The organism is Streptomyces macrolidinus (assembly GCF_023887685.1).
In the GTDB taxonomy this organism is placed as follows: Bacteria; Actinomycetota; Actinomycetes; order Streptomycetales; family Streptomycetaceae; genus Streptomyces; species Streptomyces macrolidinus.
In genome coordinates this window covers 1-114,728 of record NZ_JAMWMR010000019.1, presented here as the reverse complement: position 1 = coordinate 114,728, position 114,728 = coordinate 1, and the positions used below count along the sequence as shown (strand labels likewise).

The window sequence follows — 114,728 nt, the reverse complement described above, 5'->3', positions numbered from 1 at the left end:
GGTGATCTCGGGGGCGGTGGGGGCGGTGGACTGGTCCTCGCCCTCCCCGTTCTCGGGCAGGACGATGTGCTCAGTGCTGGAAACAGACATGCGAAATGCGAACCTTCCGGAGTTCACGGCACGCGCCCAAACTCCGTGAATTCGCAATCGACCGCCTCAATGCGGTCCGGCCACGGCAAGGGAGAGTACGCGCCACACGCGGCGCGTCATGATGGCGCCGGGCAAATGGGATCAAACGATCTGCCACCATACGCACCCGAGCCCGGCGAGCGCAAACCGATTCCGGCGCTCCCCGGGTGAGCCTCACCACACGGCTCTCCCCACCGCCGTCCGCCGGACCCGCTGTGCCGCCGGGCGACCTGCCCGCGGCACCGGTTCCCGGCGCGCCTACTGCGGGGTCGGCTCATGCGCCGAGGACGACGGCTCCGCGACGGTCGGGGAGGGCGACGGCGGGTCGGGCTCCTGGGGCGGCGACGGCGCGGGGGGAGTGCGGGTCGGGAGCGGCTCGGCCTTCGTCGGCGCGGGCGGCACCGGCCTGCTGCTGCCGTCGTCCCCCTTCGGGGTCTCCCCCCTGGCGGGCGGCTCGGGGTCCCGGCTCTTGGCGTCGCCCCGGGAGGCCGACGCGGAGGGTGCGGCGGAGGTCCCGGACGTGCCCGGCTTCGCCGGGCCTCCCTTGACCGCGGCTCCGCCCGCCGCCTTGCCGTCGCCGCCGCTCGCCCGCGCCCCGCCGTCCGGGGCGGTCCCGCCGTGCCGCCCCGCCGAGTGCGCGGGCCGGGGGCTGCCCGCGTCGTTCCCCACGCTCATGCAGCCGGCACTCGCGACGACGGCCAGCACCGTGACGGCCAGACGGACGGGTACGTAACAGGCGGGCACGGGCAGCCACCTCCGCTAGGGGTCTCCCCTGTCCAGCGAACTCCCGCGCGCGAGCGAGGCCGAGCGCGCGGGAAGCTGCCGAGAGGTCGGGGACGGTCGAGGAGTCCCCCTGCCCAACTCCCGCCACCCGCAAGAGGACACGCGGCCACGCGAAGAGAACGTCACCCGTCCGAGGACCTCGGCGTCACCCGTACCCGAGCACGTGCAACCGCTCGTCGTCGATCCCGAAGTGATGGGCGATCTCGTGCACCACCGTCACCTCCGTCTCGGCCACCACGTCCTCGCGCGTCTCGCACATCCGCAGGGTCGGCCCTCGATAGACCGTGATCCGGTCCGGCAGCACGCCCGCGTACCACTCGCCGCGGTCCGTCAGCGGAGTGCCCTCGTAGAGCCCGAGCAGGTCGGGATCGTCGGCGGGCGGCTCGTCCTCGACGAACACCGCCACGTTGTCCATCAGCCGCGTCAGCTCCGGTGGAATCCGGTCGAGCGCCTCGGCGACCAGTTCCTCGAACTCCTCGCGCGTCATCTCCAGCACAGGGCCATTGTCCGGTACGGCGGGTCCGCGGGGCAGCCGCGAATCCGTCCCGCATGGCCGCGCCCGGAACTGGGCATACGGGACCAATGGCCAGCGTCCTCGCCGCAGCCCCGCGCCGCCTGCTCGAGGCGGCGCGTGCCCTCGCCCGGCGCCACCGCTCACGGCGCCCGCCGCCCGCCACCTCACTCGTCCCCCGGCCCCACCCCTGGCTCGACGCGCTCGGCATGGTCGGCGTCGTGCTGCTGGGCGCCTGGCTCGGTCTGCTGATCGTGGGCGACGTACGCGTCCCGGTGGGCCCGATGGACACCACCATGACCCTGCGCCCCTCCCTCACCGGCGGCACGAAGATCAACGTCTCCCCGCTCGGCGCGCTGCGGCTGGACAGCCACCAGGCCCCCGTCCGCCTCGACGTCAACGTCGACCAACTCGACCCGGTCCGCGCCCAGGCGCTGGTCGACCACCCCGAGCGGCTCTCCGGCCTCCAGCAGGAGGTCACCCACGACGTGGAGCACGGCACCCTCGATCTCGCCGTGCGCTCCTGTGTCGCGGTGGTCTTCGGCGCCACCGCGCTCGGCCTCGTGGTCTACCGCCGCCCGCGCCGCGCCTTGACCGCGGGCGGCCTGGCCCTCGCACTCCTCACCGCCTCGGGCACCACGGCGTACGCCACCTGGAATCCCGCCTCGGTCCTGGAGCCGAGGTTCTCGGGCCTGCTCTCCTCCGCCCCCTCCCTGGTCGGCAACGCGCGCAGCATCGTCACCGAATTCGACGTCTACCAGCAGGAGTTGGCGCGCCTGGTGACCAACGTGACGAAGCTGTACGACGCCACGTCCACCCTCCCCGCGTACGAACCCGACCCCACGACGATCCGGGTCCTGCATGTCTCGGACATCCATCTCAACCCGGCGAGCTGGAAGATCATCGCGTCGCTGGCGCGGCAGTACCGCGTGAACGTGATCGTCGACTCGGGCGACACCATGGACCACGGAACGGCGGCGGAGAACGGCTTCCTGGACCCGGTCGAGGATCTGGGCGCCCCGTACGTATGGGTCCGCGGCAACCACGACTCCCGCACCACCCAGCGCTACCTGGAGCGCATGAAGAACGTCCATGTGCTGGACGACGGCAGGGCGATCACCCTCGCGGGCCTGCGCTTCGCCGGGATCGGCGACCCGCAGTTCACCCCCGACCGCTCGTCCGCGCCCGGCGGCGCCCGCGCCGAAGAGCTGGCGGGCGCCCGCCTGGCCTCCGCCCTGAGCGACCAGAAGGCCGCCGGGACGCCCGTCGACATCGCGATCGCCCATGAGCCGACGGCCGCCCGCGAGACGGACGGCGAGGTGCCCCTGGTGCTGGCCGGCCATCTGCACCGGGAGACGATGGAGGTCATGCCGTACGGCACCCGGCTGCGCATCGAGGGCTCGACGGGCGGCAGCGGACTGCGCGCGGTCGAGGACGACGACCCGGACCCCATCGAGGCCTCGATCCTCTACCTGGACCGGGACACCCGCCGCCTCCAGGCCTGGGACGAGATCAAGCTCGGCGGACTGGGCCTCACGGCGGCGGAGGTGACCCGCCACCTGCCCAGGGAGAACCAGCCGGGCGCACACCCGACACCCGCGCCCCGGGACCGCTCCGGCACACCCCGGACGCCCGCCCCCTAAACCGTTTTGGCGAACCCTCCCCCCATCCCATATGCTTCTCACGTCCCCGACGCGCTGAGAAGCGCGCAGGCGGGCCGATAGCCCTCATCGTCTAGCGGCCTAGGACGCCGCCCTTTCAAGGCGGTAGCACGGGTTCGAATCCCGTTGGGGGCACGCACAACCGTGTGCGACACTGTCGTACACAACGCTTGGTCCTGTGGAGCAGTTTGGAGTGCTCGCCACCCTGTCAAGGTGGAGGCCGCGGGTTCAAATCCCGTCAGGACCGCTGAGGTTTCACGTGAAACCTCTTGGCTGGGTAGCTCAGTTGGTACGAGCGTCCGCCTGAAAAGCGGAAGGTCGCCGGTTCGACCCCGGCCCCAGCCACCGTTGATGAAAGCCTCATCCCTTGCGGGATGGGGCTTTCGTCGTACCGAAGCTCGCGTTTCGAAGCTCGTATCCAAGGTCGTGCCGAGGTCGTACCGAGGTCACGTCACACGTCGTATCGCAGGTCGTGTCGCGTGTCCCGTCGCTCCTTGGCATGTCCTCTCCCGGCCGCTACGTTCGAGCAGGTCGACGCAATCGTTCGAACGGGGGAATCATGCGCCGGGATCAGGTGAAACTCGCCGGAGCTGTCGAGATGGAGAAGGACCGCGCCCGCTACGGCTTACTCGCGGTCATCATCAGCAATGTCGCGATCGCCGGGATCGTGATCTTCGGTGTCTGGCGGCTGGACGGCGACAAGTCGGTGATCGTGGGCGTGCTCAGCGCGGCCTTCACCGCGATGAGCGGGATGACCACCGCATACCTGGGCATCAAGGCCGTCTCCAACACCGCCACCGCGATGACGCAGGACAGGGCGCCCCGCGAGCAGCCCGCGCCTCCGGTCCCGCAGCAGCCGAGCGGCGGCTGAGCGCACGCGGTCGCCCGCCCCGAGGGCCGCAGAGGCGACCCGCCGAACCGCCGGAGGCAAATCGTTAGCCAGGAATTTCGCCGAGGTGAGATCCTGGACCGCGTATGTCTACGCATCCCGCCCCCGCCCTCGGCACCCTCGCCCGCCGCCTGACCGAGCTGTCCCTGCGCGACGCGCACCGTCTCGGCCGCAGGCTCGAAGGCGCACGCAAGATCCGCAAGCCCGAGGCCCGGACCGCCGTACTCGCCGAGATCGAGGCGGAGGTCGTCAAGGCCGAGGACAGGATCGCCGGGCGTGCCGCCCGCGTCCCGGCCGTCACGTACCCCGAGCAGCTTCCCGTCAGCCAGCGGAAGGACGCCATCGCCGACGCCATCCGCGACCACCAGGTCGTGATCGTGGCGGGCGAGACCGGCTCCGGCAAGACCACGCAGATCCCCAAGATCTGTCTGGAACTCGGCCGTGGCGTGCGGGGCATGATCGGTCACACCCAGCCCCGCCGTATCGCCGCCCGGACGGTCGCCGAGCGCGTGGCCGAGGAGCTGGACACGCCCCTCGGCGAGGCCGTCGGCTGGAAGGTGCGCTTCACCGACCAGGTGAACCCCGACGCCACCTTCGTCAAGCTGATGACGGACGGCATCCTGCTCGCCGAGATCCAGACGGACCGCGAGCTGCGCGCCTACGACACGATCATCATCGACGAGGCCCACGAGCGGTCCCTCAACATCGACTTCCTGCTCGGCTACCTGGCCCAGCTCCTGCCCCGGCGCCCGGATCTCAAGGTCGTCATCACCTCGGCCACGATCGACCCCGAGCGCTTCTCGCGGCACTTCGGCGACGCGCCGATCATCGAGGTCAGCGGTCGTACCTACCCCGTCGAGGTGCGCTACCGCCCGCTCCTGGAGGAGAACGGCGACGACGCCGACCGCGACCAGATCACCGCGATCACGGACGCCGTCGAGGAACTCATGGGCGAGGGCAAGGGCGACATCCTCGTCTTCCTCTCCGGTGAGCGGGAGATCCGCGACACGGCCGACGCGCTGATCAAGAAGCAGTACCGGTTCACCGAGGTGCTGCCCCTGTACGCCCGGCTCTCGCACGCCGAGCAGCACCGTGTCTTCCAGCAGCACACGGGCCGCAGGATCGTCCTGGCCACCAACGTGGCCGAGACCTCGCTGACCGTCCCGGGCATCAAGTACGTCATCGACCCCGGCTTCGCCCGTATCTCGCGCTACAGCCACCGCACCAAGGTCCAGCGCCTGCCCATCGAGCCGGTGTCCCAGGCGAGCGCCAACCAGCGCAAGGGCCGCTGCGGCCGTACGTCGGACGGTATCTGCATCCGTCTGTACAGCGAGGACGACTTCGCGACCCGGCCCGAGTTCACGGACGCGGAGATCCTCCGGACGAACCTCGCCTCCGTCATCCTCCAGATGACCGCGGCCGGTCTCGGCGACATCGAGAAGTTCCCCTTCATTGACCCGCCGGACCACCGCAACATCCGCGACGGCATCCAACTCCTCCAGGAACTGGGCGCGTTGGACCCGGCGGAGAAGGACCCGCGCAAGCGGCTCACGGACACCGGCCGCAAGCTCGCCCAACTGCCGGTGGACCCCCGCCTCGCGCGGATGGTCCTGGAGGCCGAGCGCAACGGCTGTGTCCGCGAGGTCATGGTCATCGCCGCCGCGCTGTCCATCCAGGACCCGCGGGAACGCCCCTCCGACAAGCAGGCCCAGGCCGACCAGCAGCACGCCCGCTTCAAGGAAGAGACCAGCGACTTCCTCGCCTATCTCAATCTGTGGCGGTACATCCGCGAGCAGCAGAAGGAGCGCGGCTCGTCGTCGTTCCGCCGGATGTGCAAGCAGGAGTACCTGAACTTCCTGCGCATCCGCGAATGGCAGGACATCTACACCCAACTGCGCACCGTCGCCAAGCAGATGGGCATGCACCTGAACGAGGAGGACGCTCCGGGCGACCGCGTCCACATCTCGCTCCTCGCCGGGCTGCTCTCGCACATCGGGCTGAAGGACGTGAAGGAGCCCAAGGACTCCGGGGCCGGCGCCCGCAAGGACGGCGGACGCAACGAGTACGTGGGCGCCCGCAACGCCAAGTTCGCGATCTTCCCTGGGTCGTCCCTCTTCAGGAAGCCGCCGCGCTTCGTGATGTCCGCCGAGCTGGTGGAGACGTCCCGGCTGTGGGCGCGCGTCAACGCGAAGATCGAGCCCGAGTGGGTGGAGCCGCTCGCCGGTCATCTGCTGAAGCGGACGTACAGCGAACCGCACTGGGAGAAGGACCAGGCGGCCGTGATGGCGTACGAGAAGGTGACGCTGTACGGCGTTCCGATCGTCGCCCAGCGGAAGGTGAACTACGGGCGTATCGACCCGGAGGCGAGCCGCGAGCTGTTCATCCGTAACGCACTCGTCGAGGGCGACTGGCGCACGCACCACAAGTTCTTCGCCGCGAACCGCAGACTCCTCACCGAGGTCGAGGAGTTGGAGCACCGCGCCCGGCGCCGGGACATCCTGGTCGACGACGAGACGCTGTTCGACTTCTACGACCAGCGGGTGCCCGAACACGTCGTGTCCGGCGCCCACTTCGACTCCTGGTGGAAGCACAAGCGCCATGAGCAGCCCGACTTCCTCGACTTCGAGCGCGAGATGCTCATCAACGAGAAGGCGGGCGCGGTCACCAAGGACGACTACCCCGACTCCTGGCGGCAGGGCCGGCTGAAGTTCAAGGTCACCTACCAGTTCGAGCCCGGCGCGGACGCGGACGGTGTGACCGTCCACATCCCCTTGCAGGTCCTCAACCAGGTCACGGACGAGGGCTTCGACTGGCAGATCCCGGGGTTGCGCGAGGAACTGGTCACGGAGCTGATCCGCTCCCTGCCCAAGCCCGTCCGCCGCAACTACGTCCCGGCGCCGAACTACGCGAAGGCGTTCCTGGAGAAGGCGTCGGCTCCGGAGGCCGACGGCCAGGCGCAGTCCGCTCAGGAGCCGCTGACGGTGGCGATGGCGCGGGAGCTGAGACGGATGGTCGGCGTGCCGTTCGAGGCGGCCGACTTCGACTGGTCGAAGGTGCCCGACCACCTCACGGTCACGTTCCGGATCGTCGACGAGCGGCGCCGCAAGCTCGCCGAGGACAAGGACCTCACGGCCCTGAAGCTCAAGCTGAAGCCGAAGGCGCGCAAGGCGCTCTCGCAGGCCGCGGCGGCCACGGCCGAGCGACAGGGCGGTGAGTCGCTGGAGCGTACGGGCCTGACGGACTGGACGATCGGCTCACTGACCCGTGTCTTCGAAACACGGCGCGCGGGCCAGCCGGTGAAGGCGTACCCGGCGCTGGTCGACGACGGCGACACGGTCTCCGTACGCCTCTTCGACACGGAGGAGGAGCAGGCGCAGGCCATGTGGCAGGGCACGCGACGGCTGATCCTGCGGAACATCCCGGTGAACCCTGCGAAGTTCGCGTCCGAGAAGCTGACGAACGCCCAGAAGCTCGGTCTGTCGGCGAACCCGCACGGCTCGATCCAGGCCCTGTTCGACGACTGCGCGATGGCGGCGGCGGACCGGCTGATCGCGGACTTCGGGGGACCCGCCTGGGACGAGGAGTCGTACCGGAAGCTGTACGACCGGGTGCGCGCGGAGATCGTCGACATGACGGTGCGCACGGTCGGGCAGGTGCAGCAGGTACTGGCCGCCTGGCAGTCCTGTGAGCGCCGTCTGAAGGCCGTACGGAGCCCGGCGCTGCTGGCGAACCTGGCGGACGTACGGGCGCAGCTCGACGCCCTGGTGAAGCCCGGCTTCGTCACCGCGGTGGGCGTGCGGCGCCTGCCCGACCTGATGCGCTATCTGATCGCCGTGGACCGCCGGGTGCAGCAGATGCCGACGAACGTCCAGCGGGACACCACGCGCATGGAGAAGGTCCAGGAGATGCAGGACGAGTACGCGTGGCTGCTGGAGCAGTTGCCCAAGGGCCGCCCCGTCCCCTCCTCGGTCCTGGACATCCGCTGGATGATCGAGGAGCTGCGTGTCAGCTACTTCGCGCACGCGTTGGGCACCGCGTATCCGGTCTCGGACAAGCGCATCGTGAAGGCGATCGACGCCGCCGCGCCGTGACGGCCACCGGGTGACGGACGGTACACGTTGGGTGAGTTCGACCCAAGGGCTCACCCTCCTGTACAGTCTCTTCTCGCAGCGCACCGCACGATCCGCGCCGCGAAACCTGGTCCTGTGGAGCAGTTTGGAGTGCTCGCCACCCTGTCAAGGTGGAGGCCGCGGGTTCAAATCCCGTCAGGACCGCAGCAAAGCCCCGCATCTTGAAGATGCGGGGCTTCTTCGTGCTCGCGGACATCCGCGCACGGCTGCCGCGGTCCGCTCGCCGCCGGGCGCCGTGGGACTTGACGGCGTCACATTCCCCCGGTACCCCGGAAGCCAGGGCCAAAGGGCTGTTCGAGCCCAGGAGGTGGCGTATGGCGACGTCCGTTCGGCACAAGACGCGTGCTCTGCTCCGCGCCCATCTGGCCGCCGCTTCCGGCCTCCGTCATGTGACATGGCACTGCGCGGTCTGCCGCCGGCTACAGCTCCTGGCGACGGAACCGGCCTCGTACGGCGAGGAGAGCCCGGAGGCGGTCTTCGTGGACGAGAGCCCCGCCGGAGCCTCCCAGGCGTGACAGAGGCCCTCCAGGTCGTCCGAAACTCGCGCCCGGCCGCCTCCGGGCGTGCGCGCCGATTCCCCCAACACCCGTTCCACGTAAGCGTGTTCCTCTAGCAAAGAGAGCATGAGCGCAACAAGAACCCAGGCATGTGACGGGTGTCACGACATAACTTTGAGGAACCGCGGTCCTTACACCCCGCCTACAAAGGGTCAATTTAATATGTGCAATTGCACCTCACCCGAGGGCCCCGCACAACAGATCCGACACCCCTCCCCAGACCTCCACAGGGCCGCTCATGAAACGGGGCTGACGGGGGTGGGCGGGGCAACAAAAAAGATCGCGCTGGACCCGGCGGAGTCCAGCGCGATCGATGACGCACCCTTGTCGTGCCTCAGATGACCTCGGGGGAGGGCTCTGTTGGGGCAGAACCCGCGTCAGTTGGAGCTGTGGTCGGACGGCCCGGCAGATTGGGGGGTCTGACGGTATGTCCGGTTATGCAGTTGTTCAGGCCTCGCTGCGCTGCTGCGGGATACCCGCCAGCAGGGCGCGAACCTCGGCCTCGCGGTAGCGGCGGTGGCCGCCGAGCGTACGGATCGACGTGAGCTTGCCGGCCTTCGCCCACCGCGTGACCGTCTTGGGGTCGACGCGGAACATCGTGGCGACCTCAGCCGGGGTCAGCAGCGGCTCGGCATCAGGGGTGCGAGCTGTCATGAGCGGCCTCCTCGGGAGAACCGAACCTTCTCGGTTCTTTCCTCTAAATTCTGCACCTTGACCCGCGTTGCCCGATATGGCGGACGCGAGTCGAGTCGGTTATAGGACGAACGGCTTGTCCTCGGCACTACAACTACACCATCCGTCCAGCCGCGTCGGCCAAACCGATGGAATTGCCCTCCCAGGTGTTCATCAGCGACGGAAGCCGATGGACCATGCCATAGCGGACAGTCACGCCACTGTGACGATCAGTCACAGGGCGATCAGGAGGCCCCAGACCCCCCAAAGCACGCAACGCAGAGTTTCCGACCATGAGTGGACAGACAGAACCTCCCCCGGGCTCCTTGTCCTATTTTGGCATGAGGAGGGCCGTTAGGCGCAAGGTCCTTGTAAGTGCGGTCCGTCACGCTTGACAGCATTAGCCCGGATCGAGGCCTACGTCCCACGCATCTGTCTGCGGCACGTCAACCCTGGGCCAAGACTTATCACTTCATCATGTCTCACGGGTCACAATTCGCGCACCGGTTCGTCGCAGCTCGATTGTCAGTTCGCCGAGCGGCGGTCCCGCACGGCCCGCCAGCGCTCCACCAGCCGCCCGTACGCCTCCCCCGCGGTGACCCCGTCCCCCCGCCGCAGAGCCTCGATGCCCTCGGCGACATCCGCGGCCGAGTGGTCCCCGTCCAGCTCCGCGGCCGGCAGGGCGTGCACGAGCCCGCCGTAGTCCAACTCGACCAGTGAGCGCGGATGGAACTCCTCCAGCCAGCGGCCCACTTCCACCAGCCCGTCGATGAGCGGCCCCTCGTCGATCGTCTCCCGCAGCGTCCGCAGCGCCCGTGCGGTGCGCCGCCGCGCCTGCACCATGGGCGTGCGATAGCGAAGCATCGGCGGGATCTCGCCGGACCCCTTGTCGTAGCGCCGCTCGCCGTCGGAGACGAGCACGAACCAGTTCAGCGGCACCTGCCAGGTCGCGGTGCGGATCCACGGCCGGGCGTCCGGGTTGCGGGTCAGCCAGCGCTCGTAGTCCTGGGCGGCCTGGCGGCGCACCACGGGCGGCAGGACCGCGTCCAGCACCGGCACGGGCAGTTCCCGGTCCAGCTCGCCCAACGCCTGCCAGCCGCGCAGCCGCGTGCGCCACGGGCAGACGCACAGCACCCCCTCGACCTCGGTCACGAAGGCGTCGCCGCTCTCGTGCACCGGCACGGCGACCGGCGGGGTGGGCAGCAAGTCGGCCAGGGAGCGGCGCAGTTCGTCCTGGTACGAGGGACGGTCGGGGCGACGGGCGTACCGCTCCCAGTGGCCGCGCTCCGGCTCCGGGAAGGCGGCCAGCGGCTCGTACACGCGCAAGTAGGACGCATACGGGACGATCACCGAGGACACCTTGGGCACGCCTGCTCCCTCCCCATCGGACCGCACCCGAAACCCGTCCGGGAGCGGTCGGGCCGGGGGGCGGAAAACCATGGCAAATCGTGCCATGGGCCCGGCATGGCCGTACGCGCCGTACTCCAAGCAGGGGTGATCCTGAGCACGACACCGCCGACGGGCAGCCGCACGTTCTACGCTCATGCCCACCGGGCCCGCCACCCGTACGGGCCCGCCCCAACCGCCGCTACTCATCCGGGAGTCACCACCGTGACCGACGTAACCGACGGCGTCCTGCACACCCTGTTCCGCTCGGATCAGGGAGGCCACGAGCAGGTCGTGCTCTGCCAGGACCGGGCCAGTGGCCTCAAGGCCGTCATCGCGATCCACTCCACCGCCCTGGGCCCCGCCCTCGGCGGTACCCGCTTCTACCCCTACGCGACCGAGGAAGAGGCCGTCGCCGACGCGCTGAACCTCGCGCGCGGGATGTCGTACAAGAACGCCATGGCCGGGCTGGACCACGGTGGCGGCAAGGCCGTGATCATCGGTGATCCCGAGCGGATCAAGACCGAGGACCTGCTGCTGGCGTACGGCCGGTGCGTGGCCTCGCTCGGCGGCCGGTACGTGACCGCGTGCGACGTCGGCACGTACGTGGCGGACATGGACGTCGTGGCCAGGGAGTGCCCCTGGACCACCGGGCGCTCCCCGGAGAACGGCGGCGCGGGCGACTCCTCCGTGCTCACCGCCTACGGCGTCTTCCAAGGCATGCGCGCCTCCGCCCAGCATCTGTGGGGCGACCCGACGCTGCGGGGCCGCAAGGTCGGTGTCGCCGGCGTCGGCAAGGTCGGGTACTACCTGGTCGGGCATCTGCTGGAGGACGGCGCCGAGGTCGTGATCACCGATGTACGGCCGGACGCCGTGCGCCGGATCACCGACGCGCACCCCGAGGTCGCCGTGGCCGCCGACACCGAGGCCCTGATCCGCACCGAGGGGCTGGACATCTACGCCCCCTGCGCGCTCGGCGGAGCGCTGAACGACGCCACGGTGCCGGTGCTGACGGCGCAGGTGGTGTGCGGCGCGGCCAACAACCAGCTCGCGCACCCGGGCGTCGAGAAGGACCTCGCGGACCGCCGGATCCTGTACGCGCCGGACTACGTGGTCAACGCGGGCGGGGTCATCCAGGTCGCCGACGAACTGCACGGCTTCGACTTCGACCGGTGCCGCGCGAAGGCCGCGAAGATCTTCGACACCACGCTGGCCATATTCGCACGTGCGAAGACGGACGGCATTCCGCCCGCCGCCGCGGCCGACCGGATCGCCGAGCAGCGGATGGCCGAGGCACGGGCGGAGGCTCGCTCGGGCGTCACCGCGCAGAGGTGAGCAGGCGTGACCGGCACCCGCCGACGGGAGAGGGAGAGAACTCTCACTCTTATCGGCGGGTCGTCCGCCAATTAGTGGTTAAAATCGGCCGTGACCAGCGAGGACGGGGTACCTCGGCGGTCCCGGGCACACGCCCGCCCACGGGCGACGTACCGTATGGGCGTGGGCTCAGGTACCGTGGAAGCCCTACGGACCGGTCTCTCCGAGGAGAGCCCGTTCTGGATCATGAACGCGTGTCAAGACTCTGGGGCCGTCGAGCCCTGTCATCGAGGGGGTCGAGCCATGGGGCGCGGCCGGGCCAAGGCCAAGCAGACAAAGGTCGCCCGCCAGCTGAAGTACAACAGCGGTGGGACTGATCTGACGCGGCTTGCCAATGAACTGGGCGCATCGACTTCGAGCCAGCCGCCGAACAGCGAGCCGTTCGAGGACGACGAAAACGACGACCCGTACGCACGGTACGCGGATCTGTACAACGACGACGATGAGGACGACGAGGACGACCAGTCCGGTCCCACGTCGCGGCGGCGCGGCGCTTGACGTAGCACGCTTCGCGGATTCCGCATCCAACCGCACCTCACCCGGCCCGGCGCCTCGGCACCGGACCGGGTTTCGTGCTGTCGCTCAAGCGTAGTCACCCACCAGGGCCGCGCCCGTCTCGTGGCCGTCCCGGTCGGTGATCTCGCCGGCGACCCATGCCTCCACGCCGCGGTCGGCCAGGGTGGCGAGCGCCACGTCCACCGACTGCTCGGGGACGATCGCGATCATGCCGACGCCCATGTTCAGCGTCTTCTCCAGCTCCAGGCGCTCGACGTCTCCGGTCTTCCCGACCAGGTCGAAGATCGGCGCCGGGGTCCAGGTCGAGCGGTCGACGGCCGCGTGCAGCCCGTCCGGGATCACCCGGGCGAGGTTGGCCGCGAGCCCGCCACCGGTGATGTGGCTGAACGCGTGCACCTCGGCGGTGCGAGTGAGCGCCAGGCAGTCCAGCGAGTAGATCTTCGTGGGCTCCAGGAGTTCCTCGCCAAGGGTCCGGCCCAGCTCCTCCACCTGCTGGTCGAGGCCGAGCTTCGCCTGGTCGAGCAGCACGTGGCGGACGAGTGAGTACCCGTTCGAGTGAAGTCCGGAGGCGGCCATGGCGATCACGACGTCACCCTTGCGGATGCGATCGGCGCCGAGCAGCCGGTCGGCCTCCACGACGCCCGTACCGGCGCCCGCGACATCGAAGTCGTCCGGACCGAGAAGACCGGGGTGCTCCGCCGTCTCGCCACCGACCAGGGCACATCCGGCGAGCACACAGCCCTCGGCGATGCCCTTCACGATCGCGGCGACGCGCTCCGGGTGGACCTTGCCGACGCAGATGTAGTCGGTCATGAACAGCGGCTCGGCGCCGCAGACCACGATGTCGTCCATGACCATGGCGACCAGGTCGTGGCCGATGGTGTCGTAGACGCCCATCCGGCGGGCGATGTCGACCTTGGTGCCGACCCCGTCGGTCGCGGACGCGAGCAGCGGGCGCTCGTAGTGCTTCAGGGCGGAGACGTCGAAGAGGCCGGCGAAGCCGCCGAGGCCGCCGAGGACCTCGGGGCGCTGCGTCTTCTTCACCCACTCCTTCATCAGCTCCACCGCGCGGTCGCCCGCTTCGATGTCGACGCCCGCCGCCGCGTAGGAGGCACCGGAGGGTCCCGTCGATGGGGTCGACCGATCGAACGCAGTAGACATTGCCTGGGATCTTTCGAGTTGGGGGGAGGGGCTCACGGACGGCGGATGGCGTCCGTCGCGGCCGTGTCGGCCGGACCGGCCGACAGCTCGGTCTCCAGGAGCTGCTTGCCCAGCAGCTCCGGGTCCGGCAGCTCCATCGGGTACTCACCGTCGAAGCAGGCGCGGCACAGGTTCGGCTTGGCGATGGCGGTCGCCTCGATCATGGCGTCGAGGGAGATGTACGCCAGGGAGTCGGCGCCCAGCGAGGTGCCGATCTCCTCGACCGTCATGCCGTTGGCGATCAGCTCGGCGCGGGTGGCGAAGTCGATACCGAAGAAGCACGGCCACTTCACCGGCGGGGAGGAGATCCGGATGTGGACCTCGGCGGCTCCCGCCTCGCGCAGCATCCGCACCAGCGCCCGCTGGGTGTTGCCGCGCACGATCGAGTCGTCGACGACGACCAGGCGCTTGCCCTTGATGACGTCCTTGAGGGGATTCAGCTTCAGGCGGATGCCGAGCTGGCGGATCGTCTGCGAGGGCTGGATGAAGGTACGCCCGACGTACGCGTTCTTGACCAGTCCGGCGCCGAAGGGGATGCCGCTCGCCTCGGCGTAACCGATGGCGGCCGGGGTGCCGGACTCCGGGGTCGCTATGACCAGGTCGGCCTCGGCGGGGGCCTCCTTGGCGAGGCGGCGGCCCATCTCGACGCGGGAGAGGTAGACGTTCCGCCCGGCGATGTCGGTGTCGGGGCGGGCCAGGTACACATACTCGAAGACACAGCCGCGAGGCTTCGCATCCGCGAATCGTGACGACCGCAGGCCGTTCTCGTCTATCGCGATGAACTCGCCCGGTTCGACCTCGCGGACGAAGCTGGCGCCCGTGATGTCGAGCGCGGCGGTCTCGGAGGCGACGACCCAGCCGCGCTCCAGGCGGCCGAGGACCAGCGGGCGGATGCCCTGCGGGTCGCGGGCCGCGTAGAGGGTCTGCTCGTCCATGAAGACGAGCGAGAAGGCCCCCTTGACCTGCGGAAGGACCAGCGGGGCCGCTTCCTCGACGGTCAGCGGCTTGCCGTCGTCGTCGACCTGGCCCGCGAGGAGGGCGGTGACGAGGTCCGTGTCGTTCGTCGCGGCCACCTGTGTGGCGCGGCCGTTCTCCTTGGGGAGGGCGGCGACCATCTTGGCGAGCTGCGCCGTATTGACGAGGTTGCCGTTGTGGCCGAGCGCGATCGACCCGTGGGCCGTGGCGCGGAACGTCGGCTGGGCGTTCTCCCACACGGAGGCGCCGGTGGTCGAGTAGCGGGCGTGACCGACCGCGATATGACCCTGGAGCGAACCGAGAGAAGTCTCGTCGAAGACCTGGGACACCAGGCCCATGTCCTTGAAGACGAGGATCTGGGAGCCGTTGCTGACCGCGATTCCCGCGGATTCCTGACCCCGATGCTGGAGGGCGTAGAGCCCGAAGTACGTGAGCTTTGCGACCTCTTCGCCCGGAGCCCAGACACCGAAGACGCCGCACGCGTCCTGGGGGCCTTTCTCACCGGGGAGCAAGTCGTGATTGAGTCGACCGTCACCACGTGGCACGTTCCCGAGTGTATTCGAGGCCGACCGCTGGTCCGAACTGGGGAGGGGACCAATCTCCGGGCCTCTCACCCCCGACCTCTACCGGACGTACGGCGTTTTCGCAGGTCAGCAGCGCTTGGCGCGTCCTCCGGGGCATACCCGCACAGCACGCGGACGCGATGATTCCCGTTCCGCGGAATCGAGTGAGGCGTCACACATCCCGCGCACTCCCGGCCTCCGCCTCAGGCCATGAGCGGCAGCAGCTCCGTGAGGTCGGCCCGGTCCCCGCTCGCGCTGACGCGGGCGTCCGCCAGGGCCTCCCGCCAGGCCGTCCGCCCCGTGGCCAGCCGGATCCAGGTCAGCGGGTCGGTCTCGACGACGTTGGGCGGGGTGCCGCGGGTGTGCCGGGGGCCCTCGACGCACTGCACGACGGCGTACGGCGGAATGCGCACCTCGGTCGAGGCACCGGGTGCCTTCACCGCGAGCGCGTCGGCGAGCAGCCGGGTCGCGGCGGCGAGGGCCTGGCGGTCGTACGGGACGTCGAGCCCGGGAACGGCGGCGTTGAGGTCGTCGGTGTGGACGACGAGTTCGACGGCGCGGGTGACGAGGTAGTCGGCGAGCGGCAGGGCGCCGCGGTGGGTGGCCAGCAGCCGGGTACCGGGGTACGTGTCGAGCTGCCGCGTCAGGTCCTGCTGGGCCTCGGCGAGGCAGGCGTCGAGGTCGGGGTGGTCCTGGGCGAGCTGCCGGGTGAACTCGTCGATGGCGGCGGCGTCGGCCGAGGTGGCGAACGGCCAGTCGAGCAGCGAGGCGTCCTGCCGCACCGGCTCCGGCAGGTCGAGGGCGCGGCCGACCGCCGTGACGGCCATCCCGATGTGCGCGACCAGTTCCCGTACGTTCCAGCCCTCCAGCCGTGTGGGGAGGGCGAGTTGCTCGGGCGTCAGGGTGCGTACGGCGTCCCGTACACCCGCGAGCTGGGCGAGAACCGCGATGCGGGTCTTCACCGGATCGTAGGTCCTGGTGCGCTTCTTGGCCGGGGGCATGGCGGTGAGCCTAGGCCTTGACCGCGTAGCCGTGCAGGCCCTTTGCGACCAGGTCGAAGGCGCGGTTCGCGCGTTCGGCGGCGTCGGCGGCGACCTGCTCGGTGCTCTCGCCGTCCATGATGCGGCGGTAGTGCTCCTCGACGAGGGCACCGCGGGCGGCGGTCAGCGTGGTGGCGGCGATCAGCGCGAGCGTGGCGTCGCCGGTCTCCTCGGTGAGCAGGTCGGCCAGTGCGCGCGCGCCCTTCTCCGACTCGACGTAGGCGCGTTCCTTCAGTACCGGCGTCGCCATGATGACTTCGCGGATCCGACGGGCGAACGGCTCGCTGTGCAGGCCGACCGATGGATCGCGCCCTTCGATCATCTCCAGGAACTGCCGTCGTACGGCGTCCACCGCCGACTCGCCGGGTGCGCGCTCGCGTACGGCGCGGGCGGCGTCCGAGAAGTGCTCGACCATGGGCCGGAAGACCAAGTCCTCTTTCGTGCCGAAGTAGTTGAAGACGGTCATCTTGGAGACTTCGGAGGCGTCGGCGATCTCCTGGACCGAGACGGCCTCAAAGCCCTTCTCCGCGAACAGGGCGATAGCGGTCCGGTAGATCCGCAGCCCCGTCTGGTGCTTCTTGCGCTCGCGCAGCCCCATCGCCTCAGCAGCCATGGCGCCACTGTACCAAGGCGAAATTTAGCCCGAGCCGAAAGTTGCTCTGCGATTAAACATTGACTCGGTACACGAATCGGGGCCATGGTGCTGTCCATGACCGACAACCGGCTGACCGACACCCGACGCAAACTCGGCTTACTCGCCTGCCTCGTCACGATCGTTCTGGCCGTCCTGGACCTGCAGATCGTCTCGGCGGCCACCGTGCCGATCGTCCGCGACCTCGATCCCGCGCACGGCATCGACAAGATCCCGTGGCTGGTCAGCGCCTTCTCGCTGGCGTCCGCCGCGATGCTCCCGCTCTACGGCAGGCTCTGCGACACCCTCGGCGCCAAGCCCGTCTTCCTCGGCGCCCTGAGCGCCTTCCTGGGCGGCTCGGCCCTGTGCGGCGCGGCCCGGTCGATCGGCGTGCTGATCGCCTCCCGGGCCGTACAGGGCATCGGCGCGGGCGGGTTGATGAGCGTGACGATGGTCGTCATCGCCCAGCTCGCGAGGCCCGACGCGAAGAAGAACCAGGGCGCCGGCACCGGCGGGATCGTCGCGGGCGGCGGTATGGCCGTGGGCCCCTGGCTCGGCGGCTTCCTCGCCGACCACGCGAGCTGGCGCTGGGCGTTCTACGTCAATCTGCCGCTCGGCATCGCCGCCCTGGCCACCGCGGTGGTCGTGCTGAAGCTCCCCCGCCCCACCACCGGCCGCTCGATCGACTTCACCGGCGCCTCGCTCGCCGCCGCGTTCTCCACCGCTCTGCTGCTGGTGACCGAATGGGGCGGCAAGCAGTACGCGTGGACCTCGCCGCAGATCATCGGCCTGGCCCTGGCCTGCGTCTGCGCTCTCGGGCTCTTCCTGCGCCGCCAGTTCACCGCCGCCGAACCCATCCTGCCGCCCTCGCTCTTCCGCATCCGCGAACTGCGCCTGGGCTTCGCGATCCAGGGGCTCATGGGCGCGGCCATGATGGGCGTCATCTACTACGTGCTGGTCTACCTCCAGCTCGTCCGCGGCATCACCAGCTCCTCCGCCGGCCTGTATCTGATCCCCATGGCGGCGGGCATCATGGCGGTCGGCTTCCTCACCGGGTGGCTCACCGAACGCGGCTGGTCCGAGCGGACGTTCGTGATCAGCGGGTCCGTGCTGGGCACGGCCGCCTACCTGCTGCTGGGCACCACCGGCACCCACACCTCCCTGTGGCAACTGCGGGCGGCCCTGCTGCTCGTCGGCCTCGGGTTCGGTCAACTCCTCGGCCAGTTGATCCAGTTGGTGCAGCAGTCGGCCCCGGTCCACCAACTCGGCGTCGCCACCACCGCGATCCGCTTCTTCCAGACCCTCGGCGGGGCCCTCGGCGCCACCCTCTTCGGCACCCTGCTGAGCCGCCTCTACGACGGCCCCGGCGATGTCGGCTCCCTGGCCATGCTGCGCGGCGCGGACCGTACGGCGGGCCTGACGGCCTACGTCTCCGCCCTCGACACGGTGTTCCTGTGCGGGGCCGCGCTCATGGCGCTGTCCGTGCTGCTCGCCCTGCGGCTGCCGAGGGCGCGACCGGTGGAGGCGCGGCCGCCGAGGAACCCGCGGCCGTATGAGAAGGCCCCGCCCGGTGTCAGTCCCGGACGGGGCCCCTCAGCGGTGGGTGTCAGGCCAGCAGCGCCGGAATGGTCCCCTCGTGGGCCGTGCGCAGCTCCGCCAGGGACAGCTCGAACTCGCCCTGCACCTCGACCGTGTCGCCGTCGACGACACCGACGCGGGTGACGGGCAGACCCCGCGCACCGCACATGTCGTTGAAGCGGATCTCCTCGGAGCGCGGCACGGCGACGATCGCGCGGCCGGCCGACTCGGAGAACAGGAAGGTGAACGCGTCCAGGCCGTCGGGGACGACCAGCCGCGCGCCCTTGCCGCCCAGCAGGGCCGACTCCACGACCGCCTGGACCAGACCGCCGTCCGACAGGTCGTGCGCGGAGTCGATCATGCCGTCGCGGGACGCCGAGATCAGGATCTCGGCGAGCAACCGCTCCCGCTCCAGGTCGACCCGCGGGGGCAGCCCGCCGAGGTGGTCGTGGACGACCTGCGACCAGGCCGAGCCGCCGAACTCCTCGTGCGTGTCGCCGAGCAGATAGAGGAGCTGGCCCTCTTCCTGGAAGGCGACCGGAGTGCGCCGGGCGACGTCGTCGATGACGCCCAGCACCGCGACCACCGGGGTCGGGTGGATGGCCGCCTCACCGGTCTGGTTGTACAGCGAGACGTTGCCACCGGTCACCGGCGTGCCCAACTGCCGGCAGCCGTCGGCGAGTCCGCGGATGGCCTCCGCGAACTGCCACATCACGGCCGGGTCTTCGGGCGAGCCGAAGTTCAGGCAGTCGGAGACGGCCAGCGGCTTGGCGCCGGTGGTCGCCACATTGCGGTACGCCTCGGCGAGCGCGAGCTGTGCGCCCGTGTACGGGTCGAGCTTCGCGTACCGGCCGTTGCCGTCGGTCGCGATGGCGACGCCGAGCCCGGACGACTCGTCGATCCGGATCATCCCGGAGTCCTCGGGCTGGGCGAGAACCGTGTTGCCCTGCACGAAGTGGTCGTACTGCGAGGTGATCCAGGACTTCGAGGCCTGGTTGGGGGAGGCGACGAGCCGGAGGACCTGCTCCCTCAGCTCCGCACCCGTGGCCGGGCGCGGCAGCTTGTTCGCGTCGTCCGCCTGGAGCGCGTCCTGCCAGTGCGGACGGGCGTACGGGCGCTCGTACACCGGGCCCTCGTGCGCGACCGTCCGCGGGTCGACGTCGACGATCTTCCCGCCGTGCCAGTAGATCTCGAGCCGGTCGCCGTCGGTCACCTCGCCGATGACCGTGGCGATGACGTCCCACTTGGCGCAGATCTCCAGGAACCGGTCGACCTTCGCCGGTTCGACGACCGCGCACATCCGTTCCTGCGACTCGCTCATGAGGATCTCCTCGGGGGAGAGCGTCGAGTCGCGCAGCGGTACGTCGTCCAGGGTCACGCGCATGCCGCCGGAGCCGTTGGAGGCCAGCTCGGACGTGGCGCAGGACAGACCGGCCGCGCCCAGGTCCTGGATGCCGACGACCAGCTTCTCGCGGAACGCCTCCAGGGTGCACTCGATGAGGAGCTTCTCCTGGAAGGGGTCGCCGACCTGAACGGCGGGGCGCTTGGAGGGCTTCGCGTCGTCGAAGGTCTCGGAGGCCAGGATCGAGGCGCCACCGATGCCGTCGCCGCCGGTCCGGGCGCCGTACAGGATGACCTTGTTGCCCGCGCCGGACGCCTTGGCGAGATGGATGTCCTCGTGCCGCATCACGCCGATGGCACCGGCGTTGACCAGCGGGTTGCCCTGGTAGCAGGCGTCGAAGACGACCTCGCCGCCGATGTTGGGCAGGCCGAGGCAGTTGCCGTAGCCGCCGATGCCGGCGACGACGCCGGGCAGCACCCGCTTGGTGTCCGGGTGGTCGGCCGCGCCGAAGCGCAGGGGGTCCACGACGGCGACCGGCCGGGCGCCCATCGCGATGATGTCGCGCACGATGCCGCCGACGCCCGTGGCCGCGCCCTGGTAGGGCTCGACGTACGAGGGGTGGTTGTGCGACTCGACCTTGAACGTGACCGCGTATCCCTGGCCGACGTCCACGACACCGGCGTTCTCGCCGATGCCCACGAGCAGCGCGTCGGACTCGGGGGCCTTCTCGCCGAACTGGCGCAGATGGACCTTGGAGGACTTGTACGAGCAGTGCTCGGACCACATGACCGAGTACATGGCGAGCTCGGCGCCGGTCGGGCGGCGGCCCAGGATCTCGACGATCCGCTCGTACTCGTCCTTCTTCAGGCCGAGTTCGGCCCAGGGCAGCTCGACGTCGGGGGTCTCGGCCGCATGCTCGACCGTGTCCAGAGGCGTCCGGCTCATGCGCCAACCAATTTCTTGAGAATCGAGGTGAAGAACGGCAGACCGTCGGTACGACCCGTACCGATCAGCGGCTCGACGGCGTGCTCGGGGTGCGGCATGAGGCCGACGATGTTCCCGGCCTCGTTGGTGATGCCCGCGATGTCACGCAGCGAGCCGTTGGGGTTCAGGTCGAGGTAGCGGAACACCACCCGCCCCTCGGCCTCCAGCTTGTCGAGCGTGTACGCGTCGGCGACGTACCGGCCGTCCATGTTCTTCAGCGGGATGTGGATCTCCTGGCCCGCCTCGTAGTCGCTGGTCCAGGCGGTCCGCGCGTTCTCCACGCGCAGCTTCTGGTCGCGGCAGATGAAGTGGAGGTGGTCGTTGCCGAGCATCGCGCCCGGGAGGAGATGGGCCTCGGTGAGGACCTGGAAGCCGTTGCAGATACCGAGCACCGGAAGGCCGGCCTTCGCCTGCTCGATGACGGTCTCCATCACCGGCGAGAAGCGGGAGATGGCGCCCGCGCGCAGATAGTCGCCGTAGGAGAAGCCGCCCGGCAGGACGACGGCGTCGACCTGGCGCAGGTCCTTGTCCTTGTGCCAGAGAGCGACCGGTTCGGCGCCCGCGAGGCGGATCGCGCGCTGAGTGTCCCGGTCGTCGAGGCTGCCGGGGAAAGTGACGACGCCGATACGAGCGGTCACTTCGCAGCCTCCGCCACTTCCTCCACCTTGACGGTGAAGTCCTCGATCACGGTGTTGGCGAGGAAGGACTCCGCCAGATCGTGGATACGGGCGAGCGCGGCGTCATCGACCGGCCCGTCCACCTGGAGTTCGAATCGCTTTCCCTGACGTACGTCGGAGATACCCTCGAATCCGAGCCGCGGCAGCGCGCGCTGCACCGCCTGGCCCTGCGGGTCGAGAATCTCCGGCTTGAGCATGACGTCGACTACGACGCGTGCCACTGGCACTCCCGGTGTGTGGTGCTGAGCAGGTCCCTTCAGACTACCCGCACAAAATTTCTACTCGCGTAGATTCGTAGCTTCCTACGTGACCGCCGTCACGACACAGTGGCGACCACCTGCGGAGATCGCAAGGAAAATCATTGGAAAATCCGCAGAAGCCGGGGAGAGCATTGCCCCTCGGACACGCGGAGGCATTCCGTCGGTCTTCACAGTGCAATGCCAGGCACTGTACAAAGGAAATGGCAATAGCCGATACTTCGCTCAATTACTGCCGGACAGTCGACATCTCTCCGTCATCTTCCGACGTCTGTGCACGTCGGGAAGGGTGGCCGCGGAGGTGTCGCACGAAGGGACCGATATTCGTGGCGCAGCGTGTCGTAGTCACTCTCTTTGACGACATCGACGGCTCGGAAGCGGCGGAGACCATCGCCTTCGGTCTGGACGGCAAGTCGTACGAGATCGACCTCAATCGAGCCAATGCAAAGAAGCTGCGCAAGGTGCTGGCGCCGTACGTCGAGGCCGGGCGCAAGAAGGCGAAGTCCGGGAAGTCGTACACGCACACGGCGTTGACGCCCGACCCGGCCGCGGTCCGCGCCTGGGCGCGCTCGCACAACATGGACGTACCGCCAAGGGGCCGCATCCCCAAGAAGGTGTACGAGGCGTTCGCGCAGGCGCACTGAGGTGTCCGGGCGGGCTCCGGGCGGACCTGACCGGGTCCGCCCGGAGCCCGCCGGCGCGCACCCCGCCGCTCGGCGCCCGGCAGCCGCTCACACCCCCATCGGCCCCTGCCGGCAGCCGACTTGCGTTCTCCCCCTGGTGATCAGCTAGAGTCTGGAGCACGCCGAGGGGCAAGGCCGAAAGGCCGGAACCCCGAGGACGCGCGGGTGTAGTTCAGTAGTAGAACACCCCCTTTCCAAGGGGGAGGCGCAGTGTGCAATTCCTGTCACCCGCTCTACGGCATCGGTCCGACCATCCTTGTGGATCAGGTAGGCTGGTGCTCGCACCGATCGGTGAGAGCCGGTCGGGAGCATATGCGGACGTAGCTCAGTTGGTAGAGCGCAACCTTGCCAAGGTTGAGGTCGCGAGTTCGAGCCTCGTCGTCCGCTCCAGAAGAGAGACCCTGGTCCAGTGGACCGGGGTCTCTTTCGTTTCCCTCGCGAGTCGGTCGGGTCCTGTGAGGGTTGCCACATCCGCGTGCGCCGAACTCCCCGGAGCCCGGGGCTGATCGTCACTGGTCACAGGCAATCCGCTCCTGCGGAACGAGCCTCGCGACGGGGCGCGCGAGTTCGCTGCGCAGGCCGTCAGCGGCGAACGGCGCGATGGGGTCGTCCGCGCCGTGCCCACTGGACCCCGTTGCGTGGAACCGGAGTTGGTCGCCGACGCGCCCCCGGTCGGCGTTCGGAGCTGATCGCATGCGAGGCCGAGGTGCCGGAGCACGGACATCAGCGAGGTGCCCGGCGCGGAGATCGCCGCGCGAGCCGCGCTGCGCTGAGAGCCGCCAGGACCCGACCGGGTGCGGACAGCGATGGGCGGCGGTGCGTCTCGCGCACGAGTGAGGTTGGGTATAGTTGCTCTCGCGCAGTGCGCAGTGCGGACGTAGCTCAGTTGGTAGAGCGCAACCTTGCCAAGGTTGAGGTCGCGAGTTCGAGCCTCGTCGTCCGCTCCAGTCACCGAAGGCCCCGGTCATGACGACCGGGGCCTTCGGTGTTTCCCGTACTGGGCGGTACTAGGACCAGGTGAGGCCCGTCAGACGCTCGTACGCCTCCACGTACTTCGCGCGTGTCTCCGCCACGACCTCCTGCGGCAGCGGGGGCGGCGGCTGTTCGCTCGAGCGGTCCCAGCCGGAGGCCGGGGACGTGAGCCAGTCCCGTACGAACTGCTTGTCGAACGACGGCTGGGCGCGGCCCGGCTCCCACTGGTCCGCCGGCCAGAAGCGGGAGGAGTCCGGGGTGAGCACCTCGTCGGCGAGGACGAGGGTGTCGCCGTCGTAGCCGAACTCCAGCTTGGTGTCCGCGAGGATGATCCCTCGGTCACGGGCGATGTCGCGGGCGCGACCGTAGACCGCGAGGGTCGCCTGCCGCAGCTCGGCGGCGGTCTCCGAGCCGACCTGGCGGGCGACCTCCTCGTAGGAGACGTTCTCGTCGTGCTCGCCGACCGCGGCCTTGGTCGCGGGGGTGAAGATCGGGGCGGGCAGCTCCGAGCCGTCGACCAGGCCCTCGGGGAGGGCGAGGCCGCAGACGGTACGGGACTGCTTGTACTCGACGAGCCCCGAGCCGGTGAGGTAGCCGCGGGCCACGCACTCCACCGGAACCATCCGCAGTGACTTGCAGATCAGCGTGCGCCCGGCCCAGTCGGCGGGCGCGCCGGGCGGCAGTTCCGTGCTCAGGACATGGCTCGGCAGCAGATCGGCGAGCTGATCGAACCACCAGAGCGAGAGCCGGGTGAGGATCCGGCCCTTGTCCGGGATCTCGGTCGGCAGCACCCAGTCGAATGCGGACGTACGGTCGCTGGCGACCATCACGAGGTCGCCCGCCTCGTTCTGGTACAGCTCGCGCACCTTCCCGGTGTGCAGATGCACCAGACCCGGCACCTGTACAGGCTCGGGCTTTTCCACGAATCCGGACACGGTTCCTCCCCGTGGTTCTCTCCAACTGGCTCGATTCTCCCGTATGCGGGCGGCGAGCCGGACCACGGGGCCCGTCCGGAACGTGTCAGTCCCGTTTGCAGATGCGGTCCAGGAGGTTCGCGGTGGCCTGCTGGATGCGGGAGTCCACATGGCCGGGGCGGTCCAGCGCGGGGGACCAGGCGAACGTTCCGGAGGCGAAGACCAGCGCGCCGGAGGGGGCCCGGTACAGGGAGGTCTCCTGGTGGCGCAGGGCGCCCTCGCTGTCCCGGTACGGGGAGTGGGAGAGCAGGATGCGGTTCAGATGCTCGGGCAGCCGGGCGCGCGGGAAGTAGCGGTCGGCCTCCCCGGCGACCATTCCCGGCAGCTCGTCGCGCTCATGAGCGCCGGTCGACTCCCACAGCCAGTGGTCGGCGTTGCGGACGACGAGGGGGTGGGGTTCGGGCACCCGGCCCGCGTACTGGATGCCGATCGTCTCCTGCTCGGGACGGTCGATCTCCCGCCACAGCGCGGGCTTTCCGGGGCCGCGGCGCTTGCGGCAGGTGAGGAGGCGGTCGGGGACGCCCGATGGGGAGGGGCCCAACTCGACCTGCCAGTACATGGTGTTGGCGGAGAGGAAGACGAGCGAGGTGCCGTGTTCGCGGGCGAGGTCCACGGTGCGGCGCATCGGTGTGGACCAGTACTCGTCGTGGCCCGGGAAGACCAGGCCCCGGTAGCGGGTGGGGTCGACCCGGCCCGCGTGCAGATCGCGGGCGTCGGCGTAGGCGAGGTCGTAGCCGTACCGCTCGGCCCAGCGGATGAAGTCGTAGGCGTGGCCGACGTGGAGGGGCAGGCCCGCTCCGGCGTAGGGGCGGTCGAAGGAGACCGTGGTCGCGGCCTCGGCCTCGCCTAGCAACCGGCCGTCGGCGTCCCAGGCGTGATAGAGGCTGGCGCCCGTGTGGCCGTCCTCCGGGTAGAGGTTGTACGCCTGCCAGGTGACGTCGGGAAGCAGCAGGAGCAGGTCGGCCGGGCGGGTGTCGCGGACCGTGAAGGGGACATGGGAGCGGTAGCCGTCGGCGGTGGTGAGGACGGCGACATACGCGCCGACGCTCCAGTACGACGGGATCGGCAGCCGCCAGGAGAGCCACCAGTGGTGGCAGGAGACCGTGCGGTCGGCGGTGAGCGGGGCCGGCTGGACGATGCCGGGGAGACGGGGGCTGGTGGTGATCTTGAAGGCGCCGTCGCCGCCGTAGTGCCCGATCCGGTAGACGTCGACGCTGAACTCCTGCGGCGGGTCGACCGTGATGTGGAAGTCGATGGCCTCGCCGGGGGCCACCGCGCCCGCGGACGTGAAGCCCTTGATCTGGCGGTGGACGTCGTCGGCCGAGCGAGGGCTGCTCGTGCGCGGGGCCGGGATGCGCGCCCCGTTGGCCTGGGACGGGAGGGGGGGCGGGGCCGGATCCACGTACCAGGGGACCACATGGCCCGTGTCGTCGAAGTACGTCTCACTGCCCCGCAGCCAAGGAACCGGCCCCTGGCCGAAGGGGTCCGTCACCGCGTGCGCGAGGGCACCCGACTCCCAACGGCGAATGTGCTCCGAGCCCATACGATGTCCCCTCCCTCGTCCCCCGTGAGCCTTCTAGGCTCTTGCCTTGCGCCCGATAGCTTGTGGCCGGCGCCCGATCGGTCCCAGCACATCACATTACGCACGCACTCCGTCACCGTTCGTCGCTAATTGACGTGACCGGAATGGGAAGTTCCGGCCAGTGGTGAGGGCTGCGGCCGTGCTGTGTGGAGGGCTTGCGCAGAGGGGACGGGTCCTGTGGCGGTCGGTCGCGACGGCGGACAGGTCGGCCGAAGGTCAGACGGTCAGGCCAACCGGAGCGGTTTCTCCGGTCGTATGCCCAGTCCGACGAGCCAGGAGCGCAGCGGAGCCGGGTCGCCCTCCTCGACCAGGCTGAGGACCCGGGACGCCAGGTCGGCCGTGCGCTCGCCCCGGACCAGGAGGGACGGTCCGTCCAGCCAGTCGAGGCCCGGCACCGCCCCCGCAGTGTCCATCGCGGCGCAGCACACCATCGCGGTGACATGGTCGACGAGCAGTTCGCGGCCCGTGCTGGGCGGCTGGAGCGGGAACAGCGGGAGTATCCCGTCGTCCCACGGCGTGCGATCCGGCGCGGCCGACTGTCCGGCGTCCGCGCCGTCGGGTATCGCCGCCTCCTCCCGCGCCACCTCGGCACTGAGCCCGGCGAGGAGGGCAGCGGTACGCGCATCGGCGAGAAGACTCTCGTCATCGGGGGCGAACAGGACCGCGGGGGCGCCGTCGAAGTCACCCGCCGCATCGCCGCCGCGGTCCGGGGCGCCGGGGGCACCTTCGGGGTCGGGGGCCGTCGCAGGGCGGCGGCGGGCCCGGTCCGTGAAAGCGTCGCCGTTCGGGACGTGCGCGTCCCCCTCGCCGCCGACCGGCGCAGGGTCACGGTGGGCCCCGTCCGAGGAAGCGCCACCGTTCCGGGCGTGGACGTCGTCGCCGCCGACCGGGGTGTCCGGCACACCGTCAGCGCCGTCAGCCTTCGCAGGGCCACGGTGAACCTCGCCCGTGGAGGCACCACCGTTCGGGACGTGCACGTTGCCCTCGCCGCCGACCGGGCCGTCGGGCGCACCTTCGGGGCCAGGGGCCGTCGCAGGGCCACGGTGAACCTCGCCCGTGGAGGCACCACCGTTCGGGACGTGCACGTTGCCCTCGCCGCCGACCGGGCCGTCGGGCGCACCTTCGGGGCCAGGGGCCGTCGCAGGGTCACGGCGGGCCGCGCCCTCGGAAGCCTCACCGTTCCGGGCGCGCACGTCGCCGTCGCCGCCGACCGGGGTGTCCGGCACACCGTCAGCGCCGTCAGCCTTCGCAGGGCCTCGGTGGACCTCGTCCGTGGAGGCACCACCGTTCGGGACATGTACGTCGCCGGGGGTGCCTTCGCCGGGCTGCAGGTCATCCGTCCCCCCTCCGGTACTCGCGGCTCGTAGATCGTCCGTCCCTCGTCCGCCCTCCGGCGCGCCGCCCGCGCGGGCGCGTATGCCGCTGGACGGGCCGTCGTCTCCGGACCCGTCCTTCTCGCCCGGCGTCTCCGCAGTCTCGGGTATCACCGCACCGCCGGAAGCCCGTTCGGCGCGCTGCACCTGCCCGTTCCGCTCGATCCGCCTGACCGGTTCACTTCTCCCGGGCCGCTTGGCCTGTCCGGACGGCTCGGCCCGCTCCGCGCCGCCCGCGCGGGCGATGCCCCGTGCTCCCGCGGCCTCGCCGCCGTCCGCCCGGACCGTCAGGTACTCCAGCACCCGGTCCAGGGTCGGCTCGTCCGCGTCGGGTGCGGTCGTGTCCGTGGTGTGGTGGACGCCCAGGGTGTCCAGGACGCGCTGGAGGCGGGCCGCGTCCGTGCGCCATTTGCGGTCGACGACCTCGTCCGGATAGGCCTGCCAGTCCACCGGGGCCCAGTCCGGGCCGGGCCGGGCCGGACCTCCGTGGAAGAGCCGGGCCGCGAGCAGCGACGCGGCCTCGTCCACGATGCCGGGCTCTTCCAGCAGATCGCAGGCCGGCCGCTCGCCCAGGCGGGAGGTGAAGCTCTCGGCCAGCCGGTCCCGGCGCGAGAGTTCCGTGAGCGCGGCGACCACACCCGCGTCCAGGCGCGACGGCCAGCGCCCCATCCGCCAGGCCGGCAGCGCTACCCGGGTCAGCAGCCGGTCCCAGCCCGCGTACGCCAGCCCGACCTGCTCCTGGGCGACGATCCGCAGACCGTAGTCGACCGTCTGCGCGCGCACGGCCGCTGCCGCCGCCACACCACGCTCCATCTCCGCGGCATGCCCGCGGCAGCTTCGCAGCATCAGGCGGACCACCCAGCCGACGCCGGTCAGCACCGTACGGGTCAGGGGGCCGCGGCCGGGCGTCGACGTCACGGCCACGGCCGCGTCCAGCCCCCGTACGAAGCGGCGCGCCGCCGCTATGTCAGGGTGCGCAGACGGGCCCGTACCGGCGACGACCGGGGCGAGGACCGCGCGCAGCTCGCCCACCCGCATCCACCACAGGAACGGCGAGCCGATGACGAGCACGGGCGCGGCGCGATGCTGCCGGGACCCCGACAGGCCGCGTATCCCCCAGGTCCCCGCCGTCTCGCGCGCGGACGCGGAGGCGGGCTTGCCGTGGGCGGGGTGGGTGCGGTCCTCCAGCCAACTGTCGCAGTCCGGGGTGAGCGCTATCGCGGACGGGGCAGGGACGTCGAGGCGGTCCGCCAGATCGCGCACCATGCGGTACAGATCCGGGGCCGACTCCTCGGCGATCGGGACCGTCGGGCTCATGGCCGGGCGGGCGCGGGAGACGACGAGGGCGACACCCGTGGCGGAGAGCAGGACGACCACGGCGACGCCGGTCGTGATCCAGCGCGCGGTCGTCCAGTGCCCCCCGCTGAGGTGGCCGGTGGCGCCACCGGCGAGCAGCACGACGGCGACCGCCGCGGGCAGCAGGGCGGCGGCCAGCGCCCGGCCGCGGACCCGCAGCACGGCAAGGGCCCGTGACCGCGCGGCCTGCGCGCCCATCTCCACACTCATCCCGGTCACGACCGAACGGCACCCCCTCTGTCCCACCTCTGCCCGGCGCGACAGACGCCGTGACGCTCTCCGTCACGGAAGTCGCCGCCGGATGCCCGTGCGTTGCTCACTCCCCCACTGTGGCACCCGTCACTGACATCGCAATGCCGGTGGGCCAAGTGCCGGAACGCTTGCGCGGCACCCTAGTTGGGGCCCCGGCCGTCGTCAGCCGGATGGGCCATCGGTCACTCGATGGAATGGCTCTGGGGAAAGGTGGATGACCCAGGGCGAGGATCTCCCCCATGCTTGCCCCCTCATCGCACGCCTCGTCGCACATTTCGCCGCAGGACGGACACGCGCGCGGGCCCCGCATCCTGCGACGGATACGGGGCCCTTGGATGTCTGTGCCGTCTCCGGACCGTCTCCGGCCGGGCGCGCGGTGCGGCTTGGGCGCGGCCAGGCGCTGGTGCCGAGTCAGGCCCTGGATGTCCCTAGATGTCGGCCGTCGCCGCCTTTGCCGCGATGTCCGTACGGTGCTGGGAGCCGTCGAGCCCGATACGGCCCACGGCCGTGTACGCCCGGCGGCGGGCCTCGGCCAGGTCCGTGCCGGTCGCGGTGACCGACAGCACGCGTCCGCCCGCGCTCACCACCGCGTCGCCCTCGCGCCGGGTGCCCGCGTGCAGGACGTACGCGAACGGGGCGTCCTGGTCCGCCACCTCGTCGAGTCCGGTGATCGGGTCGCCGGTACGCGGGGTGCCGGGGTAGTTGTGCGAGGCCACGACCACGGTGACCGCCGCGTCGTCGCTCCAGCGCAGGGGTTCGAGGTCGGCGAGGCTGCCGTCGGCGGCGGCCAGCAGCAGACCGCCGAGCGGGGTCTTCAGACGGGCGAGGACGACCTGGGTCTCGGGGTCGCCGAAACGGGCGTTGAACTCGATGACGCGTACCCCGCGCGAGGTGATCGCAAGACCCGCGTACAGCAGCCCGGAGAACGGGGTGCCCCGGCGGCGCATCTCGTCGACCGTGGGCTGGAGGACGGTCTCCAGGACCTCCTCGACCAGCTTCGGGTCGGCCCATGGCAGCGGCGAGTAGGCACCCATGCCGCCGGTGTTCGGCCCCTCGTCGCCGTCCAGGGCGCGCTTGAAGTCCTGGGCGGGCTGGAGGGGGAGCACCGTGGTGCCGTCGGTGACGGCGAACAGGGACACCTCGGGTCCGTCGAGGAACTCCTCGATGACGACGCGCTCGCAGCCGGCCGCATGGGCCTTCGCGGCCTCCAGATCGGTGGTGACGACGACGCCCTTGCCCGCGGCGAGGCCGTCGTCCTTCACGACATAGGGGGCGCCGAAGGCGTCGAGCGCCTCCTCTACCTGGCGTGCGTCCGTGCAGACGTACGAACGCGCGGTGGGGACGCCCGCCGCCGCCATCACGTCCTTGGCGAAGGCCTTGGAGCCCTCCAGTTGCGCGGCCTCCTGGGAGGGGCCGAAGACGGGGATGCCGATGGCGCGTACGGCGTCGGCGACACCCGCGACGAGCGGCGCCTCCGGGCCCACGACGACCAGGTCGACGCCGAGGTCCGTGGCCAGCGCGGCGACGGCCTTTCCGTCGAGGGCGTCGACCTGATGCAGCCGGGCCACCTCGGCGATACCGGCGTTGCCGGGGGCGCAGTGCAGCGCGGTGACGTCGGGGTCGAGGGAGAGACAACGACACAGGGCGTGCTCGCGGGCACCGCTACCGATGACAAGGACCTTCACGGGGGTCAGCCTAACGGGCGGAGTCGCGCGGCCTTGTGGGGGCCACCGAAGCGGAGCCGGGCACGGACTTGTGGGTTCATCCCAAAGAGGCCCGAAGAGTGCCCTTGCTCCGCGCCTCTTCGCGCCTCTTCGCGGCCTACTCGCTCGTGAACTCCTCCACGACCGTCGCCCCCAGCTCCCGGACGATCAGTTCGCGACCCGAGAGGGCCGACTCGTCGAGGTCGGGGTCGTCCTCCTCCGGCATGTCGTCCTCGGGGGCGACCACGCGACGCTCGGCGGCGGCCGGAGCGGGCGCCGTGGGCGCCGCCGGGGACGGTGAGGATGCCGTCGATGCGTCGGGGCGCGCCGCCGGGGCGGCGGCCTGCTGGGGTGCGGGGCGCGGCGCGGCAGATGCGCCGCCACCGCCGTATCCACCGCCGCCTCCGCTTCCACCGGAGTGGAAGCCGCCGCCGGACCCGGAGCCCGTGGCGGCGGGCGGGGCCGAGCCGCCGGACGGGTCGACGATCGCCTCGACCTTCCACTGCACATGGAACTGCTCGGCCAGCGCCTGCCGCAGCACGTCCTCGCTGCCGCTGCTCGCGAAGTTGTCCCGCGCGCCCGCGTTCACGAAGCCGAGTTGCAGCGTCGTCCCGTCGAAGCCCGCCACCTGGGCGTTCTGGCTCAGCAGGATCCAGGTGAAGCGGCGGCGGTTCTTGACGGCCTCCAGGATGTTCGGCCAGAGCACACGGGGGTCGAGCCCGCCGGGCGCCGACGCGGTAGCAGGGGCGGAGGCGGCGGGTGCCGGAGAGGCCGCGGGTGCCGGGGCGGCAACGGCGGGTGCGGCCGTAGCCCGCCCCGCGCCCGCGGAGGCGGCCGTGGGCCACCCGCCGGGCTTCCGGCCGCCACCCGCGGCGGCAGCGGTCGGCCAGGCACCGGGAGGAGTCGCCGTGGGGGCGGCGGGAGCGGCTGCGGGAGCGGCCTGCGGCTGCGGAGCCGCAGGGACGGCGGGCGCCGGGGCGGCAGCAGGAGCGGTCTTTGCCGGGGGCGGCGAAACGGGCGCCGCCCCGCTCTCGTACCCGCCCGGAGCGGGCGTCCCACCGGCACGCACCGCGGCACGAGCCGCCGCGGCACCACCACCGGGCGGCACGGCCGCGCCGCTCGCCCCGCCGTGCGCCTCGGGCCCCGGCACGTAGCCCATGGCAGGGCTCGCACCGCCACCCGAGAAGTCGACACCGCGCTCCAGCCGGTCCAGCCGGGCCATGACGGAGCGCTCGTCGCCGTACGCGGCGGGCAGCAGCACGCGCGCGCAGATCAGCTCGAGCTGCAGCCGGGGCGAGGTGGCCCCGCGCATCTCCGTGAGCCCCTCGTTGACGAGATCGGCGGCACGGCTCAGCTCGGCCGGGCCGAAGACGCCCGCCTGGGCCTGCATCCGCTCCAGTACGTCGGCCGGGGCGTCGATGAGCCCCTTCTCCACGGCGTCGGGCACGGCGGCCAGGATCACCAGGTCCCGCAGCCGCTCCAGCAGGTCGGCGACGAACCGCCGCGGGTCGTTGCCCCCCTCGATGACCCGGTCCACGACATCGAAGGCGGCGGCCCCGTCACCGGACGCGAAGGCCTCGACGACGGAGTCGAGCAGCGAGCCGTCCGTGTACCCGAGCAGCGAGGTGGCCATGGCGTACGTCACGCCGTCGGTGCTCGCGCCGGCCAGCAACTGGTCCATGACGGACATCGAGTCACGGACGGACCCCGCGCCCGCGCGCACGACGAGCGGCAGCACCCCGTCCTCGACCGGGATGCCTTCCTTCCCGCACACCTCGGAGAGGTAGTCCCGAAGGGTCCCCGGCGGCACGAGACGGAAGGGGTAGTGGTGCGTACGCGACCGGATGGTCCCGATGACCTTCTCGGGCTCGGTGGTGGCGAAGATGAACTTGAGGTGCTCCGGCGGTTCCTCGACGACCTTGAGCAGTGCGTTGAAACCGGCCGACGTGACCATGTGGGCCTCGTCGATGATGTAGATCTTGTACCTGCTGCTCGCGGGCCCGAAGAACGCCTTCTCTCGCAGGTCACGGGCGTCGTCGACACCGCCGTGCGACGCGGCGTCGATCTCGATGACATCGATGGAGCCCGGCCCGTTCCTGGCCAGGTCCCGGCAGGACTGGCACTCGCCGCAAGGCGTCGGCGTCGGCCCCTGCTCGCAGTTCAGACAGCGGGCCAGGATCCGCGCGCTGGTCGTCTTGCCGCAGCCGCGCGGACCGCTGAACAGGTACGCGTGATTGACCCGGTTGTTCCGCAGCGCCTGCTGCAACGGGTCAGTGACATGCTCCTGCCCGATGACCTCGGCGAACGACTCCGGGCGATAGCGGCGGTACAACGCGAGAGACGACACGCATACGAGGTTATAGGCGCCCACCGACAACATGCCCAGCCCAAGGCCGCGGCCCCCGCACCACCAGGCCCGGACCAGACCCGGAACGCACAAGACCCCCCACGCACCCGCCAGAGCCGACCTACCCTTGCTGCCTTCCGGCCCTGGGGGAGTTCAGTCAGATAGCGCCGCGTGAGGGGCTGTGCCCAAGCCTACCCGATCGCCGGAGCCCGAACGAGTTCGCTAGCACTCTTCAACGTCATGTAATGTTTGCGGCGGAGGATTCGCCTAGAGGCCTAGGGCGCACGCTTGGAAAGCGTGTTGGGGGCAACCCCTCACGAGTTCGAATCTCGTATCCTCCGCCAGCTCAGAGGGCCGGGTCACGAATGTGGCTCGGCCCTCTGGTGTATGCCCACAGGGCTTGTGAGTCACAGGTCAGGTGACTGCTTACACCATGGCCATGGGCCGACACGTTGTGCAACCCGGCGGGACGGCCCGCGCGTCAGCCGGGTGGACCACCCGAAGTGGCGGTGCGCGCAGGCGCGATCCCAGCATGGGTCATGGCCGACACACCGAGCGGTTCCCCCTGGGGGCCGGAGTACGACGACCGTCACGTCCATGGCGCGCGGGACGCGCACGCGCCCAGGCCCTTCCGCGGCGACATGGAGCCGCCCTTCGAGGGGTTCCTGCACTCCCTCTCCCGCGCCGCCTGGCAGGTCGTCCTGCTCACCGGCGTCGCTTCCCTGGTCCTGGGGATCGTGCTCCTGGTCTGGCCGGGTCCCTCCCTGCTCGTCGCCGGGATCCTGTTCGGCATCTACCTCATCATCAGCGGCGTGCTCCAACTGGCTGCCGCCTTCGGCACGCACCGGACGACCTCGCTGCGCGTCCTGGCCTTCATCAGCGGTGCCCTCTCGATCCTGCTGGGCCTGTTCTGCTTCCGGGGGCGGTTGGAGTCGATCCTGCTGCTCGCGTTGTGGATCGGCATCGGCTGGCTGATCCGCGGGATCACCCACACCCTGGCCGCCGTCCATGACCCCGCCGTGCCCGCGCGCGGCTGGCAGGCCTTCCTCGGTGTCATCACCTTCCTCGCGGGGATCGTGCTGATCACCTCGCCGTTCACCTCGATCGTCGTGCTCACCTTCGTCGCCGGCTGGTGGCTGGTCGTGGTCGGCCTCGTCGAGATCGTCACGGCGATCCGGCTCCACGGCCACACACAGCGGATCCCACGCACGGTGTGACCACGCACACCGCGTCAACTTCACGCCGCACAGATAGCCCGTGAGGGCAGTTCTTGCTCCGACACGCCGAACGGTGCGTGCATGGCGGGCACATGACCTCCCGTGAGCCCCGCCCCGCAGTACCCACGCCGCACCGCACAGCGGCATGCCTGGCTGCGGGTGCTTCTGGTGCTCGGCGCGCTGCTGTTCGCGGCGGGCGCGCCCGCGGAGGCGGCAGGGGGCGAGCGCATCGCTCCGTCCACGACCCAGACGTGCGACGCGGAGCACGACGTACTGACCACGCTGCGGCCCGCGAGCCTTCCGGGTCACCGCACCCTCGCGCCGCTGCGACCGATGCCGCGCCCCCACGCCTGGCCGTCCGCGCCGGACCCCCTTCTCCCCGCCCCCGTGAGCCCGCCGTACTCCGGCACGCTGTACGCCCTGCGCACCGTCGTCCTCCTGTGCTGACAGGTCCGGTCCCGCCGCCGTCCCCCGACTCAGCACTCAGCAACGCGAGGACACCGACATGCCCAGCGACCCGTACGCGGTCCTGCTCGCCCTGCTGCGAGCCGAGGCCGCGCGCAGTGCCAAGCCCCGGCCACACCCCGAGCCCCTGCCCGAACCCGAGCCCCTGGAAGACGCCCTCCCGGCCGACAAGGACCGCGAGTAGCGCGGAGCGCACGGCGGCTGTCCGCATCTGGCAGCCGCCCCGCCTCGCCCCGGGGCCAAACGGGTGATCTTACGGATCCACACGTGTGCGCGGCCCCGCCTGCTCGCCCGCCCGCACACGCGAACGCGATGCGCCGAACCGCCTCTTCGCGGGTGGCGGGCACTTCCGCGCCTCGGGGCAAGGCCCGGCCGACACGGTCCCGCCGCTCCCCGTCCCGGACAACCGCTCCCGCAACAGCTCCCGCTTTGCCCCCGTTTACCGCCTCTTTTCCGGCGTCGCACTCCGCCGCCATGGCTGCGCCCGGAAGGTCTTGGCCGGTAGGCTTTCCGTGTGATCTTCAAGCGCATCGGAAACGGCCGGCCGTACCCCGACCACGGCCGGGAAAGCACCCGGCAGTGGGCGGACGTCGCGCCGCGCCCGGTCCGCCTCGATCAGCTCGTGACGACCAAGCAGCAGCTTGATCTGGAGACCCTGCTCGCCGAGGACTCGACGTTCTACGGCGACCTCTTCGCGCATGTCGTGAAGTGGCAGGGCGACCTGTATCTGGAGGACGGCCTCCACCGCGCGGTCCGCGCGGCGCTCCAGCAGCGGCAGGTCCTGCACGCACGGGTGCTCGAACTCGACTGACCCGCGTACCCGGTGGACCCGGCGCGGACCCGCCCCCTGGGGCCCTTTGACCCTTTCGGGTTGGACTGAGGGGCAGTCAATGATCATCTAGTAGGCATTGCCGTCCGGGCGCACTACGCTGCGCCCATGAGCATGCTGACTCCCCCTGGCATGGGCGGCAACTACCGGATCACGGGGGACAAGTACCCGCGGATGCGCCGCCCTCGGCGCCGCGGCAGGCTCGTGATCGCGATCGTCGCGTCCGTGGCCGCGCTCAGTCTGGTCGGCTGGGGAACGCTCCAGCTCATCGATGTCTTCACGGGCGGCAGCACGGCGACGGCGTCCAGTGCGAAGGCGGACTGCCCGACGGCGAGCGCATCGCCCACGGCCGCCGCCAAGGCGCTGCCGGCACCCGCTCAGATCACCGTCAACGTCCTCAACGCCACGCCCCGCACGGGCCTGGCCAAGCAGGCCGCGGACGAGCTGAAGAAGCGCGGCTTCCGCATCGGTGACGTGGGGAACGCGACGAAGGAGTACGACAAGAAGATCGCGGGCGTCGGCGTGCTGCTCGGCCCCAAGGCGTCCCTCGACACCTCGCTGCCGGTCCTCGGCACGCAGCTCGCGCACGCGGAGCGCCGTACGGACACCCGCAAGGACGCCACGGTCGACCTGATCCTGGGCGACGAGTTCACCTCGCTCACGGGCAAGGCGGACGCGGACAAGGCGCTGGCGGCGCTGACGGCACCGGCGCCGTCCACGGCCAAGGGCGACAAGAAGACCGGCTGTTGAGGCCGTCCCGCATGCCCTGAGGGCGGAGGTGCGGTCGTCGGTACGCAGGAACACACCCCGCGGTACGCAGGAACCACACCCCGCCCCGAACGGCGACTTACTCCGCCGCTCCGTACAGCCGGTCGCCCGCGTCTCCGAGCCCCGGCACGATGTAGCCGTTCTCGTCGAGGCGCTCGTCCACCGCGGCCGTCACGACGGTGACCGGCGTCCCCGCCAGTTCGCGCTCCATGATCTTGACGCCCTCCGGGGCTGCCAGCAGGACCACCGCGGTCACGTCGTCGGCGCCGCGCCTGATCAGCTCCCGGATCGCCGCGACGAGCGTGCCGCCGGTCGCGAGCATCGGGTCCAGGACGTACACCTGGCGACCCGAGAGATCCTCCGGCATACGCGTCGCGTACGTGGAGGCCTCGAGCGTCGCCTCGTTGCGGATCATGCCCAGGAAGCCCACCTCGGCGGTCGGCAGCAACCGGACCATGCCGTCGAGCATGCCGAGGCCGGCGCGCAGGATCGGTACGACCAGCGGGCGCGGGTGGGAGAGCTTGACGCCGGTGGTCCTCGCGACCGGGGTCGCGATGTCGACCTGCTCGGTACGCACGTCCCGCGTGGCCTCGTAGGCGAGCAGGGTGACGAGCTCGTCGGCGAGCCGACGGAAGGTCGCGGAATCGGTGCGCTGGTCGCGCAAGGTGGTGAGCTTGTGGGCGACCAGGGGGTGGTCGACGACGTGGAGACGCATGCCCCCACAGTAGCCGGGGGCCTCGCACGCCCACCGAGCCGCATGGGTCAGCGCACCACCCCGCCCCAAAACCGGTTCGTCCTGATCCGCCCCCTCGCTGGCTTCCCACCCCCCATCGGAGGGAAAGTGAGAGGGATGCAATGGAGTGGTGTGCCAAGGCCCGACCGCGACTCCCCCGAGGAGCGCGAAGCACCGGAGACGGATGCCGAGCGCATGCGGCGCCGCGCCCGGTTCCTGCGGGAACTCGCGGAGGCGCGGGAGCTGCGCGACCGCGTCCGGCCCCGCCGGGCCAAGGCCGCGCGCCTGCGTCGCGCCCTGCGGATGCGCACCTTCCGCTGGTAGCGACGCGGCCGTCCGGGGTGGTCGTACGACCACACGGCCCCGGTCCGCGTACGATCCGCTCGTGGCGGCACCGAGTGCGCTGGTGAGTGAACTGCCTTGAACGGAGTATCCGCGGTCGAAACGGCAGACACAGCGAGCCGAAGACATCCCTGGAGCGCCTTGTTTCTGCCACGATTCCGGGTGGGTGGGGCTCGGAGAAGCACTCCCCGCCCGTAACCTCCGCCGGGGGGACCCCCAACCGGCACGCCTATGACCAGTGGGAGAGTCACGGTGTACTTCGCCGCACTGCTCGCGCGCACCGAAGACGGGTGGGAAGCGAGCGACACAGAGCTCGATGATGTGGAGACCCTGTCGGACCTCACCGACCTGGCCCGCGAGGCCTCGGTCGACGAGGACACGGTGCTCGTGCTCATCGAGCAGGAGGACACATGGTTCGGCCTCGTCCGCGTGGACGGCGAGGACGACCCCCGTATCTACGTTTCGGACGCCGCAGCCGCGGCCCGCAGCTCGTACGGCGAGATCCTGCTCACGGACGAACTGCTCGGAAGGGAGCCCGGAGACGACGACACCGACCTGGACTCCCTCGACCTCGACGGTACGGAGGACGGTGAGCCCGACACCGCCGACGACGAGGACGGCGACGGCACGGACACCGCCGTACCGCACGCCCCCCTGGGGGACAGCGAGATCCTCGACGACCTCGGCTTCGACGAGCCGCGACTGCGCCTCCTCGGCGCCCAGGACGCCCTCACCGCGATCGCCGACGCCCTCGGGGCCTCGGACGTCCTGGAGACCGTCCGTTAGGTGCGCCAGGTGACCGAGGGGAGCGAGGGAAGTCCGTCCGCCGATCCGGTGCGCGATCCGTGGCGGGCCGCGATGCGGCTCGCCCTGGACGAGGCCGGCCGGGCCACCGCGGGCGGTGATGTGCCGGTCGGCGCCGTCCTGCTCGGCACGGACGGCTCGGTGCTCGCCACCGGGCACAACGAGCGCGAGGCGACGGGCGATCCGACGGCCCACGCGGAGATCCTCGCGCTCCGCCGGGCCGCAGCGGCGCTCGGCGAGTGGCGGCTGTCCGGCTGCACGCTCGTCGTCACCCTGGAGCCGTGCACGATGTGCGCCGGGGCGCTCCAGCAGTCCCGGGTGGACCGGGTGGTCTACGGCGCCCGCGACGAGAAGGCGGGCGCCGCCGGATCGCTGTGGGACCTGGTGCGCGACCGGCGTCTCAACCACCGCCCGGAGGTGATCGAAGGGGTGCTCGCCGACGAGTGCGCCCGGCTCCTCACGGACTTCTTCCGGACCCGCTGAGGCCTCGCCCCGGATGATCTTCGGAAACTGATTTCAGGGCATGGCCCACCTTGGGGTAGGGTCTCCCTCGGTAGCGTGTCCGAGCGGCCGAAGGAGCTCGCCTCGAAAGCGAGTGTGGCGCAAGTCACCGAGGGTTCAAATCCCTCCGCTACCGCTGAAGAAGGGCCCCGTCTCAGGACGGGGCCCTTCGTGCGTGCGCAGTGGTGTGTGGCGTGCGTGCCCGCGCCTGGCGCGAATGTGATGTGGGGACGGGGATGCGTGAGGGTTCTTGCCACTCGCGTACGACGCGGCACCGCTGGGGAGAACACGGGCGCCGTCGGGGAGAACGCGGGCGCCGTCGGGGAGAACGCGGGCGCCGTCGAGGAGCACGCGGCACCGCTGGGGAGGCGGTCGCGGGGGAACAGACCGCCTCCCCCATTGAGGAGGGACCCCAAGTCCGCGCCACGCCTTGGGCAAGCCTGCGGCGCGGACCCCGCAGTGGGGTCCCGTCCTCGGGCCCCCCGGCTCCTGCCAGATCCGGTGGACAGACCCATCCTGCCGCCCGTACTCGCCGCACCGGGCGGACGAACGGCCCCGTCCGTTGGGCCATTGGTCCCTGACGCCCACGGCGGAACGGACCTCGTGAGGACATAGTGCATACGTGATCTTTTGCGAGTCCCCGAACACCTGGGCGGGTTACACTCGCCGCCGGCGAACCGGGCCCCGCGGGGCGTAACAGACGGGGGAGGCCGCCGGTGGCGGTACAGGGAAAGAAGATCGCGCTGTATGTGATCGTCGTCTTCGTGCTCTACGTGGTCATCACCGACCCCGCCAAGGCCGCCGACTACGTGCAGATAGGGTTCGAGGGCATTTCGAGCGCCGCCAAGGCCGTCGGCCACTTCATGACATGGGTCGCCGACGGAGCCCACTGAGCCTGAGCCCAGCGAGGCTCTCGCGACCGGGCGGCCGTCGTCACACCCCCTGGGAGCGCCCGTGATCCGCCACCTGGTCCTCTTCAAGCTCAACGAGGGCGTCGAGCGCGACGACCCACGCGTCGTGGAGGGCGCCCGCGCCTTCCAGGCCCTCGGCGGCCGGATCGACGAGCTGCGCTTCTGGGAGTGCGGCTGGAACATCAGCGACCGGCCCATCGCGTACGACTTCGCGATCAACTCCGCGGTCGACGACGCGGAGGCGCTCGTGCGCTACCTCGAGCACCCCGAGCACCAGGCGGGCGTCGCTCTGTGGCGTGAGTTCGCCACATGGGTGATCGCGGATTACGAAGTCTGAGCGACACCACGCAGGCATTCGGGGCGACACCGCTCCAGGAGCCCCTCACCGGGACGGTGGGGGGCTCCCCTATGTCATGGACCCCATGGCCGCAGGCCCCAACTCTCCCTCAACACGGGGCTATGCGGTACTTGCACACCGCGTCCATCTCTTGTGATGCTATGACCGCTTTTGACATGAATTGACGGATGTGTGGACGGATGAAGAGGTGGCGTTGACTGTGTCGGCCCGTAGTGCGCCGCCCCAGGACGAGGCTCCGGCCCCGACCCCCGACGGGCCCCAGGCCTCCGCCACGGCTGCCACCCGGCCCCAGGCATCCGCTCCGGCCGCCGCCTCACAGGACGCTCCCTCGGAAGCCTCCCCGCATGCTCCTTCGAGCGCCTCGCCGGACACCCCTTCCGACGCCTCCCCGGACGATCCTCAGGACGACGCACAGCAGGAGCCCCCCAAGCGCCGCGGCGCCGACACCCGCGCCCTCACCCAGGTGCTCTTCACCCAGCTCAAGGAGTTGGAGCCGGGCACGCCGGAGCACTGCCGCGTCCGCGGGGCGCTCATCGAGGCCAACCTCCCGCTCGTGCGCTACGCCGCCGCCCGCTTTCGCTCTCGCAACGAGCCCATGGAAGACGTCGTCCAGGTCGGCACGATCGGGCTGATCAACGCCATCGACCGCTTCGACCCCGACCGGGGCGTGCAGTTCCCGACCTTCGCGATGCCGACCGTCGTCGGTGAGATCAAGCGCTACTTCCGCGACAATGTCCGTACCGTCCATGTCCCGCGCCGGCTGCACGAGCTGTGGGTGCAGGTCAACAGCGCCACCGAGGACCTGACCACCGCGCACGGACGCTCCCCCACCACTGCCGAGATCGCCGAGCGGCTGCGCATCACCGAGGAGGAGGTGCTGTCCTGCATCGAGGCGGGCCGCTCGTACCACGCGACCTCGCTGGAGGCGGCCCAGGAGGGCGACGGGCTGCCGGGCCTGCTCGACCGGCTCGGCTACGAGGATCCCGCGCTCGACGGCGTCGAGCACCGCGACCTCGTACGGCATCTGCTCGTCCAACTGCCCGAGCGGGAACAGCGGATCCTGCTGCTGCGCTACTACAACAACCTGACGCAGTCGCAGATCAGTGCCGAGCTGGGCGTCTCCCAGATGCATGTGTCAAGGCTCCTCGCCCGAAGCTTCGCGCGGCTGCGATCCGCAAACAGGATCGACGCATAACTCACGCGAGCGAATCACCCGCGGGGGCTCTTCTCGACAGTTCTCCTCTGAAACACCCTCAGACCCCGTTTAACCAGGGCGTATTCAACTCTTGTGTGTCGACATGTCACTACAGCGTGTTGCCGACATGTGACATCCTTCCGGAAGCGCGTTTGCCGCAGCCTCCCGGCCGGTATTCAGGTGGAGGCTGCGTTCCTCCGACGGGAGCGTCCGCCGCGACCGTCCCGCGACCCAAAGGGGGTGGCATGTCCGCAGACCAGGGCAGCTCGAAGGTGCTCACGCTCATGCAGAGCGACTCGGCCACCGACGTACTTCCGGACCTTCAGGCCCCTCAGGACCTCCCGAGTGCCGAGACACCTCCGGCCTCCGAGGCCCCGGCCCTTGCGTCCTCCGAAGCCATCGACACCCGCACCCTGTCCCGCTCCCTCTTCCTGCGGCTCGCCGCACTCGACGAGAACAGCCCGGAGCGTGCCTATGTCCGGGACACGCTCATCGAGTTGAACCTCCCGCTCGTGCGGTACGCGGCGGCCCGCTTCCGCAGCCGCAACGAGCCGATGGAGGACATCGTCCAGGTCGGCACGATCGGGCTGATCAAGGCGATCGACCGCTTCGACTGCGAACGTGGCGTGGAATTCCCGACGTTCGCGATGCCGACGGTCGTCGGTGAGATCAAGCGGTTCTTCCGGGACACCTCGTGGTCGGTCCGGGTGCCGCGCCGTCTCCAGGAGTTGCGCCTGGCCCTCACCAAGGCCAGCGACGAGCTGTCCCAGAAGCTGGACCGCTCGCCGACGGTCACCGAACTCGCCTCTGTGCTGGGCGTATCGGAAGAGGACGTGGTCGACGGCCTCGCGGTCGGCAACGCCTACACGGCGTCCTCGCTGGACTCCCCGACCCCCGAGGACGACGGCAGCGAGGGTTCGCTCGCGGACCGGCTCGGGTACGAGGACAGCGCGCTGGAGGGCGTGGAGTACCGCGAGTCGCTCAAGCCGCTGATGGCCAAACTCCCGCCCCGTGAGCGGCAGATCATCATGCTGCGCTTCTTCGCCAACATGACGCAGTCCCAGATCGGCGAGGAGGTCGGCATCTCGCAGATGCACGTCTCCCGGCTGCTGACCCGTACGTTGGCGCAGTTGCGGGAAGGGCTCATCTCCGACTGAGCGGCCCTGGTGGCCTCAAGTGGCCTGCGGGGACTCGTGGTTGGCCCGGGTCCCCTTCCGGTGGGGCGGCGCGTCGACGTGCGGCGCGCACACCGAGGCGCGGGACGTGCCGTGCCCGTCCCGTGGACATGAGGCCTCGCCCCGCCCGCGTCCTGTCCGTGCGAGCCGGGCGACGCCCTTCTTGCTTCGTCCTACTTCAGCGCGAGCCAGGCGACCGCGGCGACGATCACCACCGTGGCCAGGACACCGACGATCAGCCCGATGCGGGGGCCGGACGAAGCCTGCTGCTGCTGTGCGGCCTGCGGGGCCTCGTCGACAAAGGCACGGAACATCTGGGTGTTGCCCGCGGGGTCGTAGTTGCCCTGGGGTCCCTGGGTGTTAGCCATGGCCCGAGACCCTAGCGAATCTGCGGGAACTGCCCAAGTGCGGGCCCCTCGTCGGAGCGCGAGCGCGGTGCGTTCACCGGCCGGACAGCCACCGCCGGGCGCACTTCAGCGCGGGTGACCTTGCCCTCGAACGCCGGACCGACCGCCGCTATCCCCTCTCACCCGCGTTCACCTGCGGGTTTACGTTCGCCAACACTTGCCTTTGCCAAGCTTTTAGCTCAGCACCCCCCATTTCATTTGCCTACGGCAACCAACCATCCTTATGGTTGCCCCAAGCAACGAACATGGAGGGGTGCGATGGCCGGCCGGGCGCAGTACGAGGAGCTGGCACGTCAGCTCAGCGCCATCGGAGCCGTGAAGAGGGGCCTCGGACGGATACTGCCGCCCGACTGCCCCGGAGGCTCGGCCGCCGTCCTGACCCTGCTCGGCCGCCATGGCGACATGCGCATGACCAAGCTGGCCGAGCTGCTCGCCGTCGACATGTCGGTCACCAGTCGCCACGTCGCGCATATCGCGGACCGCGGCTGGATCGAGCGCTCCCACGACCCGGCGGACAAGCGCTCCCGCATCCTGCATCTGACGGACGCCGGCCAGGAACAGCTCGACGAGCTGTTCCGGCGCAGCTGCGAACTGCTCGCCGACCGGCTGAGCGACTGGAGCGACGACGACGTCGCCCTCCTCACCGACCTCATGGGAAGGCTGCGGCAGAGCTTCGGCGACTGTCGCTCCACGCCGCGGCTCGCGCCGGGCGCACCCGCGACGGACCCCGTTGCCTGATCAGACCACCCGTACACCTGCACAACGAACACAAATAAAGGAAGCCCATGGCAACGACCACACCAGACGGTGTGCGGGCCCACGCCAAGGACGGGGGAGGCTCCCCTGACGGCGCTCCGATGACTCACCGGCAGATCATGGAGGCCCTCTCCGGGCTGCTGCTCGGCATGTTCGTGGCGATCCTGTCGTCCACGATCGTCTCCAACGCTCTGCCGCAGATCATCAGTGACCTCGGCGGCGGCCAGTCGGCCTATACCTGGGTCGTCACCGCCTCGCTGCTGGCCATGACCGCGACCACCCCGCTGTGGGGCAAGCTCGCGGACCTGTACAGCAAGAAGGCACTGGTCCAGATAGCCCTGAGCATCTACGTTCTCGGCTCGATGGCCGCGGGTCTGTCACAGAACCCCGGCACGCTCATCGCCTGCCGTGTCGTCCAGGGCATCGGCGTCGGCGGTCTGTCGGCGCTGGCCCAGATCGTCATGGCCGCGATGATCTCGCCGCGTGAGCGTGGCCGGTACTCCGGCTACCTCGGCGCCACCTTCGCCGTCGCCACCGTCGGTGGCCCGCTGCTCGGCGGTGTCATCACCGACACCTCGTGGCTCGGCTGGCGCTGGTGCTTCTACGTCGGTGTGCCGTTCGCGGTCATCGCCCTGATCGTGCTCCAGAAGACCCTGCGCCTGCCCGTGGTGAAGCGGGACGTGAAGGTCGACTGGGCCGGCGCGTTCTTCATCTCCGCCGCGGTCAGCCTGCTGCTGGTCTGGGTCACCTTCGCCGGTGACAAGTACGACTGGCTGTCGTGGCAGACGTACACCATGGTGGCCGGCTCGGTCGTCCTCGGCGCGATCTTCGTCTTCATCGAGTCCAAGGCCAGCGAGCCGATCATCCCGCTGCGCCTGTTCCGCAACCGCACGATCACGCTGTCGTCGCTCGCCTCGCTCTTCGTGGGTGTCGCGATGTTCGCCGGCACGGTCTTCTTCGCCCAGTACTTCCAGTTGGCGCGGGACAAGTCCCCGACGATGTCGGGTGTGCTGACGATCCCGATGATCGGCGGCCTGTTCGTCTCCTCCACCGTCTCCGGCCAGATCATCACCCGGACCGGCAAGTGGAAGGCCTGGCTGGTCAGCGGTGGTGTGCTGGTGACGGCCGGTCTCGGTCTGCTGAGCACCATCCGCTACGACACGGCCTACTGGAAGGTCGCGGTCTTCATGGCGCTGCTGGGTCTCGGCATCGGCATGATGATGCAGAACCTGGTGCTGTGCACGCAGAACCAGGTGGAGGCCGAGGACCTGGGTTCGGCCAGCTCGACGGTCACGTTCTTCCGCTCCCTCGGCGGTGCGGTGGGTGTCTCCGCGCTGGGCGCGGTCATGGTCCACAGGATCACGGACTACGTCAAGGACGGCCTCACCGACCTCGGCCCCAAGTACGCACAGCTCGCCTCGAGTTCCAGCGGCAACAGCTCGATCCCGGACATGGACAAGCTGCCCGCGCCGCTGCGCACGGTCATGGAGAGCGCGTACGGCCACGGCATCGCGGATGTCTTCCTGATCGCAGCGGGCATGGCGTTCCTCGCCTTCCTGATCACCCTGTTCATCAAGGAGGTCCCGCTGCGGACCGCCAGCGCGCAGACGCAGGCCGCCTCGTCCGAGGACACGGTGCAGGACGCACCGAAGGCCGCTGCCGAGGCTGCCGCCCCTGCCGAGGAGAAGGCCACGAGCTGAGCCTCCGCCGTGCCGTCGGCTTCGCCCGGACAGGGTGCCGCGGACGGAACTCAGCAGCCCTACGGGGGCGTTCCCGGTCCGCGGCCTTGTCCGCGGACCGGGAACGCCCCCGTTCCGCACCCCGCCGTCACGCTGATCTCCCTCGGGGGACGGCAGTTGGGCCGCGCGGTCGCCCAGGCCGACGGTTCCTACGCGGTGGACGCGCCGGGCGCGGGCTCGTACGTCCTGATCGCCTCCGCCGACGGCTTCCAGCCACAGGCCTCGACGATCGTCGTGCACGAGGAGCCGGTGTCGTACGACATCCTGCTCAGCGGCACCAGCGGGCTGAGCGGGGTCGTCCGGGCCTCCGGGACCACGCGGCCCGTCAAGGACGCGATGGTGATCGTCACCGATGTGCGCGGCGACCTGCTGGCCACCGGGACCACCGGTGAGGAGGGCGACTTCTCCTTCACCGAGCTGGTGCCGGGTGCGGTCACGGTCGCGGTGAACGCCGCCGGCTTCCGTCCGCGGGCGCTGCCCGTCGAGGTGGGCGGCACCGGGGTCACCCGGATCGAGGTCGACCTCGACGCCGGTGCCCAGGTCCAGGGCGTCGTACGGTCCCCGCACGGTCCTCTCACGGACGCCCGCGTGACGCTGGTGGACGCGGCGGGCAACGTGGTCGGCACGGCCATGACCGGCGCGGACGGGGCGTACGCCTTCACCGACCTGGACAGCGGTGAGTACACCGTCATCGCGACGGACTACCCGCCGGTGGCCACCGCGCTGACCCTGTCCGGACAGGGCGTCGACGACCACGACATCGAACTGGCCCACCCGGGCGAGGAGAGGTTCCCCGGCTCGTGGGGGCGCGCTGCGAACAAGGCGCGCCCCCACGAGCCGGATTCTTTTGTCCGTTCCGCACGGATATTTCAAGAACTCAGAGCACGAACTCAGGGAGACCACACGATGGCACTGACCGCACGGATCCGTACCCGGGACGGATGGGCCGTGTCGCACGCGGTCGTCACCGTGACCGACATGACCGGCCGGCAGGTGCTGCGCGCCGAGGCCGACGGGGACGGGACCGTACGGGACACGACCGCGCTGGACCCCGGTGCCTACACCGTGATCGTGACCGCGGTCGGGTACGCGCCCGCGGCTGCCAGTGCGATCGTCACGGCGAGCGGACGCGCCGAGATCGGTACGGTCACGCTCGCCCGGCAGGGCGGCACCGAGCTGCCGCCGCCCGGTCCGTGGACCGTCGACCCGGCGCACTCCTCGGTCGGCGCGGTCGCACAGCATCTGGGGATCTCCAGCGTGCACGGCCGGTTCACGGACTTCTCCGCACGCATCGAGATCGCGCCGGACGAGGTGGAGAAGTCCCGGGTCGAAGCCGTCATCCGCGCCGCGTCCATCGACACGGGCAACGGTATGCGCGACACCCATCTGCGGTCGGCGGACTTCCTGGACGTCGAGCAGTACCCGGAGATCACCTACCGCTCGACCGGTCTGACCGCGGCGGGCTCGGACCGCTGGACGGTACACGGCGAGCTGACCCTGCACGGCGTCGTACGCCCCGTCGATCTGGACCTCGCCTACCTCGGCACCGGCTCCGACCCCTGGGGCGGCACCCGCGCCGCCTTCCGCGCGACGGCGGAACTGCGCCGTGAGGACTTCGCGATGAACTACAACCAGGTGGTCCAGGCGGGCATCGCCGCGATCGGCACGACGCTGAAGGTGGAGCTGGACATCCAGGCGGTGCAGGGCGAGTCGCTGCCGCAGGCGTAGCGCCCCCCGCTCGGCGGTCACTCCGCGCGGGCCCGTCCGCGCGGGCCCGTTCTCCGCCTAGGCTGCGCCTCATGGCACCGAACATCGCGACCAACACCGCCGTGACGCTGGACGAGTTGCTCGACTTCGTACGGCCCCGCCACCGCGCCGTCCTGCTGACCCGACGGGCCGACGGGAGCCCCCAGGGTTCCCCGCTGACCTGCGGGGTCGACGATTCGGGACGGATCGTGGTCTCCACCTACCCGGAGCGCGCCAAGACCCGCAACGCCAAGCGGGACGAGCGGGTCAGCCTGATCGTGCTCAGCGACGAGTGGAACGGGCCGTGGGTCCAGGTCGACGGCACGGCCGAGGTCATCGACACACCGGACTCCGTCGAGCCGCTCGTCGAGTACTACCGCACCATCGCGGGTGAGCACCCGGACTGGGACGAGTACCGGCAGGCCATGGTCAGGCAGGGCAAGTCCATCATCCGGGTGACCCCGGTGCGGTGGGGGCCGGTGGCGACAGGCGGGTTCCCGGCCCGTCTGGTGGCCTCGGAGGACTGAACAGGAAGGGGCACGCGGCTCCCCGAAGGCGCCGGAGGACGCCGCGCCGCCGCTCACGATTGCGCGGGCTTGATCATGTAGCCGGCGCCGCGCCGGGTGTGGATCATCGGCTCACGGCCCGCGTCGATCTTCCGCCGCAGGTAGGAGATGTACAGCTCGACGACATTGGCCCGCCCGCCGAAGTCGTACGACCATACGCGGTCCAGGATCTGCGCCTTGCTGAGCACGCGCCGCGGGTTGCGCATCAGGAAGCGGAGCAGTTCGAACTCGGTGGCGGTGAGGTGGATGTCCTCACCGCCCCGCGTCACCTCGTGGCTGTCCTCGTCGAGGGCGAGGTCCCCGACGACCAGCACGGAGCCGGAGCGGCGGTCGGCGGCACCGGAGCGCCGGATCAGACCGCGCAGCCGGGCCACGACCTCTTCCACACTGAACGGCTTGGTGACGTAGTCGTCGCCCCCGGCGGTCAGGCCCGCGACCCGGTCCTCGACGGCGTCCTTGGCGGTGAGGAAGAGCACGGGGACCTGCGGCAGTTCGCGCCGCAGCCGCCCCAGGACGGTCAGGCCGTCCGTGTCCGGGAGCATCATGTCGAGGACCACCACGTCGGGCCGGAACTCGCGCGCGGCCTGCACAGCGCCCTGTCCGTCACTCGCGCTGCGGATCCGCCAGCCCTCGTATCGCAGGGCCATCGACAGCAGTTCGGCGATCGACAGTTCGTCGTCCACCACCAGCACACGGACGGGGCTCCCGTCCGACCGGAGCAGTTCGGGGCGCATCTGAGGCGAGGTCGTGGTCATGGTGGACACCTTCTCGGCGCCCTCTGAGAGCTCTCTTTCCGCCACCTGTGTTTTCCCTGAGAAACAGACCCGTGCCTCTCAGGCAACAGCGGGGCCGCACCGCGGCGTTCACGTGGTGGCGTCGCCCTCGGCCTCGAACGCGTAGCTACGCTCGACCTTGGCGACATGCACCGTGTACCTCTCGTACCAGTGCTCACGGCCGTGCTTCTGGGCCGCGCGATGCCGCGAATCGCTCCGCCATGCCTCGATGGCCGCGAGGTCCCGGAAGTACCCGACGGTCAGGGACAGTCCGCCCGGCGTCCGGGCGTGGTCCGTCCCGAGATACCCGGGGACCTCCTTGACCAGCTCGTCCATCAGCTCGTTGGTCTCCTCGTATCCGTCGTGGTCGTCGGTCCGTACGGATGTGAAGACGACGGCGTAGTACGGGGGTTCGCAGGCGCCGAAGGGGGCCGAGGCCGGTAGGGCGGAGTGAACGGGCGCGGGAGGCGCGGCGGGAACGTCAGGCACGCTGCAGTGATCATCGCTCATGCCGCCCCACGATCGCCGACGAGAGCACAGCAGTCCACCCGCGGGTCAGAACAGCCCGTCCTGGACGCCAGGGTCAGCCAACTCCCGTATCGGCACGGTCGTTTCGTCCCTCCCCGTCGCCGCCGTCAGCTCCCATCCCGTCATCAACCGCGTGTCCAGTACGACGGTCCCGCGCCCCGTGGCCAGGTGCAGATCGGGTCCGGCGGCGGCCAGCAGGTCACCGCTCACCGCCCCGCCCGCGACCAGCTCCCCCACCACACCGTCCGCCCGCGCCAGCCCGTCGAGCCCGAACACCCCGCAGTGGTCGACGGCCCGGAACGGCGCCCGCTCCAGCGACTCCGGCCAGGCGTCGAGCGCGACCGCCCGCGCGTGCACGTCCGCCAGCTCGGCGGTCCGCTCCTCGACCGGCGGCAGCGCGGCCCGTACCGCCCGCTTGTCGGCGTACGGAATCCGGTCGGGCACCCGCAGCGCGGCCCGCAGCAGCTCCTCGGCGCGCCGGGCCGCCATCAGCGGCCCGCGCCCCAGCCAACTGAAGGAGACGGCACCCTGCTCCAGCAGTCGCGCCGGGCCGCGCTCGACCGCGGTGATCCCGACCTTGACCATGCCGGGCCCGAACCATGCCAGATAGACGTGGTACGGCCGCGGGTCGTCGGCGACGGTATCCGCGGCGACGGAGTGCGCCCGGTCCAGCCGCGCGCACTCCTCGCAGCGCGCTCCGGTGCTCCGGCCGGAGACCGCGGTCCGCGCCGGACATGCGTGCCCCCGCGCGCCCACGCAGGTCCGTACGCCTCCCGCCACGATGGCGAAGGCCACGCGCTTCCCGCGTCGCAGATCACTGCGCCGCCCGCCTTCCCAGCCGAGCACGGGCATGCCGTCACCCCACCGCAGCCCCGTGCACCGCCACACCTGAGTCATCGCTTCGAGGGTAGAGGGGACCACTGACAACGCGGTGGGCGCGCGGAGCCGGTCAGCCCATGGTCTTCGCGCCGTCCAGGGACTCCCGGATGATGTCGGCGTGCCCGGCGTGCTGGGCGGTCTCGGCGATGACGTGCATCAGCACCCGGCGAGCCGACCAACTGGTGCCGGGCTCGTTCCACGGTGCCTTCGGCAGCGGCTGGGTGGCGTCCAGGTCGGGCAGAGAGGCGACCAGCTCATCGGTCCTGCGGGCCACTTCGGCGTAGTCGGCCAGCACACCGGCCAGCGTCTCGTCGGGCAACAGCCGGAACTGTTCGGCCCGCCGGGCCCAGTCGTCCTCGGTCATGGCGGTGAAGTCAGGCATCGTCTCGGGACCGCCCACGATGAAGCCCGCCCACGCTCGCTCGACCGCGGTGACGTGCTTGATCAACCCGCCCAGGCACAGCTCGCTGGAGGTGGTCCGCTCCCGGGCCTGCGCGTCCGTGAGGTCGCGGGTGGTGAAGCGCAGGAAGCCTCGCTGCTTGGCCAACGCTTCCAACAGATCGGCCCGCTCACCCTGGGCAGCCGGCGCGTCGGTCAGGTCCTGAGTACGCAGCTCGTTACGGGTCATGATCTCTGCCTTCCGTGTTCCGTCCGGTCGGTCCGGAGACGACACTAGGAGTCATAGAGGTCAGATCCTGACCTAAGAACGTCGGCCCGCGGAGGATCCTGCGGCACTCGCAGACGGCCATGACGATGGAGGTCTCCGCGGAAGCGAGCGAGGAGGACCAGAAGGACTACTGGGTCGACGAGGCTGCGATGGTCAACGCGTAGTCCACACCGATCGAGAAGTCGCCTGACCGCCCGCGGACCTTCAGGGAGTGCGTCCCGGAAGCGAGGGGCGGCAACTGCACCCACAGGCCGCACCCTGTACCTGTAAAGGGTCCTTCCTCTCCGGTGACCGGGTTGCCTTGAACAGCTTGCGCCATGATCGGGTCACCTTCGTAGGTCTCCGGCTCGACCGCCTTGCCGTCGAGGAACACAGTCCCCTGCGCGCTGCTCACGAAGGCCGCACAGGTCTGACTGTCTCCGACCAGATTGATCACAGGCACAGCAATCGGACGCCCGCTGGGAACCTCGCACGCGCGCTTGACCTGACCGCCGAAGGTTCCGGCCAGGAACCAGACGTCGTGCGGTTGATTGCGTTCGCACTCGCTCCCGTCCATGTCTGCGACAGGGTTGGTCGCTTCGGGTTCCGACGCTGCCCATGTCCACCATCGGCCTTGCAGCTCCGCAGAAGGGAGGTGAGCGTTCTTCGCCACCGGAGCGGTGCTGGCCGGCGCCGCTCGTTCCGCGCCCTCCGGGTCCGCGGCTGCCTGGGTCCCACACCCCGCCAAGGACGCCAGCACCACAGCGGTCAGCCCCGCTGCTCCAGCTCTGTACCTCATATGACCCCTCCCGACCGGACTCGCCGCCTTGCCCCCGGCGCGACATGAGCGGACACCCTACTCGCGGGGCAGCGGGGCAGGCTGCTTCTGGGCCGGTTGCTGTACTTCGCTGCTGTAGGACCCAAACGCAAGAGGCCCGGACTCTCGTCCGGGCCTCTTGTCTGTGTGCACTCGGCAGGATTCGAACCTGCAACCTTCTGATCCGTAGTCAGATGCTCTATCCGTTAAGCTACGAGTGCTTGTTTTGTTTTCGTCTCCGTTCCCGTTCCTTTCGGCTCGGTCCCGGCGACAGGAAGAACATTACATGACTGCCGCCGCCATGTGAAATCCGTTTGCCACACCCCCTCTGACCTGCGGAAACGCGTGACGGGGCAGGGTGGCGAGGGGCGGGATCGGGGAGCCGGGGCGGGGCATCCGGGGTCGTAGGTCGGCTTCCGTCTCAGCCGTCATGGCGTCGGCAAGGCCGTGGGCGTCGTAATCGTGAGTCGCGGCAGGCCCGTTGTGGAGGTCGTCGGAGATCTCGTCGAGAGGTAGCTGTGCGCACCGATCCGGATGCCATCCGTCAGGCGTCGGGAGTATCGGGCTTCGAGATCGTCGGAGCTGGGCCGAAGTCGCCCTCAACATGAGTCAGGGAGTCCAGCCGCGATTGGCTGAACTCCCTGGTCAGAGGGCGGAGGCGGAGGGATTTGAACCCTCGATGGGCTTTAAGGCCCAAACCGCATTAGCAGTGCGGCGCCATAGACCGGACTAGGCGACGCCTCCAGCACATCCCCCCGCGCGAGCGCGAGTGGTGCGTGCAGATGATGACACAGACGAGTGCGGTGTCACCAATCGCCCCCCACGGTACTAGGCGGGAAGGCCACAGGGCAAAGCACTGGGCCGGGATCCGTGAGACGGGTTCACGGGGCGGGTCCGACGCGGTGGCCGTGATCGCCTCGCGCACCGCTTCCGCCTCGGCGATGCCCCGGCCGTTCCCTCCTCTCCCTCCCCCTCTCTCTTCTCCGCGCCACCCGCAACCGCGGCGTCCCACCGCCGTTAGTCACGGCATGGTTCAGATCACCTCGCGCCGCGCGCTCCTCGGTGCCGCCGCCCTCCTGTCCATGGCCGCCGCGCCGGCCGCGGCGTACGACCACGGCAGCCCGTCCCCCTCCGGGGACCGGCTCGTCGTCTCCGTCAGCCATGCCGGGCGCGCCGACGGGACGTATCTGCTGCGCTGTCACCCCACGCGCGGCCGCCACCCGCACCCTGCCGCCGCATGCGACGTACTCGACCGACGGACCGTCTGGGGCCGGGACCCGTTCGCCCCGGTGCCGCCGCGGCGCCCGTGCACGATGGTGTACGGCGGCCCGGCCACCGCGCACATCACCGGGACCTGGGCCGGGCGGCCGGTCGACGCGCGGTACAACCGCAAGAACGGCTGTGAGATCGCCCGCTGGAACGACCTGGTGCCCGTGCTGCCGGAGCTTCGTTCGTAACACCCGCCCCGCTGGGGGGTGTTCGGGTTCCGCGCGGGAGGGACCCGTACGGTCACGCGTTCCGGACCGGTTCCGTATACGGCCTTCCCCCTCATCCGCCGCCGCGGGCCGGGCCACTGCCCGTAGACTCCCTCGCGTGACACGCTGCGGGCCGGTTGGCAAGATGTCCCCCGCGGTCGGCAAGGTGCGGTAACAGGGAGGAAGCGTCTCGTGAGCAGCAGGCCATCCCGAGGCGCTGCTCGCCTCGCAGCGATACTCGACGCACTGCCCGACGCGTTGGTGCTGGTCAACGCGAACGGAACCGTCGTCAACGCCAACACCATCGCCCTGGAAGCCTTCGAGGCGCCGGGAACGGCTCTGGTCGGGCGTGGACTGCTCGACCTGCTGCCGCACTTCGACTCGCGGCTGATTCCCGGGTCCATGCGGCGGCCCGACGCCACGGACACGAACGGGCGGACCAAGCCGACGCGGATGACAGCCCGTCGGACGGACGGGAGCGAGTTCCCCGTCGAGGTCACGAGCGCCAACCTCGAGGACGGCCGACAGGCGTACGACGGCCAGAGCTACACGGGCGACGAACTCCTCATGCTCGTCGTCCGCGACCTGTCCGGCACCATCGACACCGAGGCCGAACTCGCCCGCTCCCAGCGGCAGACCGAGATGATCCTGCGGGCCGCGGCCGAGGGCGTGGTGGGCACGGACACGGACGGGCGGATCGTGCTCGTCAACCCCGCCGCCGCGCAGATCCTCGGCTACCGGGCCAGCGACCTGGGCGGCAAGGAGCTGCACACCCTCGTCCTGCACTCCCGCGAGGACGGCTCCCCCTTCCCGTACGGGGAGTCCCCGCTCCACGACACCCTGCGCTCCGGACGCAAACACCGGGTGCGCGGGCAGGTGTTGTGGTCCAAGAGCGGCGACCAGGTGCCGGTCGATCTGACGACCTCTCCGGTGCGCGACGGCGACCAGATCGTCGGCGCCGTGATGACGTTCACCGACCGGCGCCCGTTCGACACGCTCGTCGCGGAGAAGGACGAGGCCGACCAGCAGCACCAGCGGGAGCTGGAGCGGCTCGCCGCGGAGCACAAGGAGGAGCTGGAGCGGCTGCGCGCGGAGCACACCGCCGAGCTGGATGCCCTGCGCGAGCAGCACACGGAGGAGATCGCGGCGGGCGACGAACGCTACGCCGCGCTCGGTGAGCGCGAGAAGGACCGCTTCGATGCGCTGGCGGCCCGCCACGAGCAACTGCTCGCCGTACTCGGCCGCTCCTTGCGCGGACCTCTCGACGAGCTGCGGGGCCAACTGTCCGCGCTCGCCGCGGACGACGCCGGACAGTTGTGGCCCGAGGCCAACCAGGTGCTCCACCACCTCGCGGCCGGCTACTCACGCATCACCACACTCATCGACAACGTCCTCGGCTACCAGCGCCTGGACACCGGTGAGGACCAGGTCGTACGGACGCCCGTCATGCTCGACTCGGTCATCGCCGCCGGTGTCGACGGCGCCGTCGAGCTGATCGGGCCCGGCCGTGTGCAGTTCGCCGTGCACGCCCCGCCCATCGAGGCCGAGGTGGACGCGCAGCGGCTCGCCCAGGCGCTCGCGCATCTGATCGCGGACGTGGCGGGCGTCGACTCCACGGGCAACGCGCCTGTCTCGGCGGGCGGTTACATGGACAACACCGTCGTGGTGGCCGCCGCCCAGCGCGGCGAGGTCGTACGCATCGAGGTGCGCGGCCCGTACGCCGGGGGCGACCCGGTGCACCAGCCGATCGTCTGCGGTGTCGTACGGGCGCACGGCGGTGTGCTCCAGACCCACCAGGTGCCGGGCATGAGCGGCAACGCGTATGTGCTGGAGGTGCCGCTCGGCGGGGCCGCCGGCGCGCTCGCCCCGGCTCCGGTGGCGATCGTGGAGAAGCCCGGTATCGAGGCGGGTACGCCCGAGCAGGCCGTCGTCCAGCAGGCCGTTCCGGAGGCCATCCCGGAGGCCGCGCTGCAACCCGTCCCGGAGGCCGCCCAGCAGGGCGGTGGTCGGCGGCGGGCCCGGCGGTCCTCCGTGGACGCGTTCCTGGAGAGCGAGGTGGGCGGGGCCGCCTCGTCCTCCGACACGGCCGCGACAGCGCCGACCGGGCGGCGCAGGCGGCGCGCGGCGGAGGAACCCGCCGCCGAGGCGTCCGGGCCGGTGCAGGCGACCGCGCACGAGGCGGGCGCGGAGACCTCGGTGCCCGAGGGCCCGGGACGGCGGCACGGCCGACCGAACCCTGTCGAGGGCGGAGCCGAAGGCGCCACCGAGGGCGCGATGGTGATGACCGCGGCCGGGCCCGACACGGGAGCCGTGGCCCTGCCGCCGCAGGGCGTGCCCGCCCCGACCGGACGGCGCGCCCGCCGGGACACCGAACAGGCGGAGCTGCCGCCCGCCCTGCCCACGGCCACCGACGCGCCCCCGGAGCCGACCGGACGCCGTCGACGCGCTCTCGCCGCCGCCAACGAGCGGGCCGCGGCGGAGGAACCCGGTGCCCGGCCGGTGTTCGCGCTGCCGCCCGCCGAGGCCGACCGCACTCCGGAGCAGAGCCCGCTGCCCGCCGCCCAGGCCGACACGGGCCGCCATGACACGGCACCGCACGACCAGGCCGAGGGGCACACGCCGCCGCAGCCGCATCCGGTGCCCGTGTCCACGGGCCGGCGCGCCCGCCGGGCCGTCACGCCTGTACGGCAACTGCCGGACGAGACGGGCGAGGTGGACATGTCCGGGGCGACCCCGCCGCAGGGTGTGCCCGCGCAGACGACGCCCGCTCATGGCGTGCCCGCGCAGCTCGCCGCTCCTCAGGTGCCCGCGCCGGACGCTCCGCAGCCTGTCCCGGCGCAGGGCGTACCCGCACCCGCGGTGGCCCCACCGGCCGTTGCTCCGCACGCCGTTGCCTCGCAGTCCGTTCCCCCGCAGGGGATTCCGGCTCAGGGGATTCCGGCTCAGGGGATTCCGGCTCAGGGGATTCCGGCTCAGGGCGGGCCGGGCGGCGTGGCCGTACCGCAGCCGTCGGCGCAGTCGAGTGTCGGCCAGCCCGTGCCCGCGCCGTCGGCGGCCTCTCAGCCGGTTCCGGCCGCGCTCGAACAGGCCCTGCCCGTCGGCGCGGTGCAGGCGCAGCCAGGCCCGCAGCACGCGCAGCCCCTGCCCGCGGCCACCACGCCGCCTTCCGGAACGCCGGTGCCGCCGCAGGCCGCCCAGCCGCAGCCCTGGCCCGGTTCCGAGGCCCCCGGTTCTGGCTCCGGTTCCGGTTCCGGTGACACGTCCGGCGCCGGGCGGCCCGTACCGCAGCCCACCCCGTCGGCAGGCACCCCGCTGCCCCCGGAGCGCACCGCCCCGCCGCGGATCGCCCAGCCCCTGCCCGCCGAGACGGCCATGCCCGTCGATCCCCATGCGACACAGGGGCAGGGGATCAGCGTGCGGACGCTCGGCCAAGGGGTGCCCTTCGCGCGTCAGGTGGCGGCCTCGCCGCAGGCCCAGCCCCGGCCCCGGTCGTCCCCGTCCGCCCCGCACCAGCCGAACGGTTCGGGCCGCCGCCGCAAGCTCGGCACGCCTCCCGAGCCCACGGGTGAGCGCCCGGAGACCGCGGCGCGCCCGCATCCGCAGGCCGCGTCGGCACCCCTCCCGCCGCAGCCCTCCCTGGCCGGGCAGTCCCGTCCGCTCGCGCCCAGCGAGGGTGCGGGGCGGTCGTACGCCATAGGGGCTCCGGACGCGAACGCCGACGAGGGCCCCGAGCCGCTCGACGGTCCCGGTGGTGCCGTAGAGGTCGCCGATCACCCCCAGAACCGGCCGATGGACGACGAGTTGCCCCCGGAGCCGCTCGACAACCCGCGCCGACTGCTCGTGTGGCCCGCGCCGGATGTGACGACGCAACAGGCGCTCAGCGACCGCGGCTACCGGCCCGTCGTCGTCAACTCCCGCGAGGAGGTCGACGCGCAGATCGCCGCCTTCCCTGCCGCGCTCTTCATCGACCCGCTCACCGGCCCGATCACGCGGACCGCGCTCCAGTCGCTGCGCCAGGCGGCGGTGGCCGCCGAGGTCCCCGTGCTCGTCACCGCGGGGCTCGGGCAGGCGACGCGCGAGGCGGCGTACGGCGCCGACCCGGCCGTACTCCTGAAGGCGCTCGCTCCGCGTGACTCCGAGCAGCACCCGCCCCGTGTGCTGCTCGTGGAGGAGCACACGGAGATCGCGCTCGCGCTGACCGCGTCGTTGGAGCGGCGCGGGATGCAGGTCGCCCGTGCCGCCTCGGACGCGGACGCGGTCGCCCTCGCCGCGCAGATGCGACCGAATCTCGTGGTGATGGACCTGATGCGGGTGCATCGCCGCCAGGCCGGGGTGGTCGACTGGCTGCGCGCGAACAACCTGCTCAAGCGCACCCCGCTCGTCGTCTACACCGCCGCCGTCGACCAGGCCGATCTGCCGCGTCTGGTGTCGGGGGAGACGGTTCTGTTCCTGGCGGAGCGCTCGACCAGCACCGAGGTGCAGGAGCGGATCGTGGATCTCCTGGCGAGGATCGGGACGAACTGAGCACGGCGGGGCCCGGCCGAGCCCGACCGGACGGGTCGACCGAAGTCGCGATCAATCCGCCCAGATGTCGCACGGGGCGTTGTTTCACGTGAAACGGCGCCCTGATCGCCTTGCCTTCGGCCCTACAGGTGCGTGACCTCCAGCTCCCCGGCGGCGTACTGCCGCCGCAGCACCTTCTTGTCGAACTTGCCGACGCTCGTCTTGGGCACGGTCTCGACGGTCGTCCAGCGCTCGGGGAGCTGCCACTTGGCCACCTGGACCTCGTCCGAGAGGAAGGAGCGCAGCGCGGCGTAGTCGACGGTGGCGCCGTCCTTCACCACCACGATGGCCAGCGGACGTTCGCCCCACTTGTCGTCCGGGACGGCGACGACGGCGGCCTCGGCGATATCCGGGTGGGACATCAGCCCGTTCTCCAAGTGAACCGACGAGATCCATTCCCCACCGGACTTGATGACGTCCTTGGCGCGGTCGGTGAGGGTGAGGAAGCCCTCGGGGTCGATGGTGCCCACATCACCGGTCCTGAGCCAACCATCCTCGCTGAACTTATCGGTGGGGCGCAGGGGTTCGGCATTCGGGCCGTTGTAGTAGGCGCCCGCGATCCAGGGCCCGCGCACTTCCAGTTCGCCCGCCGCGGCGCCGTCCCAGGGGAGTCGTTCGCCGTCAGGTCCGATGATGCGGGCCTCGACACCGGCCGGGATACGGCCCTGGGTGATCCGGTACGCGAACTCCTTCTCCGTGCCGATCGCATGGGCCGGAGGGTGGGCCACCGTGCCCAGCGGGGACGTCTCCGTCATCCCCCAGGCGTGGCAGACACGCATCCCCAGCTTGTCGAAGGCTTCCATGAGGGAGGGCGGGCAGGCCGCGCCGCCGATGGTGACGTTCGCGAGGGAGGAGACGTCACGGGGCCGGGCGGTCAGCTCACCGAGCAGCCCCTGCCAGATGGTGGGGACCGCGGCGGCATGCGTCGGCCGCTCGCCCTCGATCATCTCGGCGAGCGGGGCGGGCTGGAGGAAGCGGTCCGGCATCAGCAGGTTGACGCCGGACATGAAGGCGGCGTGCGGCAGGCCCCAGGCGTTCACATGGAACTGCGGGACCACGACGAGCGAGGTGTCCCGGTCCGTCAGCGCCATCGACTGGGCCATGTTGACCTGCATGGAGTGCAGGTAGATCGACCGGTGACTGTAGACCACGCCCTTGGGGTCACCGGTGGTGCCGGAGGTGTAGCACAGGGCGGCGGCCTGGCGTTCGTCCAGCTCGGGCCAGTCGTAGGTGGTCGGCTTGTCGGCGATCAGGTCCTCGTACTCGTGCACCGGAACCGGGGAGCCGTCGAGCGGGGCACGGTCACCGGGCCCCGAGACGACGACGTGCTCGACCGTCTTCAGATGCGGCAGCAAGGGGGCGAGCAGGGGGATCAGCGAGCCGTTGACGATGATCACGCGGTCGGCGGCGTGATTGATGATCCAGGCGAGCTGCTCGGCGGGCAGCCGCAGATTGAGGGTGTGCAGCACCGCGCCCATGGAGGGGACCGCGAAGTACGCCTCGACATGCTCCGAGTTGTTCCAAAGAAGCGTTGCCACCCGGCCGTCGGGCCGGACCCCGAGGTCGTCACGGAGGGCGTTGGCCAGCCGTATCGCGCGGGCGCCCGCCTCGGCGAAGGTGCGGCGCTGCGGCTCGCCCTCCCCGGTCCAGGTGGTGATCCGGGAGCGTCCGTGCACGAGCGTCCCGTGGACGAGGATGCGAGTGACGGTCAGCGGTACGTCCTGCATGGTGCTCAGCACAGCGGTCCTCCCGGAGCGGTGTGGCGTGCGCGGGCGGCGCGGCCTGCGCGGTAGTGGGTTGCGCTGATTCTGCGCACATACCATGCGGTATGTCACTAGCCCTCGGGATGATCGATCAAGGCGCGAACTTGGACGCCCGGCGCTCCGACCGGCGCCGATGACGCGGCGCGGTGGGCGCCGTTGCTTCATGCCTCACACGTGGTGCCTGACACGTGATGCCTGACACGTGATGCCTGACACGTCGTGGGTGATGCCGTACGACCGCGCCTACCGCACAGGCTCCAGCTCGGGGTCCTCGCGGAGCTTGCCCAGGGCCCGGGAGACGGCCGATTTGACCGTGCCGACGGAGACACCGAGCACCTCTGCCGTCTGGACCTCGCTCAGGTCCTCGTAGTAGCGCAGGACCACCATCGCGCGCTGGCGTGCGGGCAGTTTCATGATGGCCCGCCACATGGCGTCGTGCAGCGCCTGCTGCTCCGCCGGGTCCACGGCCGGCAGCCCCTCGGGCTCGGGCAGTTCGTCGCACACGAACTCGTCGACCTTGCGCTTGCGCCACTGCGAGGTCCGCGTGTTCAGCAGCGCACGCCGTACGTACCCGTCGAGCGCACGGTGGTCCTCGATCCGGTCCCAGGCGACGTACGTCTTCGCCAGCGCGGTCTGCAACAGGTCCTCAGCGTCGCTCGGGTTCGCGGTCAGCGACCGGGCGGTGCGCAGCAGCACCGGCTGGCGGGCCTTCACATACGACGTGAACGACGGGTACGAAAGGGTCCGCGTCTTGGCGTTCGAAGCGCTGGTGCAGACGGGTGTGGTCATGTCTCCACGCTAGGTTCGACGCCTCCTTCGGCGGATCGGCCGCAGGTCGCGAAGCGGTCTCCGCCTCAGGTTGTAGGTGGGGGGCTGCCCCCACCTCCTGAAGGTGGACGAATGCGCGTGCCCCCTGAGGGGTTCACCCCTGAGGGAAGGGCAATGGAGCAGACAGACCACCGCGCGACGACACCGGAACCATGCGCGTACCGGCATCCGAGCCAGAACTCAGCAGCTTCGGTGACGAGCAGGCGGCAAGCATCGCGCAACGCGCAACGCAACGGCCCCTGACCGTCATACCTGGTCAGGAGCTGCTAGCCGTCAACTCCTCTGGTGGGTACGTGATTCAAACCCACGGTGAATCGCGCCACGACGGTTTTCAAGACCTTTCGGCGATCAGGGCCGTTGACCGCTGCGCCGCAGGTCAGATACGTGTAGGCGCCCCCGCGAAGCCGTCGTCATCGTCGTCGTGCCCGCTACGTGCCCCAGGCTCGTGTTCGTGTCCGCCAAGCCAGGAGTCAGCCGCTTTGGCCACCTGGTCGTCGCGCCCGGCGACCGGACGGGCATAGTGCCGGGTGGTGACGCTCGCGTTGGAGTGGCCGAGCCGGTGGGCGGCGGTCATCACGCCGTAGCGGTCGGCGACCCAAGATCCGTGCGAGGCACGGAGATCGTGCGGGGTGACGTCGGTCAGCCCGGCCACCGACACGGCGGGGTCGAAGTACGCCTTGCGCCACTGGTTGTAGCGCAGCGGCTTGCCGCCCGGTGTCGTGAAGAGGAGCGCGTCATCCCCGCCGGGCAGTGTCTCCAGGTGCCTGCCGAGCCGCTTCGCGAGCGACGGGCCGACCCTCAAATACCGCTTCTGATGGGACTTGGGGGTGTCGAAGACGAGAGCGCCGTTGGCTTCGGCCAGGTTCTCGTCAATGAGGACCAGGCCGCCGGAGAGGTCGATGTCTGCTCGACGAAGCGCGAACGCCTCACCAATGCGCAGACCGCCGTAGGCGAGAAGGGCGATCAGCAGGTCATGCGGCTTGGCCGCGCTCCGGACGATCCGCGAGGCTTCCAGCGGGGTAAGGATGTGCGGCTCGGTCTGCGGCATCCGAGGCAGCTTCACACCCCGGCACGGGGTCTGCGCGATCATGTCGTTGTCGACGGCCGCCCGCATGATCTGGGACAGGACCCGGTACGCCTGCCTGATCCGCGATGCGCTCAACCCCTTGGTCTTCATGGCGCCGACCCACTCAGCGACGGTGATCGGCCGGAGGCTCGACAGCTCACGGTCACCGAGCGCCGGGACGATCAGCGAGTTGATCAAAGATCGGTAGGACGCCTGTGTCTTGTGCTTGAGCTGTGGGGAGACGGCGGTGAGCCAGCGGGCCGACCAGTCTCGGACGGTGGTCTGTCCCTCCGCCGGATCCAGCCAGCGCCCCTCTTCGATCTCGATGCGCTTGCGGGCCAACCAGCGATCGGCGTCCGTCGAGGTGGCGAACGTCCGGTCAGCGGCCCGCAGCACTCCGTCAGGGCCTGGATATCGAGCCTGAAAGCGGCCGGAGGGCAACTTGCGGACACGGCCGAAGCTCCGCCGGGACTTGCGCTTACCTGCCATCAGGCAGCCCTCCTGTACGCCGAGGGCCGCAGGAGGATCGGTTCCACCGTGTGGGCACTGACGTACTCGTCGACGGCGCTCTCAGGGATGCGGACGTGTCGGCCGACCTTGACGAAGGTGATGCGGCGTTCCTCGATGAGTCGGCGGGGAAAGCGAAGGCCCGTGCCAAGACGTTCGGCGACCTGGTGCACGGTCAGAAGCCGGTCCACGGTCACCGCTCCCTCTCGTCGCCGGAGAGCCCGGTCAAGGCGTCGCGGGCGGTCTGGCGGTTGGTCTGGAGATCGCGGGCGATGGTTGCGGCGAGGGCGGCCTCGCCCGGTGTGTGGCCGTGTCCGGCGTACTGCCAGTCGGTCAGGACGAGGACGGTGTCAGGCTCCCGGTCGTCGAGCCCGAGGGTGGATGCCTCTTGGGCGGCGCGGTAGTCGGCGCGTTCCTGACGGAGGGCTCCGAGGGTCGTCGAGTAGGTACGCGACTTGGACGAGAAGTGCCCGCGGAAGCCGAGCATGTGCGCCCAGGCCCACAGGCGCCGGTCCGGGTAGAGGCTGTCGAGGTCACGGCATGCGGTGATGAGCCGACGGGTGTGGTCCGGGACCTGGTGGCGGTCGAGTTCGGAGAGTTCACCGATGCGGCGATCAAGGGTCCCAGTGTTCTCGGCGGCCTTGGTCGCGTACTTGGCCACGTACGAGGCGACGGCCTGTTCTGTGATGTCGGAGCCGTCGCCGAAGGCCTTCACCGGCCGGACGTCGAGCTGTCGGCCCCAGCGGAACGTCCTTGTCGGTTGGTCTCGGGCTTCCGGGATCGAGACCGAGGTGTACGAGTGCGCCGCAGCGGCACGGATAGCGTCGGTGAGGAGGGCGACCGTGGCCCAGACGGGCGGTGGCGTCCCGGGACCCTGCGGGCCGTCGAGTCGGATGACTGCGTGGAAGTGCAGGGCTCCGCGCTTCTGGAACTCGGCGACCTTGCCGTACGAGACACGAAGGTGCTCGGCCAGTTCCCGGCGTGTCAGTCCAGCGCGGGCGGCGAGTTCGCGACGGAGTCGGGTGGTGAAGCGCTGCCAGAGCTGTCCAGCATGGTTGTTGAACAGCACGGCCCCCGCGTAGTCGTAGGTGGCCGGGTCGAGAGCGGTGCCCAGCTCCGGAGCGTCGGGCGCGTGCTGTGTGCCGCAGCGGCAAACGCCGTGGTCGGGCCGGTTGTGGACCGGGCCGTACGAGGGGGCCGTGAGGGTGGCGAAGACGCGCGGGTGATCGCGGATGGTGGCGGGGATGTCGCGGCGGTCGTCCCCGGCCAGGCCTGCGCGGATCAGGTGGTAGGTGTCACCCGCGTAGGTCCAGGCGCAGGAGGGGCAGCGTGAGGCGCGGCGGTTGCCGCAGGCGAGGCGGAGGCGTCCGCCCGGCTCGTTGGCAGTGGAGTAGTGGTGCAGGGTCTCGCCGGTGGTCTTGTCCTTGTGGACGACCCAGCCGCTCAGGTGGATGGGGTCGGCGCAGCCGCCGGTGCGGCGGATCTGGTCTTCCCAGCGGGCGTAGTCGGAGGCCGAGGCCACCCGGAGAACGTCCCCGAGGGTGGTCGGGTCGAGCGGTTGGGCGGGCACAGGCGCCTTCTGTGTCGCGGACGAGGCGTAGTGGGTCATGCTGGTGGTTCCTTCTGGTTGCGAGATCGGACAGGGACGGCTCCCGGGCGGCGGATGCTTGGCGGTATCGAGGCCGCCCGGGGGCCGGTCAGCGTCGGAACGGTCGCTTGGTCTCGGAGGCGAGCAGGGAGCGCAGGACGACCGCGCAGACGGCGACGGAAACGCCGGTGATGGCGACCGCCAGGAGCAGCGAGACCAGGACGACACCGACGATCAGGACGACGGCCGTGCCACCGCCGACGAGCGCGAGCGCCGTTCCGGGGGTGAGCTGGACGACCGGGCGGGGCGACGGCGGGGCGGTGGGTGCCGGTGTCGGGGCCGGGGCACCCGAGGTGAGCGTGATCGGCTCGATGACGGCGGGCGGGGTGACCAGGCCGGTGGGCTGCGGCATGACCGGGAGCTTGGGCCGGAACATGGGCGGTTCTCCCTTCGCGGGCTACTTGACGGCGGTGTCGATGACGGGGGCCAGGACGCTGTCGGCGAGGAGGAATCCGCCAAGGAGGAGCACGGCGATGAGCCACCAGGGCGGGCGGATGAGCTTGACGCCGAGGTAGCCGACGACCAGCAGGGCGAGCCAGAGAGGGACGTCCATGGGCGCTGTCTCCTAGCGGACGGTGCAGCGGTGAGTGCGGGCGGCGAGCTGGGCGGCGGACTGGCTGGAGTAGTCGGCGGACCAGCCGCAGCGGTCGGCGGTGCAGACGGCGGTGTGCGTGGTCCGGCCGTTGCGGTCGCGGTGGGTGCCGATCTGCACGGGGCCGATCCGCATCACGGAGTGGAAGTTGTCGCGAGCGGGCATGCCTGATCAGTCCCTGTGGGTCGTGGGGTTGGGGTACTGAGCGCGGATGCTCTGGGCGGTGACCGGGTCGTCGACGCGTCGTGCAGCTTCCTCGGCGAGCAGGTGGGCGAGGAACGGGCGTCCGGCAGCGGCCATGTCCCGCGCTGCGTCGAGGTAGTCGGCCACGGTCAAGTCGGCCGGGTCGTTGGTCATCTCTGTTCTCCCTTCCGATCAGGTGAGGCGGGCGGCGATGGCGTCGGCGAGGTGGGGCGGGACGCCGAGGCGGGAGCGGAGGGTGTCGGGGTCGATCGGGGAGCCGGTACGGGTGCGGTACTCGTCGGCGACCTTGCGGGCGTGGTCGACCAGGACGGCGGGGATCGGCGGAGCAGAGGCCGGGAGCGAGGGCCGAGTTGGAGGGGTGGGGGCTTCCTCGGCCGGGTCCGGAACGGCGTCTGGTGAGGGCGCGGACTCGGACTCGGCTTCTCCCTTGTCCGCGTCGGAGGCTGGCGGAACCCGATCCGTCTTCGGCTCCGCAGCCGCCGAGTGAGCGAGGAGCGTGCCGCCGAGGAAGGCGAGCGCGGGCCATCCGGCGATGCCGAGGCGGAGCAGGGCGGGCGGGTCTGCCAGGTCGAGGAATCCGGCGGTGGCGACGTTGGCGCCGAGCGAGGCGAACAGGGCGACGAGGAACCAGCACCAGGCCAGCCGGGACGGCCCTTCACTCCGAAGGCGCCGCCAGGCGGCGACCAGGAGCAGGTCGACGCTGACCGGGTAGGCCCATGCCTTCCAGCCGTCCTGTCCGGCAGCGGCGGCCAGGTCGTGCAGGTGGGCGAAGGACAGGGCACCGGCGATGACGGCCTGGACCAGGACGGCATCGATACGGAGGCTGCGGTGGGCGCCCATCAGGAGGTCTCACCGGGGTAGTTGGGGCCGCCGTCGGGGTCGTAGTCGGACGGGAAGGTGCCGGGCGGAGGCTCGGGCAGTGAGACGGCGAGGGACGGGCTGACGGCTTCCACGAAGTCGAGGTCGGCACCGTCCATGTCGGCGTACAAAGCGAGTTGGCCGAGCAGGAGCACCGTTCGGGCGAAGTCCTCGCAGTCCGGGCACATGGCGGGTTCTCCCTTCATCAGACATGGCGGGGGTAGGGACTTGGCGTGAAGGCGGTCACGCCGACCGGTGTGGAGCGGAGAGGGATCAGACGGCGGCTGGAGAAGGCTTGGACGACGGCACGGGAGCGGCGACGGGGCCGGACAGGACGGGCCGGAACGGAGCCAGCTCGGGAACATCTGGCGTCTGGTCGGCGTGCCGGTTGCAGAGGTTCACGGCCTGGCGCAGCGAGGTGTGCGGGGCACGGATGCGGTGCCACCCTCCGGACGAGTCGCCCGCGATAGCGATTCCCCGCGTCTCTGCCGGGATCTGGATGGCGGCCAGGACGGCATCCGGGGAGATGTCGCCGAAGGCCATGTTGGCGGATGTCTCGTCGTTGACGCGGTGGGCGGTGCGGCCGGTGAGTTGGGCGCGGAGCATGGTGATGCCCTTGCCGAGTTCGGAGCCGAAGCGCTGCCCACAGATTTCGAGGTAGATGCCAGCCGCGCGGCCGAGCTGGGCGAGGCGGACCAGGGCGGTGACGATGCGGTCCCGCCGCTTCTCCTGTTCCTTGTTGGCGTACAGGGCGAGTTCAGCAACCTCATCGACCAGGACCACGACCGGCACGGGACGCAGATGTTCGGGCAGGTCCCAGATGTCAGCGGCGATCTCCGCGTCCGGCACGGCGGCAGTGATCTTCTGTTCGGCGCGGATGAGTTGGTACACGTCTTCCATCCGACCCACGAGCGCGTCGAGCAGTTCGGCGGCAGCGTCTGGGCTGTCAGCCAGCGCGGAGAACCGGCGGGCCAGCGGGAACAGCTCCACTCCTTGCTTGCAGTCGATGCCGACCAGGGCGACGTCCATCGGGGCGAGTCCGGCGACCAGGTTGCGTTGGTAGACGGACTTGCCGGACTCCGTAGCGCCGAGGGTGAGGGCGTGAGGTATGGCCCGGTAGTCGCGGTAGTGCACCGCGCCGTCCTCCCGCAGAGCCACCGGCACCCGCATCGGCCGGGTGTCGGTCTCGGTCGGCATCTGCACCCGCTTGAGTACGTCGTAGCCGGTCATCCGTACCTCTACGACACCGGAGCGCAGCTCGCGCGAGGTCACGCCATACATGGAGAACGAGTGCCTGAGTCGGTCCGAAGCGGCGGCGATGTCGAAGGCGTCCTGTCCGGGGCGGAGCTTGAGCCGTAGGACCAGACCAGTTCGAGTCGGCCGCAGGCGACAGATCCGCGGTGAACGGGGCTCCGGTATCGGCCGGTTGGCGACTCGGGCCAGAGCGAGACGCCACCGCGCGGGCGGAACGGTCAGCCCGCACGCGTCCATGACGGACCTGTACCGGACCAGGACCCGCACCATGGCCAGCGTGACCCCGAAGGTTAGCCAGTACCAGGCGGGGCGCCGCCACCGCAGGAGAGCCGCGACGGCGGCGACCAGCGCTAATGCGACCACGATGCCCGTCATGGTCAGGCTGCCTTCGGCCTTGCCGCGGCGTCGACGAGCGAGGTGACCGCGACCGCGCGGAACGCGATGCCGTGCCGCTTCTGGCCGTTGAAGTCGTTTTCCCAGGGCCGGGCGATCAGGCCGGTGAGCGCCACCGGCGTACCCATGGACAGTTCGCCGGTGATCCCGGGCTCCGGGACGGTGATGGACAGGATCTCCACTTCCTCATTCGCCGCGAACATTACGTCCACGGTCATCAGCTTCGCTCCGGTCTCGACGTCGGTGGCGATCTCGCCGGTGCGACGGTCCTTGACCTTGGGCTGCGGGGTCTTGGCGACCATCACGGTCGCGGCGGAGGTGTCGACGGGAATCTGACGCACAGCAGATCTCTCCTCTATAGATGCCAAACTCCGTCACTCATGTATATGAGTGACATGAAGAAGAGTGCCCCACTCCTGTACATGAGTCAACCCGCCACGAGGCAGAACTCGTGACGGGCTGCGTGAAGTTGAGTGGGCGTCAGTCGGTGGCGGGGATCCGGTACTCGAAAACGAACTGGTCAGCGGCCATGAGCGTGTCGCACACCTCGACCACGAGACCGGCGGTCGTCCGCGCCTCCCGGATCAGGTGAACCACGGGCGCCCCTGGGCTAAGTGCCAGTTCCGAGGCTTCCGCCTTCGAGGCCGCACGTGCTTGCAGCGTCTCCACGAACTCGGTGAACTCGTGCCCGTGGTCTTCGAGTCGGGCGTAGATGCCACCGCCGCCGGGGTTCTCGGCGAACAGCTCCGGGATCTCCTTCACGACGTCCCAGGGGAGGTAGGACGTAGCGGTCTCGACCGGGGTGCCGTTACGGAAGTAGAGGCGTCGCCGGGCCAGCACCTGCGTACCAGCCGAGACGCCCAGTCGCTGGGCAGCGTCCTCGGGTGCCTCCATAGGCCCGATGTAGAGGACGCTGACCTTGGCGGACGCACCGGACTGTGCGGACTCCGCAAGGTACGCGGCCTGCCCTCCCTGACGGAGCGAGCGCCGGAAGCGATCGGAGGAGCGGTGCCGCACCGGCGGCCGGTTCTTCACGATCGAGCCCTTGCCGTGCCGGGTCTCGACGAGCCCGCTCGCCCGCACCTCGACCATGGCCTTACGAATGGTGCCGCCGGAGACTCCGTACCGGTCCACCAGCTCCGATTCACTCGGCACCATGTCCCCGGGCTTTAGGACACCCGCCCGGATCTGCTGCACGATCTCTTCGGCGATCTGTACGTACCGAGGCCCGGCCCCAGTCCCTCCCGCAGCAGTTCCCATAGTCCTTCTCTGCCTCCTATGCTCCTCTACATGAGTCAACCACAGGAAGCGACGCCGTCTCCCCTGCACTCCGTGTCCGTGGCCGGAGTAGTGGTGCGCGAGGACGGGCGCCTCCTGGCGATCCGCCGGGCCGACAACGGCACCTGGGAACTCCCTGGTGGTGTCCTCGAACTCAGGGAGACCCCCGAAGCCGGTGTCGCCCGCGAGGTCCTGGAGGAGACAGGCATCCACGTCGAGGTGGACGAACTCACCGGCGTCTACAAGAACTTGGCCCGTGGCGTCGTTGCCTTGGTCTTCCGCTGCAAGCCTTCCGGCGGCACCGAGCGCACCTCCAGCGAGTCGACGGATGTCTCCTGGCTCACACCCGCCGAGGTCAGCGAGCGCATGTCCGAGGTCTACTCGATCAGGCTCTTGGACGCCTTGACCGGCAACGGCCCGCACGTACGGAGCCACAACGGCAGACACCTCATCGCAGCGGGATAAGACCTTCTCTACTTCATCAAGGCCCGCGCACAGCGCGGGCGCGCGCCGCCTCTGCGGCGCGGCCTGCCTCCTGTCTCCGCCCCGGCTGGCCGCGCCCGGCGGCGCGCTGTATGCAAGCGGGCAGGGCGGGACGTCATCCGCGGGCACAAGATGATGCCTCCGGCGGGGGATCGACCGGCACCGGGTGGAGGGGCGCCGTCGCCGACTGTCGGCCCGTAGTGGCGTGCGTAGGGTGCTCCTATCCCGTCCGCCGTCGACTCAGGCAGAGCCGAGCAGACGCGGCCCAGGGGCGTCAAGGTCGTTCGTACAGTGGCGCGCTCCACCTTGACGCCCCTGAACCACGCCCGCTCCACGGTGTGTGGGTCGACGGCGGACGGGATGGGAGCTGGGGAGAGTGGTGGGTGCAGGAAGCGGGCAAGTCCATGCCACACGCAGGAGGGCTGGTTCGCGGGCGTACCTGCGCCAAAGTCGTTCCGCCTGGCCTACACGAAAGAGCCCCCTCTCGAATCACTACCGGAGGGGGCAACAACGCGGGCGCGCAACAACGCACCCCTGTTACTCTCTTCTTTCAACACAGGTGCGCCAACTGGGTTCCTGGCGGGGCATCAGGAGGCGCTTAGCAGAAGGGAGAGCGGGCGTGCTGCTTGTAGCAGCGTATCCCGTTGTGCATGGCAATGCAATGCACAAGGCCTATGGCAATGCAATGCACAAGGCCTTACGAGTGAGGGGGATAGCCAAGTGAAAGACTGGCAGAGCCCCGAGTTCATCACCGCACTGGCATCTCTGCTGACAGCTCTCACCGGGGCAGTCGCACTGTTCATGCGCTAGGCCCAGTGCACCCCCCTTTGCCAGCCCGAGGGGGGTGCACGACCACATGCGCTTCCGAGCCCTTACGGCACGTCAGGCCGAGCCGCGGTGAGGCATACAGTCCGCGCCCTCGCGACAGACGTGAGTGTCTAACTGCGTGACAACGCCAACGCACAGCGGCGAACAACCGCGGACGTCTACGGACCGTCGCAGCAGGCGAGAGGCACAGCAGCCCAAGGCAGCGCCCCCGCCCAACTTGCTTCGGGACGAAGAGGTCGTCACCCGCTACCTCGCCGCCACGGTTCCGCCGTCGCAAGTTGCTCTTGAAGGACGTCACCGAGCGGCGTGGCCGGGGCCGGTGGGGGTGCAGCGAGACACACGCGCGCCTGATCGGTCGACGCACCCGCCGTCGTGGCTGACTTTCGTTGGCTGAGGCTCAGATCTCCAAGACGTCCGCAACACGACGACCCCTGACCGTTTCGCATGGTCAGGGGTCGTACGTCTGCCTGGTGGGCTTCCAGCCGTCTCCTTCAGGAGCAGTGGGGTTCGCTCACCGCCAGGAGGTGACCGCGACTGGTCGCTACGCGGAGCACGTCTCGCAAGGCCCCGGTCAGATCCTTCGCGAGAAGTCGCAAGTCCTCCAGATCAGCGCTGCCATCGCCCAGAGTTTCCGAGGCCTGGTCCAACAGTTGGGTTGCCAGCCCGAGTTGCACCGCTTCGATGTTGTCCGCCAGGCGGGACATGTGGCCGTCTCCGCCATCGGTGCTGAGGTAGCAGGGCTTGCCTTCCGGGCCCGACCACGGGAGGAGCCGCAGCTCGTTCAGCGCTGTCATCCTTGCGTCTGCCTCTCGTTGATCACGTGGTGGGTGGTGAAGATTGCGTCGACGCGGTCTCCTGGGAACGTCAGGTGCGCGGCTTCAACGACGCGCCCAGTGCCGTCGGCGGCGATGCGTGTGATCGCGAGTACCGCCGCGGTTGAACTGATCCGGAGGCTCGACGCCTCGTCCGGGGTCGGGAGGCGGGCGGACACCGTCTCCCGGATCTCCGCCGATGGTGGGCTCAACACCGCAAAGCTCCCGGGCTCCCCCGCGCACGAGGATCTGTCGCCGAGTACTGCGGTCGGCGCCAAGTCACGCGGGACGTAGATGCGGGCCAGGCTGTGCGGTGTGTCCCCCTCGTAGCTGATGCCGAGGAACTCGGTCAGTGGGGTGCTGTTCGGCACTCTCAAGAGGGTTGTCAGGTGGCCGTGCGCTCGGATCGCGGTGGTGCGGACAGTGACGTGCAGAGCCGCGTCAGCAGCGGTCCACGGGTCCAGCGTGCCCCAGCCGCCGACGTACGTGACCTTGCGTACGGGGCGCCGAACGAAGTTCCCCTTGCCATGGACCTTCTCGACGAGGCCCTCCCGCTCAAGTACTGCCAGAGCACTCCGCAGCGTCGACGTACTGACCTTGTGCTGAGCGGCCAGGTCGGTCTCAGACGGAAGGCGTTCGCCAGCCCTGATGCGACCTGTTGTGATCTGGTGCCGGAGGTCATCGGCGATGCGGTGATGGCGCGAAGTCATGGACCCGGTCACCGCCTTCTCCGCATGCGCACGGCGAGGAGCCGGGTTCGTGTGTGAATGGTCAGCAGTTCGCCCGAGTCGAGCAGGAGTTGCTTGGCGCCGTGGGGCATTTGGTAGAGGTCGCTCACCTGGCACGCCCGGCCGCCGACCTGGATGACGTCGCCGCGCTGCACGGTGGTCGAGGTGATCTCGACGGTGGATCCCAGCGCGCCGCGGAACACTCGTTCTCTCACCGCTCCACCTCCACGGGCGCGGGCTGGTTGAACATCGAGTGGCAGGAGCAGTCGCACACCTCGTAGACCACGGGAAGGTCGATCGGCGCTGCGACCGTGGCGGACTCCGTGCAGGCGTGGTGCGTACCGATCCGGCACGAGATCGACCGGTAGGAGACGGACTCAACGCGCGTGATGCGGGGCTGTTGACCAGGAGACATCAGCGAGCCCCCACGAGGGTCGACCAGGCTTCAGCGGGCACATGGTGAGTCACAGCCATCACACGTTGCTGGACACGCTTCTCCCAGGCCAACACGTACGGGCGCACAAGCGCGATCTCTTCGCCCGCGAGGGAGTCCGCGCAGTCCGCGCAGTCACGGTCCACTACCCGGGCGGCCATCGGCCGGGAGGGCGTAAAGGGGCGGCGATGTCGACCTTTGACGAAGTTCCTCTCTCTGGCCAGTGAAACGGCACGGCGGATACGGTTGAACACGCTGATCAGCTCCTATCGCTGATGGCCCGGTCCCCCCGACAACGCCCGTCGTGGGGGACCGCTTTGCGTACGACCGCCCAGAGGGTGCGGCCGTTCAGGCTGGTGGCGAGGAACCCGAATCGATCGGCCTCGGACACCACTTCCAGGACCTCCCGCCATGACTCGGCGGAGAACGCGTCCGGCACCTCCGCTTCGACCGACGTGTATCGGGCGTGCTCCTCCACGCGCGCGAGGAGCCCGATGGCGGAGAGCCGGGCGACGATGGCCGCCGCGGTGATTCCCGAAGCGGGCACAGGGCAGCCTCCGTCACCAGCGATCACTTTCGGTGAAGCTAGTTAACTAGACTAGGCCTAGTGAACTAGATTTTCCATATGCCTGAGCAACCGCCCTATCTCCGCATCGCCGACGAACTCCGGCGGCGGATCGCGGAGCACGTATGGGAGCCGGGGGACCGTCTGCCCTCCCGCGCCCAGATCGGCCAGGAGTACGGCGTGGGCGAAAACGTGGTGCGCCGGGCACAGGAACTGCTGATCTCCCAGGGCGTGTTGGAGGGCCGCGCCGGTTCCGGAACGTACGTTGCCGAGCCCCGGCAGCGGGTGCGGGTCGTCCGTTCGTCGACGCGCGAGCACCCTGACGGATCTCCGTTCCGCGCGGACATGGAGGCCTTGGGTAAACAGGGGGACTGGGAGAGCCGGACCGACGCCAAGATCCCGGCCCCGGCGGAGATCGCGGCCCGCCTCGGTATCGCCGAGGGTGATCTGTGCGTCCGTACGGCGTACGAGTTCCTGGCCGACAGCAGGCCTGTGCAGCTGTCGACGAGTTGGGAGCCGTACGACCTCACCGCCGGCACCCTCGTCGTCCTCCCCGAGGGAGGGCCCCACGCGGGGGCGGGCGTCGTGAACCGCATGGCCGCGATCGGTGTCACCGTCAGCCACGCGGTGGAGCAGCCGGAGCCGCGACAGGCGACCGCAGAGGAGGCATCGCTTCTGGGCATCCAGAAGGCCGCGCTCGTCACGCACATCCGGCGGACGTACTACAGCGACCAGGGACGGCCCGTGGAGACGGCGGACATCGTGGTGCCCGCGGCTCACTGCGAGATCGTCTACGAGATCCCGATCAACCGATAGGCGACAGCGAGCCCGCTGCCCGGTGGACCTACGGACGCAGTGATCGGCCCGTGCCCCACGCGTGCCCCTTCCGTGCCCGATCGGGCGGGAAATCAGGGGGAGACACGGTGACTGGCGGGCAGCGCGCAGCGCAACGGCCCCCGACCGTCTTGCCTGGTCAGAGGCCGTCAACCACTGCGGTGGGTGTGGGATTTGAACCCACGGTGGCTCGCGCCACGACGGTTTTCAAGACCGTTCCCTTAGGCCGCTCGGGCAACCCACCTCGGCGCCGCTCACCAGGAGCGGGGCGGGTACAGCGTACCGGGATCGGGGCGCATCGTGCTGGCGTGGTCCGTACGGGATCGGCCCTCGGGGGCGCGTGGCGCCGCGCATGCGAGTGCCCGGTCGCTGGCGACGGGGGATGCACCAGCGACCGGGCTGCCGCCAGCGTAACAAGGCCGGTTGCGCGGTGGGGGCCGACTGCTCGACTGCTGTCAGGTGCTGTGATCGGGATCACGGCGCCCGGCTCGCCGTCAGGGGTCGCACGGGGGCGCGTACGAGAGGCGGGGGAGGTACTCGTGCCACTTCTCCGGGGTCAGTACGCCCCTCGTGGTCGAGCAGACACGGCGGATCGCCTCGTCGACGTCGAGGTCCCACAACCGGACGGTGTCGGCGCCGCTCGACACCCCGAGCATGTGGCTGTTGGGGCTGAACGACAGGAAGTTGCCCGTCCTGGCGTTGGGGCTCATCGACTGGCCGATGGGGGCGGCGGCGTCGGGCGCGGTGACGTTCCACAGCCGGACCGTGTTGTCGTCGCCGCCGCTGGCCAGTGTGCGGCCGTCCTCGCTGAACGTCAGCGACACGACCGCCTCGGTGTGGCCCTTCAGGCGGGCGGCCGGTCGCGTGGTGGACCCGGTGACGCTCCAGAGCCGGACGGTGTCGTCGTCGCTGCCGCTGGCCAGCGTGTGGCCGTCCGGGCCGAAGGCGAGCACGTTGACGGGGCCCAGATGCCCCGTGAGCGGCGCGCCGAGCCGGGTGGCACGGCGGGGGTCGGACACCTTCCACAACCGGACGGTGGCGTCCGCGCTGCCGCTGGCCAGGGTGCGGCCGTCCGGGCTGAAGGCGAGGGCGTTGACGTAGCCCTTGTGGCCGGTGAGCGGCGCGCCGAGCCGATGCGGGCGGGACGGGTCGCCGACGTCCCACAGTTGGAGGGTGTGGTCGTCGTACGCCGTTGCCAGCGTGCGGCCGTCCGGGCCGAAGGCCAGCGCGCCCGGACCGGCGAACCGAGTGCGCAGGGCGACGGGCGGCCCGTACGGGACGGGCCGGGCCGGATCGCCGACGTTCCACAACTGGACCGCGCTGCTTCCGGCCAGCATCGCGAGCGTCCGGCCGTCAGGGGAGAACGTCAGCGATCGCGCCACCTCGCCTTCCCCGGGTACGAACGGTCTGCCGAGCAGGACAGGGCGGCGGGGAGCGGCCACGTTCCACAGCCGGACCTTCTCGTCGCGTGCCGCCGTGGCCAGGACCCGCCCGTCCGGGCGGAACGCTCCGATGCCGCCGGTCATGTCCGCGGTCGGTATCGACCACAGGCGGACCTTGTTGTCGCCGCTCCCGGTGGCGAGGGTCTGCCCGTCGGGGCTGAAGCTCACGGCGTACATCTCTCCGCTGCTGCCCGCGAGCGGCTCGCCGACCTGTGACGGGTAGGCGGGATCGCTGACGTTCCACAGGCTCGCCGTGCTGTCCGCGCTGCCTGCGGCGAGCATGGTTCCGTCGGGGCTGAAGGCCACGGACCATACGGGACCGGTGTGACCGGAGAGCGGCGCGCCGAGCGGTGTCGCGTGCCGGGGATCGGTCACGCTCCACAACTGCACGGCGTTGTCCGTACTGCCACTGGCGAGAGTGCGGCCGTCGGGGCTGAAGGCCACCGAGTGGACCGTGCCCTGGTGACCGGTCAGCACCGCGCCGATCCGTCGCGCCCGAGCCGGATCGGCCACGTTCCACAGCCTGATCGTGTCGTCGTCGCCGCCGGACGCCAGCGTCGTCCCGTCGGGGCTGAACGCCACGGAGCGTACGGCGGCGGTGTGGCCGGTCAGCACGCGCAGCGCCGTCGGCCGGTGGGGGTCGGCCAGGTCCCACAGCCGAACGGTGCGATCCTCGTCGGCGGAGGCCAGCGTGCGGCCGTCCGGGCTGAAGGCGAGCAGGTAGACCGTGCCGGGGCCGCCGGTCAGGGGTACGCCGAGGGGGCGTGGGTGGCCGGGATCGCGTACGTCCCACAGCCGCACGGTGCCGTCGTCCGAGGCGCTGGCGAGGATGCGGCCGTCCGGGCTGAAGACGGCGCTGCTCACCCAACTCGTGTGGGCGGTGAGGGGCTTGCCCAGGCGCTCGGGCCGGGTCGGGTCCGTCACGTTCCACAGCCGGACGGTGCGGTCGTAGCTGGCGGTGGCCAGGGTCCGCCCGTCGGGGCTGAACGAGGTGAGGTAGACGGCTCCGGTGTGCCCGAGCAGCGGCGTGGCCAGCGGCGCGTTGACGGTCGACACCAACCGGCTGTTCGCGCCCTTGTCGTGCGGCCGCAAGCGGTGGGCCACCAGGTCGAGTTGGGCGGACAGGGAGGGGTCCGTGTCCCGGACGCGGTCGGCCTCGGCGAGCACCTGCTCGAAGACGGCGTCGTCCCGCTGGCGCCACGCGAGCGACGCCGAACCACCGGCCAGCACCGCCAGCACGACGAGGGCCGACACCGCGCCGCGACTGATCCAGACCGTACGCCTGCGCAGCCGCACGGAAGCGGCCAGGAACTCCACCGCGCTACGGGTCAACGAGGAGACCCCCGCGGCATGCGCCCACCGGCGGGCCTGCTCCAGGCGCGAACCCCGGTACAGCAGCGAGGTGTCGCGGTTCGAGCCCTCCCAGGCCCTGCCGTCCTCCTCGAGCCGCTGGCGCAGCAGATGGCCGTGCCGGTCCTCGTCGATCCAGTCCCGCAGGCGCGGCCACGCGTGGAGCAGCGCTTCGTGGGTGATCTCCACGGTCTCCGCGTCGAGGGTCAGCAGCCGGGCGCGCACCAGCGCTTCGAGTGACTCCTCCGTCTTCGCGGGGTCCGCGGATTCCGTCGTCAGCCGGCGCCGCGTCCCCCGCCGCCGGGTGGCCTGGGTGTCTTCGCCGAGCCGGACCAGCCGGAGCAGGAGCAGCCGCGCGGCCGTACGCGCCGCGGGATCGAGGCCGGACCAGGCCCGCTCGGCGGTCGCCGCCACGGCGCCCTGGATGCCGCCCGCCGCGCGATAGCCGGCCAGCGTCAGCCGTCCCGCCTTCCGCCGCTGCCAGGTGGCGAGCAGCGCGTGGGACAGGAGCGGCAGCACTCCCGCGTCATGCGCCCCGCGCGGGCCGTCGGCGCCGACTTCCCGGACGATCGACTCCGCGAGCCCCGGCTCGAGTTCCAGCCCCACGGCCTTGGCCGGGCCGGTCACCGCTTCCCGCAGCTCGGTGGTGGTCAGCGGCCCGAGCACCATATGACGGTGCTGCAGCGCGTCGGCGAGTTCGGGATACCCGAGGCACTGCTCGTAGAAGTCGGCGCGTATGCCGAGGACGACGCGTACGGGGGCCGGGTCACCGGGGGCGGCGGGCGTGCACGCGGCATGCAGGAGCTGGACGAAGGCACGTCTGTTCGCCTCGTCGGAGCAGAGGGTGAAGGCCTCCTCGAACTGGTCCACGATGACCACCGGACGCGCGGCGGCGGATGTCTCGCGCCGCGCCCATGCGGTGACGGCCTCCCGCACCGCACGGTCGAATTCCGCAGTGCCGGGCTCCGGCGCCGTCGGCTCCTTCTCGGCCGGGACGAGGCGCGCGAGTTCGGGGATGTGCCGGGTCAGTTCGGCGCAGGGATCGCTGCCCGGTACGAGGTGCAGGGCCGCTTCTCCCGCCCGGCCCGTCCCCTCGCCCGGCAGGCCGCGCTGCAGGGCGGGCACCAGACCGGCGCTCAGCAGGGAGGACTTGCCCGCGCCCGACGCGCCCACGAGCATGACCAGACCGCCGGTCGTCTCCGCCGCGTGGAGCTGGGCGACGAGGGCGTCCGTGCTCCGCGCGCGGCCGAAGAACCACCGGGCGTCCTGTTGACGGTACGAGGCCAGGCCCCGATAGGGGCATACGACGGGGACGCCGTCCGGGGCTTTGGGCGGCGGCCGTACACCGCGCGGCTTCGTGCCACCGCCTGCGGAGGGCCTCGTGGATGCCGCGGACGTCGTGGATGCCGAGGACGTCGTGGATGCCGCGGGCGGCGTGGCCGGTGCCGCTGTCGTGGAGCGATCGGCGACCGGGTCGGCCAGCGCGCGCTCCCACAAGTACCGCCACTGCGCCGGGTCGTACAGCCCCTCGGACACAGGCGTGGGCCGTGAGCGCCGCGCCTGGGGGATCACGATGTGCAGGACCGCCGCGAGTGCGACGAACTGGGCCGGCACGTTCCTGGCCCGCCGCCAGTCACTGATGCGCTGCGCGGAGACCCGTACGGGGCGCCCTCGGTCGTCCACCCACTGGAGTCGGTCGACCGCTTCGGCCACACGCTTGAGGGGAGGATTTCCGGCCTCCTTGTACAGCAGCGCCAGACGTTCCGCGAAGGCTGTGCGTGCCCCTGAGCCGGAACCCAAGGCCTCCACTCCTCAACTCCCCCTGCACCTGGACGTCCGGACCGGAAAACCCACTCTATATGGCTGACCTGCGGTTTCACCTGCGAGGCAAGGTCGGGATCTCCTCACCGGACAGCTCAGATGGCAAGATCTCGGCGCAGGATCGCATCAACCGGGCGTCGCCCGGTCAGGCTGCCGACTCCAGCGGAGACACTCACCGCGCCGCATGTTCTCGGCCGGATTTCGCCGAACTGACGGAACAGGGGCGGCAGTCTCGTCGCGAGAGTTTCGAGAGAGCCGTGGAGCCGGTCCCGACGGAACCTCTGCCGCACCGACCACGGTCCGGCCGTGTCCCCTCCGTACGGGTACGGAGCGATCTGCGCCGTCCGCCGTTCGGCACCGGTCCCCACGAGGGGAGGGACCGGTGCCGGACGCGACGGGCACGGCCCGCGCGGTCGCCGCGACATGGGAGAGGGGCTGCCGAGATCCTCGGCAGCCCCTCTCCCCTCTCCGTCGTTGTCAGTTGTCGCCGACGCGGGAGCCCAGGACGACGTCGGTCGTGTGGGACCGGCCGTCGCGCTGGTAGGTGACCGTGACCTTGTCACCGGGCTTGTGAGTCCAGATCTCACCGATCAGGGTCGGACCGCTGTCGATCACCCGGTCGCCGAGCTTGGTGATCACATCACCCGGCTTCAGACCCGCCTTGGCCGCGGGCCCGCCCGCCTCGACCGAGGAGGAGCCCCCCGCGGCCTCGTCGGTGATCTTCGCTCCGCCCGCGGACTCCTCCAGCGAGACCGAGGCCCCGATCTTCGCGTACACCGGCTTGCCCGTCTTGATGAGCTGCTGGGCGACGTACTTGGCCTGGTTGATCGGGATCGCGAAGCCCAGGCCGATCGAGCCGGACTGACCGCCCCCGCCGAACCCGCCGCCGCCGCTCGTGGACTGGATCGCGGAGTTGATCCCGATGACCGCGCCCCGTGCGTCCAGGAGGGGGCCGCCGGAGTTGCCCGGGTTGATCGAGGCGTCCGTCTGCAGGGCGCTCATGTACGACGCCTTGCTGCCGGAGCTGCCGTCGCTGGAGGCCACCGGGCGGTTCTTGGCGCTGATGATGCCCGTGGTCACCGTGTTCGACAGGCCGAAGGGGGCGCCGATCGCGATCGTGGTGTCGCCGACCACCATCTTGTCGGAGTCGCCGAGCGGGAGCGGCTTGAGGTCCGACGGGGCGTTCTTGAGCTTGATGACGGCGACGTCGTAGCCCTGCGCGTGCCCGATGATCTCGGCGTCGTACTTCTTGCCGTCGGGGAACGTCGCCGTGAGCTTGCCGCCGTCGACGGCCTCGGCGACGACGTGGTTGTTGGTGATGATGTGGCCCTGCTTGTCGAAGACGAAGCCCGTGCCCGTGCCGCCCTGGCCGTTGCTGCTCGCGGCCTCGATGGTCACCGTGCTCGGCAGCGCCTTGGCGGCCACACCCGCGATCGAGCCGGAGCGGACCTTGACGTCACCGCCGCTGGTGGCGGCGGAGACCGTCGTCGAGCCGTCGGCGTTGTCGTTCTTGGCGAACTGGTAGCCGATGCCGCCGCCCACACCGCCCGCGACCAGCGCGGCGACCAGGATCGCGGCGACCAGACCGCCGCGGCCCCTCTTCTTCGGCTGCGGGGCGGGCTGGTAGTACGACGCGCCCCACACACCGCTCGCACCTCCGCCCCCGTACCCGGGGGCGGGAGCCGGACCGGCCGGAGCGTGTGACGGCCATCCCGCCTCGGGGGCCGGGAAGCCACCCGACTGCGCGGCGGGCATCGGCGGGACCGGGGCCGCCTGCGCACCCTCCGGCTGCGGTGCGCCCACCGCGGCCGGTGCGGCTGGTGCGGCTGGTGCGCCACTCACGGGCGGAGCCGCAGGGGGCGTAATACCCTCCGCAGCCGGTGCCGCGGGCGGGGTGTCCTGCGCGGCCGGAACCGGCGTCCCACCGGCCGGCGCGGACCCTTCCCCGGCGGCGCCCGGCGCGGGAGCGGGAGCGTCCACCGGCACGGGAGGTGCGGACGGGGCCGGGGGTACCGCGTTGCCCTCGTTCTCGGTGCTCACAGCTCTTCTCCTCGTTCCACGGCTGGTTGTTCTGGATCGCACTCGGCCGCACTCGCTCGCTCCGCGCGGTGCCGGGCGCGCTTCGGCTGTGCATGGTGCTGGGGTACGTGCATGGTGCTGGGGTACGCCGTCAAGCTTTTCCCACAGGACGTCAGGCCACCGTAAGCGGTAACTGTGGGTCTCTGGCCGTCCTTTATATCGGACCCTTCCGAACACAGTTCTGCATTCCCGACACCTTGCCGACATATCGACGCCGCCTCCCGGCTCCGCACGCTCTTCCCCGCGGTGACACCATGACGCGGTGAGCCACGCACGACAGCATCCGATCCAGGTGGTCGCCCATCGCGGAGCCTCCGAAGAGGCGCCCGAGCACACTCTGGCCGCGTACCGGAAGGCGATCGAGGACGGCGCCGACGCCCTCGAGTGCGATGTCCGGCTGACCGCGGACGGCCACCTCGTCTGTGTCCATGACCGGCGCGTCAACCGCACGTCCAACGGTCGCGGCGCGGTCTCCGCCCTGGAACTCGCGGACCTCGCCAGCCTGGACTTCGGTTCCTGGAAGAGCCGCGACGAGGAGCCCGACTGGGAGCACCGGCCGCAGGACCCCGAGGACACCTCCGTCCTCACCCTGGAGCGGCTGCTCGAACTCGTCGCCGACGCCGGGCGGCCCATCGATCTGGCCATCGAGACGAAGCATCCGACGCGGTGGGCCGGGCAGGTCGAGGAGCGGCTGCTGGTCCTGCTGAAGCGTTTCGGCCTGGACGCCCCGAAGTCACCGGACAGGTCGCCGGTACGGATCATGAGCTTCTCGGCGCGCTCGCTGCACCGCGTGCGGGCCGCCTCGCCGACGCTGCCGACGGTCTATCTGCTCCAGTTCCTCTCCCCCCGGCTGCGTGACGGACGGCTGCCGGCCGGGGTCCGGATCGCGGGTCCCGCGATGCGGATCGTGCGCAGTCACCCGGGCTACGTCCAGCGTCTGAAGCGGGTCGGACACCAGGTCCACGTATGGACCGTGAACGAGCCCGAGGACGTCGATCTCTGCGTCGAGCTGGGCGTCGACGCCATCATCACCAACCGGCCGCGCGCGGTGCTGCGCCAGCTCGGCCGCTGAGCGGAACGGCTCCTTCCACCGCAGACCCCGCTGTAAGGGCCGATATGCAGCCACATGACTACAGGGAGTGCACCGGCGCGTTCGGTCCGTGTCCGACCGTCACGAGTGCGTCACCACACGTACAGGGGGCGGTTTCCGGCCCGTTCCGGTGGGGCATTCACACCGTGGCGTGGGGCGAAGGAGGTCTCGGGGGTGGCGTTGGTGGTGGCACAGGAGGTGCCCACGTCGTCGTGCATGGCCGTACCCCATGGTCCTGCGGGCGTGGGTGAGGCGAGACACCGGATGCGCGCGCAACTGCGTACCGGTGGCGTGTCGGAATCGGTCATCGACGATGCCGTACTGATCCTTTCGGAACTGCTCAGCAATGCCTGCCGCCATGGCAGGCCGCTCGGCGACCGCCCGGCCGGGGACGGCGATGTGCGCGCCGCGTGGCGCGTCGACTCCTCGGGTCGGCTCACGGTCGAGGTCACGGACGGCGGGGGCCCCACCCGCCCGGTCCCGGCGACCCCCTCGGTCACCGCGCGCGGCGGTCGCGGGCTGAACATCATCACGGCACTGGCCGAGGACTGGGGTGTCCGCGACGACGCGCGCGGCGAGGTCACGGTCTGGGTCGTCGTCCAGGACGACCTCGGCTCCACACACCGCCGCGAGGACTTCGCCGCGCGGGTGACGGCGCCCTCCGTGTCGGCCGGCCTGGACTTCGCGGACGCGTTCGACGAGGTCGACTGAGGCGCCGCGAGCGATACGGCAAGGCAATACGGCAAGCAATGCGACAAGCGATACGGCCCGGAGCCAGGCATCGTCATCGGGGCGCCCCGGAGCGTTGTCCACAAGATCCCGTCGGCCGCCGTACGAGGCACTAGGCTCGCGCCCGTACGAAACGAGCCGTAACCGGGAGACACCCAGATGGCCAAGAAGCGACCCCAGACCAAGGGCAAGCGCCCGCAGCCCGCCACCGGTGCCCCTGCCACGGGCACCGAGGGGACCGTTCCGGTCGTCGGCGCCCGCGAGCCCTGCCCCTGCGGCAGTGGCCGCCGCTACAAGGCCTGTCACGGCCGGGCCGCGGCCCACGCGGTGACCGAGCTGGTGCAGCGCCCGTTCGAGGGGCTTCCCGGTGAGTGCGACTGGGTGGCGCTGCGCGAGCTGGTGCCGGCGGCGACCGTCGAGCTGAAGCTCAAGGACGCCCTCCCCGAGGGCGTCCCGTCGGTCACGCTCGCGACGGTCCTGCCGATGGCGTGGCCCGCGCTGCGCCGCGAGGACGGCTCGGTCCTGCTCGGCCTGCAGAACGACACGGCGTCGGGGGACCTCAGCCGCGATCTCGCGGACACGCTCCTGCGCGCCTTCACCGTGGCGCCCGGTTCGCCCGTGGAGGGCCGCCGCGCGCCCGCCGACGGCCCCCGGCTCCAGGATCTGCTGGACCCCGAAGGCGCGTTCGAGCCGGTCGTCCACAGCGGCTTCGAGTTCTGGGTCCCCGACCCGGAGAACGCGACGCCCGAGGTGGCCGCCTCCCTGGAGCGGGCCAACGAGGCCGCCATCCCGACCGTGAAGCTCACGGCGGCGGACGCGGCGTACTGGTGCGAGACCCCGGAGAAGAACCACCTGCGGTGGGTCATGCCGCACCCCGAGGAGCGGCTTCTGGACGCGCTGGCCCGGCTGCACGCGGCGGGGCAGTCCGGCCTCGGCGAGGGCACGCGCCTGGTCGGCTCCTTCCGCGCGCACGGGCTCACGGTCCCGGTCTGGGATCTGCCGGGCGAGATGGGGGCGGAGGACCTCGAGAAGCCGGTGGCCGAGTTCGCCGAGCGCCTCGCAACCGCCCTGGCCTCGGACGCGCCGCTCACCGCGGAGGAGCGCCGGGCGCGCGGCGGACTGACCAACCGCCAGGTGACCCTGAGCTGACGCACGCCGTGGGCCGACCGCCCGGTCGGCCCACGGCGTCCGGAACGGGTGAGACCTGTCACACCGCACCGCTGTGACAGGTGAGCCGGTGTCCGAATAGCCGAGATCGAATTTGCGAATAGCCGATCTCTTGTTACCGTTCCATTAGCCCGGTTGCTGGTGCATCCCCCGTCGCCAGCAACCGGGCCTTTCCATACGCGATGTACGGCACGGAACTCCGTCAACCGACGTACGAGGCCGCCGCGTTACTCCCCGCCAGGCCCGCCAGGGTCACTTCCCGAGCGCAGCAGCAGTGGTCCGCCGCCGTCACCGCGGGCGAACTCCGCGACCGCCGAGTACTGCGCCGCGTCGCCCGTCATGAGCAGTCGGGGCGTCTCACAGGTCTCCGGGACGCCCCCCGCGCCCACCGCGCACCGCGTCTCGACGGCACGGCCGCCGGGCCCCATGAAGCTCAGATACGAACTCAGCTTCCCGCCCGTGGTGTTGCGGTAGTACGTGCGCGCCCAGATGTCCCGCCCCTGGACGAGGACGCAGGTCTGCGCCTCGACGCCGTCGGCGGAGGTGAGCTCCGGGCCGCAGCGGACGGTGGTGGACAGACCGAGTCCCCACGGCCGGGAGGGGGCGAGGACCGCAAGCTTCGCGTCATCCTGCGGCGGCGGGAGGGCGACCGTGCGGTCCGTGTCGCCGACCGGTCGGGCGGACGCCATGGCGAGCGGCAGCACGGCCAAGGCCGCCACCAGACCCAGCAGCGCGTGCAGCCGGGCCCTGTGGGGGTCGGGCCGACCGGCGACGCGAACCGGCGAGCACCGCTCCCCGCACCCACCAGGACGAAACAGCATGGGGCCGAAGATATCGACCGCTCACGGGCGCCCGGTCCGCCGCGCGCCCGACACCCCTAGAACTCCGGAGCGCTCACACCCGTACGAGTGAGGGCCGTGACGACCGCGTCCACGACGGCCTCCACGTCGGGGACCCAGGGCGCGGCGGAACCGGGCAGCGGCGCCCGCTCCCAACGGACCTCCCCGTGCCCCGTCCTGGACGGAGGCAGCGCCAGATAGCCGCCCTCGCCATGGAAGCGCAGCGACCCGGGGACGAAGTCCTTGGCGTAGAGCAACTCGCCGAGCTGCTCCATGGAGTACGGCGCCACCAGGATCGCCCAGCGGTGCGGTGCCGCCACGACCGGGCCGAGGCGCATGCCCGTACGGTCGAGCGCGGCGAGCGCGCGCGAGGCCGCGAGGGCGGGCAGGCTCACCGCGCAGGGCGCCGCGCCCCCGGTGGCCAGCACGATCGGCGCGGTCGGCCGGTTGGTCCACCACCAGCGCACCATGCGCTCGTCGGTGGTGGCCGCGAGCAGCCCGGGGTCGAAGGGATGGGCTCCGGGCACGGTGCACTCCGGGTCGGGGCACCCACAGCGGGCCCGGCCTCGCGTACTCGGGGCCACCCCCGGGAGAACGGGCCACTGCCACTCGGTCGCGAAGGTCAGGGCCGCGCCGATCACCTCAGGTCTCCCGCCGTTCCGCCCGGACAGGAGCCTGCGTCGCCTTCCGAGGATCTCGCGCATGAGCGCTCGTTCCTTTCCGTTGCACGCCTGGCAACACCGAGGGCCACATCACACCATGTGTCGATCACTTCGCTGTGCGTACCTGCCGGTGCATCACGCCCCTGCTCCGGACAAGGGGAACCCCTGAGGTCGAGCTGGGACTGCGTTCGTGTCCGTACTGCGCCCATCAGCAACCTGGGCTTGGCGCGGGGTGGCGGCACCTGGCGTTTCGCCGTCCCGCTCGTGCTCGCCGCCTCCGTCACGGGAGGGTGGGGCTCGGCCGTCGATGGTTAGGACGCCCGGGTCCGGCGCCAGGTTCCGGGTGACCCCGAACCGCCCCTGGCCTTCACCGAGTACGTACCCATCACGACCGTTGTGACGCTCTGTCGAACAAGGTCAGTCGACCGCAAGAGGGCGCCACCCGAGGCCGTTTCAGGCCAACTTCCCTTCTCCGTAAGAACACAGGAGAGCCGCGCGGACACCAGGAATCCCCGCAGGACAATGCTGGACATCCCCTCACAAGTGCGTGTACATGTGGAGCCACTGCTCGCGACGCAGAATGACATGGGGGTTTTGCGATGCTATCGAGCACTGTGCGTCGGTCCGAAGGCCGGACGCCATGAACGCCCCTCACCCATCGAAAGTGGCCGGAATCGATTCAACGGTTCCCTCACCCGCACACACTGTCGCGCCCGCAACTGCCCTCTCGGCCGCCTCATCGGCCCCCGCGGACCCCGCGGCCGTCCAGGACCGACTCGCCGGCTGGGTCTCCGACCTGACGACCCTGCACGAACTCACCGAACGCCTCGCGCGCACCGACTGCCTCACCGAAGCGCTCCAGGAACTGCTGCGCGCCGGAGCCGCCCTCGTGGGCGCCCGGCGCGGTCTCGTCGTCCTGGAACCGTGCGACGGCCTCGGCCCCGACACCACCATCGGCCTCGGCCTGGGCCGCGCCGACCTCGGACACATCGAGACCGTGCCGCGCAGTTCCCTGTCGTACGGCAGGATCCTCGACGGACTGCCGGGCGGCGAGCGCGAGATCGCCCAGCCCGACCTGTTCTCCGAGGACGGGCTCGACCCCCGCCACCGCGAGGTGGCCGCCCGCCTCGGCTACGCCGCGAGCTACGCGCTGCCCCTGTCCAGCGACGCCGCGGGCCGCCTCGGCGCCGCCGTCTGGCTCTACGACGAACCCGCCGAGCCGGTCGACCGCCGCCGTCATCTCGTCGGTCTGTACACGCGCTACGCGACCGAGCACCTGGCGCGGCTGATCGAGACCGAGCGCGCTCGCACGGCCATGACGACGATCTGTGCGGAACTGCTTCCCTCCCGGCTGCCCCGGGTCGCCGGGGTCCAGCTCGCCGCCCGGCGCCGCAGCGGTGCGCGCGGCGGCGGCGACTGGTACGACGCGCTGCCGTTGCCCGACGCCGCGCTCGGACTCGCGGTCGGGTCCGTGACCGGGTCCGGGCCCGGCGCGGTCGCCGCCATGGGCCGGCTGCGGGCCTCCCTGCGCGCGTACGCCGTGATGGAGGGCGAGGACCCCGTCGCCGTCCTGTCCGATCTGGAACTGCTGCTGCGGCTCACCGAGCCCGCCCGTTCGGCCACCGCCCTGTTCGCCTATTGCGAGCCCGCGCTGCGCAAGGTCACCCTCGCCGGGGCCGGACACAGCCCGCCCCTGGTGATCGGCGCCCGGCGCACGGAGTTCGTGGAGACCTCCCTGTCGGCGCCCCTCGGGATGCTCGCCTGCTGGGAGGCGCCGAGCATCGAACTGGCCGCGGAGCCCGGCGAGACCGTGCTCCTCTACACCGACGGTCTGCTGCGCCGCACCGGCGACCCCATGGACCGCGCCTTCGCCCGGCTGCACGCGGCGGCGGCGAGCGTGCCGAGGCCGATGCGCTGCGACCCCGGAGCCGTCGCCGACCACGTCCTGCACAGCATGCTGCCGGGCGGGCTCGACGGGGCGGACGGCACCGAGGACGTGGTGCTGCTGGCGGCCCGGTTCGAGTGAGTCCCCGAGCTCACGCTTGATCCTTTGGTCACGGTCCGTCCGGCTCTGGGCCCTCTTCCGTACGACCGTACGATGGGGAAGGCCCAGTGCCGTAGCAAGGAGGATGACCGTGGCAGAAGAGCTCCCGGAGACCCCGGAGACTGCCGAAGAAGAGCCGATCAAGCAGCGCAAGAACGGCCTGTACCCGGGCGTGTCCGACGAGCTGGCCGAGAACATGAAGTCCGGCTGGGCCGACACCGAGCTGCACGACCTGCGGCCGATCGCCCAGTCCGCCGAGACCGCGGCCCGCCGCGCCGCTCTCTCCGCACGCTTCCCCGGCGAGCGCCTGGTGATCCCCGCGGGCAATCTGAAGACCCGCTCCAACGACACCGAGTACGCCTTCCGCGCCTCCGTCGAGTACGCGTACCTCACGGGCAACCAGACCGAGGACGGCGTCCTCGTGCTGGAGCCGGAGACCGCCCCGGACGGGACGGACGGCCACCGGGCGACGATCTATCTGCTGCCGCGTTCCAACCGTGAGAACGGCGAGTTCTGGCTCTCCGGCCAGGGCGAGCTGTGGGTGGGCCGCCGCCACTCGCTGGCCGAGGCCGAGCAGCTCTACGGCATCCCGGCGTCGGACGTGCGCGAACTGCCGGAGCAGTTGGCCGAGGCCACCGGAGCCGTCCGCGTGGTCCGCGGGTACGACGCCGGTATCGAGGCCGCCCTGCGCGACAAGGTGACCGCCGAGCGGGACGAGGAACTGCGCGTCTTCCTCTCCGAGATGCGTCTGGTCAAGGACGCGTTCGAGGTCGGCGAGCTGCAGAAGGCCGTCGACTCGACCGTGCGCGGCTTCGAGGACGTGGTGAAGGTCCTCGACAAGGCGGAGGCCACCTCCGAGCGCTACATCGAGGGGACGTTCTTCCTCCGCGCGCGCGTGGAAGGCAACGACGTCGGCTACGGCTCGATCTGCGCCTCCGGCCCGCACGCCTGCACGCTGCACTGGGTGCGCAACGACGGCCCGGTCCGCTCCGGTGACCTGCTCCTGCTGGACGCCGGTGTGGAGACCCACACGTACTACACCGCCGACGTCACGCGCACGCTGCCGGTCAACGGCACCTACAGCGAGCTGCAGAAGAAGATCTACGACGCCGTGTACGAGGCCCAGGAGGCCGGTATCGCCGCGGTGAAGCCGGGCGCCAAGTACCGCGACTTCCACGACGCCGCGCAGCGCGTGCTGGCGGAGAAGCTGGTCGAGTGGGGCCTGGTCGAGGGCCCGGTGGAGCGGGTCCTGGAGCTGGGCCTGCAGCGCCGCTGGACGCTGCACGGCACGGGCCACATGCTCGGCATGGACGTCCACGACTGCGCGGCGGCGCGGACGGAGACCTACGTGGCCGGCACGCTGGAGCCCGGCATGGTGCTCACGGTCGAGCCGGGTCTGTACTTCCAGGCGGACGACACGACCGTCCCGGAGGAGTACCGCGGGATCGGCGTCCGGATCGAGGACGACATCCTGGTCACGGAGGACGGCAACCGGAACCTGTCGGCCGGTCTGCCGCGCCGCTCCGACGAGGTCGAGACGTGGATGGCGTCCCTGAAGGGCTGACACCGCGCTGACACGGCCCTCATGACCACGGTGTCATCACGGTGTCATGGGGGGAGGCCGATCGCGGGCGATCACATCGCCTGCGGTCGGCCGACGTGTGTCCGGTGCCCTTGCGCCCTGCCGACGGCCCTTGGTCAGACGGCCACCGCGGGGGCGCCGTCCACCCACTTCAGGATCTTGTCGAAGCTCACCACGGCTCCGCCCCGGTCCGGTGTGTTGCCGATGTGGACGTGATCGGCGAGTTCCCGGATGAGGCCGAGGCCCCGGCCGTGCTCGGCGTCGGCGTGGACGGTCCGAAACGCGGGGCGGGGTCTTTCGGCGGCGAACCCCGGGCCCCAGTCGGCGACTTCGATGCGGCACGTCTCGCCGTCGAGGTAGGCCGTGACCTGGTACACCTCGGGCCGCTCGCCGCAGGCGGGGTCGCCGCCGTGCTCGACCGCGTTGGCACAGGCCTCGCTCAGGGCCACGGACAGATCGTGGGAGACGTCCGGATCGACGCCCGCGGACTCCATCGCGCCCAGCAGGAGCCGACGGGCGAAGGGCACACTCGCGGCTTCGCACGGCAGATGGAGTGACCACCAGATGCTCATGCTCCAGCCTCCTGGCCGTGGCTCGACATACCGTTACGTATTGCCGCGAGTGCCCCGGCGCAATCACCCGAGCGAGGAGATCCCGCCCGTGCGGCGGATGTGCCCGAAGCCGGATCGGTGTATGGACGGGCGGCCCGCCAGAACGTGATCTTCCGGGCCCGCTGATGCGATGACCGCATCTGCGCCAACTTGTGGACCTGCCGTACGAAGCCGGTCGGACCAGTGGGATGATGAGGCCGCCATGAGTGCCCTCCCCCAGCGCACGGCGCGCACCGGATGCGATCTCCGGGTTCTGCGGGCCGCGGTGTTCGCCGCGGTCTGTGTCGCGCTGGCCGCGGCCGGGCACGGGCTCGCCTCCTGCGCCGCCGTCCCGCTGTGGACGCTGGGCGCCGGGTTCCTCGGGATCTTCGTCGTCGCCACCGCGCTGGCGGGGCGCGAGCGCTCGCTTCCGGGTATCGCCGCGCTCCTCGTGGCGGGCCAGGCCGTGCTGCACACGCTGTTCGGGCTGGGGCAGCACTCCACGGCCGTACCGATGGCGCCGGGCGCCACGCCCGACGCCACGCTGGTGGAGCGGGCCGCGCGCATCGTGTGCGGTGCCGGCACGCTCTCCCCCGTACAGGCCCAGAAGATCCTCGCCGACGCGCGGATCGGTACGGGGACGGGTGCGACCGCCCCGCACCACCCGGACGCCCTGTCCGCCGCGGGCGGTTCATGGTCGGCGATGCTGCCGTCCGTGCCCATGCTGCTCGCCCATGTGCTCGCGGGCGTCGCGGCCGGCTGGGTGCTGCGCCGTGGGGACCTGGCGCTGCTGCGGATCGTCCGGCTGTCCGCGCAGGAGATCGCGGACGGGACGCTCGTACGGTCCCTGCGGTCCGTGTGCGCGCTGGTGCGCGCCTTGCTGGCAGGGCGCCCCGCGGAGTCCGGGACGGGGCCGCTTCCCCCGCGCGCCTGGTTCCTCGTACCCCCGAAGCCGCGGACGACCGCGCTTCAGCACACGGTGATCCGCCGCGGACCGCCGTCCTCCACTTCGCTCGCCCTCGCTGCCTGACGCGCCGCGCCGCTCACCCCACTCGTCTTCGCCGAGGGGCCGCCGCCGTCGTGCGGCACGCGCGCGTACCCGTGGCCCGCTCCCGCGGTGGGGCCGCGCGCACGCGTCCTTCTCCCCGTCCACGGACTTCTCACTCGAAGTGGAGTGCCCCTGTCATGAAGAGCCCTGCCCTGAAGATCCTCACGCCCTCCTCGAAGCTGTCCCGCCTGGCCGCCGTCGGTGCCACGGCCGCGTCGGCCGTTCTCGTCCTGTCCGGGCCCGCGTTCGCGCATGTGAGCGTGCAGCCGGAGGGCGAGGCCACCAAGGGCGGTTACGCGGTGGTCGACTTCAAGGTCCCGAACGAGCGGGACAACGCCTCGACCAAGAAGCTGGAGATCAGCTTCCCGACCGACCATCCGCTCCCCTCGGTGATGCCGCAGCCGGTCGACGGCTGGAAGGCCGAGGTCACCAAGTCCAAGCTCGACAAGCCGGTCTCGCTGCACGGACAGCGGATCGACGAGGCCGTCACCAAGGTCACCTGGACCTCCACCGGCAAGGGCATCGAACCGGGCTACTTCCAGAAGTTCCCGCTCTCGATCGGCCCGCTCCCGGAGAACACGGACCAGCTCGTCTTCAAGGCCCTCCAGACGTACTCCGACGACCAGGTCGTGCGCTGGATCGAGCCGCAGCAGAAGGGGCAGCCCGAGCCCAACAACCCTGCCCCGGCGCTCGAACTGACCGCCGCCTCCCGGCAGCAGGGCGCCAGCGCCGAGGCCGCCTCCACCTCCGGGGACCAGGGCACCAAGGCGACCTCGGGCAGCAACAGCGACACCACCGCCCGGGTCCTCGGCCTCGTCGGCATCGTCATCGGCGCGGCGGGCGTCGCCTACGGCGTACTGGCCGGGCGTCGGCGTACCCCCGACGCCGCCTGACGACCGAATCGTCTCCGCGGGCCCGCGCCGGGCCGTACGACCACCGCCGTGAGGCAGGGCGTACGACCCCGGCGCCCACCGGCCCCCTCACCTCTGGAACATTTCTCTATGCGCACCAAGAAGACACTCCCTCTGGCCGGCCTTCTCGCCGCCGTCGCCCTCACCGTCTCCGCCTGCGGCGCCGACAGCGGAAGCGACAGTCCGGTCACCCAGGTCTCCGCCGAGGCCGGCTCCGACAAACCCGGAACGGTCCTCGACCAGCCGTTCGAGAAGCCGGATCTCGTCCTCACCGACACCCACGGCAAGAAGTACGACCTCCGCGCGGAGACCAAGGGCAAGCCGACGCTGATCTACTTCGGCTACACCCACTGCCCCGACGTCTGCCCGCTGACGATGAACAACCTCGCCGTCGCCAAGAAGGCGGTGGAGCAGAACAAGCAGCTCACTCAGGCGCAGAAGGACTCGCTGCGGATCGTGTTCGTCACGACCGACCCCCAGCGCGACACACCCGCCGCCCTCGGCACCTGGCTCAAGGGCATCGACCCCGACGTGGTGGGCCTGACGGGTGACTTCTCCACCATCCAGGCGGGCGCCCGCACCCTCGGCATCAGCATCGAGGCGCCGAAGAAGGAGAAGGACGGCAAGATCGTCTCCATGCACGGCTCCCAGGTCATCGCGTTCTCGCCGAAGACCGACGCGGGCTATGTGGTGTACGGCGAGGACACCACCGTCGACGACTACACCAAGGACCTGCCCAGGATCATCGAGGGAGAGAAGCCGTGAACCACCGCCTCATCGGCCGAGCGGCCGCGATCACGGCGGCGGGGGTGCTCCTCGTGGGCTGCGGCAGCGCGGAGGGCTCGTCCTCGTCCTCGTCCTCGGACAAGCCGGAGTTGAAGATCACCGGTGCCTATATGCCCGTGCCCGTCAGCAGCGACATGGCGGCCGGCTTCTTCACCGTCACCAACTCCGGGGGCGCCGACACCCTCACCTCCGTCACCAGCAGCCTCGCCGAACACGTGACGATGCACTCCACCGAGGACGGCGCGATGCGCGAACAGAAGTCGTTCGCCGTACCCGCCGACGGCGCGCTCCGTCTGGAGCGCGGCGGCAACCACCTCATGTTCGACATGCTCGCCCACAAGCCGAAGGAGGGCGAGAAGGTGTCGCTGCGGCTGCACTTCGCCACCTCGGGGACGATCACGGTCGACATGCCGGTGAAGCCGGCCACCTACGCCCCGAAGACCGGGCACTGAGGGAGAGACCGCTGTGACGCAGACCATCGCTCCCGACAGCCCCGTCCGACGGACCGCGCGCGCGTCCACCCGGCGCCCGCAGCGGCTCCGGACGGTCCGCGGACTGCTGGTCCTGCTGCTCGCCGTCGCGGGCGCGCTGCTGGGCGGGGCCGCCCCCGCCTCCGCGCACGCCGCGCTGACGGGCAGCGACCCCGCACAGGGAGCGGTGGTCGACACAGCGCCTACCCGGATCTCGCTCACCTTCTCCGAGCAGGTCGCGTTCTCCGACGGCTCACTGCGGGTCCTCGACCCGAAGGGAGGGCGCGTCGACACGGGCAAGCCGGTCGCCCTGAAGGGGACGACGTACGGAGTGAAGCTGCGCGCCGGGCTGTCCGACGGCACCTACACGGTCACGTACCAGGTGGTGTCCGCGGACAGCCATCCCGTGGCGGGCGCCTTCACGTTCTCCATCGGCGCCCCCTCCGCGACCACGGTCCAGGCCTCCGGTCAGGCCGTGGGCGGCGGAGTCGTCGGCGGCCTCTACGGGCTCGCGCGGTACGTCGCGTACGCGGGGTTCGTCGTCCTGGTCGGCGGCGCGGCCTTCGTCCTGGCCTGCTGGCCGCGGGGCGCCGGGGTGCGGGCGGTGCAACGGCTCGTGGCCGGCGGGTGGGTGGCGCTCACCGCGGCGACGCTCGCGCTGTTGCTGCTGCGCGGCTCGTACACCGGTTCCGGGAAGGCGGCCGACGTCTTCGATCTGTCCCTGCTCGGGCAGGTTCTCGAGACCAAGTCCGGGGCGGCCCTCGTCTCCCGGCTACTGCTGCTCGCCGTGGCGGCCCTGTTCCTCGCGGTGCTCTTCGGGGCGTACGCGAAGCGGGACGCGAAGGCATCCGGGACCGTCGAGCAGCGGGATCTCACCCTCGGACTCGCCCTCGGCGGCACCGCCGTCGCGGCCGGTCTCGCGACGACCTGGGCGGTGGCCGAGCACGCCTCGACGGGGATCCAGGCCGGTGTCGCCATGCCGGTCGACGTCCTGCATCTGCTGGCGGTCGCCGCCTGGCTGGGCGGGCTCACGGCCCTGCTGGTGGCGCTGTACCGGGGGCCGTCGGTCGACGCGGCAGCCGTACGGCGCTTCTCGCAGGTCGCGTTCACCAGCGTGATCGTCCTTGCCGCGACCGGGATCTACCAGTCGTGGCGCCAGGTCGGCTCATGGCCGGCGCTGACCGGGACGACGTACGGGCAGCTCCTGCTCGCGAAGGTCGGCCTGATCGCCGTCCTCGTCGCCATCGCCCGGATCTCCCGGCGCTGGACGGCACAGCTCGCGCAGCAACCGGCGGAGGTGGCACGCCCCAAGTCGGCGACGGCGGCGGCCAAGGCGCGGCCGAAGGGCGCTGCCTCGCGCGGACAGGGCGCCGCCGCTTCCGGCAAGAAGGTTTCCGGCAAGAGGGATTCCGACAAGGGGACTTCCGGCAAGGGGGCTTCCGGCCGCCGGGGAGCGGGCACGGCCCAGGACTCCTCGGGCTCCCGTGATCCCCGGCGCGCCGCCCAACTGGCCCGGCAGCAGGCCGCCATGGCCGCGGCACGCACCAAGCAGCTCCGGGACGCCGACCCGCTCCGCTCCGGACTGCGCCGTTCCGTACTCGCCGAGGCGGGCGTCGCGGTCGTCCTGCTCGCCGTCACCACCGCGCTGACGAGCACCGAACCGGGACGCACCGAGGAGGCGGTCAAGGCGGCCACCCCCGCCACCGCGCAGGCCTCGGGTCCCGTGTCGCTGCGCCTCCCCTTCGACACGGGCGGCCAGGACGGCAGGGGCACGGTGGACCTCACCCTCGACCCGGCCCGCGTGGGCGGCAACGACCTGCATGTCTTCGTGGTGCGGCCGAACGGCAAGGCCTTCGACGTCCCCGAGGTGAAGATCGCCTTCACGCTCAAGGCGAAGGGCATCGGCCCCCTGCCCATCACCCCCGAACACATCACCACCGGTCACTGGTCGAAGAGCGGTGTGCAGATCCCCATGGCGGGCGACTGGGAGATCGCGGTGACCGTGCGCACATCCGACATCGACCAAGTGACCGTGAACAAGAACGCGAAGATCGGCTGAATCACCATGGCTGACCAGTCCACGCCCCGCGCGTCCTGCGAGGGCGTCCCCTCTCAGCAGGGCCGGGGCCGCCGCCCGGCCGAAGGCACCAAGAGCGCCGGTTCCGTCCCCGACGCCCCGACGGCCGCCGAGCCCGACCGCTCCGCCCCCGCGGCGGGGATCTCACGGCGGCGGCTCCTCGGGACCGCGGGTGCCACCGGGCTCGCGCTCGGGGCCGTCGGCGGGGCCACCGGATACGCCGCAGCGCCGTCCGAGAAGGCCACGCCGCTGACGTCGCTCGGCGCGGACCGGGCGATGTTTCACGGGAAACATCAGTCCGGGATCACCGACGCCCTTCAGTCCCGCGGCCATGTCGTCGCGTTCGACCTGGCGCCGGGCGCGGGCCGCAAGGAGGCCGCCGCACTGCTGCGCCGCTGGTCGGCGACCGCCGAGCGGCTGATGGCGGGCGAGAACGCCCCGCACGACGACACCGCTGTCGCCCGGGACGCCGGACCGTCGTCCCTGACGATCACGTTCGGATTCGGGCACAGCTTCTTCTCCCGTACGGGACTTCAGAAGCAGCGCCCCTCCGCCCTGGACCCGCTGCCCGCCTTCTCCTCCGACCGGCTCGACGCGTCCCGCAGCAACGGCGACCTGTGGGTGCAGATCGGCGCCAATGACGCGCTGGTCGCCTTCCACGCCCTGCGCGCGATCCAGAAGGACGCCGGGAGCGCCGCCCGGGTCCGCTGGCAGATGAACGGCTTCAACCGCTCACCGGGCGCGACCGCGCGGCCCATGACCGCGCGCAACCTGATGGGCCAGGTCGACGGGACGAACAACCCGAAGCCGGAGGATGCCGACTTCGACCGGCGTGTCTTCGTGCCCGCCAAAGGCGAACCGGTCTGGATGGCGAACGGTTCGTATGCCGTCGTACGCCGGATCCGCATGCTCCTCGACGACTGGGAGAAGCTCGCGCTCCCGGCCCAGGAGGAGGTCATCGGGCGCCGCAAGTCCACCGGGGCACCACTCAGCGGCGGCACCGAGACAACCGAAATGGACCTGGAGAAGGCCGGCCGCGACGGCAAGCTGGTCGTGCCCCTCAACGCGCACGCGCGCATCACCCGGCCCGACCAGAACGGCGGCGCCGCGATGCTCCGCCGCCCCTTCTCGTACCACGACGGCAACGCCGCGGACGGGACGCCCGACGCGGGGCTGCTGTTCATCTGCTGGCAGGCGGATCCGCTGCGCGGCTTCGTACCGGTGCAGCGCAAGCTCGACCGGGGGGACGCGCTGTCGCAGTACATCCGCCATGAGGCGAGCGGTCTGTTCGCGGTGCCGGGCGGGGCCGCGAAGGGGGAGTACGTGGGGCAGCGGTTGCTCGAGGGGTGAGCGGCGCGCGTGTCCCCCGCAGGGGCCATGGCGTCCTGGAGAGCGGGCCCGGTCCGGTCCGCGCGCATTAGGGTGAGGCCATGCCAGCCAGCTATGCGTATCTCGGCCCCGAGGGCACCTTCACCGAGGTGGCGCTCCGTACGCTGCCGGAGGCGGCGACCCGGGAACTCGTCCCCATGGTCTCGATCCCCGCGGCCCTCGACGCCGTCCGCAGCGGCGAGGCCGAGGCCGCCTTCGTACCGATCGAGAACTCGGTGGAGGGCGGCATCACGACCACGCTCGACGAACTGGTCGCGGGCGAGCCGCTGATGATCTACCGCGAGGTGCTCCTCTCGATCACCTTCGCGCTGCTGGTCCGGCCCGGCACCGCCCTCTCGGAGATCAAGACGGTCACCGCGCACCCGGCCGCGCAGCCCCAGGTACGCAACTGGCTGAAGGCCAACCTCCCGGACGCGGTCTGGGAGTCGGCCGCGTCCAACGCGGACGGCGCCCGCCTGGTCCAGGAGGGGCGCTACGACGCCGCGTTCGCGGGCGAGTTCGCCGCCGCGCGCTACGGACTCGTGCCCCTGGAGACGAACATCCACGACGCGGAGAACGCGCAGACCCGGTTCGTCCTTGTCGGCCGTCCGGCCCGACCGGCGGCACCGACCGGCGCGGACAAGACCTCCGTCGTCCTGTGGCAACGCACCGACCACCCCGGTGGCCTGCGCGATCTGCTGGGCGAGTTCGCCGTACGGGGCGTCAACCTGATGCTGCTGCAGTCCCGCCCGACGGGCGCGGGCATCGGGAACTACTGCTTCTGCATCGACGCCGAGGGCCATATCTCCGACCGCCGCGTCGCCGAGGCGCTGATGGGGCTCAAGCGGATCTGCCGGGAGGTGCGCTTCCTCGGCTCGTATCCGCGCGCGGACATCACGCCGGCCGATGTCCGGGCGCTGCATCCGGGAACGTCGGACGACACGTTCATGAGCGCGGCGGACTGGGTGGCGCGCTGCCAGGACGGCCGGTTCTAGAAGCCGGTTCGCCAGGGGTCCTGAGCGCCTGTGGGGCGCTTCCGGGAGGGCCGGTCCTATCGTCCTGTCCTACCTGCGGATTTTCACCACCCACCCAAGTTATCCACAGGTCAGCTTCTCGATCTGGGGACAAGTCGACACCATCGCGCGGCGGGCCTCAGGAGCCCGCACCGCGAATCCGCCCCCGATCCACCGCCGCATCCGTCACAGTTGTCCACTTGTTTCTTTCGACCCACCCTTTGAAGCGAACCCTTTCCGCCCGAAAGAGTGTGTAGTGCAGGTTTGGACCGGGAAATCCTCTGTTCGCTCGCGGCATTCGGAATGATCACCTCCGGCATCCACAGACCTTCCACACAACCTGTGGATAACTTTGCGAAGCTGTGGATGCCTGTGGACAAGCGCGCCCCAAGTCCCCTTCCGCACAAGGAAGTCGAGTCAACCGGCGACCACCCGGCTCCGTCTCCCGAGAAGCACCGCCCGCGTAATTGACACTCAGCGTCATTCCTTCCTGACGCCTCATGGACCGCGGATCCAAATACTGTGTCGTGGGCCGGAACGTGACACCGGTAGCCTTGAGGGGTGATTGACCTTCGCCTGCTCCGTGAGGACCCCGACCGTGTTCGCGCCTCCCAGCGCGCCCGTGGTGAGGACGTCGCGCTCGTCGACGCCCTCCTCTCCGCCGACGAGCGGCGCAGGTCGTCCGGCGTCCGCTTCGACGAGCTCCGTTCCGAGCAGAAGGCGCTCGGCAAGCTGATCCCCAAGGCCTCGGGTGACGAGAAGGCCGAACTGCTGCAGAAGGCGAGCCGGCTCGCCGCCGACGTCAAGGCCGCCGACGCCGAGCAGCACGAGGCCGACGAGGAGACCCGCCGCCTCCTGCTCCAGCTCGGCAACGTGGTGCACCCCGACGTCCCGGTCGGCGGCGAAGAGGACTTCGTCGTCCTGGAGACGCACGGCACCATCCGCGACTTCGGCGCCGAGGGCTTCGAGCCCAAGGACCACCTGGAGCTCGGCGAGGCGCTCGGCGCGATCGACGTCGAGCGCGGCGCGAAGGTCTCCGGCTCGCGCTTCTACTACCTGACCGGTATCGGCGCGCTGCTGGAGATGGCCCTCGTCAACGCGGCGATGGCGCAGGCCGTGGCGGCCGGCTTCACCCCGATGCTGCCCCCGGCCCTGGTCCGGCCGCGCGCCATGGAGGGCACGGGCTTCCTCGGCCAGGCCGCCGAGAACGTGTACCACCTGGACAAGGACGACTTCTACCTGGTCGGTACCTCCGAGGTCCCCCTCGCCGCGTATCACATGGACGAGATCATCGACGCGGAGAAGCTGCCGCTGCGCTACGCGGGCTTCTCGCCGTGCTTCCGCCGCGAGGCCGGCACGTACGGCAAGGACACGCGGGGCATCTTCCGTGTGCACCAGTTCGACAAGATCGAGATGTTCTCGTTCGTCGCCCCCGAGGACGCCGAGCACGAGCACCAGCGGCTCCTGGAGTGGGAGAAGCAGTGGCTGACCGCGCTTGAACTGCCGTTCCAGGTCATCGACGTGGCGACGGGCGACCTCGGCGCGTCGGCGTCCCGCAAGTACGACTGCGAGGCGTGGATCCCGACCCAGGGCAAGTACCGCGAGCTGACCTCGACGTCCAACTGCGACGGCTTCCAGGCCCGCCGCCTGTCGGTCCGTATGCGGGACGGCAAGAAGGTGCAGCCGCTGTCGACGCTGAACGGCACGCTGTGCGCTGTGCCGCGCACGATCGTGGCGATCCTGGAGAACCACCAGCTCGCCGACGGCTCCGTCCGGGTGCCCGAGGTGCTGCGCCCGTACCTGGGTGGCCGGGAGCTGCTGGAGCCCGTGGCCAAGTGAGCACGGGCAAGCCCGCCGGATTCCCCTACCCACTGATCGCGACCGACCTCGACGGAACGCTTCTGCGCTCCGACGAGACCATCTCGGAGCGCACCCGTGAGGCGCTCGCCGCGGCCACCGCGGCGGGCGCCGCCCATATCGTCGTCACCGGGCGCGCGGTCCCCTGGACGCGTCATGTCCTCGACGACCTCGGCTACCGGGGCCTCGCGGTCTGCGGTCAGGGGGCGCAGGTCTACGACGCGGGGGAGCACCGGCTGCTGACATCGCTGACGCTGGACCGGCAGCTCGCGGGCCTCGCGCTGGCGAAGATAGAGGCCGAGGTGGGTCCGCTGCTGCTGGCCGCCGGGAGGGACGGGCTGGACGGCGAGGTCCTGGTCGGCCCCGGCTACCGGATCGACGACTGGCCGCTTCCCTACCGACCGGTCACGGACCCGGCGGAGCTGTGGTCGGCGCCGCTGAACAAGGTCTACGTCCAGCACCCGACGCTGAGCGACGACGAACTGACCGAGGCGGCGCGGCAGGCGGCCGGGGGCCTGGTCGGCGTGACGATGGCGGGCGAGGGGATCGTGGAGATCCTTCCGCTCGGCCTGACCAAGGCGACGGGTCTGTCGTTGGCGGCCCGCCGCCTGGGGCTGAAGGCCGCGGACACGATCGCCTTCGGCGACATGCCGAACGACATCCCCATGTTCGCGTGGGCCGCCCGCGGGGTGGCCATGGCCGATGCCCATGAGGACCTGAAGGCGGTCGCGGACGAGGTGACGCTCTCCCACGACGACGACGGGATCGCCGTCGTCCTGGAAGGACTGCTCGGGCAGTAAGGACTGCCCAGGCAGTGGTGTCTCGCGGAGGATGCGCGGATCGAACGCGCGCGGGGGTGACCCCGACCACGGCTTAGCAAGCCGGTGCCTTACCACTCGGCCAATCCTCCGGGTGGGCGGCCCGCGCGATGTGAATCGCGCGCTCGAAGCGGCCGCCCCGGGCAGTTCCCGTGCGGGCGGGCTCGACGGAGCTGACTACTCCGGAGCCTGCCGCGGACTGCCCTGTCGGGAGCTCGGCGTACTGTCGTGCAGGGACATCGCCCAGCTCCTCTCCCAGACGGTGGCGCCGACTCGATCCGGCGTCGTGGACATCACCACTGTGCCCCGTCCACCGGATCGGGCGCCACTGAATATCTCCGCGGTCGCGGGCCGGGCGCGGCCGTTACCGGCGGCGCCATCTGCGACGGCGGACCTTGCTGAAGAACCAGCCTGCGGGCGGCTCGTCGGAGCGCCACGGCTGCGGGTCGGGGGCTTCCCGCCGCCAGCGCGCGGTCAGCATCCGGGCGCGGGCGGACGGCTCCGTGCTCGCCGCGGACCGTATGAAGTCCTCGTCGAACACGACGCCGTCCCAGTCGTCCCCGCTCTCGGCCTGCCCGCTGTCTCCCTGCGGTGTCTGCGCTGTCATCCCCGTTGTTCCTTTCCCTGCGCATCCCCCGTTCCAGTGTGCGCGGGCGGAGATGAAGCCACGGTCAAGAAGGCCGACGCACGTGCGCGGTCACGCGCGGTCGGTCACTCCTCGCCCGCCAGCGTCAGCGTCCGCAGCTTCTGTCCCGCGTACCAGGTGGCGGCCACGGTCACCACGAGCAGGAGCACCACCCCGGTGGTCAGGCCGACGTCGGAGGTGACCAGCGCGCTGTCGGAGACCTTGTGGGCCACGGCGAGCGACCATTGCTGGACGCTGAGGGTGCGCGCGCCGGAGACCAGCGATCCGAAGAGCGCCTCCCAGATCAGCGCGTAGACCAGGCCGAAGACCACCGCGTGCCGGCTGACCGTGCCGAGCAGCAGGAACAGCGCGGCGTACGCGATGGAGGCGACCAGCGCCGCGACCGTGTACGCGACGGCGATCTGCTGGCCGTTGCCGTTGAGGATCAGGCCCGCGACGAGCGTCGGCAGGGCCGAGAACGTCATGGTGACCGCGATCGCGACGATCAGCTTGGTGACGATGATCGTGGACCGCTTCACCGGCTTGGCCAGCAGATACACCACCGAGCCGTCGTCGATCTCGGGGCCGATGGCGCCGGTGCCCGCGATGACGCCGATGATCGGCACCATCGTGGCGAGCGCGAACCCGCCGAGGAGATCGTGGGCGACCTGGTCGTCGGCGCCGGTCAGGGTCCGTACGACGAGGGAGAGCACGATCAGCAGGGCGGGCAGCGCGCCGAGGATGAGGGCCCGGCGGCGGCCGAGGAGTCCCCGGTAGGTGAGCCGGGCGACTGTGGGGTCGTACATCTTCGGCCTCCTACGCCGCGACCAGATACGAGAACACGGACTCGAGGGACTCGTCGGACGGCGAGACCGTGAGCAGCCGGATGCCGTGCGCGCGCGCGACCTTCGGCAGCAGGGTGGTGAACCGGCCGAAGTCGACCGCCTGGATGCGCAGCGCGCCCTCCGCGAGGTCCACCTCGATGCCCGCGGTCGACGGGTCCGCGATGAGCGCCGCCGCGAGCGCCCGGTCGTCGCTGGAGCGCACCAGATAGCGGTGCGGCCGGTCGGTCATCAGACGGCGGATCTTGCGGAAGTCGCCGCTCGCCGCGTGCCGTCCGGCGACGATCACCTCGATGTGCGAGGCGAGTTGCTCGACCTCTTCGAGGATGTGGGACGAGAACAGCACCGTGCGTCCCTCGGCGCCCATGCGCCGCAGCAGGTCCATGAGCTGCATGCGCTGGCGCGGGTCCATGCCGTTGAAGGGCTCGTCGAGCAGCAGCAGGGACGGGTCGTGCACCAGGGCGGACGCCATCTTCACGCGTTGGCGCATGCCCTTGGAATACGTCGAGATCTTCCGGTCCTGCGCGTACTCCATCTCGACGGTGGCGAGGGCGCGCCCGGCCGCCTTGGCGTCCAGCCCGTGCAACTCGGCGTTGGCGACGACGAATTCACGTCCGGTGAGGACGTCGTACATGGCCTCGCGCTCGGGGACGACGCCGATGTGCCGGTAGATCTGCTCGTTGCGCCACACGGGCTCTCCGTCGAGGGTGACGGAGCCGGTGGAGGGTGCGAGGAAGCCGCCCATCATGTTGATGAGGGTGGACTTCCCGGCGCCGTTCGGGCCCAGCAGGCCAGTGACGCCGGGGCCGACGGTCATCGTGACGTCGTTGACGGCGACCACGTTGCCGAACCAGCGCGAGACATGGTCGATGGTGAGCGTTGTCACAGTCCGGCCTTTCGGTAGCGGCGCACCAGCAGGCCGTAGCTGCCCGCGATGAGTCCCAGGACGACGAGGAGGAAGACGACTCCCTGCGCGGCCGAGGGGCCCTGCCCGCCGGGGAAGGAGGAACTCGCGCCCAGGAAGGCGGTCTGCACCCCGTCGATGAGCGTGATGGGCGAGAAGAGACCCGACCACACCAGCGCCGTGGAGTTGCCGGAGTGGAGGTCGGCGATGCCCTGGACGGCGGAGACGGCCGCGTAGGAGATGGTCAGGACGGCGATGACGGCCGCGATACCGAAGCCGCGCCGCGGGGTGGTCGCCGCGATGAGCAGACTGATTCCGGAGAACAGCAGGGACAGCAGGGCCACGGAGACCATTCCCTCGGCGAATCCCTTCGTCTGATGGCCGAAGTCCAGCTTGGCCAGCAGCGCGCCCACGTAGAGGATGAGCAGCGGTGCGGCCGTCAGGATGAACATGGCGGAGGCCAGGGCCGCGTACTTGGCTCGCACGTAGTCGACGGTCTCGATGGGGCGCGAGAAGTACAGCGGCACCGTCTTGAAGCGCAGGTCGCGCGACACCGACTGGGGCGCCTGCGCGGCCACGTACAGGCCGATGAGGGCCTGCATGAAGATCGCGTAGCGGGTGTACTCGAGCGGGAGGTCCTTCGCCTTGGTGGCAACCGCGACCGCCACCATGATCAGTGCGGGCGCACACATCACCACGAACAGCAGCATCGGCAGCACCTTGGACTTCACCGAGCGGCCGAGGCCGTAGGCGCCGCGCAGGGACTGCGAGTAGAGCGAGCGGCAGGCGTAGGCGCGTCCCAGGCGCGGGCCGTCGTAGGAGCGGTAGCCGATGTTGTGGATCCGGGTCTGTTCGGCCTCGCGGGCCGCGGGCTGCTCAACCGCCATGGACGGCCGCCTCCTTGCGCTGCTCGTCGCCGTCCTTGAAGACCTCGGCGATGTGGTGCCTGCGCTGCTCCATGCGGACCAGGCCGAGGCCCAGGTCGGCGACGACGTCCCGTACGAGGTCGTACGTCTGTTCGCCTTCCGCGGTGAGCAGCAGGATGTGTCCGGCACCCGGGAGTCCGCTGCCGTCGTGTGTGGTCACCCCGCGCGCGTGGAGCGCGTCGCGCACCGCGCGGGTGCCGTCCGGGTGGTCGTCGCTGTCGGTGACCTCGATCGCGAGGGTCGTGGTGTTCTGGGTGAAGTCCCGGGTGGAGCTGGAGCGCAGCAGCTTGCCGCCGTCGATGATCACGACGTGGTCGCAGGTGCGCTCCAGTTCGCCCAGCAGATGGGACGTGACCAGAACCGAGATCCCGAAGTCGGTGTGGATACGGCGGATCAGGCCGAGCATCTCGTCGCGGCCGACCGGGTCGAGGCCGTTGGTCGGCTCGTCCAGGAAGACCAACTGCGGGTCGTGGACCAGGGCCTGGGCGAGCTTCACGCGCTGCTTCATGCCGGTGGAGTAGCCGCCGATGGGGCGGTAGCGCTCCTCGTACAGGCCGACGTGCCGCAGTGTGTCCGCGGTGCGCTCACGGGCGGCCGTCGGCGGCAGCCCGGACATGCGCGCCATATGGACGACGAACTCGGTCGCCGACACGTCGGGCGGCAGGCAGTCGTGCTCCGGCATGTACCCCACGCGCTCGCGGATGGCGCCGCCCGCACGGGCGACATCGAGCCCGAGCACCTCGGCACGGCCCTCGGTGGCGGGGGACAACCCCAGCAGGATCTTGATCAGGGTGGACTTGCCGGCCCCATTGGCACCGACGAGCCCCGTCACACCGGGTCCGACGTCCACGGAGAGCCGATCAAGCGCGGTCACCTTCGGGAACCGCTTGCTCAGGCCTTCGGTCGCGATCACAGTCACGTCCTCGACGGTAGTGAGCCGGGCCCCGCGCGTCGTCAGACCGCAGAGCCGTCTTGGCATCAGACTCCAGGCGTACGAGTCCCTAGGGGTCCCCCTGAGGTTGACCACGGCGGGGTCGTCAGCGGGTTGTCGGCAGGGTTGTCCACAGGCCCGGACAGGCCTATTGACGTGCGCTCTAACAACTGCGAGATTCGCGGGTGTCACGTTACGAGCACGTACCGCAGTCATCACTGCAGTCACCACCGCGGTCGCTGCGGACGGACGGACGCGCGGGCGGGCGAGGGCATGACGACGGCGGTGACGGGCGAACTCCCCGCTGAACAGCGGGTGTTCACGGCGGTACGGCACTGGGTGGAGGACAAGTGACGGTCGTGGGGGCGCGCGAGCGCCGGGTGCGTACGGGCGGCATCGAGCTGTGCGTGGCCGAGTTGGGGGACACGGCGCGACCGACGGTCGTCCTGGTCCACGGCTATCCGGACAGCAAGGAGGTCTGGTCAAAGGTGGCCGTCCGCCTCGCCGAGCACTTCCACGTCGTGCTCTACGACGTCCGCGGCCATGGCGGCTCGACGGCGCCGAAGCCGCTGCGCGGCGGGTTCACGCTGAGGAAGCTGACGGACGACTTCCTCGCGGTCGCGGACGCGGTCAGCCCCGACCGGCCGGTGCACCTGGTGGGGCACGACTGGGGCTCGGTGCAGGCGTGGGAATTCGTCACGGTCGAGCGCACCAAGGGCCGGATCGCGTCCTTCACCTCGATGTCCGGGCCGTCCCTGGACCACTTCGGCCACTGGATCAAGGAGCGGGTACGCAGGCCCACCCCGCGCCGGGTGGGGCAGGTGCTCGGTCAGGGCGCCAAGTCCTGGTACGTCTACCTGCTGCACACCCCGGTCCTGCCGGAACTCGCGTGGCGCGGCCCGCTCGGCAAGCGCTGGCCCAAGATCCTGCAACGCGTCGAGAAGGTGCCCGCCGACGGCTACCCGACCCCGTCGCTGCGCACGGACGCGGCCCATGGCGCCTGGCTGTACCGCGACAACGTACGGCCGCGGCTGAACCGTCCGCGCCCCGACGCGTACGCGCACGCACCCGTGCAGCTCATCACGCCCCTGGGGGACACCTTCCTGTCGGAGCGGCTCTACGACGATCTGGAGCGGTGGGCCCCGCAACTGACGCGGCGCACGCTGGCCGCGGGCCACTGGATCCCGCGCACCCGGCCCGATCAACTGGCAGTTTGGATCAGGGAGTTCGTGACCGCCGTGGACGGCGGTCGGCCCGCGCCGTCCGTGGCGAGCGGGCGGTACGCGGAGCAGTTCGGCGGTCGGCTGGTGCTCGTCACCGGGGCGGCCAGCGGCATAGGGCGGGCCACGGCGATCGCGTTCGCCGAGGCCGGTGCGCGCGTGGTGGCCGTCGACCGGGACGCCGAGGGCGTGACCCGGACGGCGGAATCGGCCTGGCTGAGCGGTGCCCCGCAGGCCTGGGCCGAGACGGTCGACGTCAGCGACGAGCAGGCCATGGAGAAGCTCGCCGAGAAGGTCGCCGCCGAGTACGGGGTGGTGGACGTGCTCGTGAACAACGCCGGGATCGGGTTCTCCGGCTCCTTCCTGGACACGACCACCGAGGACTGGCGCAAGGTCCTCGACGTCAACCTGTGGGGCGTCATCCACGGGTGCCGGGTCTTCGGGCGGCAGATGGCCGAGCGCGGCCAGGGCGGCCATATCGTCAACACCGCGTCGGCGGCGGCGTACCAGCCCTCGCGGGCACTGCCCGCCTACAGCACCTCCAAGGCCGCGGTCCTGATGCTCAGCCAGTGTCTGCGCGCGGAGTTCGCCGGGCGGGGCATCGGGGTGTCGGCGATCTGCCCCGGCTTCGTCCACACGAACATCACGTCGACCGCTCGCTTCGCGGGCGTGAGCCACGAGGAGGAGAAGCGCCTCCGGAAGAAGGTGACGCGGCTGTACGGGCGGCGCGGGTATCCGCCGGAGAAGGTCGCGGAGGCGATCCTGCGAGCCGTCGCGCGCGATCAGGCCGTGGTGCCGGTCACCCCGGAGGCGCGCGGCGCCCTGCTGATGTCCCGCTTCACCCCTCGGGTGCTGCGCGCGGTCGCACGGCTGCGTCCGCCTCTGTGACGAACGGGCGACGAACAGGCGTTGTACGGCGTGCACTTGTCAGCTTCATGACTCCGTACGGCACCTGGTCAGTGCCCAACGTCCCCAGCTCGTCGGTGAGTTGTCCACAGAATCGTCAATCCGCCTGTGGATAACCGCACTTGCTTGTGGATCAAACATCGGAATGCAATTCAGGTGCGTGATCCGCGTCTCTCCCGCACGCTGGAGGAATGAAGGAAGGAAACGACGAGCGACGCACCGTGAAGGTGTCGAAGTACCTCTCCAGACATCTGCGGCACCAGCCCGAACGGATCGGGCTCACGCTGGACGAGGGCGGCTGGGTCGAGATCGACGCCCTGCTCGCCGCGGCGGGCGCGCACGGCTTCCGCATCACGCGCGCCGAGCTGGACCATGTGGTCGCCACCAATGACAAGAAGCGCTTCGCGATCGAGGGCACCCGCATCCGCGCCAGCCAGGGTCACAGCATCGAGATCGACCTCGGGCTGCCCCCGGCGGCCCCGCCCGCCCACCTCTACCACGGAACCGTGGCCCGCCATCTGGACGCGATCCGCGCGGAGGGGCTCAGGCCCATGAACCGGCACGCGGTGCACCTCTCGCCGGACCGCGAGACCGCCACCCGCGTGGGTGCCCGCCGCGGTCGCCCGGTCGTCCTGGCCGTGGACGCCGGTGCCATGCAGCGCGACGGGCATGTCTTCCGTGTCAGCGCGAACGGAGTGTGGCTGACCGAGGCCGTACCGCCGCGCTACCTGCGGTTCTCGGAACCGCACTGAGCGCCCCCGTACGCTCGGAGCATGAGTCTGCGTCTGAGCACCGTGATCCTGCCGTATGTCCGCTGGCACGAGGGCGGGCGTTCCGCATGGCAGCGTGCGGAACAGTTGGGCTTCCACACCGCGTTCACCTACGATCATCTGTCGTGGCGGTCCTTCCGCGACGGCCCCTGGTTCGGCGCCGTGCCGACGCTGACGGCCGCGGCCGGTGTCACCGAGCGGCTGCGTCTCGGCACCCTCGTGACCTCGCCGAACTTCCGGCATCCGGTCACCCTCGCCAAGGAACTGATCTCGCTCGACGACATCTCCGGCGGCCGGATCACCCTGGGCATCGGCGCGGGCGGGACCGGCTTCGACGCCACCGTGCTCGGCCAGGACCCCTGGAGCCCGCGCGAGCGTGCCGACCGGTTCGGCGAGTTCGTCCCGCTGCTCGACCGGTTGCTCACCGAGGACTCCGTCTCGTACCAGGGCGACCACTACTCCGCGCACGAGGCGCGCACCATTCCCGGCTGCGTCCAGCGCCCCCGGCTGCCGTTCGCGGTGGCCGCGACCGGCCCGCGCGGCCTGGCGCTCGCCGCGCGCCACGGCCAGGCGTGGGTGACGACCGGCGACCCGAAGCTGTACGAGCACGGGACCCCCGAGCAGTCCCGGCTGGCCCTGCGCGCACAGACCGAGAAGCTGGCCGACGCGTGCGCCGCGGTCGGCCGTGAGGCGGCGGAACTGGACAAGATCCTGCTCACCGGCTTCACCCCGGACCGTGCCCGTCCGATGGAGTCCCTCGACGCGTTCGTGGACTTCGCCGGGCGACACGCGGAGCTGGGCTTCACCGACCTCGTGATCCACTGGCCCATCCCCGACTCGGACTTCGCGGCGGACGAGAAGGTCTTCGAGCAGATCGCCATGGAGGCCCTGGCGCAGCTCGGCTGAGCGTGACGGGGGGCGCCGCCGGGCTCGACCGCGAAGGAAGGCCGCTTGATCATGACGGGACGTGACGCCGCTGGTGAGGAGCGTCACCACTCAGATGTGCGGACTCCCGCACGCCCGTGCGGGCATATGCGCCAGAATGGGCCCGTGACCTCAGCGACCCGAGAGCCCGAGACCCCCACCACCACCGTCGCGCCCCGGCTGATCGCGACGGATCTCGACGGCACCCTCCTCCGGGACGACAAGTCGGTCTCCGCGCGCACGGTCGCCGCGCTGGCCGCCGCCGAGGAGGCCGGTATCGAGGTGTTCTTCGTCACCGGCCGCCCCGCGCGCTGGATGGAGATCGTCAGTGACCATGTCCACGGGCACGGCCTGGCGATCTGCGGCAACGGCGCGGCCGTCGTCGACCTGCACGGCGGCCCCGGCGCCCACCGCTTCGTCAAGGTCCGGGAGCTGGCCCGGGAGAACGCCCTCGACACGGTGGGCCTCCTGCGGGACGCGGCGCCGGGCACGACCTACGCCGTCGAGCAGACCTACGGCTTCTACCAGGAGCCGGCCTACCCGAAGCTCCTCATGGAGACCCCCGACCTCCGCGCCCCCGCCGAGGAGCTGCTGGCGGGGGACGCCCCGGGCGCCCACCACCCGGTGCTCAAGATCCTCGCGTACCACCCCGAGCTGGACCCGGACGCCTTCCTCACCCTGGCTCGGCTGGCCGTCGGCGACCGCGCCAGCATCACCCGCTCCAGCCCCAGCGCGCTGCTGGAGATCAGCGGCCCCGGCGTCTCCAAGGCGAGCACGCTCGCGCTGTGCTGCGCCGAGCGCGGCATCTCCCAGGAGGAGGTCGTCGCCTTCGGCGACATGCCCAACGACGTGGAGATGCTCACATGGGCCGGCCGGTCGTACGCGATGGGCAACGCGCACCCGGACGCACTGGCCGCCGCGTCCGGGCAGACCGTCGCCAACAACGAGGACGGGGTCGCCGTGGTGATCGAACAGATCCTCGCCGAGCGGCTGTAGGCCTCGCCGAACGGGCCGGGGCGGGTCGGTTGCTCACAACTTCACGCCCCGCGCCGTCAGCCAGGGCACCGGATCGATGCCCGACCCCAGTTGCGGGGTGACCCGGACCTCGAAGTGCAGATGCGGACCGGTGGAGTTGCCCGTCGTGCCCGACTGGGCGATCCACTGGCCGGTGGCCACCCGGTCGCCCTGGTTGACCGTGACGGCGGCGAGATGGGCGTACTGCGTGCAGTACCCGCCCGGGTGCTCGATCACGACCTCCATGCCGAACGCGCCCCCGCAGGTCACCTTCACCACCTTGCCCGCACCGACCGCCCGCACCGGAGTCCCGATCGGCACCGCGAAGTCCTGGCCGGTGTGCCGGTTCGCCCAGTGGGTGCCGCCGCTGCCGAAGGGCGCGGAGAGGCGGTAGTCCCGTACCGGTGCGACCCAGGGGCGCCCTGTCTTCGGGGACGCCTCGTCCAGGTGGACGGCGCTGCGGCACGTCCCCGCGGCGGCGGAGGCGTCGGCCTGCTTCTGGAGCACCCGGCGCGCCTCGTCCAGCTTCGCCTGGATGGCCTTCTTCATCCCGGCCAGCTTGCGGTTCCGCTTCTCCAGGTCCCGCCAGAGCGCGGACGACCGCGCTTGGTCCTCGGCGAGCCGGGACTCCGCCCGGCGGCTCTTGGCGGCCATGGTCTCCACCGCGAGGTTCGCCTGCGAGAACACATGCTGACTGCGCATCAGTTCCTCCGGGGAGTCGGCGAGGATGATCTGCGCCGCGTACGGAACCCCGCCGACCTGCCGGTACTGGGCGCGCGCGATGCGGCCGAGGTCGTCGTGCAGGCCCGCGATGCGCTTCTGCTCCCGGGCGAGGAGCCGCTGCGAGCGCCGGGCCCTGGCGAGCTGCTTCTCGGCTTCCCGGTGCACCGCCTCGTACCGTTGCGTCGCCGCGGCGGCGTCCTCGTACAGCCGCACCACCCGGGCGCTGACACCGGAGTCCGCCTCACCGCCGCCCGACCCGCCATCGGCGGCGGCGGGCCGCGCCAGGAGCAGGGCGACCGCGCACAGGAACACCGGAACATGCAGTGGACTGCGACGAGGTGAGCGCATGTCAGCGATCGTTGCCCACGCGCGGCACGGCGTCCTGCTCAGGTCGTACGGCTGGGGGAACGGACGACCACGAATGGTCCAGGACATCCCTCGTCCGGGCGGAGTTCGGAGCCTTCACCCCTGAGGCCGGTCGAGGCCGCCCCCGAGGCCTGCCGAGGCGAAGCTCCTATGCCTGGGCCAAGGCCGCCGTTCCCTGACGTCCCGTCCGCTGTCCCAGCAGATCTCCCTGCACCTCCCGCTCCACCATCTCCCGGAGCGGTCCCGCCACCGCCGCCAACTCCGCGTACGCGCCCCGCTGGACCACCCGCCCCTGGGCCAGCACGATCACCTCGTCGACCGCGTCGAGTCCGGCCAGCCGGTGGGTGATCAGCAGGGTCGTACGCCCCTCGGTGGCGGCCAGCAGGTCCGCGGTGAGCGCGTCGGCCGTCGGCAGGTCGAGGTGTTCCGCGGGCTCGTCGAGGACGAGGACAGGGAAGTCCGCGAGCAGGACGCGGGCCAGTGCGAGCCGCTGCCGCTGGCCGCCCGACAGCCGCGCACCGTGCTCGCCGATCAGCGTGTCCAGGCCCTCGGGCAATCCGTCGACCCAGTCGAGCAGGCGCGCCCTGGAGAGCGCGTCGCGCACCTCCTCCTCGCTCGCGTCCTTCCGGGCGAGCAGGAGGTTCTCCCGTACCGAGCTGTCGAAGAGATGCGCGTCCTGGGCGCACAGCCCGACCAGGCGCCGTACGTCGTCGCCGTCGAGCGCGTACGCGTCCGTGCCGCCGAGCGTGTACGTACCGGCGCTCGCGTCCAGGAACCGCAGCAGCACCTGCGCCAGCGTCGTCTTGCCCGAACCGGAGGGGCCGACCACGGCGACCCTTCGGCCCTGTTCGAGGACGAGGTCGAACCCGGCGAGCGCGTCCCGCCGCTGCCCGTCGTGACGGGCGGTCAGACCGTCCAGCACGAGGGGGAACGGCGACGCGGGCGCGGGCTGCGGCTGCTCCGGCTCGCGTACGGGCTCGGGGGCGTCCAGCACCTCGTACACGCGCTCGGCGCTCCTGCGCACCCGCTGCCGGTGCTGCACGGCGAGCGGCAGCCCGAGGACGGCTTCGAACGCGGCCAGCGGGGTGAGCACCACGACCGCCATGGTCACGCCGCCGAGCCGCCCGTCCGCTACGGCCTGAGCGCCCACCAGCGCGGCGGCGGCGACGGTCAGACCGGTGACGAGCGCGGTGAGTCCGTCACCGAGCGCGGTGGCGGTGGCGGCGCGGGAGGTGATGCGGGTCAGCGCGTCGTCGGCCCGGCGAGCCGCGGCGGTCCGTGCGGGCAGTGCCCCGGCGACGGTCAGTTCGGCGGTCCCGGTGAGGAGATCGGTCACCCGGGTCGCCAGCACACCCCGGGCGGGTGCCAGCCTCCGTTCCGCGCGGCGCGCGACGGCACCGGTCACCAAGGGCACCCCGGCCCCGGCCGCCAGCAGCCCGACCGCGAGAACCGCACCCGCCTCGGGCAGCAGCCAGGCGATGAAGCCGACGGCGCCGACGGACACCATGAGCGCGGAGCCCATGGGAAGCAGCCAGCGCAGCCAGTAGTCCTGCAGCGCGTCCACGTCGGCCACCAGCCGCGACAGCAGATCGCCGCGCCGGGTGGTGCGCAGCCCGGCCGGGGCCAGCCGCTCCAGCCGCCGGTAGACAGCGACCCGGGTGTCGGCCAGCATCCGCAGCACGGCGTCATGGGACACGAGCCGCTCCGCGTAGCGGAACACGGCACGGCCGATACCGAAGGTCCGCGTGGCCGTCACGGCGACCATCAGATACAGCACGGGAGGCTGCTCGGACGCCCGCGAGATCAGCCATCCGGAGGTGGCCATCAGCCCTACGGCACTCCCGAGCGCGAGACTGCCGAGCAGCAGCGCGAGCGCGAGCCGCCCCCGTCGGGGACCGGCCATCGCACGGACGCGAGCGAGTACGCCACCACGTCGTACGGGAGAGAGGGCGGGCATCCGCTCGTCGCCACCCAGGGCGTCCTCCGACACCTCGGGGCGGGGCGGCGGCGCGGTCACGGGCCGGGTCGGAGCGCCCTCGGTGCCGTACTCCTTCGCGTCCAGCCGCACCGTCCGGTCCGCCAGCGCGAGCAGCGCGGGCCGGTGCACGACCAGCAGCACCGTCCGCCCGACGGCCAGCCGCCGCACGGCCTCCACGACCTCCGCCTCGGTCGCCCCGTCCAAGGACGCCGTCGGCTCGTCGAGCAGCAGCACCGGCCGGTCGGCGAGGAACGCCCGTGCCAGGGCGAGCCGTTGCCGCTGCCCGGCGGAGAGCCCCGCGCCGTCCTCACCGAGCACCGTGTCCGCTCCGGCGGGCAGCGCGTCCACGAACTCCAGCGCTCCGGCGTCGGCCAGCGCCCGCCGTACGGCGGCATCGTCCGCGTCCGGCCGCGCCAGCCGTACGTTGTCCGTGATGGTGCCCGCGTACAGATGGGGCCGCTGCGGCACCCAGGCGATCCGCGAGCGCCACTCCTCCAGATCGGCCGAGGCGAGATCGACTCCTCCGATCCGTACGCGCCCGGCGGTGGGCGGCACGAATCCGAGCAGGACGTTCAGCAGGGTCGACTTGCCCGAGCCGCTCGGTCCGACCAGGGCGACGGTCTCACCGGGACGGGCCGTCAGCGACACCTCGGACACCGCGTCGCTCGACCGCCCGGGGTAGCGCACGGTCACCCCCTCGACGGCGATCTCTCCCTGCGGGACGCGCTCCGCGCCGGAGGAGGGCACCGGCGTCTCCAGTACCGCGAAGATCTCCTCGGCGGCGGCCAGCCCCTCGGCTGCCGCGTGGAACCGTGCGCCCACCTGCCGCAACGGCAGATAGGCCTCCGGCGCGAGCACGAGGATGACCAGGCCGATGTACAGATCCATGTCGCCCTGGACGAGCCGCATACCGATGGTCACCGCGACGAGCGCCACCGAGATCGTGGCCAGCAGTTCCAGCGCGAAGGACGAGAGGAAGGCGATCCGCAGCGTCCGCATGGTCGCCTGGCGGTACTCCCCGGTGATCCGCTTGATGGACTCGGCCTGCACCTTGGCCCGGCCGAACACCTTGAGCGTGGGCAGCCCGGCGACCACGTCGAGGAAGTGCCCGGACAGCCGGGACAGCAGCCGCCACTGACGGTCCATCTGGGCACGTGTGGCCCAGCCGATCAGGATCATGAAGAGCGGGATCAGTGGCAGCGTGACGACGATGATCGCCGCCGACACCCAGTCCTCGGTCACGATCCGGGCGAGCACCGCGATCGGTACGACGACCGCGAGCCCCAACTGGGGCAGATAGCGCGAGAAGTAGTCGTCGAGGGCGTCGACGCCTCGGGTGGCCAGGGCGACCAGCGAGCCGGTCCGCTGACCGCTGAGCCATCCGGGGCCAAGAGCCCCCGCCTTCTCCAGCAACCGCCCCCGCAGCTCGGACTTCACCGCCGCGCTGGCCCGGTGTGCGGCCAGTTCGGTGAGCCAGGAGACCAACGCCCGACCGACCGCCACGGCCACCAGAAGCAGCAGAGGAGTCCGCAGTTCGGCGACCGAGTGATGGTGCTGGAAGGCCCCGACCACCACGTCGGCGATCAGCATCGCCTGGGCGATGACCAGGACCGACCCGACGGCGCCCAGGGCGACGACCGCCACCAGGAAGAGGCGCGTGGCGCGGGCGTAGCGGAGCAGTCGCGGATCGATCGGTTTCACGTGAAACACACTCTCTTCTCACGGAGCACGTTCCACGTGAAACGTGCTCGTCGATTCCAGGTGGGTGTGTTTCACGTGAAACACACCCACCGGCCGGAATCAGTGCGCTGCGTCAGCGGCGATGTGCTGCGTGCCGATGCGCTTGCGGAACACCCAGTACGTCCAGCCCTGGTAGAGCAGAACGATCGGTGTGGCGATCACGGCGTCCCACGTCATGATCTTCAGGGTGTAGGGGCTCGACGAGGCGTTGGACACCGTCAGGCTCCAGGCCGGGTTGAGCGTGGACGGCATGACGTTCGGGAAGAGCGTCAGGAAGAGCATCGCGACCGCCGCCACGACCGTGAGGCCGGAGAACGCGAACGCCCATCCCTCGCGTCCGATCTGGTTCGCCGCGAGCGCCGCGACGAGGGTCAGGACCGCGATGATCAGGGCGACCAGGCTCTTGCCGCCACCATGGGCGAGCTGTGTCCAGACCAGGAAGATCAGCGCCAGTACGGCGGTCAGCAGACCGACCATCAGGGCCGTCTTCCGTGCGCGCTCCCGGATCTCCCCGACGGTCTTGAGCGCGGTGAACACCGCTCCATGGAAGGTGAACAGGGCCAGCGTCACCAGGCCGCCCAGCAGGGCGAACGGATTGAGCAGATCCCAGACGTTGCCCACGTACTCCAGGTTCTTGTCGATCTTCACGCCCCGCACGATGTTGGCGAAGGCCACACCCCACAGAAACGCCGGGATCAACGAGGTCCAGAAGAGCGCCGTCTCCCAGTTGCGCTGCCAGTGCTCCTCGGGGCGCTTGGACCGGTACTCGAACGCGACGCCGCGCACGATCAGGCAGAGCAGGATGAGGAGCAGGGGCAGATAGAAGCCGGAGAAGAGTGTGGCGTACCACTCGGGGAAGGCGGCGAAGGTCGCGCCGCCCGCGGTGAGCAGCCACACCTCGTTGCCGTCCCAGACGGGGCCGATCGTGTTGATCAGCACACGCCGCTCGGTGCGGTCGCGAGCCAGCAGCTTGGTCAGAATGCCGACCCCGAAATCGAAGCCCTCCAGGAAGAAGTAGCCGATCCAGAGAACCGCGATGATGACGAACCAGAGGTCGTGAAGTTCCATGATGTCAGCGCTCCCTCGGCCTAGTACGAGAAGGCCATCGGCTTGTCGGCGTCACGGGAGTCGCCGCCGATCTTGGTGGGCGGGTTGAGATCGGCCTCGGTCAGCTCGGGCGGGCCGGCCTTGATGTACTTCACCAGCAGCTTGATCTCGATGACGGCGAGCAGCGCGTACAGCAGCGTGAACACGGTCATCGACGTGATGACCTCGCCCTGGGAGACACCGGGGGAGACAGCGTGACGGGTCTGCAGCACGCCGTAGACGACCCACGGCTGCCGTCCCATCTCGGTGAAGATCCAGCCCCAGGAGTTGGCGATCAGCGGGAAGCCCAGGGTCAGGATCGCGATCCGCCAGTACCAGGTGGTGAGCTGGGGGCCGAGCGCCTTGTTCTTGAAGAGCACCAAGTTCGGCACCTCGTCCTCACCCACCCGCAGATGCTCCGGCAGCATGAACTTCTTCCGGGTGAGCCAGAGTCCGACCAGGCCGATGGCGAAGGACGCCATGCCGAAGCCGATCATCCAGCGGAAGGCCCAGAAGGTGACGGGAATGATGGGCCGGTAGTCGCCGGGGCCGAACTTCTCCTGCTCGGCCTTGTTGGTGTCGTTGATGCCCGGGACGAAGGAGTGGAAGTCGTCGTGGGCGAGGAAGGAGAGCACTCCGGGGACGGACAGCTCCACGGTGTTGTGGCCCTTGCTGACGTCTCCGTACGCGAAGATCGAGAACGGCGCGGCGTGCTGACCGTCCCAGAGCGCCTCGGCGGCGGCCATCTTCATCGGCTGCTGGTCGAACATCACCTTGCCGAGCCGGTCACCGCTGATCGCAGTGAGCATGCCACCGATGATGACCGTCACCAGACCGAGTCGCAGCGAGGTCTTCATCACGGCGATGTGCTTCTTGCGCAGCAGGTGGAAGGCGGCGATGCCGACCATGAAGGCGCCACCGGTCAGGAAGGCCGCCGACAGCGTGTGGAAGACCTGGACAAGCACGGTGTTCTGGGTCAGGACCTGCCAGAAGTCCGTGAGCTCGGCACGCCCCTTCGCCTCGTTGATCCGGTAGCCGACGGGGTGCTGCATCCACGAGTTGGCCGCGAGGATGAAATACGCCGACAGAACCGTGCCGACGGAGACTATCCAGATGCAGGCGAGATGGATCTTCTTGGGGAGCTTGTCCCAGCCGAAGATCCACAGCCCGATGAAGGTGGACTCCAGGAAGAAGGCGATCAGGGCCTCGAACGCCAGCGGGGCGCCGAAGATGTCACCGACGAAGCGCGAGTAGTCGGACCAGTTCATGCCGAACTGGAACTCCTGGACGATGCCGGTGACGACACCCATCGCGATGTTGATCAGGAAGAGCTTGCCCCAGAACTTCGTCGCCCGGAGGTACTTCTCCTTCTCCGTCCGCACCCAGGCGGTCTGCAGGCCTGCGGTCAAGGCAGCGAGCGAGATCGTCAGTGGAACGAACAGGAAGTGGTAGACGGTGGTGATACCGAACTGCCATCGCGCCAGGGTTTCCGGCGCCAACGCCATGTCCACGTCGTCTTTCTCCTTACTCGCCGTGGTCAGCGGCCAGCTTGCCCCTTTTGCCACGCACACCGCGGGATCAACCGGGACACGCTTGTGAACGCGTTCACATTCACAAGAAATTATGACGCATGGCGGTTTCGACCCGGATAGGCGGGGGGTCCCTA

General features: G+C 70.7%; 100 protein-coding genes, 13 tRNA genes, 1 other RNA gene and 3 pseudogenes (1 of these 117 running past the window's edge). 55 read left to right on the top strand and 62 right to left on the bottom strand.

Features of this window, described 5'->3' with window-relative positions:
- From NGF19_RS20835 to NGF19_RS20825, 3 genes are all read right to left on the bottom strand, one after another.
- Positions 1-90, bottom strand: the start of a protein-coding gene (locus NGF19_RS20835; RefSeq protein ID WP_252426568.1) for a DEAD/DEAH box helicase. The gene continues 2,142 nt to the left of window position 1, outside the view; only the first 90 of its 2,232 coding nucleotides appear in the window; it begins with the start codon at positions 88-90; the stop codon falls past the left edge of the window.
- A 297-nt stretch (positions 91-387) separates the two neighbouring features.
- The gene (locus NGF19_RS20830) at positions 388-873 is read right to left on the bottom strand and encodes a hypothetical protein (protein ID WP_252426567.1); all 486 of its coding nucleotides are present in this window, start codon (positions 871-873) and stop codon (positions 388-390) included.
- A gap of 184 nt (positions 874-1,057) precedes the next feature.
- Positions 1,058-1,408: a metallopeptidase family protein gene (locus NGF19_RS20825; RefSeq protein ID WP_252426566.1), complete on the bottom strand. Its 351-nt coding sequence runs from the start codon at positions 1,406-1,408 to the stop codon at positions 1,058-1,060.
- Between the two features lie 86 nt (positions 1,409-1,494).
- On the opposite strand from NGF19_RS20825, the gene NGF19_RS20820 reads away from it, so the two are divergent.
- The 8 genes from NGF19_RS20820 (at position 1,495) to NGF19_RS20785 (ending at position 8,618) form a co-directional block, all read left to right on the top strand.
- Positions 1,495-3,066, top strand: coding sequence for a metallophosphoesterase family protein (locus NGF19_RS20820; protein ID WP_252426565.1), 1,572 nt, complete (start codon positions 1,495-1,497; stop codon positions 3,064-3,066).
- Positions 3,067-3,146: 80 nt separating this feature from the next.
- Positions 3,147-3,219, top strand: a tRNA-Glu gene (locus NGF19_RS20815).
- Positions 3,220-3,256: 37 nt separating this feature from the next.
- Positions 3,257-3,331, top strand: a tRNA-Asp gene (locus tag NGF19_RS20810).
- A 24-nt stretch (positions 3,332-3,355) separates the two neighbouring features.
- A tRNA-Phe gene (locus tag NGF19_RS20805) sits at positions 3,356-3,429 on the top strand.
- A gap of 214 nt (positions 3,430-3,643) precedes the next feature.
- The gene (locus NGF19_RS20800) at positions 3,644-3,955 is read left to right on the top strand and encodes a hypothetical protein (RefSeq protein WP_252426564.1); all 312 of its coding nucleotides are present in this window, start codon (positions 3,644-3,646) and stop codon (positions 3,953-3,955) included.
- Positions 3,956-4,059: 104 nt separating this feature from the next.
- Positions 4,060-8,064: an ATP-dependent RNA helicase HrpA gene (gene hrpA, locus NGF19_RS20795; RefSeq protein WP_252426563.1), complete on the top strand. Its 4,005-nt coding sequence runs from the start codon at positions 4,060-4,062 to the stop codon at positions 8,062-8,064.
- A gap of 108 nt (positions 8,065-8,172) precedes the next feature.
- Positions 8,173-8,247, top strand: a tRNA-Asp gene (locus tag NGF19_RS20790).
- A 170-nt stretch (positions 8,248-8,417) separates the two neighbouring features.
- On the top strand, positions 8,418-8,618 hold the full coding sequence (locus NGF19_RS20785; protein WP_252426562.1) for a DUF6274 family protein: 201 nt from the start codon (positions 8,418-8,420) through the stop codon (positions 8,616-8,618).
- 489 nt (positions 8,619-9,107) lie between these two features.
- On the opposite strand, the gene bldC is transcribed toward NGF19_RS20785, so the two are convergent.
- On the bottom strand, positions 9,108-9,314 hold the full coding sequence (bldC, locus tag NGF19_RS20780) for a developmental transcriptional regulator BldC (RefSeq protein ID WP_003949541.1): 207 nt from the start codon (positions 9,312-9,314) through the stop codon (positions 9,108-9,110).
- 543 nt (positions 9,315-9,857) lie between these two features.
- Positions 9,858-10,700 carry a DUF8083 family protein gene (locus NGF19_RS20775; RefSeq protein WP_252426561.1) on the bottom strand — a complete coding sequence of 281 codons (843 nt, stop codon included), beginning with the start codon at positions 10,698-10,700 and terminating at the stop codon, positions 9,858-9,860.
- A 243-nt stretch (positions 10,701-10,943) separates the two neighbouring features.
- Here NGF19_RS20775 and NGF19_RS20770 point away from each other — a divergent pair, with 243 nt between their 5' ends.
- Together NGF19_RS20770 and NGF19_RS20765 are read left to right on the top strand one after the other, a co-directional pair.
- Positions 10,944-12,053, top strand: a complete 1,110-nt coding sequence (locus NGF19_RS20770) for a Leu/Phe/Val dehydrogenase (protein ID WP_252426560.1) — start codon at positions 10,944-10,946, stop codon at positions 12,051-12,053.
- 282 nt (positions 12,054-12,335) lie between these two features.
- Entirely contained in the window at positions 12,336-12,590 is a 255-nt protein-coding gene (locus tag NGF19_RS20765; protein ID WP_252426559.1) for a DUF3073 domain-containing protein, read from the top strand.
- An 84-nt stretch (positions 12,591-12,674) separates the two neighbouring features.
- On the opposite strand, the gene purM is transcribed toward NGF19_RS20765, so the two are convergent.
- From purM to NGF19_RS20745, 4 genes are all read right to left on the bottom strand, one after another.
- On the bottom strand, positions 12,675-13,769 hold the full coding sequence (gene purM, locus NGF19_RS20760) for a phosphoribosylformylglycinamidine cyclo-ligase (protein WP_252426558.1): 1,095 nt from the start codon (positions 13,767-13,769) through the stop codon (positions 12,675-12,677).
- Between the two features lie 32 nt (positions 13,770-13,801).
- On the bottom strand, positions 13,802-15,328 hold the full coding sequence (gene purF, locus NGF19_RS20755; protein WP_252426557.1) for an amidophosphoribosyltransferase: 1,527 nt from the start codon (positions 15,326-15,328) through the stop codon (positions 13,802-13,804).
- A gap of 221 nt (positions 15,329-15,549) precedes the next feature.
- On the bottom strand, positions 15,550-16,347 hold the full coding sequence (locus NGF19_RS20750; protein WP_252426556.1) for a maleylpyruvate isomerase family mycothiol-dependent enzyme: 798 nt from the start codon (positions 16,345-16,347) through the stop codon (positions 15,550-15,552).
- A 10-nt stretch (positions 16,348-16,357) separates the two neighbouring features.
- Positions 16,358-16,999 carry a TetR/AcrR family transcriptional regulator gene (locus NGF19_RS20745; RefSeq protein ID WP_252426555.1) on the bottom strand — a complete coding sequence of 214 codons (642 nt, stop codon included), beginning with the start codon at positions 16,997-16,999 and terminating at the stop codon, positions 16,358-16,360.
- A gap of 96 nt (positions 17,000-17,095) precedes the next feature.
- On the opposite strand from NGF19_RS20745, the gene NGF19_RS20740 reads away from it, so the two are divergent.
- Positions 17,096-18,739 carry an MFS transporter gene (locus NGF19_RS20740; RefSeq protein ID WP_252426554.1) on the top strand — a complete coding sequence of 548 codons (1,644 nt, stop codon included), beginning with the start codon at positions 17,096-17,098 and terminating at the stop codon, positions 18,737-18,739.
- On the opposite strand, the gene purL is transcribed toward NGF19_RS20740, so the two are convergent.
- Genes purL through purS form a run of 3 tightly spaced genes read right to left on the bottom strand, consistent with a single transcriptional unit; the run spans position 18,624 to position 21,819 of the window.
- Positions 18,624-20,882: a phosphoribosylformylglycinamidine synthase subunit PurL gene (purL, locus tag NGF19_RS20735; RefSeq protein ID WP_252426553.1), complete on the bottom strand. Its 2,259-nt coding sequence runs from the start codon at positions 20,880-20,882 to the stop codon at positions 18,624-18,626. The two genes, NGF19_RS20740 and purL, sit on opposite strands and share 116 nt — an antisense overlap.
- Positions 20,879-21,559, bottom strand: a complete 681-nt coding sequence (gene purQ, locus NGF19_RS20730) for a phosphoribosylformylglycinamidine synthase subunit PurQ (protein ID WP_252426552.1) — start codon at positions 21,557-21,559, stop codon at positions 20,879-20,881. Before purQ ends, purL begins: the two co-directional genes overlap by 4 nt.
- The gene (gene purS / locus NGF19_RS20725; protein WP_071366785.1) at positions 21,556-21,819 is read right to left on the bottom strand and encodes a phosphoribosylformylglycinamidine synthase subunit PurS; all 264 of its coding nucleotides are present in this window, start codon (positions 21,817-21,819) and stop codon (positions 21,556-21,558) included. Before purS ends, purQ begins: the two co-directional genes overlap by 4 nt.
- 362 nt (positions 21,820-22,181) lie before the next feature.
- Here purS and NGF19_RS20720 point away from each other — a divergent pair, with 362 nt between their 5' ends.
- The 4 genes from NGF19_RS20720 (at position 22,182) to NGF19_RS20705 (ending at position 23,485) form a co-directional block, all read left to right on the top strand.
- Positions 22,182-22,499, top strand: a complete 318-nt coding sequence (locus tag NGF19_RS20720; protein ID WP_252426551.1) for a histone-like nucleoid-structuring protein Lsr2 — start codon at positions 22,182-22,184, stop codon at positions 22,497-22,499.
- A 200-nt stretch (positions 22,500-22,699) separates the two neighbouring features.
- Positions 22,700-22,771: transfer RNA gene (locus NGF19_RS20715), tRNA-Gly, on the top strand.
- Between the two features lie 81 nt (positions 22,772-22,852).
- Positions 22,853-22,928, top strand: a tRNA-Gly gene (locus NGF19_RS20710).
- A gap of 481 nt (positions 22,929-23,409) precedes the next feature.
- Positions 23,410-23,485 (top strand) — tRNA-Gly (locus NGF19_RS20705).
- 60 nt (positions 23,486-23,545) lie between these two features.
- Here NGF19_RS20705 and NGF19_RS20700 read toward each other — a convergent pair.
- From NGF19_RS20700 to ffs, 6 genes are all read right to left on the bottom strand, one after another.
- Positions 23,546-24,445: a phosphoribosylaminoimidazolesuccinocarboxamide synthase gene (locus tag NGF19_RS20700; RefSeq protein WP_252426550.1), complete on the bottom strand. Its 900-nt coding sequence runs from the start codon at positions 24,443-24,445 to the stop codon at positions 23,546-23,548.
- An 85-nt stretch (positions 24,446-24,530) separates the two neighbouring features.
- On the bottom strand, positions 24,531-26,027 hold the full coding sequence (locus NGF19_RS20695; RefSeq protein ID WP_252426549.1) for a N,N-dimethylformamidase beta subunit family domain-containing protein: 1,497 nt from the start codon (positions 26,025-26,027) through the stop codon (positions 24,531-24,533).
- Between the two features lie 263 nt (positions 26,028-26,290).
- Positions 26,291-29,005 (bottom strand): hypothetical protein, encoded by a 2,715-nt coding sequence (locus NGF19_RS20690; protein ID WP_252426594.1) that lies wholly within the window; start codon positions 29,003-29,005, stop codon positions 26,291-26,293.
- A 470-nt stretch (positions 29,006-29,475) separates the two neighbouring features.
- Positions 29,476-30,732 carry a phosphoribosylamine--glycine ligase gene (gene purD, locus NGF19_RS20685; RefSeq protein WP_252426548.1) on the bottom strand — a complete coding sequence of 419 codons (1,257 nt, stop codon included), beginning with the start codon at positions 30,730-30,732 and terminating at the stop codon, positions 29,476-29,478.
- A 136-nt stretch (positions 30,733-30,868) separates the two neighbouring features.
- Positions 30,869-33,097, bottom strand: a complete 2,229-nt coding sequence (locus NGF19_RS20680) for a DNA polymerase III subunit gamma and tau (RefSeq protein WP_252426547.1) — start codon at positions 33,095-33,097, stop codon at positions 30,869-30,871.
- An 87-nt stretch (positions 33,098-33,184) separates the two neighbouring features.
- An RNA gene (ffs, locus tag NGF19_RS20675) (signal recognition particle sRNA small type) lies at positions 33,185-33,281 on the bottom strand.
- Positions 33,282-33,353: 72 nt separating this feature from the next.
- Between ffs and NGF19_RS20670 the strand changes: the two genes are divergently transcribed.
- The 6 genes from NGF19_RS20670 (at position 33,354) to NGF19_RS20645 (ending at position 36,358) form a co-directional block, all read left to right on the top strand.
- Positions 33,354-33,441: transfer RNA gene (locus NGF19_RS20670), tRNA-Ser, on the top strand.
- A gap of 195 nt (positions 33,442-33,636) precedes the next feature.
- Positions 33,637-34,314, top strand: coding sequence for an HdeD family acid-resistance protein (locus NGF19_RS20665; RefSeq protein ID WP_252426546.1), 678 nt, complete (start codon positions 33,637-33,639; stop codon positions 34,312-34,314).
- Positions 34,315-34,416: 102 nt separating this feature from the next.
- Positions 34,417-34,761: a hypothetical protein gene (locus tag NGF19_RS20660; protein WP_252426545.1), complete on the top strand. Its 345-nt coding sequence runs from the start codon at positions 34,417-34,419 to the stop codon at positions 34,759-34,761.
- Between the two features lie 58 nt (positions 34,762-34,819).
- Positions 34,820-34,963, top strand: coding sequence for a hypothetical protein (locus NGF19_RS20655; protein ID WP_252426544.1), 144 nt, complete (start codon positions 34,820-34,822; stop codon positions 34,961-34,963).
- 330 nt (positions 34,964-35,293) lie between these two features.
- Positions 35,294-35,590 carry a type II toxin-antitoxin system VapB family antitoxin gene (locus tag NGF19_RS20650; protein WP_004943146.1) on the top strand — a complete coding sequence of 99 codons (297 nt, stop codon included), beginning with the start codon at positions 35,294-35,296 and terminating at the stop codon, positions 35,588-35,590.
- Between the two features lie 126 nt (positions 35,591-35,716).
- Entirely contained in the window at positions 35,717-36,358 is a 642-nt protein-coding gene (locus NGF19_RS20645) for a LytR C-terminal domain-containing protein (RefSeq protein WP_252426543.1), read from the top strand.
- Between the two features lie 97 nt (positions 36,359-36,455).
- Here NGF19_RS20645 and upp read toward each other — a convergent pair whose 3' ends face one another.
- On the bottom strand, positions 36,456-37,091 hold the full coding sequence (gene upp, locus NGF19_RS20640) for a uracil phosphoribosyltransferase (RefSeq protein WP_252426542.1): 636 nt from the start codon (positions 37,089-37,091) through the stop codon (positions 36,456-36,458).
- A 135-nt stretch (positions 37,092-37,226) separates the two neighbouring features.
- On the opposite strand from upp, the gene NGF19_RS20635 reads away from it, so the two are divergent.
- The 8 genes from NGF19_RS20635 to NGF19_RS20600 all read left to right on the top strand — a co-directional run bounded on the left by NGF19_RS20635 (position 37,227) and on the right by NGF19_RS20600 (position 42,377).
- A complete protein-coding gene (locus NGF19_RS20635; protein WP_372505705.1) occupies positions 37,227-37,433 on the top strand; it encodes a hypothetical protein in 207 nt (68 codons plus the stop codon).
- 270 nt (positions 37,434-37,703) lie between these two features.
- Positions 37,704-38,237 carry a tRNA adenosine deaminase-associated protein gene (locus NGF19_RS20630; protein ID WP_252426593.1) on the top strand — a complete coding sequence of 178 codons (534 nt, stop codon included), beginning with the start codon at positions 37,704-37,706 and terminating at the stop codon, positions 38,235-38,237.
- A gap of 72 nt (positions 38,238-38,309) precedes the next feature.
- The gene (gene tadA, locus NGF19_RS20625) at positions 38,310-38,738 is read left to right on the top strand and encodes a tRNA adenosine(34) deaminase TadA (protein ID WP_252426592.1); all 429 of its coding nucleotides are present in this window, start codon (positions 38,310-38,312) and stop codon (positions 38,736-38,738) included.
- 69 nt (positions 38,739-38,807) lie between these two features.
- Positions 38,808-38,892 (top strand) — tRNA-Ser (locus NGF19_RS20620).
- A 580-nt stretch (positions 38,893-39,472) separates the two neighbouring features.
- A complete protein-coding gene (locus NGF19_RS20615; RefSeq protein ID WP_252426540.1) occupies positions 39,473-39,649 on the top strand; it encodes a hypothetical protein in 177 nt (58 codons plus the stop codon).
- A 61-nt stretch (positions 39,650-39,710) separates the two neighbouring features.
- On the top strand, positions 39,711-40,004 hold the full coding sequence (locus NGF19_RS20610; protein ID WP_252426539.1) for a Dabb family protein: 294 nt from the start codon (positions 39,711-39,713) through the stop codon (positions 40,002-40,004).
- Between the two features lie 220 nt (positions 40,005-40,224).
- Positions 40,225-41,220, top strand: coding sequence for an RNA polymerase sigma factor SigF (locus NGF19_RS20605; RefSeq protein WP_252426538.1), 996 nt, complete (start codon positions 40,225-40,227; stop codon positions 41,218-41,220).
- A gap of 245 nt (positions 41,221-41,465) precedes the next feature.
- Positions 41,466-42,377: an RNA polymerase sigma factor SigF gene (locus tag NGF19_RS20600; RefSeq protein WP_252426536.1), complete on the top strand. Its 912-nt coding sequence runs from the start codon at positions 41,466-41,468 to the stop codon at positions 42,375-42,377.
- A gap of 191 nt (positions 42,378-42,568) precedes the next feature.
- On the opposite strand, the gene NGF19_RS20595 is transcribed toward NGF19_RS20600, so the two are convergent.
- Positions 42,569-42,763 (bottom strand): hypothetical protein, encoded by a 195-nt coding sequence (locus NGF19_RS20595; RefSeq protein ID WP_252426535.1) that lies wholly within the window; start codon positions 42,761-42,763, stop codon positions 42,569-42,571.
- A gap of 297 nt (positions 42,764-43,060) precedes the next feature.
- On the opposite strand from NGF19_RS20595, the pseudogene NGF19_RS20590 reads away from it, so the two are divergent.
- The 4 genes and pseudogenes from NGF19_RS20590 to NGF19_RS20575 form a co-directional block, all read left to right on the top strand.
- A pseudogene (locus NGF19_RS20590) lies at positions 43,061-43,562 on the top strand (MarR family winged helix-turn-helix transcriptional regulator); the annotation flags it as partial.
- 97 nt (positions 43,563-43,659) lie between these two features.
- Positions 43,660-46,080 (top strand): annotated as a pseudogene (locus NGF19_RS20585) (MFS transporter); the annotation flags it as partial.
- 123 nt (positions 46,081-46,203) lie between these two features.
- A complete protein-coding gene (locus NGF19_RS20580; protein ID WP_252426591.1) occupies positions 46,204-47,025 on the top strand; it encodes a YceI family protein in 822 nt (273 codons plus the stop codon).
- A 71-nt stretch (positions 47,026-47,096) separates the two neighbouring features.
- On the top strand, positions 47,097-47,570 hold the full coding sequence (locus NGF19_RS20575; protein ID WP_252426533.1) for a PPOX class F420-dependent oxidoreductase: 474 nt from the start codon (positions 47,097-47,099) through the stop codon (positions 47,568-47,570).
- A 53-nt stretch (positions 47,571-47,623) separates the two neighbouring features.
- On the opposite strand, the gene NGF19_RS20570 is transcribed toward NGF19_RS20575, so the two are convergent.
- The 7 genes from NGF19_RS20570 to NGF19_RS20540 all read right to left on the bottom strand — a co-directional run bounded on the left by NGF19_RS20570 (position 47,624) and on the right by NGF19_RS20540 (position 51,996).
- Positions 47,624-48,364 carry a response regulator transcription factor gene (locus NGF19_RS20570; RefSeq protein WP_289735886.1) on the bottom strand — a complete coding sequence of 247 codons (741 nt, stop codon included), beginning with the start codon at positions 48,362-48,364 and terminating at the stop codon, positions 47,624-47,626.
- 108 nt (positions 48,365-48,472) lie between these two features.
- Complete coding sequence (locus NGF19_RS20565) at positions 48,473-48,871, bottom strand: antibiotic biosynthesis monooxygenase family protein (protein ID WP_252426532.1); 399 nt, start codon at positions 48,869-48,871, stop codon at positions 48,473-48,475.
- Positions 48,872-48,937: 66 nt separating this feature from the next.
- Positions 48,938-49,807, bottom strand: a complete 870-nt coding sequence (locus tag NGF19_RS20560) for a DUF2797 domain-containing protein (protein WP_252426531.1) — start codon at positions 49,805-49,807, stop codon at positions 48,938-48,940.
- 52 nt (positions 49,808-49,859) lie between these two features.
- Positions 49,860-50,417 carry a DinB family protein gene (locus NGF19_RS20555; protein WP_252426530.1) on the bottom strand — a complete coding sequence of 186 codons (558 nt, stop codon included), beginning with the start codon at positions 50,415-50,417 and terminating at the stop codon, positions 49,860-49,862.
- Between the two features lie 166 nt (positions 50,418-50,583).
- Positions 50,584-51,012, bottom strand: a complete 429-nt coding sequence (locus NGF19_RS20550; RefSeq protein WP_252426529.1) for a signal protein — start codon at positions 51,010-51,012, stop codon at positions 50,584-50,586.
- A gap of 388 nt (positions 51,013-51,400) precedes the next feature.
- Positions 51,401-51,473: transfer RNA gene (locus NGF19_RS20545), tRNA-Arg, on the bottom strand.
- Between the two features lie 432 nt (positions 51,474-51,905).
- A tRNA-Ser gene (locus NGF19_RS20540) sits at positions 51,906-51,996 on the bottom strand.
- A gap of 284 nt (positions 51,997-52,280) precedes the next feature.
- Here NGF19_RS20540 and NGF19_RS20535 point away from each other — a divergent pair.
- The gene (locus NGF19_RS20535) at positions 52,281-52,709 is read left to right on the top strand and encodes an SSI family serine proteinase inhibitor (protein ID WP_252426528.1); all 429 of its coding nucleotides are present in this window, start codon (positions 52,281-52,283) and stop codon (positions 52,707-52,709) included.
- A 210-nt stretch (positions 52,710-52,919) separates the two neighbouring features.
- The gene (locus NGF19_RS20530) at positions 52,920-57,251 is read left to right on the top strand and encodes a PAS domain-containing protein (protein ID WP_252426526.1); all 4,332 of its coding nucleotides are present in this window, start codon (positions 52,920-52,922) and stop codon (positions 57,249-57,251) included.
- A gap of 122 nt (positions 57,252-57,373) precedes the next feature.
- Here NGF19_RS20530 and NGF19_RS20525 read toward each other — a convergent pair whose 3' ends face one another.
- The 14 genes from NGF19_RS20525 to NGF19_RS20460 form a co-directional block, all read right to left on the bottom strand.
- Entirely contained in the window at positions 57,374-59,029 is a 1,656-nt protein-coding gene (locus NGF19_RS20525) for a long-chain fatty acid--CoA ligase (RefSeq protein WP_252426525.1), read from the bottom strand.
- A 267-nt stretch (positions 59,030-59,296) separates the two neighbouring features.
- Positions 59,297-59,842, bottom strand: coding sequence for a SigE family RNA polymerase sigma factor (locus NGF19_RS20520; RefSeq protein ID WP_252426524.1), 546 nt, complete (start codon positions 59,840-59,842; stop codon positions 59,297-59,299).
- Positions 59,843-60,257: 415 nt separating this feature from the next.
- A complete protein-coding gene (locus tag NGF19_RS20515; RefSeq protein WP_252426523.1) occupies positions 60,258-61,436 on the bottom strand; it encodes a tyrosine-type recombinase/integrase in 1,179 nt (392 codons plus the stop codon).
- Entirely contained in the window at positions 61,436-61,651 is a 216-nt protein-coding gene (locus NGF19_RS20510; RefSeq protein WP_252426522.1) for a helix-turn-helix domain-containing protein, read from the bottom strand. The genes NGF19_RS20515 and NGF19_RS20510 overlap by 1 nt, the downstream gene beginning before the upstream one ends.
- Entirely contained in the window at positions 61,648-63,024 is a 1,377-nt protein-coding gene (gene repSA / locus NGF19_RS20505; RefSeq protein WP_252426588.1) for a replication initiator protein RepSA, read from the bottom strand. Before repSA ends, NGF19_RS20510 begins: the two co-directional genes overlap by 4 nt.
- 127 nt (positions 63,025-63,151) lie before the next feature.
- Positions 63,152-63,478 (bottom strand): SpdD-like protein, encoded by a 327-nt coding sequence (locus tag NGF19_RS20500; protein WP_252426521.1) that lies wholly within the window; start codon positions 63,476-63,478, stop codon positions 63,152-63,154.
- 21 nt (positions 63,479-63,499) lie between these two features.
- Positions 63,500-63,655: a hypothetical protein gene (locus tag NGF19_RS20495; RefSeq protein ID WP_252426520.1), complete on the bottom strand. Its 156-nt coding sequence runs from the start codon at positions 63,653-63,655 to the stop codon at positions 63,500-63,502.
- Between the two features lie 12 nt (positions 63,656-63,667).
- Positions 63,668-63,859 carry a mobile element transfer protein gene (locus NGF19_RS20490; protein WP_252426519.1) on the bottom strand — a complete coding sequence of 64 codons (192 nt, stop codon included), beginning with the start codon at positions 63,857-63,859 and terminating at the stop codon, positions 63,668-63,670.
- Between the two features lie 6 nt (positions 63,860-63,865).
- Complete coding sequence (locus NGF19_RS20485) at positions 63,866-64,051, bottom strand: hypothetical protein (protein ID WP_252426518.1); 186 nt, start codon at positions 64,049-64,051, stop codon at positions 63,866-63,868.
- Positions 64,052-64,069: 18 nt separating this feature from the next.
- Complete coding sequence (locus NGF19_RS20480; protein WP_252426517.1) at positions 64,070-64,738, bottom strand: DUF2637 domain-containing protein; 669 nt, start codon at positions 64,736-64,738, stop codon at positions 64,070-64,072.
- Positions 64,738-64,944 (bottom strand): hypothetical protein, encoded by a 207-nt coding sequence (locus NGF19_RS20475; protein ID WP_252426516.1) that lies wholly within the window; start codon positions 64,942-64,944, stop codon positions 64,738-64,740. Before NGF19_RS20475 ends, NGF19_RS20480 begins: the two co-directional genes overlap by 1 nt.
- Before the next feature lie 85 nt (positions 64,945-65,029).
- A complete protein-coding gene (locus NGF19_RS20470) occupies positions 65,030-66,385 on the bottom strand; it encodes an FtsK/SpoIIIE domain-containing protein (RefSeq protein WP_252426515.1) in 1,356 nt (451 codons plus the stop codon).
- Between the two features lie 2 nt (positions 66,386-66,387).
- Positions 66,388-66,744 (bottom strand): SCO3933 family regulatory protein, encoded by a 357-nt coding sequence (locus NGF19_RS20465; RefSeq protein WP_252426514.1) that lies wholly within the window; start codon positions 66,742-66,744, stop codon positions 66,388-66,390.
- A 139-nt stretch (positions 66,745-66,883) separates the two neighbouring features.
- Positions 66,884-67,663 carry a GntR family transcriptional regulator gene (locus tag NGF19_RS20460; protein ID WP_252426513.1) on the bottom strand — a complete coding sequence of 260 codons (780 nt, stop codon included), beginning with the start codon at positions 67,661-67,663 and terminating at the stop codon, positions 66,884-66,886.
- 18 nt (positions 67,664-67,681) lie between these two features.
- On the opposite strand from NGF19_RS20460, the gene NGF19_RS20455 reads away from it, so the two are divergent.
- Positions 67,682-68,146: an NUDIX hydrolase gene (locus NGF19_RS20455; protein ID WP_252426512.1), complete on the top strand. Its 465-nt coding sequence runs from the start codon at positions 67,682-67,684 to the stop codon at positions 68,144-68,146.
- Positions 68,147-69,483: 1,337 nt separating this feature from the next.
- Here the strand turns inward: NGF19_RS20455 and NGF19_RS20450 are convergent.
- The 5 genes and pseudogenes from NGF19_RS20450 to NGF19_RS20430 all read right to left on the bottom strand — a co-directional run bounded on the left by NGF19_RS20450 (position 69,484) and on the right by NGF19_RS20430 (position 71,512).
- Positions 69,484-69,786 (bottom strand): hypothetical protein, encoded by a 303-nt coding sequence (locus NGF19_RS20450; RefSeq protein WP_252426511.1) that lies wholly within the window; start codon positions 69,784-69,786, stop codon positions 69,484-69,486.
- Positions 69,783-70,514, bottom strand: a complete 732-nt coding sequence (locus tag NGF19_RS20445) for a GntR family transcriptional regulator (RefSeq protein WP_252426510.1) — start codon at positions 70,512-70,514, stop codon at positions 69,783-69,785. The genes NGF19_RS20450 and NGF19_RS20445 overlap by 4 nt, the downstream gene beginning before the upstream one ends.
- 8 nt (positions 70,515-70,522) lie before the next feature.
- Positions 70,523-70,747 (bottom strand): hypothetical protein, encoded by a 225-nt coding sequence (locus NGF19_RS20440; RefSeq protein WP_252426509.1) that lies wholly within the window; start codon positions 70,745-70,747, stop codon positions 70,523-70,525.
- A complete protein-coding gene (locus NGF19_RS20435; protein ID WP_252426508.1) occupies positions 70,744-70,947 on the bottom strand; it encodes a hypothetical protein in 204 nt (67 codons plus the stop codon). The genes NGF19_RS20440 and NGF19_RS20435 overlap by 4 nt, the downstream gene beginning before the upstream one ends.
- Positions 70,948-71,231: 284 nt before the next feature.
- Positions 71,232-71,512: pseudogene (locus NGF19_RS20430) on the bottom strand (hypothetical protein).
- Between the two features lie 78 nt (positions 71,513-71,590).
- Here NGF19_RS20430 and NGF19_RS20425 point away from each other — a divergent pair.
- Complete coding sequence (locus NGF19_RS20425; protein WP_252426507.1) at positions 71,591-72,346, top strand: GntR family transcriptional regulator; 756 nt, start codon at positions 71,591-71,593, stop codon at positions 72,344-72,346.
- Between the two features lie 177 nt (positions 72,347-72,523).
- Here NGF19_RS20425 and NGF19_RS20420 read toward each other — a convergent pair.
- From NGF19_RS20420 to NGF19_RS20410, 3 genes are all read right to left on the bottom strand, one after another.
- Positions 72,524-72,608, bottom strand: a tRNA-Ser gene (locus NGF19_RS20420).
- 250 nt (positions 72,609-72,858) lie between these two features.
- Positions 72,859-76,965 carry an nSTAND1 domain-containing NTPase gene (locus NGF19_RS20415; RefSeq protein ID WP_252426506.1) on the bottom strand — a complete coding sequence of 1,369 codons (4,107 nt, stop codon included), beginning with the start codon at positions 76,963-76,965 and terminating at the stop codon, positions 72,859-72,861.
- A 489-nt stretch (positions 76,966-77,454) separates the two neighbouring features.
- Positions 77,455-79,017 (bottom strand): S1C family serine protease, encoded by a 1,563-nt coding sequence (locus tag NGF19_RS20410; RefSeq protein ID WP_252426505.1) that lies wholly within the window; start codon positions 79,015-79,017, stop codon positions 77,455-77,457.
- Positions 79,018-79,318: 301 nt separating this feature from the next.
- On the opposite strand from NGF19_RS20410, the gene NGF19_RS20405 reads away from it, so the two are divergent.
- The 3 genes from NGF19_RS20405 (at position 79,319) to NGF19_RS20395 (ending at position 82,024) form a co-directional block, all read left to right on the top strand.
- Entirely contained in the window at positions 79,319-80,128 is an 810-nt protein-coding gene (locus tag NGF19_RS20405) for a glycerophosphodiester phosphodiesterase (RefSeq protein WP_252426504.1), read from the top strand.
- A 105-nt stretch (positions 80,129-80,233) separates the two neighbouring features.
- Positions 80,234-80,857, top strand: coding sequence for an ATP-binding protein (locus NGF19_RS20400; RefSeq protein ID WP_252426503.1), 624 nt, complete (start codon positions 80,234-80,236; stop codon positions 80,855-80,857).
- A 177-nt stretch (positions 80,858-81,034) separates the two neighbouring features.
- Positions 81,035-82,024 (top strand): DUF5926 family protein, encoded by a 990-nt coding sequence (locus tag NGF19_RS20395; protein WP_252426502.1) that lies wholly within the window; start codon positions 81,035-81,037, stop codon positions 82,022-82,024.
- Between the two features lie 245 nt (positions 82,025-82,269).
- Here NGF19_RS20395 and NGF19_RS20390 read toward each other — a convergent pair whose 3' ends face one another.
- Both NGF19_RS20390 and NGF19_RS20385 read right to left on the bottom strand, forming a co-directional pair.
- The gene (locus NGF19_RS20390) at positions 82,270-82,863 is read right to left on the bottom strand and encodes a hypothetical protein (protein WP_252426501.1); all 594 of its coding nucleotides are present in this window, start codon (positions 82,861-82,863) and stop codon (positions 82,270-82,272) included.
- A 56-nt stretch (positions 82,864-82,919) separates the two neighbouring features.
- Positions 82,920-83,585, bottom strand: a complete 666-nt coding sequence (locus NGF19_RS20385) for a bifunctional DNA primase/polymerase (protein WP_252426500.1) — start codon at positions 83,583-83,585, stop codon at positions 82,920-82,922.
- 622 nt (positions 83,586-84,207) lie between these two features.
- Between NGF19_RS20385 and NGF19_RS20380 the strand changes: the two genes are divergently transcribed.
- Both NGF19_RS20380 and NGF19_RS20375 read left to right on the top strand, forming a co-directional pair.
- On the top strand, positions 84,208-85,569 hold the full coding sequence (locus NGF19_RS20380) for a SpoIIE family protein phosphatase (RefSeq protein WP_252426499.1): 1,362 nt from the start codon (positions 84,208-84,210) through the stop codon (positions 85,567-85,569).
- A 109-nt stretch (positions 85,570-85,678) separates the two neighbouring features.
- Positions 85,679-87,151, top strand: coding sequence for an aminopeptidase P family protein (locus tag NGF19_RS20375; protein ID WP_252426498.1), 1,473 nt, complete (start codon positions 85,679-85,681; stop codon positions 87,149-87,151).
- A gap of 134 nt (positions 87,152-87,285) precedes the next feature.
- Here the strand turns inward: NGF19_RS20375 and NGF19_RS20370 are convergent, their stop codons facing one another.
- The gene (locus tag NGF19_RS20370) at positions 87,286-87,741 is read right to left on the bottom strand and encodes an ATP-binding protein (RefSeq protein ID WP_252426497.1); all 456 of its coding nucleotides are present in this window, start codon (positions 87,739-87,741) and stop codon (positions 87,286-87,288) included.
- Between the two features lie 241 nt (positions 87,742-87,982).
- On the opposite strand from NGF19_RS20370, the gene NGF19_RS20365 reads away from it, so the two are divergent.
- From NGF19_RS20365 to NGF19_RS20325, 9 genes are all read left to right on the top strand, one after another.
- A complete protein-coding gene (locus tag NGF19_RS20365) occupies positions 87,983-88,789 on the top strand; it encodes a hypothetical protein (protein ID WP_252426496.1) in 807 nt (268 codons plus the stop codon).
- Positions 88,790-88,944: 155 nt separating this feature from the next.
- A complete protein-coding gene (locus NGF19_RS20360) occupies positions 88,945-89,700 on the top strand; it encodes a YcnI family copper-binding membrane protein (RefSeq protein ID WP_252426495.1) in 756 nt (251 codons plus the stop codon).
- A gap of 108 nt (positions 89,701-89,808) precedes the next feature.
- A complete protein-coding gene (locus NGF19_RS20355) occupies positions 89,809-90,483 on the top strand; it encodes an SCO family protein (protein ID WP_252426494.1) in 675 nt (224 codons plus the stop codon).
- The gene (locus NGF19_RS20350; protein WP_252426493.1) at positions 90,480-90,956 is read left to right on the top strand and encodes a copper chaperone PCu(A)C; all 477 of its coding nucleotides are present in this window, start codon (positions 90,480-90,482) and stop codon (positions 90,954-90,956) included. Before NGF19_RS20355 ends, NGF19_RS20350 begins: the two co-directional genes overlap by 4 nt.
- Before the next feature lie 13 nt (positions 90,957-90,969).
- Complete coding sequence (locus NGF19_RS20345; protein ID WP_372505703.1) at positions 90,970-93,033, top strand: copper resistance CopC/CopD family protein; 2,064 nt, start codon at positions 90,970-90,972, stop codon at positions 93,031-93,033.
- Positions 93,034-93,039: 6 nt separating this feature from the next.
- Positions 93,040-94,401: an iron uptake transporter deferrochelatase/peroxidase subunit gene (efeB, locus tag NGF19_RS20340; protein WP_252426492.1), complete on the top strand. Its 1,362-nt coding sequence runs from the start codon at positions 93,040-93,042 to the stop codon at positions 94,399-94,401.
- 80 nt (positions 94,402-94,481) lie between these two features.
- Positions 94,482-95,414, top strand: coding sequence for a prephenate dehydratase (gene pheA / locus NGF19_RS20335; RefSeq protein ID WP_252426491.1), 933 nt, complete (start codon positions 94,482-94,484; stop codon positions 95,412-95,414).
- A 579-nt stretch (positions 95,415-95,993) separates the two neighbouring features.
- Positions 95,994-97,271 (top strand): serine--tRNA ligase, encoded by a 1,278-nt coding sequence (serS, locus tag NGF19_RS20330; RefSeq protein WP_252426490.1) that lies wholly within the window; start codon positions 95,994-95,996, stop codon positions 97,269-97,271.
- The gene (locus NGF19_RS20325) at positions 97,268-98,089 is read left to right on the top strand and encodes an HAD family hydrolase (RefSeq protein WP_252426489.1); all 822 of its coding nucleotides are present in this window, start codon (positions 97,268-97,270) and stop codon (positions 98,087-98,089) included. Before serS ends, NGF19_RS20325 begins: the two co-directional genes overlap by 4 nt.
- 25 nt (positions 98,090-98,114) lie before the next feature.
- Here the strand turns inward: NGF19_RS20325 and NGF19_RS20320 are convergent.
- The 6 genes from NGF19_RS20320 to NGF19_RS20295 form a co-directional block, all read right to left on the bottom strand.
- Positions 98,115-98,199: transfer RNA gene (locus NGF19_RS20320), tRNA-Ser, on the bottom strand.
- 272 nt (positions 98,200-98,471) lie between these two features.
- A complete protein-coding gene (locus NGF19_RS20315) occupies positions 98,472-98,714 on the bottom strand; it encodes an SGM_3592 family protein (protein ID WP_252426488.1) in 243 nt (80 codons plus the stop codon).
- 104 nt (positions 98,715-98,818) lie between these two features.
- Complete coding sequence (locus tag NGF19_RS20310; RefSeq protein WP_252426487.1) at positions 98,819-99,538, bottom strand: ABC transporter permease; 720 nt, start codon at positions 99,536-99,538, stop codon at positions 98,819-98,821.
- A gap of 10 nt (positions 99,539-99,548) precedes the next feature.
- Positions 99,549-100,460 carry an ABC transporter ATP-binding protein gene (locus tag NGF19_RS20305; protein ID WP_252426486.1) on the bottom strand — a complete coding sequence of 304 codons (912 nt, stop codon included), beginning with the start codon at positions 100,458-100,460 and terminating at the stop codon, positions 99,549-99,551.
- The gene (locus tag NGF19_RS20300) at positions 100,457-101,365 is read right to left on the bottom strand and encodes an ABC transporter permease (RefSeq protein WP_252426485.1); all 909 of its coding nucleotides are present in this window, start codon (positions 101,363-101,365) and stop codon (positions 100,457-100,459) included. Before NGF19_RS20300 ends, NGF19_RS20305 begins: the two co-directional genes overlap by 4 nt.
- Positions 101,355-102,317 carry an ABC transporter ATP-binding protein gene (locus NGF19_RS20295; RefSeq protein WP_252426586.1) on the bottom strand — a complete coding sequence of 321 codons (963 nt, stop codon included), beginning with the start codon at positions 102,315-102,317 and terminating at the stop codon, positions 101,355-101,357. The genes NGF19_RS20300 and NGF19_RS20295 overlap by 11 nt, the downstream gene beginning before the upstream one ends.
- A 368-nt stretch (positions 102,318-102,685) precedes the next feature.
- Between NGF19_RS20295 and NGF19_RS20290 the strand changes: the two genes are divergently transcribed.
- The 4 genes from NGF19_RS20290 to NGF19_RS20275 all read left to right on the top strand — a co-directional run bounded on the left by NGF19_RS20290 (position 102,686) and on the right by NGF19_RS20275 (position 107,151).
- The gene (locus NGF19_RS20290; RefSeq protein WP_252426484.1) at positions 102,686-104,443 is read left to right on the top strand and encodes an SDR family oxidoreductase; all 1,758 of its coding nucleotides are present in this window, start codon (positions 102,686-102,688) and stop codon (positions 104,441-104,443) included.
- Positions 104,444-104,652: 209 nt separating this feature from the next.
- On the top strand, positions 104,653-105,213 hold the full coding sequence (locus tag NGF19_RS20285) for an RNA 2'-phosphotransferase (RefSeq protein ID WP_252426483.1): 561 nt from the start codon (positions 104,653-104,655) through the stop codon (positions 105,211-105,213).
- A 21-nt stretch (positions 105,214-105,234) separates the two neighbouring features.
- Positions 105,235-106,137, top strand: coding sequence for an LLM class flavin-dependent oxidoreductase (locus NGF19_RS20280; RefSeq protein WP_252426482.1), 903 nt, complete (start codon positions 105,235-105,237; stop codon positions 106,135-106,137).
- Between the two features lie 126 nt (positions 106,138-106,263).
- Positions 106,264-107,151 (top strand): Cof-type HAD-IIB family hydrolase, encoded by an 888-nt coding sequence (locus tag NGF19_RS20275; RefSeq protein WP_252426481.1) that lies wholly within the window; start codon positions 106,264-106,266, stop codon positions 107,149-107,151.
- 33 nt (positions 107,152-107,184) lie between these two features.
- Here the strand turns inward: NGF19_RS20275 and NGF19_RS20270 are convergent, their stop codons facing one another.
- From NGF19_RS20270 to NGF19_RS20255, 4 genes are all read right to left on the bottom strand, one after another.
- Positions 107,185-108,240 (bottom strand): M23 family metallopeptidase, encoded by a 1,056-nt coding sequence (locus NGF19_RS20270; protein WP_252426480.1) that lies wholly within the window; start codon positions 108,238-108,240, stop codon positions 107,185-107,187.
- A gap of 166 nt (positions 108,241-108,406) precedes the next feature.
- Positions 108,407-111,937 carry a thiol reductant ABC exporter subunit CydD gene (gene cydD / locus NGF19_RS20265; protein WP_252426479.1) on the bottom strand — a complete coding sequence of 1,177 codons (3,531 nt, stop codon included), beginning with the start codon at positions 111,935-111,937 and terminating at the stop codon, positions 108,407-108,409.
- Between the two features lie 99 nt (positions 111,938-112,036).
- Positions 112,037-113,044 carry a cytochrome d ubiquinol oxidase subunit II gene (gene cydB / locus NGF19_RS20260; RefSeq protein ID WP_252426478.1) on the bottom strand — a complete coding sequence of 336 codons (1,008 nt, stop codon included), beginning with the start codon at positions 113,042-113,044 and terminating at the stop codon, positions 112,037-112,039.
- Positions 113,045-113,064: 20 nt separating this feature from the next.
- Positions 113,065-114,573, bottom strand: a complete 1,509-nt coding sequence (locus tag NGF19_RS20255) for a cytochrome ubiquinol oxidase subunit I (RefSeq protein WP_252426477.1) — start codon at positions 114,571-114,573, stop codon at positions 113,065-113,067.
- Positions 114,574-114,728: the final 155 nt, after the last annotated feature.

Excerpts from the sequence above, each read along its gene's own strand:
- NGF19_RS20820 (WP_252426565.1), top strand. The coding sequence starts at position 1,495 with ATGGCCAGCGTCCTCGCCGCAGCCCCGCGCCGCCTGCTCGAGGCGGCG.
- NGF19_RS20800 (WP_252426564.1), top strand. The coding sequence starts at position 3,644 with ATGCGCCGGGATCAGGTGAAACTCGCCGGAGCTGTCGAGATGGAGAAG.
- hrpA (WP_252426563.1), top strand. The coding sequence starts at position 4,060 with ATGTCTACGCATCCCGCCCCCGCCCTCGGCACCCTCGCCCGCCGCCTG.
- NGF19_RS20785 (WP_252426562.1), top strand. The coding sequence starts at position 8,418 with ATGGCGACGTCCGTTCGGCACAAGACGCGTGCTCTGCTCCGCGCCCAT.
- bldC (WP_003949541.1), bottom strand. The coding sequence starts at position 9,314 with ATGACAGCTCGCACCCCTGATGCCGAGCCGCTGCTGACCCCGGCTGAG.
- NGF19_RS20765 (WP_252426559.1), top strand. The coding sequence starts at position 12,336 with ATGGGGCGCGGCCGGGCCAAGGCCAAGCAGACAAAGGTCGCCCGCCAG.
- purM (WP_252426558.1), bottom strand. The coding sequence starts at position 13,769 with ATGTCTACTGCGTTCGATCGGTCGACCCCATCGACGGGACCCTCCGGT.
- NGF19_RS20750 (WP_252426556.1), bottom strand. The coding sequence starts at position 16,347 with ATGCCCCCGGCCAAGAAGCGCACCAGGACCTACGATCCGGTGAAGACC.
- NGF19_RS20745 (WP_252426555.1), bottom strand. The coding sequence starts at position 16,999 with ATGGCTGCTGAGGCGATGGGGCTGCGCGAGCGCAAGAAGCACCAGACG.
- NGF19_RS20740 (WP_252426554.1), top strand. The coding sequence starts at position 17,096 with ATGACCGACAACCGGCTGACCGACACCCGACGCAAACTCGGCTTACTC.
- purL (WP_252426553.1), bottom strand. The coding sequence starts at position 20,882 with ATGAGCCGGACGCCTCTGGACACGGTCGAGCATGCGGCCGAGACCCCC.
- NGF19_RS20695 (WP_252426549.1), bottom strand. The coding sequence starts at position 26,027 with ATGGGCTCGGAGCACATTCGCCGTTGGGAGTCGGGTGCCCTCGCGCAC.
- NGF19_RS20690 (WP_252426594.1), bottom strand. The coding sequence starts at position 29,005 with ATGAGTGTGGAGATGGGCGCGCAGGCCGCGCGGTCACGGGCCCTTGCC.
- NGF19_RS20665 (WP_252426546.1), top strand. The coding sequence starts at position 33,637 with ATGGCCGACACACCGAGCGGTTCCCCCTGGGGGCCGGAGTACGACGAC.
- NGF19_RS20655 (WP_252426544.1), top strand. The coding sequence starts at position 34,820 with ATGCCCAGCGACCCGTACGCGGTCCTGCTCGCCCTGCTGCGAGCCGAG.
- NGF19_RS20645 (WP_252426543.1), top strand. The coding sequence starts at position 35,717 with ATGAGCATGCTGACTCCCCCTGGCATGGGCGGCAACTACCGGATCACG.
- upp (WP_252426542.1), bottom strand. The coding sequence starts at position 37,091 with ATGCGTCTCCACGTCGTCGACCACCCCCTGGTCGCCCACAAGCTCACC.
- NGF19_RS20635 (WP_372505705.1), top strand. The coding sequence starts at position 37,227 with ATGCAATGGAGTGGTGTGCCAAGGCCCGACCGCGACTCCCCCGAGGAG.
- tadA (WP_252426592.1), top strand. The coding sequence starts at position 38,310 with ATGCGGCTCGCCCTGGACGAGGCCGGCCGGGCCACCGCGGGCGGTGAT.
- NGF19_RS20600 (WP_252426536.1), top strand. The coding sequence starts at position 41,466 with ATGTCCGCAGACCAGGGCAGCTCGAAGGTGCTCACGCTCATGCAGAGC.
- NGF19_RS20595 (WP_252426535.1), bottom strand. The coding sequence starts at position 42,763 with ATGGCTAACACCCAGGGACCCCAGGGCAACTACGACCCCGCGGGCAAC.
- NGF19_RS20580 (WP_252426591.1), top strand. The coding sequence starts at position 46,204 with ATGGCACTGACCGCACGGATCCGTACCCGGGACGGATGGGCCGTGTCG.
- NGF19_RS20575 (WP_252426533.1), top strand. The coding sequence starts at position 47,097 with ATGGCACCGAACATCGCGACCAACACCGCCGTGACGCTGGACGAGTTG.
- NGF19_RS20570 (WP_289735886.1), bottom strand. The coding sequence starts at position 48,364 with ATGACCACGACCTCGCCTCAGATGCGCCCCGAACTGCTCCGGTCGGAC.
- NGF19_RS20560 (WP_252426531.1), bottom strand. The coding sequence starts at position 49,807 with ATGACTCAGGTGTGGCGGTGCACGGGGCTGCGGTGGGGTGACGGCATG.
- NGF19_RS20555 (WP_252426530.1), bottom strand. The coding sequence starts at position 50,417 with ATGACCCGTAACGAGCTGCGTACTCAGGACCTGACCGACGCGCCGGCT.
- NGF19_RS20550 (WP_252426529.1), bottom strand. The coding sequence starts at position 51,012 with ATGGACGGGAGCGAGTGCGAACGCAATCAACCGCACGACGTCTGGTTC.
- NGF19_RS20535 (WP_252426528.1), top strand. The coding sequence starts at position 52,281 with ATGGTTCAGATCACCTCGCGCCGCGCGCTCCTCGGTGCCGCCGCCCTC.
- NGF19_RS20520 (WP_252426524.1), bottom strand. The coding sequence starts at position 59,842 with ATGACCACACCCGTCTGCACCAGCGCTTCGAACGCCAAGACGCGGACC.
- NGF19_RS20515 (WP_252426523.1), bottom strand. The coding sequence starts at position 61,436 with ATGGCAGGTAAGCGCAAGTCCCGGCGGAGCTTCGGCCGTGTCCGCAAG.
- NGF19_RS20500 (WP_252426521.1), bottom strand. The coding sequence starts at position 63,478 with ATGTTCCGGCCCAAGCTCCCGGTCATGCCGCAGCCCACCGGCCTGGTC.
- NGF19_RS20495 (WP_252426520.1), bottom strand. The coding sequence starts at position 63,655 with ATGGACGTCCCTCTCTGGCTCGCCCTGCTGGTCGTCGGCTACCTCGGC.
- NGF19_RS20490 (WP_252426519.1), bottom strand. The coding sequence starts at position 63,859 with ATGCCCGCTCGCGACAACTTCCACTCCGTGATGCGGATCGGCCCCGTG.
- NGF19_RS20485 (WP_252426518.1), bottom strand. The coding sequence starts at position 64,051 with ATGACCAACGACCCGGCCGACTTGACCGTGGCCGACTACCTCGACGCA.
- NGF19_RS20480 (WP_252426517.1), bottom strand. The coding sequence starts at position 64,738 with ATGGGCGCCCACCGCAGCCTCCGTATCGATGCCGTCCTGGTCCAGGCC.
- NGF19_RS20475 (WP_252426516.1), bottom strand. The coding sequence starts at position 64,944 with ATGTGCCCGGACTGCGAGGACTTCGCCCGAACGGTGCTCCTGCTCGGC.
- NGF19_RS20470 (WP_252426515.1), bottom strand. The coding sequence starts at position 66,385 with ATGACGGGCATCGTGGTCGCATTAGCGCTGGTCGCCGCCGTCGCGGCT.
- NGF19_RS20460 (WP_252426513.1), bottom strand. The coding sequence starts at position 67,663 with ATGGGAACTGCTGCGGGAGGGACTGGGGCCGGGCCTCGGTACGTACAG.
- NGF19_RS20455 (WP_252426512.1), top strand. The coding sequence starts at position 67,682 with ATGCTCCTCTACATGAGTCAACCACAGGAAGCGACGCCGTCTCCCCTG.
- NGF19_RS20450 (WP_252426511.1), bottom strand. The coding sequence starts at position 69,786 with ATGACAGCGCTGAACGAGCTGCGGCTCCTCCCGTGGTCGGGCCCGGAA.
- NGF19_RS20445 (WP_252426510.1), bottom strand. The coding sequence starts at position 70,514 with ATGACTTCGCGCCATCACCGCATCGCCGATGACCTCCGGCACCAGATC.
- NGF19_RS20435 (WP_252426508.1), bottom strand. The coding sequence starts at position 70,947 with ATGTCTCCTGGTCAACAGCCCCGCATCACGCGCGTTGAGTCCGTCTCC.
- NGF19_RS20425 (WP_252426507.1), top strand. The coding sequence starts at position 71,591 with ATGCCTGAGCAACCGCCCTATCTCCGCATCGCCGACGAACTCCGGCGG.
- NGF19_RS20395 (WP_252426502.1), top strand. The coding sequence starts at position 81,035 with ATGGCCAAGAAGCGACCCCAGACCAAGGGCAAGCGCCCGCAGCCCGCC.
- NGF19_RS20390 (WP_252426501.1), bottom strand. The coding sequence starts at position 82,863 with ATGCTGTTTCGTCCTGGTGGGTGCGGGGAGCGGTGCTCGCCGGTTCGC.
- NGF19_RS20385 (WP_252426500.1), bottom strand. The coding sequence starts at position 83,585 with ATGCGCGAGATCCTCGGAAGGCGACGCAGGCTCCTGTCCGGGCGGAAC.
- NGF19_RS20370 (WP_252426497.1), bottom strand. The coding sequence starts at position 87,741 with ATGAGCATCTGGTGGTCACTCCATCTGCCGTGCGAAGCCGCGAGTGTG.
- NGF19_RS20365 (WP_252426496.1), top strand. The coding sequence starts at position 87,983 with ATGAGTGCCCTCCCCCAGCGCACGGCGCGCACCGGATGCGATCTCCGG.
- NGF19_RS20360 (WP_252426495.1), top strand. The coding sequence starts at position 88,945 with ATGAAGAGCCCTGCCCTGAAGATCCTCACGCCCTCCTCGAAGCTGTCC.
- NGF19_RS20355 (WP_252426494.1), top strand. The coding sequence starts at position 89,809 with ATGCGCACCAAGAAGACACTCCCTCTGGCCGGCCTTCTCGCCGCCGTC.
- efeB (WP_252426492.1), top strand. The coding sequence starts at position 93,040 with ATGGCTGACCAGTCCACGCCCCGCGCGTCCTGCGAGGGCGTCCCCTCT.
- pheA (WP_252426491.1), top strand. The coding sequence starts at position 94,482 with ATGCCAGCCAGCTATGCGTATCTCGGCCCCGAGGGCACCTTCACCGAG.
- NGF19_RS20315 (WP_252426488.1), bottom strand. The coding sequence starts at position 98,714 with ATGACAGCGCAGACACCGCAGGGAGACAGCGGGCAGGCCGAGAGCGGG.
- NGF19_RS20310 (WP_252426487.1), bottom strand. The coding sequence starts at position 99,538 with ATGTACGACCCCACAGTCGCCCGGCTCACCTACCGGGGACTCCTCGGC.
- NGF19_RS20300 (WP_252426485.1), bottom strand. The coding sequence starts at position 101,365 with ATGGCGGTTGAGCAGCCCGCGGCCCGCGAGGCCGAACAGACCCGGATC.
- NGF19_RS20285 (WP_252426483.1), top strand. The coding sequence starts at position 104,653 with ATGAAGGAAGGAAACGACGAGCGACGCACCGTGAAGGTGTCGAAGTAC.
- NGF19_RS20280 (WP_252426482.1), top strand. The coding sequence starts at position 105,235 with ATGAGTCTGCGTCTGAGCACCGTGATCCTGCCGTATGTCCGCTGGCAC.
- NGF19_RS20275 (WP_252426481.1), top strand. The coding sequence starts at position 106,264 with ATGCGCCAGAATGGGCCCGTGACCTCAGCGACCCGAGAGCCCGAGACC.
- NGF19_RS20270 (WP_252426480.1), bottom strand. The coding sequence starts at position 108,240 with ATGCGCTCACCTCGTCGCAGTCCACTGCATGTTCCGGTGTTCCTGTGC.
- cydB (WP_252426478.1), bottom strand. The coding sequence starts at position 113,044 with ATGGAACTTCACGACCTCTGGTTCGTCATCATCGCGGTTCTCTGGATC.